This is a genomic window from Pseudoalteromonas sp. PAR1, from assembly GCF_947311895.1.
Lineage (GTDB): Bacteria > Pseudomonadota > Gammaproteobacteria > Enterobacterales > Alteromonadaceae > Pseudoalteromonas > Pseudoalteromonas lipolytica_C.
On the sequence record NZ_CAMZMY010000018.1, the window covers coordinates 1 to 95,443 of the forward strand.

Genomic DNA, 95,443 nt, shown 5'->3' on the forward strand with positions numbered 1-95,443 from the left:
AGAGTCCGTATATAAGCCAGCATCTAATCTTTATTTAATAAATACTCCGTTGACAAAAAACGGGGAGTCCATATAAGTACATAGAGGCGCTGCGCGCTACACAGAGAAAACAATATTTACAAAGAGATTATGGTTTCTCCTTCTCTTACTCAGTGCTCTCTGTGTCCTCTGTGGTTAGAAAAAGATCCAGCAGACTAATATACATTTAATAATTATCTGAAGTCCGCTCATTCACTTCTCTTTGTGAAAAGGTTATTGGAACCATAGAAAGCACCGAGGCGCTGAGACGCGATGTAAAATCGCTGCTATCTCGTATCTCGTATCTCGTATCTCGTATCTCGTATCTCGTATCTCGTATCTCGTATCTCGTATCTCGTATCTCGTATCTCGTATCTCGTATCTCGTATCTCGTAACTTTACTCTTTCCCCTCGTAACTTTCCCCTTTCCCCTTGTAACTCGCTAACTTCCCTACATTAAAAAAGGCTACACACTGTGTAGCCTTTGTACTTAAAGGAATTTTAAATTAAATATCAAAGCGATCGGCATTCATTACTTTTACCCATGCGTCGACAAAGTCTTTCACAAAACGCTCTTTGTTGTCGTCTTGTGCGTAAAACTCTGCGTAAGAGCGTAGGATTGAGTTTGAACCAAACACTAAATCAACGCGTGTTGCTGTCCATTTAGTTGCACCTGTGCTGCGCTCGACAATATCGTAAAGACCATTGCCTGTTGGCTTCCATGTGTAAGCCATGTCAGTTAGGTTTACGAAAAAGTCTGTGCTAAGTGTGCCTACATTATCTGTAAACACGCCATGCTTAGAGCCGCCGTGGTTAGTGCCAAGTACACGCATACCACCAACAAGAGCGGTCATTTCTGGTGCAGTTAAGCCCATTAATTGCGTACGCTCCAACATTAGCTCTTCTGCTGAAACAGCGTAATCTTCCTTGAGCCAGTTGCGGAAACCATCATGAATTGGCTCAAGTACGTCGAACGAGTCTGCATCTGTCATCTCGTCCGTGGCATCACCACGACCCGGCGCAAATGGTACGGTTACATCAACACCCGCGGCTTTTGCTGCTTGTTCAACCGCAGCTGTACCACCTAAAACAATTAAGTCAGCTAGGCTTACTGGTTTACTTAAACTCGCTTGTACTGACTCAAGTGCGCTTAATACTTTAGCTAAACGCTTTGGTTCATTACCCGGCCAATCTTTTTGCGGCGCTAGGCGAATACGTGCACCATTTGCACCACCACGATGGTCTGAACCACGGTAAGTACGGGCGCTATCCCATGCTGTAGTGATTAAATCAGCTTGGCTTACACCACAGTTAAGTAGCTTGGTTTTAAGCTCGCTAATTTCGCTGTCTGATAAGGTGTAATCCACCGCTGGGATCGGATCTTGCCAGATCAGATCTTCGCTTGGTACATCGGCACCCAAATAACGTGATTTAGGACCTAAGTCGCGGTGCGTCAGCTTGAACCATGCACGTGCAAACACATCACTAAAGTATTCAAAATCATCGTTAAAACGCTCGATAATCTTACGATAGGTTGGGTCCATCTTCATTGCCATATCGGCGTCGGTCATGATTGGGTTTAAACGAATTGATGGATCTTCAACATCAACTGGTTTGTCTTCTTCTTTAATATCAATTGGCTCCCACTGCCATGCACCTGCTGGGCTCTTCTTAAGTTCCCACTCGTAGTTAAGCAGCAAGTAGCAATAACCGTTATCCCATTTGGTTGGGTGAGTTGTCCACGCGCCTTCGATGCCCGACGTCATGGTATCGCGACCAATACCGCGTGAATTATGATTGTTCCAACCTAGGCCTTGCTCAAACACATCAGCCGCTTCTGGCTCAGGGCCAACGTTTTCTTCGCTACCATTACCATGAGTTTTACCCACGGTATGACCACCCACTGTAAGTGCGGCAGTTTCTTCGTCATTCATTGCCATACGGGCAAATGTTTCGCGAACTTGTTCAGCCGTTTTAAGCGGATCAGGATTACCATTCACCCCTTCTGGATTTACATAAATTAAGCCCATTTGTACTGCTGCCAATGGGTTTTCCATAGTGTCTGGTTTTTCTACATTTGAATAGCGCTCATCACTAGGTGCTAACCATTCTTTTTCAGCGCCCCAGTAAACGTCTTTTTCTGGATGCCAAATATCTTCGCGACCACCCGCAAAGCCAAAAGTTTTTAAACCCATTGATTCGTAAGCCATATTACCGGCTAAGATCATTAAATCAGCCCAAGAAAGTTTGTTACCGTATTTCTTTTTAATTGGCCAAAGTAAACGACGTGCTTTATCTAAGTTGGCGTTATCTGGCCATGAATTTAATGGTGCAAAGCGTTGGTTACCCGTACCACCGCCGCCGCGACCATCTTCTAAACGGTATGAACCCGCAGAGTGCCACGCCATACGGATCATTAAACCACCGTAATGGCCCCAGTCAGCAGGCCACCATTCTTGGCTTTCGGTCATTAGGTTTTTTAAATCGGTTTTAACGGCTTCAAGGTCAAGAGATTTGAATGCTTCTGCGTAATTAAAGTCTTTGCCGTAAGGATTCGTTTTGCTGTCGTGTTGATGAAGAATGTCGAAATTGAGTGCGTTTGGCCACCAGTCGGTATTTGATTGAGCGGTGACAGTGTTACTACCATGCATTACCGGGCACTGGCCCGTTTTTCCATTACTCATTATGTGCTCCTCATAAGCTAAAAATATGACGAAACGCTAAAAAGTCGCTTTTATTCCTTTCGTCATAAAGAGAGATTTTCTAATAGTTATGAATAACTAATAGCAAATAAGTTCCTGTTGTTTAAAACTATAGGAGTTGTACTTTGATAAAGCTAGATTAAGAACATGGTTTTAAATCGATTGCACCGATAGAAAAATCTGATTTGATTCATTTTGCAAAACCGTCCATTTTATAAGGGTATTATTAAACAGCGAGTAGCCCTTATGAAAACCATTAATCCTGACGTTGCTAGACAACTAAGCATTAACTTTTTTATCGCCAATCTGCCTATTTTGATGTTAACGGGGCTGGTAGTTGCTTCGCTTGTCGGGCTAACCTTTAGAAGCTCAGTATTGTTTTGGCTGGCGTTGTTAATCACACCTTTAAGCATTAATTATTTATATTCTAAAAAACGCATAAAACAGTTTTGCAAAGACAACAAATGCTCAGATATTTCTTGTCTTGCCAAGCAAACTGATTAATTTTTAATTTTATTACCCAGTCACCAGATTATTTAGCCTGCAACTTGTTTAAAAATTAATTAGTTATGCGAGTTTCATAGGTAGTTTGAAGGTGACAGTAACGCCGTTATTTGGCTTGCTATCGATGCTCACTTCACCTTGCAGTGCTTGCGTTGCAAGGTTATAAACTATCGACATACCCAAACCACTACCGCCATTGCCACGTTTGGTGGTGAAGAATGGCTCAAACACTTTATGCATTACATCTTCACTCATGCCATGTCCATTGTCTAAATAGCAAATAGAGTAGGTATCGCTTTGTTTATCAACGGTTACTGATATTGTTATTTTATTTTGATCTCTGCCCACAAACCCATGTACACAACTGTTGTTAACAAGATTCAGAAAAATTTGGCTTAATGCCCCAGGTACAGTTATTAGCTTAAGGTCGTCATTACATTGAATATCGACTTCGATATTATGACTTCGGGTCAATGGCATTAAACTATGTAAAATATTTTCAAGGTAGTCTTTGATGTTTGTTTCAAGTAAGTTCAAAGATGATTGGTCAACAGCAGTTTGCTTAAAATCACTAATTAGCTTTGCCGCGCGCTCAAGATTTGCAAAAGAAATCTTAAAACATTCATTTAAGTGATTCATTCCTTCAAGTAATGCCGTTTTAGTTAAGGTATTAGACTCTATTAATTTATTTAAGGTATTAAGTTTATCTTTTGCGGAGCTATTCGCGGTGACTGCAATGCCAATTGGGGTATTTACTTCATGTGCTATACCCGCTACAAGGTTACCAAGCGAAGCCATTTTTTCTGATTCGATCAACTTTTCTTGCATGGTCGTCAATTCAGATAAGGTCACTTCGAGCGTGCGAGTACGCTCTGCCACCCGCTGCTCTAATAATTGATTGGCACGTTCAAGCTTTGCATTGGTTCGTTCATTTTCTTGAGCCGACAGTGCTCTGCCATATAAATCTGCTAATGCACCGATAAATGAACACTCATCTTCACTCCAGTGCCTTGCTCCACCAATATGCTCACAACAAAATATTCCGATCATTTTACCTTTATAGCGAATCGGCGCATCGAGCATAGCGCCAATATTAAGCGGTTTCAGGTAGCTTTCACTAAACTCAAAGGTGGCTGGATCGGTATGGGCATCTTCTGCGGTGATCGTTCGCTGGGTATCGAGCGCTTTAAAATATGCTGGATATGCATCGCGTGGAAGAACCAGTGTCTGAATTTCCTGATTATTTTCTCTATCAAGTAATAATCGGCATTCAATGGCGGTGTTTTCGGCATTTAAAAGCCAGATCCCAGCTCTGCCTATTTCTAGGCCATCAAGAACAGCATTAAGGATTAAGCGTTCAGCTAATTCAACATTGCCACTGTCAAGATCAGAGGAAATTGATACTCCATAGAGCAGTTGGACTAGTTGTTGGCGCATACCATCACCTTTTAGTTTTACATCAACTTAAGTCTAGACGAACATAGCCATTCTTAAAGACTTACTTTGAATTTTTAAAAAACCTTTTAGTATTAAGTGGTTGTTCAGATAGACACAGGTATATTTATACCTAACTCCTGTTGATACCCCTTACGACTTTATGTTGTTTAAGCAGTTTGGCCAGCTCTCCCCCGAGTTGGCTTTTTTTTGCCTAGTCCCCAGTGCTCACGCATGTTAAAGTGAACTTAGAATTCACTAAACATAAATAAGTTATGCGTTATATCTTAATTTTAATCACTTTTTTAATGAGCTTTCATACGCTAGCGGCAGCCCAAAATGAACCTGAAAACCGCCCAGCCCTTAGTGAAGCCGAACAACAACAAGCACTGAATAACCTTCAAGAACCAATGTATAAGCCTCTTTTAGAGCGTTATATTCTTGATGAGTTAAAAGCAGTTCGCCAAGATCAGCAAAAACTGAGAGAAGATGTCACTAAGCAAGTCACTCATACACAGTTAGATACAGCCGATCGCGCGTTAACCTACACGACAGACACCATCAATAATGTGTTTTTCATTATTACAATTACAGCCTCAATTTTGGTTTTAGTTGGTTGGAATTCACTGCGTGATGTGAAAAACAAAGTAGAAGATATTGTAAATACGCGTGTTAGTGCCATCACTAAAGAATACGAAGAGCGCTTAAAAGTTCTTGAAGAAAAACTACGTGAGCGATCTGAAGAGATCTTATTAAATCAGCAAAAAATCTCGATCACTAACGAAGTTCATTCACTGTGGATGCGTGCTAACTTAGAAAGTGATGTTGCAAATAAAGTAGAGATTTTTGACGAGATATTAAAACGTAAACCTGAAGACGTAGAAGCGATTGCTTATAAAGCAGATGCACTGTTAGAAATTAATGAAACGGGTGAGGCTATTGAGCTATGTAATCAAGCCCTCGAAATAGACAGTGACTATGGCTATGCATACTGGCAACGTGCGTGTGCTTATGCATTACTTCATAAACATGCTGATGCGATGGCCGATATTCGTATGGCACTTGAATACTCACCAAACCTTCGTAATGAGCTATTACACGAAAGCGCTTTTGCCAGCCTTCACGACAACGACAGCTTTAATTCGTTGTTAAATGAAACGGTTTAGCCTAACCCCATGTAGCAGCGGGTTTATCCCGCTGTAGGCTCTAGGATTTAGGTGCTAGGTGCTAGGACGCGATGTAAAATCGCTGGCTTTTAGCCGTTAGAGGTCAGATATTAGATGTCAGTCGAACGGAGGGGTTGGTTAGTTCGAGTGTTTTTCTCTGCAATGAAGACCTTGTTCGAGGCATTGTAGGAGGTACTTTAGTGCCGAATTGAACGTAGAAATGAGCGGTCAGTCAGACGCGCGAAACAAGTTTCATGACTACGTGTAGCAGCGGGTTTATCCCGCGTCATAGGAGCTAGGATTTAGGCCCTAGGACGCGATGTAAAATCGCTGCTACAGACTCGCACCTCGTTACTCGCATCTTTCCCCTTGTAACTTGCTAACTTTACTCTTGCTAACTTGAACCCACTAACTTTCACCCATAAAAAAAGAGCAGCTAGGCTGCTCTTTTTTCTATCGAAAGAATAACACTTTGGTTATTTTGCCGTTTTCGACTTGATAACTAGTTACAAACTCGGCTCGCTTATCAACGACTTTGGGATCCTCAGAACAAGTCTCTGATAGTTCATGATCAATCACTATATTACCGTGCACAATACGTTTTATCGGTGAAGACTTAATGCACTTTAATTTTTTAAACATAATACCGTATCGTGCAATTAGCTTTTCTTTACCGGTAAACATAAGCTCATTAGGAAACGTATAAAACTCTACATTTTCATCATACATTTTGATAAATGCATCGATATTACGAGCGTTGTACGCTGCAATAACTTGCTCGATTACAGCCATAGATTCTCGTGACTGACGAGCTTTTTCTTGCTGTTTGGCTGTTAAGGCTTCTTTAGCTTGGTTTACTGCTTTTGTTGCTTCAGCAACTGCTTCTTGCTTTTCAGCTGCGGTTTTAGGTTGCACAGCAGGTGCCGGGTTAACAGAGCCTATTACCTTACTATCATCAGCTTCGGCAACCGTCGCGGTTGCTGCTTCTTTCTTTTCAGTGTCCTTATTAACGGCTTCTGGTTTAGTTACTTCAGTTTGGCTTGTAATTACCGCAGAGCTTTCGCTCTCTGTAGCTTTGTCTTCAATAAATTCTAAACGTGCAACATCTTTCTTTTCTGTTTTTTGTTCGGTTTGTTGCTGGCTTTGTTCACTAGTTTGGTCACTAGCAAAAACCTGCCATGTGAATAGTAAACTGATGGCAAAAAATAACGGTTTCATAATTTTCCTAAATGCATCATGCCTCAATAAAGGCGCTAAGGTAGCAAATTATAGCTGTTTGGCATAGTTTTTTACCAATATTGCTCTACTGTGATCTGCCCAGGTTCACGACGTCTATTGCGGCTAAAACCAAGCTCTAACAAAATAGCTGTAGTATCTTTTACCATTTCTGGATTACCGCAAATCATAAACTGTGTGGTGTCGGGAGCTACAGGACGGTCTATAACTTGAAATAAACGACGGTCTTTGATCACATCCGTGATCCGGCCATTAAATCCCACTGTGGCTGACTCTCGGCTGACTACAGGCGAATAGTAAAGATTTGGGTACTGATGCTGTAGCGCTTTGATTCGCTCTTGATAGCTTAAGTCCTCGTTAAAACGTACACCATGCACCAAATGAACATGCTCAAACTTTTGCCACACTTCACCCTGCTCTAATATTGAAATAAAAGGTCCAAGTGCCGTTCCTGTGCTCAGCATATATAGCTGTTCACTGCTTGGCACTTCATCAAGGGTAAAAAAGCCTGTAGCACGACGCTCAATTGTTACTGAGTCGCCCGGCTTTAATTGTGCAAGCTGTTGAGAAAGTTGTCCGTCTTTAACATTAATCAGATAAAACTCAAGATCAGGATTATTTGGTGCATTCACGTAAGAATATGCGCGTGCTACGCGTTTATCACCCACTTGCATTGCAAGCTTTGTAAACTGCCCAGCCGTGAATGGCTCTACATCGGCATTAACAATTAAGCTAAATAATGAGTCGGTCCACCATTTAACGTCTTTAACTTTTGCTTCAATCCAATTAGACATATAAACCCTCGAGTATTGTTCCTCTATTAAAGGTGGCAACAATTGCTTTAATTTTCAAGTTTTAAGGGGGAGTTGCGAGATGCAAACTGGATTTTATGCGAGATAAATACGCAGCTATAAAAAAAGCCGCATAAATGCGGCTTTGAGGTTAGTCTCACTTCACTTTGGGCGTGTTTCCAAATTTCAGTGAATACGTTACCAAGGAACTTATTTAAATTGATTCTAAAGCAATTTTAACCATTTCGTTAAAAGTGCTTTGACGCTCTTCACTTGGTGTTGCTTCACCAGTGATTACGTGGTCACTAACAGTAAATAGTGCCATCGCTTTTGCGCCATACTCAGCGGCTACGCCGTACATGCCAGCTGTTTCCATATCAACAGCAAGTACGCCTAGCTTGTCTAATTCTTGATAGAATGTGTTATCTGCTTGATAGAATGTATCTGTAGTAAATACATTACCTACCTTTGCTTCAATGCCTAATTCTTTTGCTGCGTTTACGCCGTTAAGTAATAAACCAAAATCAGCAATAGCCGCAAAGTCGTAACCACGCACGCGTGCACGGTTTACATTTGAATCTGTGCTTGCACCTTGTGCAAAGATAACGTCACGGATTTTGATGTCGCTACCAATACCGCCACAGGTACCAATACGAATTAGATTTTTAACGCCGTAACTAACGATCAATTCACGGGCATAAATTGACATTGATGGAATACCCATCCCAGAGCCCATAATACTCACTGGTTTACCTTTGTAGGTACCGGTAAAACCATACATATTACGAACGCCTGTTACTTGTTTTGCGTCATCTAAAAAGTTTTCAGCAATGTATTGAGCGCGAAGCGGATCACCCGGCATTAATACCGTTTCTGCAAATTCGCCTACATTGGCACTGATATGAGGAGTACTCATTATTGGTTTCCTTTTTTGTTCGCTAATAGCTCATTTTTAAAGCTATCACCGTATTCAAGTGCAGGAAGATTAAACCACTGGGCAAGGGTTTGACCTATGTCTGCAAAACTAGCTCGTTCTCCAAGCGGGGTGTTTGTCATTCCCGGTTGGTAAGCAAGGACTGGCACGTATTCACGTGTATGGTCAGTACCTGCTGCTGTTGGATCACATCCGTGATCGGCAGTGATGATTAACACATCATCGCTATTTAGCTGATTTAAGATGGTTGGTAGGTAATCATCAAACTCTTTTAATGCTTTAGCATAGCCGACTGCATTACGGCGATGACCGTACTTTTCATCAAAATCAACTAAGTTTGTAAAAATCAAACTATGATCAGGTGCACTTGCGATGACTTCTGAGGTTTTCTCAAGTAAGTTCATCAGCCCTGGTGCTTTATGTTTTTGGGTGATGCCTTGATGCGCATAAATATCGGCAATTTTACCAATACTTATCACTTCACCGCCGTCTTGCGATAATTTATCAAGCAAGGTTGGCGACGGTGGTAGCACCGAATAGTCACGACGATTACCTGTGCGGGCAAAATCGTCACGGCTCGAACCCAAAAATGGCCGCGCAATCACTCTTCCTATGTTCATTTCATCAAGCAGCGCCCGTGCGATTTCGCAAACCTGATAAAGTTTCTCCAGTCCAAATGATTCTTCGTGCGCGGCTATTTGAAACACGCTATCAACTGAGGTGTAGCAAATCGGCATGCCGGTTTGCATGTGCTCTTCACCTAGTTGTTCTAAAATGGTTGTTCCTGAGGCATAGCAGTTACCTAAAATGCCCGGAATACCAGCACGAGCAATTAGCTCGTCAACAAATTCTTGTGGAAAACACGGCTGTGTGTTTGGGAAGTAACCCCAATCAAATAACACAGGTACGCCGGCCATTTCCCAATGACCTGAAGGCGTGTCTTTACCACTTGACAACTCTTTAGCGTAACCCCATGCGGCAATAGGTGCTTGGCGGTCACTGACTAAACAAGGTTCTTTACCTGCGGCTTCGCATGCATCAGCTAAACCTAAACGGGTAAGATTAGGTAGCGATAACTGCTCACCGGTTTCTTCTGCATAGGCTTTAAGTAAATGAGCAAAGGTATTTGCGCCTACATCACCAAACTTCTCTGCGTCGGGTGCTGCGCCAATTCCTAGGCTATCTGCCATTAAGATAAGTGCTCTTGCCATGGGTACCTCGTTATCAATATGTGGCTACTTTATATGCTCTTCGAATTTTTGGTACAGGACATAAGTCCTGTTTCATAAAACAGAAACATTATAAATTTGCATCTCTAAGCGAAGCAAAAGAGATTAATCGTGTCTTTTTTGCTATTGTGATCTACCTAACAATGTTTCCTTCTGTGTGGGCGAGAACTTTAGTGACACGAACAATTATAGCTATTGCTGGCGCATCTGCGTCGGGCAAGTCTCTTTTTAGCAAGACGATTTATAACGAATTAGTCAATGAGCTTGAACCGGGCGCGATCGCAGTGATCGAAGAAGATGCTTATTACAAAGATCAGTCGCATTTGCCGTTTGACCATCGAACGCAAACAAATTACGACCATCCTGATGCTTTCGAGCATGAGCTTTTGCATGAGCACTTACTTCAGTTGCGCGCTGGAAAATCAGTAGACGTACCAACTTATGACTATGCAATGCACACCCGCAGCGATGAATCGCGTCGAGTGGCACCTGCAAAAGTACTTATCGTTGAAGGTATTTTGCTACTGAGTGATCCGGCACTTCGAAAAGAATTTGATATTAAGGTGTTCATTGATACACCGTTAGATATCTGCCTTATGCGCCGTATGCAACGAGATATGGAGCAGCGTGGCAGAACATTACAGTCCGTTGTTGATCAATATCAAGCGACAGTGCGACCTATGTTTTATCAGTTTATTGAGCCATCAAAGCACAAAGCTGATCTCGTAGTCACACGCGGCGGTATGAATCGCGTTGCCATTGATATAATTAAAAGTAAAATAAAATATTTACTGCAACAATAACAACGGGAAATAGTCAGTATGACGACATTTATGAGCTTAGTAGGCATTGTTGTGCTACTAGCCATTGCTTTCGCGGCTTCAACGAACCGTAAAGCAATTAATTTAAGAACAGTAGGCATCGCCTTCTTGCTACAAGTGCTAATTGGTGGCTTTGTCTTGTTCTTCGAAGTGGGTAAAAACGTACTGGCAAGTATGTCTCGAGGAGTGTCATCAGTTATTGGTTATGCCAATGACGGGATTAGCTTCTTGTTTGGCTCACTGGCATCGCAAGATACCTTAGGGTTTATTTTTGCGATACAAGTATTGCCCGTTATTGTGTTCTTCTCAGCACTGGTTGCTGTGTTGTATCACATCGGGGTGATGGATTGGATAATCAAGATTCTAGGCGGCGGCTTACAAAAGCTATTGAAAACCTCGCGCCCTGAATCGCTTTCTGCAACCGCCAATATTTTCGTTGGCCAAACAGAAGCACCATTGATTGTTAAACCATTTATCGCCAGCATGACTAAGTCAGAGCTATTTGCGGTAATGGTAGGTGGCCTTGCTACCGTAGCTGGTTCAGTTATGGCAGGTTACGTAACAATTGGTGTAGAGCTTAAATACTTAATTGCAGCCAGCTTTATGGCAGCACCGGGTGGCTTCTTGATGGCAAAAATGATTGTGCCAGAGACAGAAACACCAAAAGAAGATTTAGCAGATTTAGAGATACAAGAAGAAAAACCGGTTAACGTAATTGATGCAGCAGCATCAGGTGCCGCAAACGGTATGCAACTAGCACTAAATGTAGGTGCGATGTTACTTGCTTTCGTAGCACTTATTGCACTTCTAAATGGGCTATTAGGCGGTATTGGTGGTTGGTTTGATCACCCAACATTAACGCTACAAGAAATTTTAGGTTACGTATTCGCTCCAGTGGCATGGTTATTAGGTGTACCGTGGAACGAAGCAGTAATCGCAGGCAGTTTTATAGGTCAGAAGGTTGTAGTTAACGAATTTGTTGCTTACCTCGACTTTATTAATTATCGCGATACGTTAAGCGCGCACACACAAGCGATTGTCACATTCGCGTTATGTGGGTTTGCTAACTTATCATCGATAGCAATTTTACTAGGTGGATTGGGCGGTATGGCGCCTGGTCGGCGAAAGGATATCGCACGCTTAGGGCTCAGAGCAGTGTTAGCAGGATCTATGGCTAACCTCATGAGTGCAGCAATTGCAGGTTTTTTCCTCTCGCTAGCTTAGAAACTTAATGAGATGAGCCGTAGTTGCAAAACAATAGGATAGAACTTTAAGGGGTTAAAGGTCTATCTGACTTGAACGATACTTCACCAAGGGCCGCAAGGCCCTTTTATCGTTTTTATGTGCTAAGATTTATTTACTAAGTCTTTTTAAGTATCCGCATGAACCGTTTTCAACTTTTTATACTGATATTTTTTCTCAGTTGGCCTGCCTTCAGTACACCTACACTTACGGTTGTCACTGAGCTTTCTCCGCCAAATCAAACGTTAATTAATAATCAAGTAACAGGTGACAGCACCGAGTTAGTCAAAGCTATTTTTGCTAAAGCAAATTTACAGGCAAATATTGAGCTCTATCCGTGGGCACGTGCTTACAACATGGCACTAAAGAAACCGAACACACTTATTTTTAGCATGGCTAAAACTCCCGAACGAGAAGCTCTATTTCATTGGATTGGAGAAATAGCAACTTATCAAATGGGCTTTGTTAAATTAAGCTCTCGCAGCGATATAAACATCACCTCAAACGAGCAGGCTAAACAATACAAGATTGCCGTGCAACGACATGACCTAGCTGCTCAGCGCTTAACTGAGCGAGGTTATGTCGTGGTATATACCTCAGACATCACTAAATCATATCAGTTATTAATGGCGGGCAAGGTCGATTTAATTATTGATGATAAAAATTATATAAGTGCAATGGCTGAGCAGCTAGCACTAGATGAGGCTCGCTTTAGCTTTGCTTACGCTATCGACTTTTTAACTATGAAAGGTTATTTAGCTGCAAGCCTAAATACGCAGCCAAGCTATATTAAGGCGCTTAAACAAGCGTTTGTTGAGGTTTCAAAAACAACCCAATACCAAAACGTGATGATGACAACAAACTAGCTTTACTCTATTGGGACAAAATAATCTGCAATATATTTTTCGAGTAAACCGCGCTGAATCAATCGATCATAACTTGCCTGTAGTTTTGATAATACCTCATCAGGGATATCTTTATTAAGAGCTAAAAAGTTACCTTGTGTTCTCTCAAGCGGTAACTCAACCAGTTTGACAACCTCTTGCCCATAATGGCCGTATTGCATTAATAAATACCGGAATGACAACTCAGAGCCAACAATTAGTTCAACTTTGTTTTTTAAAAACAGATTTATACATTCGTAGTAATGACTTACTTTTAATAAGTTCTTATCTGCTTTAAACCCTAAGCTCTCTAAAAAGTTTTCGTAAATACTCTCTCTAACAGTACATACGCTATATTCTTTTACTTGTGCTAGGTCACGCGGGTTGATGTGCTCATTAGATTTGAGGCGATAAAAGAAGTTTTTTGATGACGCAAGCGGGCCTATCCAATTAAATAGTGCTTCTCTGTCGGTAATACGCGCAGTTGACACTAAACCAGACAATGGCTTTTTTTGCGCTAAATGATAGGCTCTAGGCCAAGGCAATAGCTCAAATTGACACTCAATCTCTGCATCCACACACATTGCCCTAACAAACTCTAGGTTAATACCCTCTAGGTGACCTTTGTTGGAAAAGTTATAGGGTGGAAATTGCTCTGTATAAATGGTGATAGTTTGTTTTGCCATCAAACTCGGAGCAAAGCTAAGACAAGCTAAAAACAAATACTTTATGATAATTCGTACATCCTCATTAGATAGCCGAATTAAATATAGAAATATTCATATCTTCAGTCAATTTTTAGGCACAAAAAAAGCAAGCCGTAGCTTGCTTCTTCTTAATATTTACTTTTCAGCAAATATTATAACGGAGTGATGTTATCCGCTTGTGGGCCTTTTTGACCTTGTGAAAGAGTGAACTCTACACGTTGGCCTTCAGCTAAAGTTTTGAAACCGTCGCTTTTGATAGCGCTGAAGTGTGCAAACACGTCTGGGCCATTTTCTTGCTCGATGAAACCAAAACCTTTAGATTCGTTAAACCACTTAACTGTACCTGATACGATGTTAGACATAGTATTATTCCTGATATAAAAAAATTAAACATGCCCTAATGGGCGGGTGTAGCAAAAAATGAGATGGTACTTAAAAACTTCAGGACGGTACTACAAGTATTACTTATACAACAACGAAATAAAGATTTATTAATTACACGCTTTCTTTCTAGCTGGTGCCTACTATATAGAGTTACTTGAATAAGTCAAACACTATCGAAATTAAAACTCAAACTCTAAAGCCAAGCGAAAGCTATGGTCGCGGCCTGATTGCGATAATTCGCTTATAAATCCTGCTTCCCATTTTAATTGACGCTTCGCACTAAAACGATGCAAACCAATAAAACCAGGGCCCACACCAAAAAAGTCCTCGCCAGCATAAACTTCTATTGATGGCTGAAATGCAGAGCGATAGCGATAACGGTACTGCAAACGGAACTCACTTTCCCATTCATTTTCTATATCAGCCCCCCACTCATACACTAAAAATGCATTCATAGTCAGGCTAGTACGACCAAACTCTTTTTCCCATAAAAAGCCAGTCGTCGCTTCGTATGCATCTATAGTGTGCTGCTTTTCAAGTTCAAATAATGCCCCCCAATCTGCCCATAAACGCCCTTGTTCTACAAGTTGCCAACGTAACTCCACCTCATATGAAGATAAGCCAAAGTCACCGTTATCATCGCGCTCGCCAACTAAATACCCTTCAAGGCTCATGGTGTCGTTAATTGCACCACCAAAACCTGCGCGCTGTGCAAGCACATTACCGTTATCGGTTTGCCTAGACACTAAACGCCACTCAACTTCACGTTCAAAAGGTAACACGTAAGGGTGATATACTTTATCAACGACCATGCCATCTGCATGGACAACGTGTGCAAAGCAAATTGCAAACAGATAGCTAAAACTGATTATTAAGAACCGCATACAGGCTCCTTTTTATGTTTAACTTTTAGAGCGCGAGCCAAGGCAATAAATACGGCGCTCGCAATTACATATACCCAAAGCGCGGTTTTACTTGGCGTGGCTTCGTAACCGACTAAGGCTTTTAGCACCCGGCCAAGTTCTGAGTTTTCGGCTAAAAAGTTGCGCCAATCTAGATAGCTTGAAGTCACATCAATTAAATCGACCTGACTCGCTAAATCAAGAAATATTAATAACTTTGCTGTTGCATTTAAGGCAAGCAATACAATCAATGGCTGCATTTTTGCTCGTCTGGCAACACTTTCCAGCAAAAAGAACAATAAAATACCAAAGCTGACACAAATTCCTATTCCTAGAAAAGTGCCAAGCAGTAAAGGCTCAGCAGCATCTTTATTGTGCCAAAAACTGACTAGGTAAATCATGTAATGGCTCAAATATAGGGTCATTGTTGCAATGAGAGCAGCAGCGGCGGCTACAGTGTTTTGTTGACAACTGATTAATGCAGCAACAAAAATCATGATACATAGCAACATTTGAATGAACTCTAAACCACGGTGTTCAAACAACTGGCTCATCGTCGCCGCACCTTGTACAAATAGCAAACTAATAATGGTGCCAATAACAGCATATAGACCTAATTGTCGCTGATTAAGAGGTACTATCAACCTGAGTAACACGGCTAAAATCACAACCGGTAAAAGCTGATTAATGCTCATTAATAAACTAGTTATCAGCATTATCTACCTCCGTAGCCACAACCGTTCCTCGGGCCGTATTAGGAGAAAATTCGCCAAAAAAGTCATAACGGCCAGGGCTTAGTGGGCCGATATAAATCACACTGGTTCGGCCAGGATAAAGCACTTTTTCGCGGTTTAAATCAAAGCTATCGAACTCTTCAGGAGTGCTATCTTGATTTTCGATGAGTAAACGTAGCTTTTTATTGGCAGGTACTTTTATTTCAGCGGGATAAAACAAATGATCTTTTAAGATCAGTTTGTATTCTTTGGCACAAGCAAGCCAAGATGACATACACAATAACATAGACAGTGCAGCAATCCATTTATTCACTGACGTCTCCTTGCATAAAGGACACGCTCACTCGCAAGCCGCCAAGGTGGCTGTCTGCTAAAGTAATATCAGCGTTATAAATCGATACTATATGTTCAACAATGGCCATACCAAGCCCAGCTCCTTGCTCACCCGATGGATGTTTATCACCACCCACGCGATAAAAGCGATTAAAAATGCGCTGTTTTTGAGCTTCATCAATACCGGGTCCCGAGTCATCTATTTGCCAGACAAAACGATTATTTTCGGTTTTCAGGGTAATACAAATCTCTCCCACAGCTGGGGTGTATTTTATGGCGTTACTCAGTAAATTGCCAAACAAAGTAACCAAGGTAAATTCGTCACCAGCAATAATAAAATCATCGCCATCAATGCTGATGGTATGCTCTTTTTCGTCTATACGATCATAAAGTTGTGCAACAACTTGCTGGCTAATTTCTAACACCGACACTGAACTAAATTGCGCCTGCCATTGCTCTGGATAAGTCCGCCCTAAAATTAGCATCTGCTCAACGATATTGCTCAACTTATCAACGCCTTTTTCCATCGCATCAAGCTCAACACTATCGACACCTTGGGCAACTAAATTATGTACATTTATTTTTAAACTACTCAGCGGCGTGCGCAGTTCATGGGCTGCATCAGAGGCAAAAAAGCGCTCTCGTAAATAGGCACTTTCAACCCGTTTAAATAGGTCGTTTAAGCGGCTAATTACGGGTTTTATTTCTTGCTCTGGGGTTTGCCAAGGGATAGCCGTAAAGTCATTTGCCTGACGATGTTTAAGTTGATTCGACAACCGAGTTAGTGGCGCAAGCCCTTGTTTTACAAACACACTAATAAGGAGAGCAAGGATAGGCACACTCCATAACAGCGGCGTCATGGCCGATAAAATTACAGTTTCGGTGAGCGCCACTCGCTTACTCAAAGGCTCAGCGATAAGCACTCGCTTATTACCTTCGCTTAAGCGATACACTTTGACTCGTTGCCCGGCCAAGTTCTCAACGCTAAACCCGGTTTGCCACTGACTTTGATTTATAGCGTTATTCTGCAATGACTTTGAGCTTGAGGCCAAGCTGTCATCAACCCAAACTTGAAATAATAACTGCGGTAAATCACTCGTATAAGCTGGGGTTTCATTACTAAGTGGTTGCTCGATTAACACATGCGCCAACGTTACCAGCTCGTTATCGAGCAGCGCTTCAGCCTGATTCATGCTTTCACGATAACCTTTAGTAAAAGCCAAAAAACAGGTTAGGATCACCATGGATAAGATAAGTAATGTCAGTCTTTTACGAATTGACACTAGCGTTTACCCACCACATAACCAATACCACGCAAGGTTTTAATAAACTCTTTTGGGAATTTTTTACGCAAGTGATGAATGTGCACTTCGATGGTATTTGACCCCACCTCTTCGCCCCATTCGTATAGTTTACTTTCTAACTGTTGTTTTGATTGCACGCGACCTTGGTTTTCTAGCAAGGCTTTAAGGAGCATAAACTCTTTGCGCGGCAAGTTTACCGGCTCATCTTGAAATCTTACGGTAAATGCGGCGGTGTCCATTTCAACATCGCCAACTTTTAAGGTGCTGGTTTGAGCTTGGGTCAATCGCCGACTAGCAACCCGAAGACGTGCAAATAACTCTGCGGGATCGAAAGGTTTTGCAAGATAATCATCAGCACCTAAATCTAGCCCCATGACTTTATCATCAATACTACCGCGAGCGGTTAAAATCACCACCGGCAGGTTTTTACGATGCTTTTTGATGTGCTTTAGAATGTCGATGCCATCACCGTCTGGTAGTCCTAAATCAAGGACTACCAGCTCAATTTCATCATTTTGCAGCCATTGCATCGCTGACTTAACGGTTGCACTGTGTTCAACACTATAACCTTGTTGACGTAAAGAACGACACAGGCCTTCTGCCACTAAGTGGTCGTCTTCAACGAGCAATAAATGCATAGCTTATCTCTTTAATTTTTTCTCTACCTTAGCCAATAGTTTAGTAATTTCTTGTTGGCGGTAAAGGTCTGCCTTTGGTCTATCAGGGCGCGCTGGCGCTTGCTGAGCTACTAATAAAAATTCTTTAGCTGACTGATACTTATGCTCATCATATAAAAATGACGCATATAAATAATTACTATCGATTCCATAAGGATTTAGCTCAAGGGCTTTTTTAAACAGTTTTTTGGCTTCATCATCATCACCAAAGCCAATTGGCCAACCTGGCACTTTGCCGTATAAAGTTGCCAAACTTGTATAAGCCGAACCATTCAGTGCTTGTGGATCAAGCTTAAGCGCTTTTTCAAATTGTGCTTTGGCATCTTTTGCAAGACCCAGCGCACCTAATCCCCCTTTCGCACCTGCATAGCTCGATAACACGATACCGTACCAAATATGGCTTGCCGCTTGCTGATCGTTCGCTTTTGTAAACTCTGCGGTTTCATTCGCTAACTTTTCAAAGGCATCTAGCTGCGCATCGTCAACTAATTCGTAATTAACCACAGCCCATTGCTTTTGCACCGAACTTAAATCGCTATTAAAGTCGGCTTTTGCAGGCGCAGCCATGATAACAGCTATCATCATTAGAGCTTTAAAATTTAGTTTAGTCATAATCATTCACCTTAATCAATTTAGTTGGCAAAAAAACTTTTAATTTTAGGAAGTTGTTTTGCTATTGCGTTATCAACTAATGATGGAAATGCCCCGTTAATACGAGCAAATAATGTTTCTGGGAAGCCGATAAAACGGCGACGTTTTTTGGATTTAATTAAATCTATTAATGCATCAGCCACTTTTTCAGGCGGGTCCATGGTGTTACCCAACTCTTTGTTCATCGCACGTACTTGCGGCGAATTAATCGCGGTATCGGTGGCACGAGGCGCTAAGTACAATACTTTCACATCACTGTGACTAAGCTCTCTGGCAAGGGCTTCGGTCATTCCTCTAAGGCCAAACTTGCTGGCACAGTACAAGGTTTGATATGGATAGCCGATGCTGCCAAACGATGAACCTATATTCACAATCGTGCCTTTATTACGGGTAATTTGTGGTAAAAACAGCTGACACAATTTAATAGGTACATTTAGATTAATATTTAACAGATGATCAATTTGCTGCTCGCTTATTTCACTAAAGCCTTGCATCACATTAACGCCCGCGTTATTGATAAGCAGCGTTGCGCCGCCAATTTGCTGGGCAAACTTAGCAAGATCATTGCGAGATTCACTGTTACTTAGGTCGGCTTGAAAATACTCAGCGTCATTGCCGCACTCCAATTGCAATGCAGCAAGTTGCTTTATATTTCGGCCTACCAATAATACACGCCAACCTTCTTTTGCAAGACGAAGGGCAATGGCACGGCCAATGCCCCCTGTCGCACCGGTTAGCAGACACACTGGGCTACTCATGCGCTTTGCTCCAAGTCAGCCTCGCTAAAGAAAGGTTCTGAATCGAGGTCACGGAAAATATTGCCGTACAGTTTATAAAAACATTTTGCGGCGTGAATAATCGCTTGCTGATCGTCCTCGTTATCTATTTTGTTCATCAGATTTTCGAAAAACTTCACGTGCTCAATATCAAGAGCACCATGCGAGGTAAGGTAGGTAAACGCCTTTTTAGGTAAACCTACAACCTCACGGATTTGCCCCGCTGCATTATCGGCTAAGGCAATCGAGGTGCCTTCAAGCACATGCACCATGCCAAAGAAGGCCAATGGGTTACCGCGATTTATTGTATCGTAGGCATACGACACCATTAATTCAGTCGAAAACTGTGGACGAGAATGACGCACTAACTCTTTATCAAAACCACAGGCTGCAATATCGTTTAGCACCCATTCTTGATGGCCTAACTCTTCTTCGATGTATTCTGCAACAGCTTCGCGCAGCCACTCTTGTTTATCGCTCAGCTTTGCCCCTACAGCCATTAGCAGTGGCACGGTGTGTTTAACATGGTGATAAGCTTGCGTTAAGAACGATGCGTATTCACTCAGGCTGACTTCACCTTTAAAAACGCGGCTAATAATTGGCGCAGCTAAAAGGTAGTCGCGCTCTTTCTGTGTTTCGGCTTGTAATGTATTGAAAAATTGACTCATGCTCGTCGCCTCTTGATAAAGTGCTGAAATCTCTGTAGCAAAAAATTGATTAATAACATCGCGTTTGGGGCGATTATTGCTGGTTAATAAACCTTGCGTGTGGCTCATAGGCTCTGCCATTCGATGCCACTTTTTGATCTGTGCGTATTCGGGTAGTTGCGCGTTTTGTGCCGCAATATGAGCAGCAAGTTCATCGTCACTCATCGCTTGGTTTGCATAGATAAGCGCAGCTAAAAATGCTTGGCCTTCGCCAATCACCACTGCTTGTTGTACCTGGCTGTGGCTAAGCAATAACGACTCTGGCCACTCGGCACTGATATTGCGCCCAAAGCTGGTGATCAGCTGATTTTTCAAGCGACCTTGAATAACCAAGCGGCCTGCTTGCTCAGTGACGAGATCGCCAGTTGCATACCAATCGTCGGCACTTTGCGCTGCTTGACCTAAGTACCCTAAAAACAATGAGCCTTTGATATAAAGCTGACCATTTTCAATTTTGTATTGGATATGTTTGAGAACTCGCCCTGCGGTGTCGATGTCGTCATCATCGCGCGTGTTTAGGCTCACCACCGATGAAGACTCAGACAAACCATAGCCTTGATAAACCGGTAAACCGAACTCTCGGGCTTGCTTAATAAGTGCTTGGCTTACAACCGCGCCACCCACTGCAATAAACTTTAAGCTTTTAGGTGCTTGCCAGCCTTGCTTTGCAAAAGCCACTAAACAAGTCAGCAACTCAGGCACTAAAATAAGGGTATTTGGCTCAGTGCGTTCAATGGCTGCTATTAATTTATGTGGCTCAAGTAACTGTGCGCCAGAAAACCCAAGTTCAGCTAAAGGCACTAAGTTAACCGTGCCACCCGCTAATAGCGGCGCATACACACCGGCTAAATTCTCAAGCAAAACCGGTAACGGCAGTAAACACAAATGGTTTGGTTTTTCTAAACCAATGCTTTGATAAAGTGATGTTGCCACCTGCAATTGACTCTCAAGCGATAAACACACACCTTTTGGTGTACCCGTTGAGCCCGACGTAAAGGTAATCTTTTGCGTGTTCGCAAAATAAGGAACTGGCTGTGTATTAGTCAATTGATAAACATATAAAGGGTAATGCTTACATACATCGACTAGCGCCACTAACCTTGCATGCTCACCTTCGTAAGCGCGGTCACATACAAATAGCCCAGCCCCACTGTTTTGCAAACCATACCCTATTTGCTGAGCCGTAAAAAACGTTGGTAGCGGAATTGCCACTCTTTTAAGTTCGCTAAGCGCAGCTTCTAATACACACCAAGCAGGTGTGTTATCTAATTGAAAGGCAACACCCTCGGCATTAAACTCAACCAAAGTAGCTAACAGACGAGTTACTTGTTCAGTAAAATCTTGTTTAGTTAGTGAGCGCACACCATTACTTTCATGGCAAACCATTAAGGTATCGCTATCTTTGTGTGGTAACTGTGTTAACCAGCTCATAACGCCTCCAAATAAACAGCCAATTCAAGGGATGACTGTAAGCACTGCTGTTTAATATTGAATAAAACTGGGGTGTTTAATACACGTTGATGTGCTTCGTTTAGGTCAACCACACAAATGGTTGGTTGGTTGTCGTAATAGCTACCCCAGCTTGCTGGATCTTGGAGTGCTTGTGCATTGGCAACACCGATTTCTTTGCAATTAACACCTAGCATTTTTAATAGCGCTCTGACTTTACGGGTTGCACAAAACACTAAATATTTTGCCCCTGCTTGATAGAGTGCTTCGTTCATTAAAACAAAATGTGCCAAGGTGGCTTTTCGATGCGTTGAGCATAAATTACCTAACTCAAAAATGTGCTCACGCTTGGCACCAACAAAGTGCTCAATAGACACAGGGAGGTATTGTTCAATAAACAAAGGTTGTGATGCAGAGCGAAGACCTAACGTACATACTTCATCATCAACATTTAGCTCACAAAGTAGCGGCATGAACTGCGAAATTTTCGCATCATAAGCTGCAGCAAAACCTTGCTTAATATTACTCTCAAGACGGTCACGGAACTGACCTCCTTCACGCGTGCAAACAAAGGCAGGCTCTTGAAGTTGAGTTTGATGTGATTGTTGAACTGAAAGCATAATTGTTCGCTCCACTTAGGTTATGTGTAAAATTTATCGAGCGAAACTTAAATAAAACTTAAGAAAAATTAATTTTTATAAATATTTTTCAACCTCATGAAATTTAATGTTTTTATTTTTTATAAAAACAAAAATGCCAGTCTAAATGACTGGCATTTTAATGCTTAAATTAACGTTAAACTTTGATTACTTAACGATGGTCATCTCTTTAAGTAGATTTTGAGCATTATCAACTTTATCCATCACCCACAACATGTATCGTGAATCAACGTGAATCGAGCGGTTTAAGTTTTCATCGTAATCCCAATCACCAATAATACTTTCGTAAACACCATCAAATAACAAACCAACGAGCTCAGCATTACCGTTTAATGTTGGAGAGCCTGAGTTACCACCTGTGGTATCTACATTTGATAAAAAGTTAACCGGAACCGTATTCATACCGCCAGTGTAATCGCCATAAAGCTTTTGCTTAATTAACTCATTTTGCTTTTCTGGTGAGTTGAATGGTTCAACACCGGTATTTTTTGCAAGCAGGCCTTCTAAAGATGTAAAGGGGGTTGCCACTAAGCCATCTTGCGGTGAATAGCCGCCTACCGTGCCGTAAGTTACACGCAAGGTGCTGTTAGCATCAGCATAAACAGGCTTATTAAGTGCCTTGTTATAAGCGATAATTGCTTCCATTAATGCAGGGCGAGCAGCTTGCTGTTTACCAGCCAGCTCTTTTTTCGCATCTTCAATGTCTTTAGTAACGGCAAAAACAGCCTGAGCGTATTGAATGAATGGATCGCTACTTTGCTTTAACTGAGCAAGGTCAAGTTCTGTCATCCATAAACGTTTGCTTTCATCTGCAAGAACCGATTTAGCATACATATCATCAAGTAACGCTTGTTGTTTTTGTTTATCAAAACCATTGGTTAAACCAAGCGCTTTATCTACCTCTGCAACTCGCTCATCGTTTGGTAAAGCTGCATATTGCTCAATAAAGTACAATAAAATGGCTTTATCAACGGTTTCATCATAACGACGACTCATGCTTTCTAGGCGTGATTTAATGCGCGGCATATCACGCTCTTGATAACCGCTTTCGCGCTCAGCATCTGGCTTTTGTTTTTCATAAGCTAAACGATACAGCATACGAGCCGATGACATCATTTGTGAGCGGTGTACGTAACCTAACATACGGTCACGTTGGTTGTGCTCTTGAGACTCAGCAACTAACGCCGTTAAATCAGCAAGTACATGTCCGTATTTAGCTTTGCGCTTACTATCTTCATTGATCCACGCAGTGAGATCTTTTTCGAATTGCTGCTTACGGCTATACATTGAACCTTTGTTAAAGCTCTCAATCATTGAGCCATAGTTTTTAATGTAGTTGTTGTAACCCGCAATCGTACTTTCATAAGCAATACGTGCCTCTGAACCATCAGGGGCATTTTCTTCAATCAACGAGACATATTTAGAATTATATTTACGCGCTAATGGGTAGGCTGTGTTAAACACGTAATCAACTTCAGGCGAAATACGGTAACGGTTTGTGCTGCCCGGATAACCGGTAACCATCACAAAATCGCCTTCTTGAACGCCTTTAGCGCTTACTTTTAAAAACGCATCACTCTGGTACGGTACGTTATCTTCTGAATATTCAGCAGGCTTGCCATCTTTGCCAACATACGCGCGATAGAATGAGAAATCACCGGTGTGGCGCGGCCACATCCAGTTGTCGATATCACCGCCGTATTTACCTACGCCCATCGCAGGTGCATACGCTAAACGTACATCTTTAATTTCTAGCGCTTTAATTAAGTAATATTCAAGACCACCGTGGAAGGTATACACATTACAGCGGTAGCTTTGGTCTTGCTCACACTCACTAACAAGTGCTTTTTCATTTGCTTCAATGGCATCAAAGCGTGCTTTACCTGTTAGCTGTTCAGTACCTTGGTTTACTTTATCGGTAACTTCTGTCACTTGCTCTGTCACATAAACACGAGAACCCGGCGCTGCAGGTACTTCTTCGCCCGTTGTTTTAGCTAAAAAGCCATTTTCTAAAATGTTATTTTCAGTGGTTGAGTTATATTGAATCGAACCATAGGCACAGTGATGGTTTGTTACAACTAAGCCTTTTGGTGAAACAAACGAAGCAGTGCAACCACCAAGGCTAATTACTGCGTTCATCGGAAACTCGGTCAATTTTGAAATTGACTCAACATCAATGCTTAAGCCTTTCGCTTTTAGGATAGATTCAAGTTCTGGTAGCTGGTGAGGTTGCCACATGCCTTCGTCGGCAACAGCAACATTTGCTACAGCCAGACCCACTGCAGCAGCAATAAATTTAAAACGCATAGTCGTCCTTTATATTTGTTATGTTTATCTTGTTAGCGCTCTTATCATTATCATTGTGCTAGCCAATAGCAATAATTTGCGACCGCTAATGTCAAAGTTTGTAAACCAAATAAGGCTGTAGGGCCTAATACTTAGACTCATAAACCACAGCATTGTGGCCGTGTAAGCTTTCTTGATGCTCCACTTTAAATTGGTAATCAGCAATACCCGGCATGGTTTCGAAACACTGCTTTAATCGCCTTGCTGCATCTTCGCAAAATAATAAGTTTTTTGCGTTAAGGGCGGCAAATGCTTGTTCATCTTCACGCTTAACGGCGGTTTGCACTGGGGTGCCTATGGCTTGCTCACAGACTGTGATAAAGCCACTAATATCCGGAAGCTTTTCGTTACTAAAAGTGACATCGATATACGCATATGAGCGCTGGCTATGAGGGGTTGCAATAGAGCCCTGTTCACTTGTGAGCCAATTGATTAAAGATGCTTTATCAATAGCGGCATCGCTAAACTGTTTATCGACCGCTTCGCTCAAAAGCTGCCTCGATAATGCCGCTGAACATGGGCACGTGCTGCTATAGGCAATATCGACTTTTAAGTTAATGGTAAGTGATTGCTGCTTCGTGATGGTTAAAACTACAGGGTAAGCATTGTAACCGCAATGGTCGCTCAGGAGCGCAGGTTTTAGCTCTGGTAAATCAAAATGCAGCACCAGTTTTACGCTTTTACTTAAGTCTTTTTGTGATGCTAAAACGGCATTCATAAACTCACTAACACGCTGACTGGTTAAGCTTTGTTTAGCCAATAGCTGATTAAGTAGTAAATAGAGACGCGACATATGAATACCTTTTGCATCGCTATCAAGGCTGACAAAAATATCTGCTTTGGCATTAAGGTGCGCATCAACATGAGGTTGTGCAAGTTTACAAGGTAATGCGATACCTTCCATGCCAACCCATTTTAAAGGTGATTGAAAATCTGTATTAGAGTGCGAGGTTATATCGGGTAATTGCATATCAACTTCTTGTATTATTTATATTTATTACTAAAGCATCAATTCTGATGAACTGAATAAGTGCTATCGCACCAAAGAGAATGATACAATATAACATTATAAAACTTTATCAAGAGCTAATTTTGGACCTTTCACACCATCATTGTCATGCAGCTATAAACGTAAGGACGAACTTGCATTATGAGTATTAATTTTAAACAGTATCTGATAACAATTTAGTTTGAGAAGTCGAAAAAGATACGCTGACATTTACGAAAATTAACCACTTATCGCAGCCAATAATCACCTTATCGCAACGAATGAGATTATTGCTATCGATACACAGTATGCTCTATATATTAACCGCAAAGTTATATCAGCCTCACTCATGCACACATTCGTGCCATCTTTGTGTAATCTCATACTAACAACCAACACTTGGATGACATAAAGTGCTGACATAACGTTATATCGGTACAATTACTTTAAAAAATGACAAGAGAAACACTATGAAACACCTAGTCGCAACCGCGATCAGCTCAGCGTTATTACTAACGGCCTGTTCTGAGCCTCAAACTACAGCTGATACGCGTAAAACTGAACAAACAGCAGAAGTAACTGCAGCTGAACAAGCAAACCCACTATTTGTTAAAAGTGCACTGCAATACGAGGCGCCTGATTTTAGCCTTATTAAAGATGAACACTTTATGCCAGCTTTCAATAAAGGCATGGCAGAGCAAATGGCTGAAGTACAAGCTATCATCGACAACCCTGCAAAGCCTGATTTTGCCAATACTGTTGTTGCTCTTGAAAAAAGTGGTGAGCTGTTAACCCGTACTCGTAGCATTTTTTATAACTTAGCAGGCAGTGACTCAAACCCTGCTCGCCGTGAAATCCAAAAAGAATTAGCACCTAAGTTAGCATCACATAACGATAATATTTTTCTTAATAAAGCACTTTTTGAAAAAGTAGCAGCGGTTTATAACGATGCAGACAAACTAGCATTAACAGCCGAAGAAAAACGTTTACTTGATGTTTACTACAAGCGTTTTGTTCGCGCTGGTGCACAATTAAATGCCGAACAAAAACAGCAAATTCGTGATATCAATACTAAGCATTCAAGTTTAACGACGCAGTTTTCGCAAAACTTATTAGCACTGACAAAAACAAATGTTGTTATTGTTGATGACAAAGCTGAGCTTGAAGGCTTACCTGCGGGTCAAATTGAACAGCTTGCTAATGCAGCAACGGAAGCTGGTCATGACGGCAAGTACTTAATTAAGATCACCAATACAACTCGCCAGCCTATATTAGCAACCCTTAAAAACCGTGAGTTGCGTGAAAAAGTATGGCGTGCATCGGCTGAGCGTGCGCTATCAGGTGAAAATAATAACCGCGATATCGTGGCAGAGCTTGCTCACTTACGCGCTCAAAAAGCTAAATTATTAGGCTACGACAGCTGGGCTGATTTTGGTTTAGAGTCACAAATGGCGAAAAAACCTCAAGCAGTATTTGATATGTTTGCGAGCATGATCCCTGCATTAATGCAAAACGTTAATGCTGAAGCAGCGGCTATTCAAGCTAAGATCGATGAGTCTGGTGAACAATTTAAGCTACAGCCATGGGATTGGTTATTCTACGCAGAGCAAGTTCGCAAAGATAAATACAATCTAGACGAAAATGCAGTAAAAGAGTATTTCGAATTTAATCGTGTTCTTGAAGACGGTGTGTTTTATACAATGAACCGTTTATATGGGATTACTTTTAAACCACGTAGCGACTTACCAGTTTACCACCCTGATGTGAAAGCATATGAACTATTTGACGAAAATGGTAAAAGCCTAGCTATTTTCTATGCCGATTACTTTGCTCGTGAAGGTAAACGTGGTGGCGCTTGGATGAGCTCATTTGTGAAGCAGTCTGGCCTAAAAAATCAAAAGCCTGTGGTTGTGAATGTAATGAACATTCAAAAAGGCGCGAATGGTGAACCTACACTTATCAGCTACGATGAAGCAACAACGATTTTCCACGAGCTAGGTCATGGCTTACACGGTATGTTCTCAAAAGTTAAATACCCAACACTTTCAGGTACTTCGGTATCACGTGACTTCGTTGAGTTTCCTTCTACCTTTGAAGAAGACTGGGCAATGTACCCTGAAGTTATCGCAAACTATGCGAAACATCATAAAACAGGTGAGCCAATTCCAGATGAGCTACTTGAAAAAGTCATTCAATCTCGTAGCTTTAACCAAGGTTTTGATACCTTAGAGTATGTTGCTGCTGCACTACTTGATATGGAATGGCATTCACTTTCTGCTGATGCGCCACTACAAGACATTGAAAAGTTTGAAGAGCAAGCTCTTACTAAGCACGGTGTTAACGTACCATTTGTACCACCACGTTATAAATCTGCGTTCTTCTCACACTCAATGGGCGGCGGTTACTCAGCTGGTTACTATGCTTATATGTGGAGTGAAATCCTAGCGGCAGACGCGTTTGCTTATGTTCAAGAGCAAGGTGGTTTAACTCGCGAAATGGGTGAAAAATACCGCAAAGAAATTTTAGAAGTAGGTAACTCTCGTGATCTGATGGAATCGTTTAAAGCATTCCGTGGTCAAGAGCCTGATACGTCTGCGTTGTTAAAACGCCGCGGCTTAAAAGCAACGGTTCAATAGCTTTAAGCTCTAAGCCGAATTGTGGGGTTATCGAGTATTGATAACCCCACAACATTCAACCTCTTTACTCTTCACGTAGGTTGGGTCGAGCGAAGCGATACCCAATGTAAAGAACCTTCCAGCTATCAGTCGTCAGACGCGCGAAACAAGTTTCACGCCTACAAAAAGGGGCTAGGTTCTAGGACGCGATGTAAAATCTGCTACCTTGTATCTCGTATCTCTAAACTCGAAACTCGCTAACTTTACTCTCGCTAACTTAAAAACAAAAAAGCCCTTACAGCGAGCTGTAAGGGCTTTGTTATCACTATTTAAAAGTATTATTTACGTTTACGGCGACGGCCGATAAGCGCTAATGGTGCAAGTAGAAGCGTTAAGAAACCAAAGCTACCATTGCTAGATTTAGTTACTTTTTTCTCTTCTACTGGCTCAGCTTCGTTAGTTACAGCAACAGTGAACTGCTCTGAAACAGAATCTGTCCCATCGCTCACTGTTACTTCAAATACTAACTCGTCATCGCTTGAGATAGCACCTGGCTTGAAGCCTAAAGTAGCCGTATCAGCACCTGTAAGCGTTGCTGTAGTACCGCTCACTTGAGTCCATGTGTAGCTTAGTGTGTCGTTGTTACGGTCTGTTGCTGTAACAGACACAGTACCTGAAGCCGATTCAGAAACCGTTTCATCACCAGAAACACTAATAATAGGAAGTGCGTTATCACATGCTAACGTATCACCAGCAATTACGTTCGAGAAGATTGGTGACGTAACATTGCTTACAGTCACGTTATCAATCCACCAGCCGAACTCACGTACTGCGCTGTCTGATGAGATACGGAAGCGTAATTTTGCACGGTTACCGTTTAGTTCAGTACCAAAACGAATAGTTTCGTAGTTACCATAAACACCATTATCAATATTGTTACCTGTGAAGGTATCGCGATCTTGTAGTGCTTGTGCGTCATTTTCGATTAGTGGGCCGTCGTAACCAACATCAAATGAACCGCCCATTTCAGTAACATCAACCCAGTTACCACCATTCACGCTGATTTCTACAACACCACCATCCCACTCGTTTTCGATTAGGTAGAAGTGCCAGAATGAAACTTCAAATTCACCTGCAAAGCCAATATCGAACTCTCTTGACTCAATAGCAACATCTGACTGGAAGTCATTGTTGTTCAAGTACATTGTTTGCTCGCCAAGACCAAAACCAAAGCTGTTGAAGAAGTTAACATTACCGCCAGTTGCCATGCTTTGCGTGCCAACAGCTAAGTCATCACCTGTCATTACGTGCTCTTTCCAGTCGCGTAATGATGTACCTGCTACTTCCATATCATCAGCAGTTTGTGAACTAACAGGTGCCTTGTCTTCAAAGTCCATGTTTACAAGGTAAGATACTGTATCGCTTAGAGCTTCAACGATTTCATCATCAGCAGAAAGCTCAGGGAATGACACTTCGATTTCAAGCGTATCAGCAGTGCCAGCATCGTTTAATGTGAACTTAATTGGCGCACTTGTTTGCGAAGCATACGGTGTTGTATCGTCAAATGTGATTAAGCCATCATTTTCAAATGTAACATCGTGGCCACTCACAACAGTTAATTGTGCTTGTGTACCTGTTAGTACTTCACTACCTGTATTCATGATGCTAACAGTTAAAGTACCTGTTTCACCCTTATCAAGAATGTTGTCGTTTGAACAATAACCAAGCTCAACACCATTGTAGCTTGCATTCATTTCAACATCTTTTAGGGTAAAGCTTGCAAGTTGCATTTTGTCAGATTCAACAACACCTGTTAAATCTTCACTGAAACGATCTGGCGCTTGAGCACCTAAGCCCATACCACGCTTAGCAAATGCACCTAAGATTAGTTTGTAATCTTCAGGGTCAACTGCATATGCAGCCGCTAAGATTGCATCACGTGCTTCTGTGTATAATGGTGCAACTGGTGTTAACTTGTAACCGGCAACTAGGTAGTTAGCCATACGGTTTTGAGCATCTTCAAAGCCGTGCTTGTTGATAAGCGCTACGTAGCTTTCCCAAAGCATGGTTGCCCAAATTTCACCTGCAGCGTGTGGTGAAGCAACACTCGTTGGTGCAATACCTACATCATCACCAGCATCTTCAGTAATGTGACGGAAAGACAGTGGGTTAACGTCCATATTTGTTGAATATGGAACACGACGGATACCATAATAGAAGTCTTCTACGAAAGTACCGCTACCGTATGCTTTTTGGAACTTGTCGTTACCTGGGATGTTGATGTCATCTGCTTTCGCAATGAACATTAGTGAGTGGAAATCACCCCAACCTTCGCCCATCGCGCGGCCTTGGAAGTTGATAAGACCCGATGAGTTACCCACTAAACGGTTACTGATATAGTGACCCCATTCGTGAGCAATAATACCGTTATCTAACGTACCGTCTTTTAACGTAGCTTTATTGAACATGTTAACAGTAACAGTTTCGCCTGCATCGATACCATCGTAAAGTGCATGACCGTCAGCAAAGTTAAGACCCATGTTAGGGATAAGCACTGCATCATCTTCACCGCCCATTGGCGCTGGCTCATCAGTATCTGGGTTGTTATTCACAACAATTGCACCAATTGCACCCGCTTCTTGAGCGTGTAGTACTTTTGCAGTGAAGTTACAAGAACCACGGTCTACTAGCGCAATTTTACCAGCTAGTTCTGCTGCGTTTGTTGCAGGTTCACAACCATCAGTTACGCTACCAGAATCAACGTTATTATCGTCCACTAGACGAACAACTTCGCCAGCGATATCAGCAAATTGCATTTGACCAAAGCTAGATACTTTTGACGAATCTAGAAGACCAATGGTCGCGTCAGATGTTACAACCACACCATAGTCAATGCCTACTTTTGCATCTTTACTATTGTATAAATACATTTGCATGCGAGGGCTTGCACCATCTGCAGGCGTAGACATGTTTGCGTTGTTTAAACCGCTATTATCTTGTGCTTGCGCTTCGATTGGGTCGCCTTCAACACCGCCACGGCCGTAGTTCGATACTTGCGCAACATTTGATGTTTCGTCAAAACCATGGTCGTAGAAGAAATCGTGTAAGAAGTTGTTCATGTAGAACAAGTTAACGATTGCCGCTTTACGGTTATCGTAGCTGTTTGCTACTTGGTCAACTTGATAAGGGTAATCGAATGTAAAGTCTGATGTAGTTTCAGCAGTGAAGTCACCTTCAGTGTAGCCTTGAGGTGCGATTACATCGGCATAAGCAAATACGTTGTTACCTGAAGTGGTTGTAGCATCATCAGCAAGCCACGGATCCATCGTGCTTAGTTTTTTATAGTAAGACAAACTTACAAGTGGTGCATCCAGGATTTCAGTTTCATCGATTTGATCTGGACCATCAGCTGGGATCACGTCGCCATGAGGACCTTCCCACGGATAACCATCTTCGTCAGCCCATACACGGTAGTTAAAGTCTGCCGCGTGTGCTTTTAAGTCTTTCTTGAAATAAACTTTGCTGTTTTGTGCGCCAATAACGTAGCTGAAGTAATCGCTTTCTAGGCTGTTTTTATCAGCAACTTCTACTTCAACGTAGTATGCAGATTGCAACTCGCCTGCTACTTCAAAGAATACTTTCTTAGCACGTGGCTGGCCTAGTACAATTTTGTCACCAGTTTGGTTAGACACATTGTACTTAACATAGTCGCCTTGTTCAGTTGATTTAGTTAGCGATACGTCGATATCAGCAAGTTCTTTAATCGCACGTTTAATGCTTTGCTCCGCACCAACAAATTCAGCAAGTGGTGCGAACGATTTGGTTGCACTAGCGCTTGTGTTTGCAAAGTAGCCAGAACCTGCAACTAGGTTATATTCTTTGTCCATGATCAGGTTGTATTCACGGTTGAATACTTCAATGTCATGTACTTTTTGCTTGTATTTAGCTGTGATTGAACCAAGCTTCTGCTCAGATAAATCAGTTAGTACGGCGCTCGATACACCTTTTTTCAGAGCGCTAACGCCCGTTAAAGCATTTAGATAAAAATCAGCAGCGTATGCATTGCGCTGCTCAGGAAGGATCATCGCCATGTCTGGCTTAGCTTGACCTACCGCATTCCAAAGGAACGTAGCTTTACCTAATTGCTCATCGAAAATTGATTTGTGCCCTGATACAGTTCGACGCTCAGCTAATGCACGTTGCTGAGATACTTGAGGATTAAACTGTACTTGAGAACTAACACTTGATGCGTTGTAAAAGCGAGTTTGTTCACTTGCTTGTATTTGAGTTGATGCCAAGATAGCCGTTACCATAGTTGCAACAGCAGTTACTTTAAATTGAGACATTCCTTACGTTCCCTATTGTTATATTTTTATTTTCGGTTAACAATCATAACCAAAGCCAATGTACCTAATCTGGCAATCAAAAGACAGAATCAATTGTAAACAAAAGTAACGAACAAACAGGTCAACAATGAACAAAGCAATTAATATACAGTTAGTTACACTAGCGCTAATACTCTTATCAGGCTGTCAAAAAAGTGAAATATCCGAACAAGATAGCTCGCAACACTCAGCAAGCAGTTCACAAAAAGAACAAGTTTTAGATAAAGATGTTAAAAAAGTGGTCGAGATTAACAAACAAAAACCAATTAACGCTTTTAGCAATAATGGCGAAAAAATTACCTTTGCCGCGCCTACTTTAACCAAAGGCACTGAAGTATTTAATCACGCGATGAAAGAGCCTGGTATTGCTACCGGCGCTATCTATTTAACTCTCAAAGATAATAGCTTACCGGTAGAGCTTAGCAGCCAATACACGTTAAAAAAAATGACCAACAAAACATATCGATACCTTGCTGAAAAAGATACTGATTTATTAAAAGTGCAAGACGTTTTTAAACAAAATGCCAATGTCGATATTGTTGAAATTAAAGTTGATTATTCACCGATAAAAGAGGTGATGTAGGTTGGCTAGAGCCAGCGAAACCCAACGTGAAGGAGCTCTCAGCCTTCAGATGCGCTGCTACAAGTTTCACGCCTACTTGTAGCAGGTTGTAGCAGCGGGTTTATCCCGCGTCATCATGCGCTAAGTTCTAGGTTCTAGGCTCTAGGACGCGATGTAAAATCGCTGCTACCTCGCATCTCGCTAACTTTACTCTTTCCCCTTGTAACTCGCTAACTTAACTACTCCACCACAAAATCAAAATAGGTAGCGGGGTATGCTTGAGGTTGATAGGTAAAGTGCCACCACTCCATTGAATAAGGGGCGAAACCGGCATCAGTCATGAGGGTTTTTAGTTTATATCGATTGGCTTTTTGTTCTGCGCTTATGCGCGGGTCGTCGGTGTTTGACAGGGTGTCGAACATATCAAAGGGTGAGCCCATATCGAGCTCTTTGCCTTTTGCATCGACTAAGGTTAGATCAATTGTTGAGCCACGGCTGTGGCCCGATTTAGCGGCGATATAATCACCTAGTAGCTCGTCTTTGCCTAGATTTGGATAAAACTCAGCTTTAGTGCGGGTATCCTCTAAATCGTTAACCCAACGCACAAAGTGATCGACTGCTCGTTGTGGTCGATAGCAATCAAATATCTTTAAGCTTAGCCCTTCATTTTGAGCGGCATTTTGTACTTTTTTAAGGGCTGTAGCAGCACTATTATGTAATAAACATTTAGGTGCATTGTAGCCATCTATAGGTTTGCCAACAAAATTATGATGACCAAAATAACGAATATCCAACACTGCATTCGGTATCAATACGCCTACATCAATAAACTCGCTGCGCTTGTCGTCATCCGAGTTTGCGTAAACATTATTACCCCATGTCAGAGCAACGCTTGCAAACATAATTGGTTTTATTAATCGAGCGAGTAAAGTAAATGCCATATCGATTTGTCCGTAAATAACTTAATAACATTCACTATTGCATATAAAATAACTTATTCCAACACTGGAGTGTCAGAAATAGGGGTAAGCTCTTTATAGTAGCTGCCATCAACAACACAGCGATTGCGCCCGGTCTTTTTAGCTTTATACAAAGCTTGATCAGCCAATTTAAACACCTCTTCGAGGCTCAATTGTTCCAGAGGCCAGCCTGAAATACCAATTGATACATTAATGCAGCCCACTGGATCTATGAAGCTTTCTGAGACGCGCATACGCAAGCGCTCAGCGAGTTGATAAGCCCGTTTTGCCTCAACTTTTGGCATGATCACAATGAACTCTTCACCTCCTGTACGTGCAACAACATCGCCATCGCGCGTGACATCCAGTAAGATTTTAGCAAGTGATTGCAATACTACATCGCCAATATCATGCCCATATTCGTCATTTACCCGTTTAAAATGATCAATATCGATTGCCAGTATCGCAAATGGACAACGCAGCTCTATAAAGTGACTTAACTGCATATCGAGACTACGGCGGTTATGTAAACAGGTTAATGGATCCGTTTGTGCTTCTTGACGTAACAAGCCAATTTTACTGTGTAATAAGCCAACACCTCTAAGCATGGCTTTTCTTAGCTCATTGCTTTCAAAGTACCATGAACGAATTTGTGTCAGCTCAAGCGAAGTAGATGGTCGATCGAGAGTATTGGCGGTTTCAGCTAATTGTCTCAAAGGTTGCGCAATTAAACGCGCAAGCACCCAAATAAATACAAAAGTGAGTAAACCAATAGGTGCCGTTTTTACAAATACTTGCCACATTAAGCTGTCGAGCGGTGCAAGGGTACTGTCTAGTGGACGCTGGGTTACTACTCCCCAAGGAGCTACTGTCATCGGTGCGTAGCCAGCAAGCATTGCAACGCCTTTGCTATTGGTAACAAGCTGAGTCCCTGAGTTCCCTTTTAGTACTTCTTCAATTACTTGGTTATCAAATACTTGCTCACCAATACGGTATTTATCGGGGTGGTAAAGTAAACGATGGTTTTCATCAACCACATATAAATAAGAGCCGTCTTGATAGAAATGAACTTGCAATAACTGATTTAAGATACTGGCGCGCTTTAAGTATAAAGTTCCGCCAACATAACCAATAAAATTGCTGTTTTTATCGAATAGAGGTTGCGAGATAAAAATGAGTAAATTACCCGCCATAGAAATGTAAGGCTCGCTTATCATAGGAATACGGTATGACAAAGCAGCCTTGGTGCCAAAACTATCTACTTTACGATTTTGAAGTTCAAGAGATTGCGGCGATACGCCAAGAATTTCGCCTTGTTTATTAACGATTATAATCGAGTTAAAACTATTAGTTTGTAATCTTAAGCGCTCTGCTTCAGCACTGATCAGCTTCTGATTATTAAAGTCTTCTTCAAGGATTTTGCCTACATAAGCAAGCTGTTGCTGAGCAGCTAACAAAAAGTTATCAGTAGCCGAAACCAACTTTGCAGCATAGGCTTTGTGATTACTCATTGTTTTATCTATTAGTTGTTGTTTTTGAACTTGGTAGCTCGAGTAATAACTATTTAAAAAGGTAATAAGCGTTGCAGAAAACGCTAATAATAAAATTAAACGACGTAGGTTTAAGCGTTTGCTAAGACTATTAAGCACGATACTTCTCACATATGGGCCCCAAATTCCATATCGGGTACATCTAATACCTTTATACTAGCAATTTGTTCTGTGTACCTCTATAAAACTTTTATCAGAATTTGATTTAGCGCAAACAAATAAGTGTAATTACTCTAATTGCAAGTTACTACTTTTTACAAAGGAAACATCCTTAATTTAAGTGAAAACATCTGCAAATAGATGGTTCAACCAAGTAATGGCAATTCATTTCTTGTAATGTTTTTTCAATCAAATACTAAGCTAAGCGTTTAAAGCTTTGCGGGTCAGTAATTGAACAAAAAGTAACTTGCTTTGAAATAATAATTTATTACAATGTTAAGACAAAATAAAAATAAAGTTTTCTTATGCGTCAACACTGTGCTGAAATCATCAATAAACTCCCTTCACATCGTCTCATGGCGTTAGATGTAATGCGGGGGCTAACTATCACCGCCATGATATTAGTGAATAACCCAGGTAGTTGGGGAGCGATGTATTGGCCTTTGAAACATGCACAGTGGCATGGTTGGACACCTACGGATTTAATTTTTCCGTTTTTTATTTTTATCGTCGGCATGTCTATCACGCTTTCAGTAAATAGCTTGCGCGCTAGAGGGATCAGTGATCAACACATACTAAAAGCAGGGGTTATTCGTACCATTAAACTCATTGCCCTCGGTTGGTTTTTAGCCCTGTTTTATTACAACTTTCGAGATCCCTCTTTCAGCTGGGTTGATGACAAACTATTGCAACTGCGAGTTTTAGGCGTTCTGCAACGTATTGGTTTAGTGTATTTAGTCGCTCTGTGTTGTTATCTCTATTTATCGCCTAAGAAAATAGCCATTACTTGCATCACTCTTTTATTATTTTATGGCGCCGCCATGCTTTATATCCCTTATACCTTGCCAAACGGCGAGGTAGTGAGTGGCTTATGGTTACATGGCAATAACTTAAGTGCCTTTATTGATAGTACGATTTTAGGTAGTCACCATGTGTATTATGCGAATGCTAAGCCACTGCCATTTGATCCTGAGGGGCTTTTTTCTACACTTCCAGCCATTGCCAGTGCGCTAAGTGGCATCTTGGCTGCGGTTTACTTAACAAAACAACCTGATCTTAAAAAGCAAGCCCACGCATTTATCTTAGCAGGCATATTAGCTGTTTTTGCCGGCTATGCTATTTCGCCATTAACGCCTATCAACAAAGCATTATGGACACCAAGCTATGTGTTGCTCAGCTCTGGGCTTGCTATTATTACCTATGCCCTGTGCAGTGCCATTTTAGATATTTATAAAGTACGAAGCTGGGGCGCACCCTTTATTGTATTTGGCGCCAATGCGATACTCTTTTTTATGTTTGCAGGCGTATTTGCACGGCTATTAATAATGATTCCAATAGGCGATAGCAGCTTAAAAGGCAGTATTTATGGCTTAATACAAGTGTTTATAAGCAACGATTATTTAGCATCATTTGTATTTTCGCTGTTGTTTTTAGCCGTATCTTACCTGGTGATGCTCACGTGTTATAGAAAAGGTATTTTTTGGAAAGTGTAGGTTTTTAAAAAATGGGCTAGCCAGACTAGCCCATTAAATTAGCAGTTAAGTCTGTGGTATTGCATGACTTTGCTGATCGAGTAGATACAAAATTGACTGATAACTAATGCCACTGTGCTCAGTTAAACCAATTTCACAGCTACGACTGTTAGACACACCGCGACTACAATTTTTTGGCACGTGTTGTTTAAGGGTTTTTAACGCGTTGCTATTTAGCTCTGGCAAGTTAAATCCTTTATCTCCGGCAAAACCACAACACTCAATATCAGCTGGAATAATCACTTCATTGCTACATGCCTTGGCAAGCGACACTAAGCTTTGCTCTTTACCTAATCGCTTTGAGCTACAAGTAACATGCAGCATCACAGGCTCATTCACTGGCGTTACTTGCAAATTAGGCAGTAAATGCTGGGCTGCAAAATCAGCACTTTCGTAAATTGAGAGTGATGAATTTTGCGCGGCATTGAGAGTGGTGAGCGCACAAGGGCTGGCATCAAAAACGATGGGATATTGGCCATTATTTGAAAGCGTCTCAAGCTCAGTAAGTAACTGCTCACTTTTATTTAAAAACTCTTTATTCAAGCCTTTACTCGCAAATGGCATTCCACAACACAGTGAATCTACTTGTTTAGGTATTACAACCTCAAATCCCGCTTTTTGGGCTAATGAATGCATAACATCAATCAGTGGTCGTTTATCATCGGCAAGTTTATCTGCTGCAAAAACGCGAGTTGCACAGCTAGGCATATACACCAACTTTTTAGCCTGTTGGGGTTGTTTAGAATTATTATTTATTGGTTGCTCCCCTCTTGGCCAAGCCGAGTAATACAACGGCGTACCAAGCAACTTATGAGCAGGTTTACTAAGACTTCTTAGGTTATTACTACCTATTGCTTTTTCGAGCACGTGCATCACGTTTAAGCCAAATCGAGCGCCAGATGCGACAACTGCAAAATGCTGACTAGCAAAGCGAGCTAATGACCGTTTCACTTTGCTTGAAGAGGCTTGCTCTGCTCTGAGCGATTTTATAAATTCGCCCGTGTTTATTCCGACCGGGCATTTTAGCCCGCAAAGTCCCGTCGCCGCACACGAATCAATACCAAGATATTTAAAGTCAGCCTCGATAACACTGAGCTTTTGGTTTAATTTCTGCTTACTCGCTAAATCATCGGTTGTTAGCAATTGATTGTGTAGCTCAGTGCGGTGTCGCCACAAGGTAATACGCTGCCTTGGTGTTAAGGTAAGACCTTTTGATGGGCAAACAACTTCGCAAAAGCCACATTCGATACAGGTATCGATAATATCATCACTTTTTGGCATGACTTTTAAATGCTGAGTGTGGGCATTTTTATCATGATTAATAATGACACCAGGATTAAGAATGTTGTGTTGATCAAATAGCTGTTTTAGCTTAACCATTACAGCGAAACCATCATCGCCCCACTCTGTTGCTACAAAAGGTGCCATGTTACGCCCTGTGCCATGCTCTGCTTTTAAAGAGCCTTTTAGCTCAACCGCTACTAGGTTAGCCACATCGGCCATAAATTGCTCATAACGATTAACTTGATCTTGTGTATCGAACGCTTGGGTGAATACAAAATGCAAGTTACCCGCTAAAGCATGACCAAAAATAATGGCTTCATCATAACCATATTTAATGAAGAGCTGATGAAGTGCGTTCACGCCTTGTGCTAATTTATCAAGCGTGAAGGCAACATCTTCAATAATTACGGTGGTGCCTGTTTCGCGCACAGCACCGACAGCAGGAAAGGTGCCTTTACGGATATTCCAAAGTGCCGCATTACGGGCACTATCAGCAGAAAAATCAATCGCTGCTAATTGGTTTTGGCTAAACTGTGCAATAAGTTGCTGCGTGGTTTGTGTTAGTAACGCAAGGGCATCTGTATTCTCTGCTCTTAACTCAATTAAAAGTGCCGCTGACTGCTCGGGATAGCTGGCCACTTCTTTTGGCATTATGGCATGCTCAGACACCGACATCAGGGCACGTTTATCTAGTAGCTCAACCGCAGCAACATCAAACTCACTCAGCCTTTGCACCAGCTCACACACCTTGCTGATATCGTCAAAAATAAAGAAACCGGTATGTTTGTGTGCGTGCTCAATCACTGTGTGATAGGTAATATCAGCAATAAACGCAAGCGTTCCTTCAGAACCAATAATTAAATGCTTAATGATTTCAATTGGATCTGAAAAATCCAGCAACGCATTTAAACCATAACCTGTGGTGTTTTTTAAGCGGTATTTATGGGCGATACGCTCACTTAAGTCGCTATTTTCTTTAACACTGTCAACAAGGCTCATTAACTCATCAACCCATGCCCCATGACTTTGTAAAAACTTTTCACAACTTTGACTATCTGCGGTATCAAGCACAGTACCATCAGCAAAAATAAGGGTCATATCTTTGACTGTGTGGTAGCTGTTTTGTGCCACCCCACAACACATTCCTGATGAATTATTTGCCGCCATGCCGGCTACTTTACAGCTGTTAATCGATGCCGGATCAGGGCCTATTTTCTTACCATAAGGTGCCAGTATTTGGTTTACTCGCGCTCCTATAATCGCAGGCTCTAGACGAATAGCTTCACCATCATCTAAAACTTCAAATTGACTCCAGCTATCACACAGTAACACTAATACTGAGTCAGTAATTGCTTGCCCTGACAAACTGGTTCCAGCTGCTCGAAAGGTAATAGCCACCTTATGTTGTTGTGCTGCACTTATCACATGCTTTGCTTGATTTTGGTTACTCACCAATACGATGAGCTCAGGCACCAAACGATAAAAACTGGCATCAGTGCCGTAGGCATATCGACGTGAGTAATCTTCTATTAATGCTGACTCTGGTAAAAAAGGTGTAATTTGCTGTTTAAATGCGTGCAATTGAGTAAAAGCCATCTCGCCCCCTGGCCTGCCATATCTGCGCTGATAATTATGGAATATATTATTACTTTAATTTGCCTTAAAAAGCGACCAATTAAATTGATAAATTATCAATTCACTAGCACCTTTGCAGTAATAAAGGCTTGGTTATTTAAGCTTAATAGCCCTATTTGGTGATCTAACTTAGCTTTTTGCAGTTAGACAAAAAAACCGCTAGGGTAGCAAAAAAATACTGTATTTATATTTAAAAACCCATTAACATCAAGAATAATTTATTCTAAAAATCAAATAAGCGTTTAGCTTTGGAGCTTGCTGTGTTAAATAAGTTTGCACTATCGTCACTGGTTATCGGATTAGGGTGTTTCATGCCATTACAATCATCATTTGCTGAATCTGCGTTAACTTTAAAACAACAGTTAGGGCAAAAGCTGATGCTCGACTTGCGCTATTACTGTGAGCAAGACACCGGCGAGCAAAAATGTCGAACGCCAGTCACCCGCTTACCTGCTGATTTAGCTAATATCATTAGCAAACACAACATTGGTGGTGTTATTTTATTTGCTGAAAATATCGATACCGTGCCCCAAGTAATCAAACTTAATAACGACTTACAACAAGCTGCTGCAAAGTCTGAACTTGGCTTACCGCTATTTATTTCAATAGACCAAGAAGGTGGCCGCGTAGCTCGTATACCACGTGATGTTGGCACTTCATTTACCGGTAATATGTCGATTGGCGCAACTTATAAAGAACACGGTACACACTTCGCAACAGAGTCTGCCCGTATAATCGCAGAAGAGCTGTTGGCACTTGGTGTAAATGTTAACTATGCGCCAACAGTTGATGTGAACATGAACCCAGATAACCCAGTTATTAACGTGCGCTCTTACGGCGAAGATCCGCGGTTGGTTGCAAAACTAGGTGGCGCACAAGTGGCAGGGTTTGAAAATAATGGCGTTATTTCATCGTTAAAGCACTTTCCGGGTCATGGTGATACAAACGTCGATAGTCATACTGGCCTGCCAAAAGTAATGCATGACAAAGAGACCATTTGGCAGCAAGACTTACCGCCGTTTAAAGACATAATTAAAAATCAGCAACCGGGTATGATTATGACTGCGCATATCCAATACCCAGCCCTTGATGACAGCACCTTTGTTAGTAAAGAAGGGAAAACCATGATCAAGCCAGCGACCATGTCGCGTAAAATCATCACTGATTTACTACGTGATGAGCTTGGTTATCAAGGTGTTGTGATCACAGATGCACTAGACATGGCTGGTATCAGCCACTTCTTTGAGCCAATCGAAGCGGTTGTAAATACCTTCGCTGCGGGTGTTGATATTGCCCTTATGCCAATCGAAACCAGAAGTCCAAAAGATTTAGAGGTACTTGAAGCTCTTATAGACCGATTAGAGCAAGAAGTTCAGCGCGGTACTTTAAACGCCGATGAGATCACAGCTTCTGCAACACGTATTTTAAAGCTTAAAGAAAAGTTTAAGCTCACAACAAAGCTTGATGATGAAGCAGCCATCAAAAAAGCACAGCTTTTACTGGGTGACCAAAGTCACAGAAAAGTAGAGGCTGAGTTAGCCCTTGCAGCTATCACCGAAGTAAAAAACGAGAACAACACACTGCCACTGAACATTAAATCAGGTACAAAAGTACATATCATCATGCCTGATACGCGCAAATGTTTTGCCCTACAACAAGCACTGCTTGATAACACTAATACACTACTTAGCTTTAGCTGCACTAGCTTGCAAGGCTATGAGCCAATTTCGACCTTAAAAGAAATGAATGAGGCCGATGTGATCATTGCTGCAAATGCATCACCAAAACAAAGTGCTGTTGAGGTAGGCGGAATGGATGATTTAGCTGATAACCCTGAATTTGCTATCGCTAAGGCAGATCAATCAGCAGCACTCGAGTCATTACTAAAGCAAGCTAAGCTAGCGAACAAGAAAACTGTTTTTGTTAGCTTACGAGCTCCATACGATATTTCACAATTTGGCAAATTTGCCGATGCAGTTCTTGCCACTTATGCTTACAATATTGATATAGACACCGAAGAAAAGATTGCTGGCCCTGCGTTTACTGCACTTGCAAAAGTGCTGATGGGTAAGGCCTCTGCAAATGGACAACTACCAGTAACTGTTAATGGCTTAAACTGAGTGCTATTGTAGCAGCATCAGTTGAGTGTTAATTTCAAGGAGAGACACATGCAAAAAGATGCATCATTAACCACCCCTGCCGCTATTCGTAAAATAGTGAGAGGGGGCGACTACAGCGGAAATACATCTGGCTTTGCGCCAGGGTTCGTACAGGCAAATTTGGTCATTTTACCCAAGCAATACGCGTTTGATTTTTTGCAATTTAGTCAGGCAAATCCGAAAGCTTGCCCAATCATTGCAACAAGTCGATTACCAGGCGTAACCGATATGCCTACGGTTGGGGAAGATATTGATATTCGTAGTGACTTACCACGTTATCGCGTTTTCAAAAATGGTCAAATGATTAAAGAAGTAACTAACATTACCGAGTATTGGCGTGATGACTTAGTCACTTTTTTAATTGGTTGTTCTTTCTCGTTTGAAGAAGCACTTATTGCAGCAGGACTTGAAATTCGTAACATTACTGAACAAAGAAATGTACCTATGTACCTTACAAATATCGCATGCCAAAAGGCGGGGATTTTTCATGCTAACATGGTAGTAAGCATGCGTCCGATGAAACCTGCCGATGCTATTCGGGCGATTCAAATTTGTAGTCGCTTTCCGGGGGTACATGGCGCTCCAGTACATTTTGGCGACCCTGCAGCAATTGGGATTAAGGATATTAATAAACCTGAATTTGGCGATCAGGTTAGCATTCGTGAAGGTGAGGTGCCGGTATTTTGGGCCTGTGGTGTAACCCCACAAATAGCCATTGCCAATGCAGCACCTGACTTTTGTATAACCCACAGCCCAGGGCATATGCTGATCACCGATATTCCAAACAGCAAAATGGCAGCCTTTTAATATGACAATAAAACTCAATTGCGACCTTGGCGAAAGCTTTGGAGTGTGGAAAATGGGCCTCGACGAGCAAGTAATGCCGCATATCGATATGGCTAATATTGCCTGCGGTTTTCATGCCGGAGATGCCGATGTAATGGCCGCAACCTTAGCTCTTGCCAAGCAGCATAATGTTACCATTGGTGCGCACCCAAGTTACCCTGATAAACAGGGATTTGGACGTCGCTCTATGGCAATGAGTGACAAAGAGCTGAGCAATTGTCTTTATTATCAAATTGCAGCCATTGATGGGATGGCTGCAGTACATGGTTTAACGCTTGAATATGTTAAACCTCATGGCGCGCTATATAACGATATGATGAGCGATGAGCGTATTTTAAATATCGTTATGCGTGCTGTTGCTAGTTATCCTAAGCCATTAAAGTTAATGATTTTAGCAACTAATCTTTCTGCCAAACATCAAGCCATGGCAAACGAGCTTGAACTCGAGCTGATATTAGAGGCGTTTGCCGATCGGCAATACACTGATGAAGGAAAGCTCGTATCACGCTCTCTTGCAGGCAGTGTTCACGATAAATCAGCATTAATCGCACAAGTAAAGCAGCTATTGGAGCATGGCACAGTGACAACGCGAAGCGGTCAGCAACTGGCTCTGCATGCCGACAGCCTCTGTGTGCACGGCGATAATGAAGCGGGTATTGCGCTAATTCAAGAGATCAAAGCATTATGTCAGCAAGCCTAAGCGACGACTCGCTCAGCACACACATTGAAACCATGATGGTTGAGCAAAATCCACGTGGTATGCAGCACTTGTACGCCAAGCAAGAGACTGGCACCTATTTACGTGCGGCAAAATCTCTTCATCACGCGCAAGGAACTGTGTTGATAGGAACTGGCTTTGCGGTCAACAATACCTTCGAAACCGACGGCCCGGTAGGTGCTATAGCACTTTACAAAGTACTCGAAAAGCTTGGTAAACAGCCGATTTTGGTTACTGGCAACCCCCTTTACAGTGCTCTAAAAAACGATTTTAACTGTTTTGAGTTGCCGATTAACAGTATTGAAAATGCCCGCACCTTTAGCATTAAAGCCCTTGAGCAGTTAAAGCCTGATTGTGTTTTATCAATAGAACGACCGGGGCTTAACAAACATCAGCGTTATTACAATATGCGCGGTATTGATATTTCTGAGCATTGCGGCTGCTTTGATTTTTTTATAACAGAAGCACCTTGCCCCACCATAGCGATTGGTGATGGCGGTAACGAAATAGGCATGGGTAACCTTGCACAGCATATGCAAGCACTTAACATTACTCCTTGTATAACCCCTTGCGATGAGCTTTTACTTGCTGATGTATCTAACTGGGCGGCATACGGGCTAATTGCTTTTTTAAGTCGCTGGCATAACACAGATTTGTTGGCTGATATTGAGCCACTCAACATTTTAAATTACCTAAGTGAGCGCGGTAGTGTCGATGGCGTCACCCATAAAAATGAGCTCACCGAAGACGGCTTGCACGCGATGCATGGCCAACAATTAATAACTCGGCTTCGCCAACTTGGCGGCTTTACGACAGAGAATGAGGTTTAACAATGGGCACGGTATACCTAAACGGTGAGTACCTTGGCGCTGATGAAGCAAAGATTTCACCAATGGATCGCGGTTTCTTATTTGGCGATGGTATTTATGAAGTGATCCCATCATACCACGGCAAAATGCTTGGTTTTGGTGCACATATTGAACGTATGAATAACGGTTTAAATGAGCTTGAAATTAAGCTCGATTACACTGCCGATACGTGGCGTAAAATCTGTAATGATTTATGCGAGAAAAACCAAGGTGATAACCTAGGGATTTATTTACACGTTAGTCGCGGCGCTGACACTAAACGTGCCCACGGCTACCCAACGAATATTACCCCAACCGTATTTGCGTTTGCTTTTGAAATTCCGGCAGAGCCAAAAAGCGACATAGATAGCGCAACAACTTACACCGTATCGCTTGAGCAAGACCGTCGCTGGCAACGTTGCCATATTAAATCAACGGCACTGCTTGGCAACGTGATCCATTACCAACACGGTGCAGCAGCGGGTAACAAAGAAACCATTCTATTTAATCGCTTAGAAGAAATTACCGAAGCAAGTTCAAGTAATGTGTTTATCGTAAAAGATGGCGTGATCAGTACTCCACCTCTTGATAACCAAATTTTACCGGGAATAACCCGCTGGTTAATAATCAACATTCTACACAGCCACAGTGACTTTAAAGTGCAAGAGCGCATTGTTAGTAAAGATGAGTTACTTGATGCCGACGAAGTATGGATCACCAGCGCCACTAAAGAAGTTGGCCCAGTCGTAAAAGTTAATGGTAAGTTAGTTGGCGATGGCAAACCTGGCGCAGTTTGGCAACAAGTACAAAGCTTGTTTACCAAGCATAAGTTTGATTACTAATTTAATCGTAATTTAAAACAAACGCCTACATAAAGTAGGCGTTTTTGTTTTAGCTTTTATTTGGTTTATAAGGCCAAGCTTGCAATAGGCCGTCACTGGTTTCGGAATACAACTGCTTACTATCGTAAGCCACACTCAGTACTGACGTACGTTGGCGCTGTTGTTTAGCTTCGTATTCAGCAATGAGTTCACCATCTGCAACGCGATATAAACGCATCTTCATTTTTGGTGAGCCCGTTAATAGCCATTTATCTTGATTAATAAATTGCGATGCAGTGAATTCAATAAAGTTAGAGTATGAGGACACTTCAGATAGCTCTTTTTTATTGGCTAAATCAAAAAATACACGATCATCCACCGAGTCAATTGCAAAGCCCAAGCTCGCTGTTTTATTTAACGTAACGTGATTCACTCTAGTCGCTAAACGCTCTTCAAAGCGAGTGCTGCCATCGCTCGTTGACCAAAGCTTAACGTACTTGTCGCTTGAGCCGGTAAACGCCCACTGACCATCGGCCGATAACGCCACGCTATTAATATCTAAACGATGAATATCAAAACGCTTAGTATCACCTGTACAGGTATTTATTACCTCAGCCTTGCCGCTACGATAAGCAATAACCAACGTATCGCCTACGGCTGAAATAGCGATGTCTCTAGCGATTTCTTGTCCGGTGAGCCAAGTGCCAATACTACGCCCTGTGCGAGTATCGTATAAAGTCACCGATAACCGATTTGAAATGAAAAAAAGAGATTTGTTAGCGCTAAAGCCTGCCAGCTCAACATGTTCAGCGCCCTGCCCTGTTATACAATCATATAGACGCGCTTTTAACTGATTATCCCAAACGCACACCTCAGATTGGCTTGCCACTAACGCGTGACTCGCATCCTCGGTTAGCGCCGTGGCACTTAGTAGCTCATTGCCATGGGCAAATTCACTACTAGCAGGGGCAGTAAACACCTCACCTCCACCACAGCCCACAAGGCTCAGTGCAAATACACAAGCAAGAGGTTTAAAAAGTTTCGACGTCATGATCATTCTCAATTTTTATAATTATTTTATATTGGAGCAGTGTAATGAAAATAAGCGGAAGTTGGTAGGGGATCTAGCCATCAGCTTTCAGCCGTCAGCCGTCAGCCGTCAGCCGTCAGAGTCGATAGATTTAAGTCGTTAGTTGTTAGATAGAACGAGTAACGAAATGCGATGTAAGAGATGTGAGGTAGGAGGTGCTTTAGCGCCGAACAACAGTTTCCTAATAACAGCTTAAGATAACCCCACGATTTTTGTAGGCATGAAATTTATTTCGCGCGAAGAGCCGGTAGTTATGCGATGTTACTGGCGTGCCATGTAAGCATAGCGCAAAGTAAAGTTAAGAGTTACGCAGCATAAAGCTACATAAGCTAGGCCCTGTTTCCTAGAGCCTAGCCCCTATTAACTTTCAATCTGATAGCTGACGGCTGAAAGCTGACAGCTCACTCCCCTTACCCATGCGTAAAACAAAACACATTAAGTTTGTTACCGTCTAGGTCTCTGAAGTACCCCGCATAAAAGCCGGGCATTTCGCGTGGGCCGGGGGCTCCTTCGTCTGTGCCACCTAATTCTATGGCTTTTTTATAAAAGGCGTCTACTTGAGCTGGGGTTTCGACTGCCAGAGCAATCATGGTGCCGTTACCTACAGTGGCTTTTTCATCGTTATAAGGTTTGGTAACCGCAAAACCGGGCTTATCTTGACCTGTACTCCATGCGACAAAGCGGTCAGTTTCTAAAAAGCGCTCGGCGTTTAGAGTGGCGAACAATTCATCGTAATACTTTACTGCTTTAGCTAGGTTGTTAGTACCTAACATGGTGTAACCTATCATTGTGTTCTCCTTACGTTTAAAAGTGTCTGTACTCAACATAAAAGGGAAATGACCATCTGTCTATTGATTTCTCCATTCATCGCAATGGACTATATTTCTGATGGTTGTTACTTTATAACAGGTTAACACGCCCTAATTTCTGCTCACTAACAAGGAAATAAAATGAAGTTTAAAACGTCTTTAGCACTGCTTGCAGCAGCTAGCTTTTACAGCCATGCAGGAGCTAGCAATACCTTTCAACTTGAAAATGTTTTTGATCTTGAATACGCCAACCAAATAGAAATGACAAAAAATGGCGATACAATTTACTTTGTGCGTAATCGCATGGATATCAAAAGCGACCGTAAAGTCAGTAATATTTGGTCAGTAAACCCAGATGGTAAAACCATGCTGCCGCTAACGTCTGGCGTGCATATGGATTACTCACCGGTGCTGTCACCAGACGAAACGCGTTTAGCGTTTATTTCTACCCGTGATGGCAGTAGCCAAATCTATGTGAAATGGTTAAAAACCGGTAACGTAGCAAAAATTAGTAACCTAACGCAAAGCCCCGGCGGATTAACTTGGACGCCAGATGGCAAACAATTGGTGTTTAGCCAGTTTGTGCCTGCAAAATCAGCAAGCCCAGTTTCTTTACCGGGTAAGCCTGAAGGCGCTAGGTGGGCAGAGCCAGCTAAATATATTGACGATACCTATTACCGTGCCGATGGCGGTGGCTACTCTGAAAAAGGTTATCGTCACTTTTTTATCATCAGTGCAACGGGCGGCAATGCACGTCAATTAAGCTCTGGTGATTTTGATCATGGTGGTGCTATTAGCTTTAACGAAAAAGGCGATGCGTTTTATTTTTCGGCTAATCGTTATGAAGATAATGAATTACACCCAACTGAATCTGAAATCTATAAACTTAGCTTAGCGGATCGTTCAATTACCCAAATAACAGACCGTAAAGGCCCAGATTCACGCCCAAAAGTGTCACCTAATGGTCGTTATCTTGCTTATACAGGCTATGATGACAAAAAAACTAACTATGAAAACAACGACATTTATTTACTAGATTTGAAATCAGGAAAAACCTCGGTACTCACAGCAGATTTAGATCGTAGTGTCGAAGATATAAAATGGGATGATAGCGGCAGTGGTCTTTATTTTAGCTACGATAGCGAAGGTAAAACACATCTAGCTTACCAACCGCGTAGTGGTAAACATAAAGTAATTACCGACAAAATTGGTAGTGTCGCCTTTGGTCGCCCGTATTCAGGTGGTGATTTTGATGTGAGCGAAGATGGTGAAGTTGCATTCACACTCGCAGATACACAGCGCCCAGCTGATGTAGCATTAATTAAGCGCGGTAAAACCGCGCGTTTAACACAATTAAACGAAGATGCGCTGGGTGACAAAGAGCTGGCTAAGGTTGAAGAAATTTGGGTTAAATCAAGCCATGACGGCTTAGCAATCCAGGGGTGGATTGCATACCCACCGGGCTTTGACAAAAACAAAAAGTACCCGCTTGTTTTAGAGATCCACGGTGGTCCAGTTGCAAACTATGGCCCTCATTTCAGCCCTGAAGTGCAATTATACGCAGCCAAAGGTAATGTTGTACTTTATATGAACCCACGCGGCAGTGACTCATACGGTAAAGAGTTTGCGCAAACAATTCATCATAACTACCCAAGTAATGACTTTGATGACTTGATGACAGGTGTAGATGCTGTCATCGCTAAGGGCTTTATTGATGAAAGCAAACTGTTTGTTACCGGCGGTTCAGGTGGCGGGGTATTAACAGCTTGGATTGTGGGTCATACAGACCGCTTTGCAGCAGCTGTTGTTGCTAAACCTGTTATCAATTGGATCAGCTTTGTACTAACTGCTGATTTCTACCCTTTCTTTGCTGATTATTGGTTCCCTGGTAAGCCATGGGACAATATTGAGCATTACATGAAGCGCTCACCTATTAGCTATGTGGGCAATGTAAAAACACCCACTATGCTGTTAACCGGTGAATCAGACTATCGCACGCCGATTTCTGAAACCGAGCAATTTTACCAAGCCTTAAAGCTACAAGGCGTTGATACAGCGATGGTGCGTATTCCTAATGCCTCACATGGTATTACCGCTCGCCCATCAAACCTGATGAGTAAAGTCGCGTATATTCAATGGTGGTTTGATAAACATAGTAAGTAGTGGCGAGTTGCGAGTTGCGAGTTGCGAGTTGCGAGTTGCGAGTTGCGAGTTGCGAGCAATAGTTTAGGCGCGGCTTTATGCCGCACCATACCCAAAACATAAAATAGTTTCACACTTACCTGTAGCAGCGGCTTTATGCCGCGTCATTTAATAAAACCATAACGCGGGGTAAACCCGCTGCTACTTGCTAACTTTCCTCTTGCTAACTTTCCTCTTGCTAACTTTCCTCTTGCTAACTTTCCTCTTGCTAACTTTCCCCTTGCTAACTTTCCCCTTGCTAACTTTACTCTTGCTAACTTTCTCCTTTCCAGCTTCCCCTTGTAAACCCCCTTTACAGTCAAAATGTGAGTAACTCCTTACATACCTTTTTTAAATATCGGACATTAATCCAAAAGCAGTTGGTAAAAAATCGGTTTATAGACAAAATCAGTAACTTGAGTTAGTAAAAAATCGGTTTGTGCCGCTAAAAACCTAGCTTCAGTTAGTAAAATTTTGGTTTATGAGAATATTGAGTTGGTAAAAAATCGGTTTATCAATGACGTGAGTTGATAAAAATTCGGTTTATAAATCGATAGAGCTTACAAAACAGCAGTATATTGCCGTTTATATGAGCCAATTTTAGCGATTCTAGAGGCAGTAATAAGGCAACAACCCCTAAATTAAGGCTTATAAGGCGGAGCTAGTTAAATCCTGATCTAAAATTTTTAGGCTGGTAAATGCGTGATCTGTATTTTTATAAAGCTAGTAAATAGCTGATCCAAGACTTAGTTAAAGAGTGATCCGAGATGCGAGATGCGAAGTGAGAGATGCGAGATGCGAGATGCGAGGTGAGAGATACGAGTCTGATGGCTGACGGCTGAAAGCTGATAGCTACAAATGAAAAAGGGCCCGAAGGCCCCTAACAACATTATTGAATAGCTATAAAGCAATATTACATTTTACAACTTGGTTAGAACTGGTTCATAGTATTTGCTTCACCACCGGCTTTAAGCGCATTTTCACCAGAGAAGTACTCTTTATGAGTATCACCAATGTTAGAACCTGCTAGGTCTTGGTGTTTCACTGATGCTTGCTCACGGCGAATTTCTTGACGTTGTACGTCGCGAACATACGCTAGCATGCCTAGGTCGCCGAAATAGCCTTCTGATAGAATATCAGTGCTTAGCGCCGCTGTATGGTAAGTTGGTAGCGTGATTAAGTGGTGGAAGATACCCGCTTCACGTGCACCATCTTTTTGGAAGTTTTGCACAAGTACGTCTGCTGCCGCCGCAAGCTCTGTGTCATCCATTTCTGGTGCCATTAATGCCTTATTGTCATCGATGCTTGGGTAAGCTGATAAGTCTTTACCTTGCTCTTGCCACTCAGCATATACTTGCTCACGGAATTTAAGTGTCCAGTTGAACGACGGAGAGTTGTTGTATACCAGCTTAGCATTAGGTACTTGCTCTTTAACGCGGTTAACAAGCTCAGCGATTTGTTTAACGTTTGGTTTTTCTGTTTCAATCCACAGTAAGTCGGCGCCTGATTGTAAGCTAGTTACACAGTCTAGAACTACGCGGTCTTTCTCTGTGCCTTCACGGAACTGGTATAAACCATTATCTAAACGTGTTGGTTTGCAAAGCTGGCCATTAAGCTTCATTGCTGTGTCGCCCTCGTTTAAGTCATCAACACTGTTTACTGGTGTTGTTTCAAGGAACGACGTGTATTGGCTAGCAAGGTCGCCAGGTGTTTTAGATACAGGCACTTTTTGAGTAAGGCTTGCACCTAATGAGTCAGTACGAGCAACGATAATACCGTTATCAATACCAAGTTCTAAGAATGCGTAACGAACAGCGTTAATTTTTGCTAAGAAATCTTCATGCGGTACAGTTACTTTACCTGCTTGGTGACCACATTGTTTTGCGTCAGATACTTGGTTCTCGATTTGGATAGCACATGCACCCGCTTCAATCATCTTTTTAGCCAGTAGGTAAGTTGCTTCTTCGTTACCGAAACCCGCATCGATATCAGCAATAATTGGCACAACATGGCTTTCGAAGTTATCGATTTTATTTAGTACTGCTTGAACATCACCGCCGTTTGCTTTCGCTTCGTCTAGGTCTTTGTAAAGGTGGTCAAGTTCACGTGCATCAGCTTGCTTTAAGAAAGTGTAGATTTCTTCGATTAGCGCTGGAACAGATGTTTTTTCATGCATACTTTGGTCAGGTAATGGACCAAACTCAGAGCGAAGTGCCGCAACCATCCAGCCACTTAGGTATACATAGCTGCGTTTGGTTGTTTTGTTATGACGTTTAATTGCCATCATCATTTGCTGTGCAGTGAAACCATGCCAACAACCTAATGATTGTGTGTATTGGCTGTGGTCAGCATCGTAGGCTGCCATGTCTGCACGCATAATGTCTGCAGTGTATTGAGCAATGTCTAGACCCGTACGAAAACGGTTTTGTAAGCGCATACGGCTTGCGTATTCAGGGTTGATTGACTGCCACGTTTTGCCTTGTGTTTGACATAAAGTAGCTAGGTTATCGGTTTCGCGTTGATATGTTGTCATAATAAAAGTCCTTCGAACGGGTTATCTATTTTTTGTTAGTGAGAGTGGCTACTGGCGTTTGCTTCGTAGCGCTTAATTCAACATTAGGCGGATTTTTTGGATTTAGTAAATTTATAGTTGTTATTGCCACTATATTTTTAGTGAATGGCAAATAGCCTGCTTATTAGCCTTTTTTACGATATGGTTGAACCATGAATGATCAAATTACGCTCGTTTAAAGGACATTATTATGACCACTCTCTCACTTAACGGTTTAAGCGTTGATCAACAACTTGCACAGTTTGTTGAACAGCAACTTCTACCAGGAACAGGCATTAGCACAGATACTTTTTGGCAAGGTTTTGCTGATATCGTCAATGAATTAACGCCAATCAATCGCGCGCTTTTAGAAAAACGCGAACAACTACAAGCTAAGATTGATGACTACCATAAGCAGCAGCCGGTATGGGATGCAACTAACTATCAAGCATTCCTTGAAGACATTGGCTACCTCGTTCCTGAGCCAGCTAGTTTCAGCATAGAAACAGAGCAAGTAGAGCCTGAAATCGCAAGTACAGCTGGGCCGCAGCTCGTTGTGCCAGTAAGCAATGCACGCTTTGCTCTAAACGCAGCGAATGCTCGCTGGGGCTCTTTGTATGATGCGCTATACGGCACTGATGTATTGAGTGAAGATGACGGCGCAGAGAAAGGCTCTACATACAACCCTGTACGTGGCTTTAAAGTAATGGCTTATGCCCGCCAGTTCCTCGATAAAGCATTGCCTTTAGCAAATGGCTCACACATCGAAAGCACCAGCTATGCAGTGGTAAATAATGAGCTTTTAATCACATTACGTGACAGCAGTCAGGTTCGCCTAGCTAACCCTGAACAACTTATTGGTTACCAAGGTGAAGCGCAAAATCCAAGCGCTATCTTATTGAAAAATAATGGCTTACATATAGAACTGCAAATCGACCATCATCATCCAATAGGCCAAGCAGATAAAGCAGGCCTAAAAGATGTACTACTTGAAGCAGCTCTCACAACGATTATGGACTGTGAAGATTCCGTTGCTGCCGTTGATGCCGAAGACAAAGTAAACGTTTATCAAAACTGGCTTGGTTTAATGCAAGGAAACCTAGTAGAAGCATTTAACAAAGATGGCAAAACCATTGAGCGCCGTTTAGCACAAGACCGCCAATATCAAGGTGTAAATGGCGAAACAATCACGCTTAAAGGCCGTAGCATGATGTTTGTGCGTAACGTTGGCCATTTAATGACAAATCCAGCTATCCAAGATAGTGAAGGCAATGACGTGTTTGAAGGCATTATGGATGCCATTATCACCAGCACCGCAGCGCTTCATGATTTAAAAGGCACCAGCACCCTTAAAAATTCAACGGCTAATAGCATTAACATTGTTAAACCAAAAATGCATGGCCCAGAAGAAGTAGCATTCACTTATACCCTATTTACCCGCGTTGAGCAGCTGCTAGGCTTGCCTGCAAACACCATTAAAATGGGTATTATGGACGAAGAACGCCGCACTTCAGCTAACTTAAAAGCCTGTATTTTCGAGGCTAAAAACCGTGTTGTATTCATCAATACCGGTTTCTTAGACCGTACTGGTGACGAAATTCATACTTCAATGCAAGCAGGTGTAGTATTGCCAAAAGGCGCTATTAAACTTGAGCCTTGGATCAGCGCATACGAAGACCGCAACGTTGATATTGGCTTAGCTACAGGTCTCAGTGGTAAAGCACAAATTGGTAAAGGTATGTGGCCAATGCCAGATAAAATGGCGTTAATGATGGAACAAAAAAGTGGTCACCCGAAAAGTGGTGCAAATACCGCATGGGTGCCCTCTCCTACTGCTGCAACGCTGCATGCAATGCATTATCACGATATTGATGTATTTGCTTGCCAAAAAGCGCTTATGGACCGTAAAGAAGCAAGCCTTACCAGCTTACTCACTCCACCGCTTATGAAAGATGCCAGCAGCTTAAGCAAAGAAGATATTCAAGCCGAACTTGATAACAATGCACAGGGTATTTTAGGTTATGTTGTGCGTTGGATTGACCAAGGTATTGGCTGCTCAAAAGTACCAGACATCAACCATGTTGGCTTAATGGAAGACCGTGCCACACTGCGTATTTCAAGCCAACACATGGCCAACTGGCTGTATCATGGTGTTTGTTCTGAAGAGCAAATTAGAAAAACCATGGCACGCATGGCGAAAGTCGTTGATGGCCAAAATGAAGGTGATCCTGCTTACAAAAATATGGCTGATTCAGCCGAAACCTTAGCGCAAAGCGTTGCTTATCAAGCAGCGTTAGCCCTTGTTTTAGAGGGAGTTAAACAACCTAGTGGATATACTGAACCATTATTGCATGCGTTCCGTATAAAATATAAGTCGTTAAATTAGCCACTACACAACTCTCCTTCGAGTTTCATGTGTCGTTCATAGCAGCCTAAGGGCTGCTTTTTTTTGACTAATATCAATTGAACTCATAACGACAGTGAATACTCATCATTCATGGCATAATAAAAATCTATTAAAAAAGGGGCATTTGTTACCAAATGCCCCTTTTTACGTACTAATACGTACTAATTTTTTTAAAATTAGTTTTTGACAATCGCATTGTGATAAACGTTTTGCACGTCATCACAGTCATCTAGCATAGAAATAAACTTTTCAAAGTTTGCGATATCATCTGGATCTGTGATGTCTGTATGAACTTGTGGAACAAACGTGATCTCGTCTACTTCAAAGTTAATACCTTCAAATGCTTCTTCAAGTGCTGTTTTTGCTTTGTAGTACTCTGTGTGAGGAGCGAATACTGACACTTTGCCATCTTCTACTTCTACATCTGTTACGTCTACATCAGCCATCATTAGCGCTTCTAGTACCACTTCGTCGTCATCACCGGCAAAGCCTAAAACAGCTAAGTGGTCGAACATATGCGCTACACAACCCGGTGTACCAATTTTTGAATCTGTTTTTGTAAACGGTAAACGTACATCTTTGATAGTACGGTTAGGGTTATCAGTTAAACAGTCAACAATAACCATACAGTTACCAGGGCCGTAGCCTTCATAACGTGCTGGAGAATAGTCTTCCCCTGCCCCACCGGCCGCTTTTTTAATTGCGTTATCGATTACGTGTGCTGGTACTTGGTCTCGTTTCGCACGCTCAATAATACGCTTTAGCGCTTGGTTAACTTCTGGATCAGGTTCGCCATTTTTAGCAACAACGTAGATTTCTTTACCGTACTTAGAATTTACTTTAGTTTTTGCATTGGCTGTTTTAGCCATGGCGTTTTTGCGGACTTCAAATGCTCTGCCCATCTTATGCCTCTATGAATACATTTGATAATTGCCGATATTTTAGCAACTCATGAACGCTTGGGCTAGTACTAGGGCATTTTGAAAAATAAAAAACTAACAATAAATCTCAGGAAAAATAAAAAACAAGGCTATTTAACATAACATCTTATTTTCTTGAAATGAGCCAACCAATTTAGGTAAGTCTGAAAAGTGATGCAGTACGTAGTCAGCCTGATTTGCGTATTCAGGAATTTCATCCGGAGCGTACAAACAAGCACGCATATTTGCATTATGGGCAGCTTGAATATCAAATAAGTAATCACCAACATAAAGTAGCTCAGACTGATCAAGCTCCCATAATGTCGCAATAGCATTCAAGGCGCTTGGATCGGGCTTAGCAGGCGCATCAGAGCGAGTTAACACTGTTTCTATAGGTAAAGGGTTATTCTTTAATTTAATGGCAGCAGCACGGTCATAGTTTCGAGTAACAATTGCCATTGGGATATTATTTTCTTTTAACCGTGTGATGGCATCTGCAACACCAGGAAGTAAATGTGAGTGCTGGGCATCTAACAATTCATGCTGATGTACTATGTTCATCGCTTCTTCACGCATATAAGGTGAAGGTAAAGAAGCGATATAAGCGAGTAAGTCTTTTTCTACAGGACAACCAACCTGCGCTTTGATTAATGAAAAATCAAGTTCAGAAGAAACCAAGGTACCATCTAAGTCGAAGATTACACCGCGTATATTGTTGTCATGGATAGTCATATAAATCCCTGTATATGAGAATTGGGAAAGTTTTGGTGCCCACTAATAAGATAGTTTACGAAATCAGTTAATTAAAGGATCAAAGGATTAAAAAAGTAACTTTTTTAATCCTTTAGTATAAGAAAATTATGGTTCAACAGGCTCAAACCTTGCCTCAAGCCAAGTGTCATCTTGACTAAACGTAAGAGTTTTAACTTTACCTTTGCCTTCAATGTTTACCATATTAACTTGTGCTGGCCACAGGTCACGTAATGCTCCGTTGCTCATTCGAATACCATGAATTCCCTCAGGGATCGTGACTTCTTGATAAACCCAAAAGAATTTACCATCAACTTGCGCACCCACATCTTTAAGCTCAAGCGGCTTACCATCTAAAGTTTGTAGGGCAATATGTGACTCAACATAATCAGCAAAACGCTTTTGGTCGTCTTTATTACTTAAAATATCAGCATGACCGTCAAATAAGTGCTCTACCGCATGCTCAGTATCGTGTAAATAAAAGCGATGCATTAGCTCAATATTATTAGTGCGTTTATTAAAAAGTACCGTTGTTACAGATGCTTTTAACTGGTGCGCCATAGTTGGCGCACTCAGTAATAAAGCAAAAATAATGGCGATTAAGCGCATTATTGTTGCTCCTCAGCATCTTTTTCGTCGTCCTTTTTCAGCTCAGTTTTAATATCTTGCATGATATCGCGGCTAACTTTCGCTTTACTCTTCTCACGTTTGTACACTTCAATACGTGATGGAATAATACGACGCGGATAGTTATTGTTTTCTACATCAACATCCGCAGTTTCCCAACGCGGGTCAACTGTAACAGACACTAGATTTTTACCCTTATCAGTGACAATGAGCTTTTGAACATGCTTGTGATTACGACGCCAGATTTCAGCAGGAATGTACTGCTCTTCTTTCGTACCATCTTCATAAGTAAGCTCTAATAAGATAGGCATTACTAAACCACCTAAGTTTGAGAACTCAAGTACGTAGTAGTTTTTATCTTCTTTGATTGCACGCTCAAACGTTTTACGTTCCCAAGGTTCTAAGCCTTTTAGGAATTTGTTATACGCGTTGCGCTCTTTATTAGTTACCGTGAAGCGGTCATTTTCGTCATAGAAGTCAGTTACATCTGGATTTTCTTCAACCCACAGTTTTTTACCTTCTTCTTTATTACGTTTTACGAATAACGGCATTGGCTTATCAGCTTCGATATCGCGTAAACGATTAAAGTCGATATCAGGGTTTTTCGTATCTAGACGTAGTTGGTAAACTTTATCTAGCGAGATATCAACGTGATCTGTGGTGTAGAACCAGCCACGCCAGAACCAATCTAAATCAACACCAGACGCTTCTTCCATAGTACGAAAAAAATCAGCCGGAGTAGGGCGTTTGTACTTCCAACGCTGTGCATATTCTTTAAATGCAAAGTCGAATAACTCACGGCCAAGGATCACTTCACGTAAAATGTTAAGTGCCGCCGCAGGCTTAGTGTAAGCATTTGGGCCTAAACGCAATACGCTGTCTGACTGAGTCATCACCGGTACTTGGTTTTCTGACTTCATATACTCAACGATATCGCGAGGCTCAACTCCCCACGGAATTGTGTGGTCCCATTCACGACCAGCAACTCCATCTAAGAAACTATTTAAACCTTCATCCATCCACGTCCACTGACGTTCATCAGAGTTAACGACCATAGGGAAGTAAATATGACCAACTTCGTGGATTACAACGCCAATTAAGAAGCGCTTTTCAGCTTGTGAGTATGTACGAGTACCATCGTCTTGTAGGTCAGTGCGCGGACCATTAAAGGTGATCATTGGGTACTCCATACCACCTACAGGGCCATTTACAGACTGAGCAACAGGGTAAGGGTAATCAAATGAGAAGCGCGAATACACTTCCATTGTATGAACGACAGCTTCAGTTGAATACTTCTTCCAAAGGTCGCCACCTTCTTTCGGGTAGAAAGACATCGCCATCACTAACGGCTGATCGTTACCACCTTGATGATAGCCTTTAGCATCCCACATAAATTTACGTGAAGAAGCCCATGCAAAGTCACGAACATTTTCAGCTTTGAAATGCCATGTTTTCGTTTTATCAGTGCCTTCTTTTTCGTTTTCTAGCGCTTCTTCTTCAGTCACGATGAAAACAGGTCGTTTAGCGTTTTCAGCTTCTTCTAAACGTTTACGCTGCGTGCTAGTCAGTACATTACGAGCATTATCAAGTTTACCGGTTGCAGATACAATGTGATCAGCTGGCACGGTGATCTCTACATCGTAGTTACCAAATTCAAGCGTAAATTCACCACTTCCTAAGAATGCTTTGTTTGTCCATGCTTCGTAGTCTGTGTATGCAGCAAGACGCGGGAACCACTGTGCTAGCAAAAAGATATCATTACCATCTTCTTCAAAGTGCTCATAACCTGAACGAGCACCCACGGCATCTTCTTCAACAATGTTAAAGGCGAAGTCCATGCTGAACTCAACGTCTTTACCCGGTTTAAGTGGCTCATTTAGATCAATACGCATTAAGGTATCAACCACAGTTACTTTAAGCTCTTTTCCGTCTTCGTCTTTAACATTGGCGATTTGATAGCCCAGCTCATTGTCAGCCATAAACTGCTGACGACGTAACTGACCTAAGCTCAGTTTTGTCGCTTTTGGCTGAGGGTCACCTTGCAGTGTTTTACCATTGAAGGTTGATGTCATTTCTGCAATTGAGTCAGATTTAAAGATATTTTGGTCTAACTGTAACCAAAGATACTTTAATGTATGAGGTGAATTATTTTTGTACTCAATTTTCTGACTTGCCGTTAAACGACGTTTTTTCTCATCAAGCTTTACGTCGATGTCGTAGTTAACTTGTTGCTGCCAGTAATTTTCTGCAGGTGCTCCAGCGGCACTACGATAAACATTGGGAGTTGGGAGTGCTTCATCCAGTTGACGAAACTTGTCAACAAATGAACCTTTTGTTTGCTCAACTGATGATGCCATAACCGTAGACGATACAGCTAAAGGCAATACCAAAGCACTCAGCGTTAGAACTGCTTTTTTCATTGTTAATCCTGTAAATTTTGCGTGAGCGTACCTTCTCAAACTGCTAACAAAGTTGCAATAAAATAACGATAAAGTGCGGTATTTTTCAGGTAGTATTCATACTTTTAAAACTATTTATTTTTGTCCTGCCAAATAGCCTTTTAAGTACAAGTGTAAAGGGGGTTTACATTACACTTGCTCAATTTTAGTTCAGCACAAATTCATGCCAAAGTATTAATGTTAAATATAAAGGTTTTTGTTTAACTAGTTTAACTATCTAAAGAAAGATTAAATGGTCTGTTAAATGCATAAAATAGTGTGACTGAAGTGTAATAAAGATACCGTCAAATTTTGCACATAAGCTTAAAAATGAAGGGTGATTAGATGAAGTTTTATATTGTAAAGAAAGACTCTCGTTTAGCAGCCATTCCAGCTCAAGAAGCAATTCTTAACGAGTACGAAAATCGTGGTTTTGAATTTGTAGAAGTGATTGCCGCCTGTGATGAGTCAGATGCATTATCGCGCACAAACCCGGTGATAAAAAGGCCAAAAAAATGGCTGATTTACCCAACTGCCTTCATAATTTTATCCTTTGTTATATTTATTTTCGCAATAAATTAAATTTTATGGCATTTTCTATTGAAATTTACTGCCATTTATATTTAAAATCGCCCACTTTTTTGATTTTGGGGTCTGCGTAGTTCGTAATTGCGCCTCAAAATGTTTTGGTAATCAGCATAGAATTCGGTGAGCGTATGGATTTTTATATCCTAAAAAAACAACAAGAACTAATTGCAATTCCAGCGGACGAACAAAATTGTAAACAGTACCTAGATTCAGGGTATTTTTATATTGATAAAGTAGCAGCTTGTAATGAAAGTAATGCACTTAAAATATTACAAGCAAAGCAAACTAAAGCGCTTAAAGTACCATTAATTATGGCTCTACTGGCGTTACCTATGGTTGTATTTGCCTGGTATAGCTTAAGTTAGCAAGCCAGGCTGGGCATCTTGGCTCAGCTTAGGTATATTGACGCTCTTAATAAATAATAAGAGCGTTAAATGAAAGTCCTTCATACATCTGATTGGCATTTAGGCCAACAATTCTACGAGCACTCCCGATTCGATGAACATCAAGCGTTTTTAGCTTGGTTAACCGATACGCTTGTTTCAGAACAGATCGACTTACTGCTAGTTGCGGGTGACATTTATCATACGGCAACACCACCTGCCAGCGCAGAAAACCAACTCTACCAATTTATTAAAACCACCAAGCAGCATTGCCCTGACTTACACATAGTCATTATTGCTGGTAACCACGACTCTGCAAATCGAATAATGGCTGCAAAACCTTTATTAGCTCAGTTTGATACCCATGTTGTTGGCCGCTTTGATAGTAACGCCCCTCATGAAGTAGTACTACCAATCAGCACAAAAAACGGCGATGCGAATGTTGTTGCCATGCCATTTTTACGTAGCAGTGATTTAAGCAGCTATAACCGCCAACAAGAGCAACCGTTAAGTTACAACCAAGCCGTTGCTCTTGCCTACAAAGATGCATTACAAGCCGCAAGCGAATTACCAAACGCGCCATTAATTGCGATGGGCCACTTACATGCAAAAGGTGGAGACATCTCATCAGATTCTGAACGCAATTTAGTTATAGGTGGCGAAGATGCAATATCGGCTAGCATATTTACAGATCAACCTGATTATGTCGCGCTAGGACATCTTCATAAAGCACAAACCGTCGCCAAGAAAGACACCATTCGCTACAGTGGCACGCCAATGCCGATGTCATTTTCTGAAAGACGCTATCAGCATCAAGTTGTGATAGTTGAGCTTAGTGACTCAGGTACTACTGTAAACCCCCTTTACATTCCTAGCTTTTGTAAAGTCATGTTGCTGCCAGAAAAAAACTGTGTGCCACTAAACGAATTATGTGAGCTTATAAAACAACTCGATTTAACAGATCAAGATTTAGCGCCATACCTGCGGGTTAAATTGAGCGCCCATGACACTGACACCACTTTCAGAGAACAAATAGAACAAGCCCTTGAAGGTAAACAAGTTAAGTTCTGTGGCATTGAAAGGGTTCGTCAACAGAGTAGCCAGCAAGACGATGAACAAACCCTATTTGAAGATGTCTCACAAATTGAAGCGCTGAACCCACACTCACTTTTAGAGCAAGCATTTGCTAACAATAAAGATATGGCAGGGCAGGCTGTGCCAAAAGAGCTAGAAAGCTTATTAAGCCAAGTAATCGATGAATTGAATGCGGAGGACCTACTATGAAAATTTTAGCGATTCGTGTTCATCAACTAGCCTCTATCTTAGACGCCGAAGTCGACTTTAGCGCTTCGCCTTTAAAAGAAGCGGGGTTGTTTGCCATCACGGGTGATACCGGGGCGGGTAAAAGTACTTTACTCGATGCCATTTGCTTAGCGCTTTATAACAAAACAGCAAGATTACGTGGTGATACAGGCAATAAAATTGACTTTAACGGCGACAATATCAAACTCAATGACTCGCGAAACTTATTACGCCGCGGGGCAGGGCAGGGCTTTGCAGAAGTCGACTTTATTGGCCAAGACAAACAATCATATCGCGCAAGATTAAGCTTTAGCCGAGCGCGTAATAAAGCCGATGGCAAATTACAACCCGCACAACATAGCCTGTACTCATTACCTGATGAAACCCTAATTGCTGATAGGAGTGCTGCTGGTAAAGAAATCGAGCGTATTATCGGCTTGAGCTTTGAGCAGTTCTCACGAGCAGTACTGCTTGCACAGCATGAATTTGCCGCTTTTTTAAAAGCAACTGGGGATGAACGTGCGCAACTACTTGAATGCTTAACAGGCACCGATAAATTCAGCCGTATTGGTCAGCGAATTTTTGAGCGCCATCGTGAACAGCTGCAAGCTTTAGAGCAGTTAAAGCTAAGTTTAAGCAACTATCAGGTTTTAAGCCCTGAAGAAGTCAAAACTAAACAAGCAGAGCAAAAAGCGCTTGAGGCTAAACTTGCTGAGTTGCAAAAACAAATAAAACAATTTGAACAGTACCAAGCGTGGTACAAACAAGCATCTCAGCAGCAGCAACAACTAAACCAAGCTGAGCAAGCCAAGCAAGAGTTACAGCAACAAATGCACGCGCTTGCTGAAAAAGCCACTGAAGCGAAACAAGCTCAACAATGCCTAGAAATAAAAGATAACCGTGAACGTGTGGCGACTCTTAGCGTTCAACATGAGCAACTAATTAAAAACCGTAAGCAGCTTTTAAACGTTGATCATAAAACACTGATCAAAGACGCTGAGCAAACCCTTGAAAAGCAAACCGCACAACTAAACCAAGCTAAGCAAGCACAAAAAGACGCGCAGCCTATTATTAGCCAGGCCCGTGAGTTAGATAAGCAACTTGCTGTATTAAACCAGCAAGCAGCGGCGCAAAAAGTACACGCAGAGAAAGCGAAACACCATCATCAAGAGCTGACTAATACACTAAATAGCCATAAAGCAGAGCAGCAAAAACAGCTTGAGCAACAAGCACAAATAAATAGCTATTTAGAAACACATGCACAATGGCAACCATTAGCAAAAGACTGGTCATTCTATAAAAGTGAGTTAAGCCGCTTTAGCCAGCAACTGCACACAATTAGCCAATCACAGCAAAACGTAAAAGCTCTTCAACCTAAGATTGATGAGCAGCAAGCAGCCGCGCAGCAGTGTAAAACTCAATACCAAGCCCTTGAGCAAGAAATTAAGCGCCTAAATGAGCAAGATATCGCCTTTAAATCGAGTTTAAATACTCAATCAATGGCCGATATCGACGCTAGGCTTGATGCGATTAAGCACCTGATTGAAAAGCGCCAAGTATGGCAAACTAATCAGCAGCAGTTAAAAAATTGGCAAACACAATTAAACACATTAAGCCAGACTGAGCAGCAACTGCAAACGGCATTAAAAGATGCGCAGCAAGGTGCAGAGCAAGCACAGCAGCAGGTTTCGTTTTGTGAGCAAAACTTACAGCAAGTGCAGTTAAGAGCCAGTGAAGGGGTCAGCCAGTTACGCGCCACTTTAAAAGCAGGGGAGCCGTGTGCAGTATGTGGCTCAAAAGAACACCCCTTTATGCATGAAGAAATGGTAAACGAGCAATTTAGTCAACTTATTAACGACTTTACCAGCCAGTTAACTAACGCCAAACAGCACTTAAAAGCTCAGCAAGCATTACAGCAAGCTAAAAGTAATGAGCTGGCGGCATGCAGCCAACAGATAAGCTCGTTAACAGGGCAAATCTCAGAACTGAGCGCTCAACAACAGAGCCTCAAAGAAACCATGGCGGCTAATCGAACTGAGCTAAATGATTTGACCGAAGTTCAGTTAAACGAGCGTCAACAACAGCTCAGCCTGCAAAAACAGCAATATTACAAAACCCTTGAGCAGCAACAGCAGTTGCAAAACACGCTTGCGGCTAAGCAAACTGAGTATAATCAGCAAGGACAAGCGCTTCATAGCAAAGAGCAGCAGTTAAACGAGTTGCAGCAACAACTAAATAATCTGCAAACACGTTTAAATGAGCTCAATGATGAGCATCAGCAGCTTTATACGACACTGAATCAACAGTTCACCAGTGCACCTTGGTGGCAGGCACTCAATACACAAAACACTTCTTTAGAGAACATTGCTGAGCACGTTGAGGCTTATCAAACTTCGCTGCAAACTGCGGATGAACTTAAAACGAACTTAAAAGCCATTGAGCAGCATCTTGCGCATTTAACGCCGCAGCTTAACGAAGCACATACCTCTTTAACTCATTGCAACGAGCAACTAAGCCAAACTCAAAACGAATTAACGCAGATACAATCAAAGCGCGAGGGCTTATTGAGTAACGCAGCGATTTCGGTAGATGAGTTTATTACAGAGCTTGAAAAAGCGATAGATTCAGCGCAGCAAGCACTACAACTTGCCCAGACAACCCATAATAATGCGGTGAAGGCGCGTGACGAACAAGCTATTCAAATAGCTAACCTTGATGAGCGTGAGAAAGAGCTAAACGCTGAACAATCGGCACTTAATGAGCGCTTTAGTCTGTGGTTTAACGATTTTAAAGCGCAGCACCCAAGCTTAGATGAGCAAGCCGTTAGTCAGCTATTAACGATAAGCCCTGCTGAAATCAAACAAACTTTGGCTGATTATCACACCGCCGAGAGTAACTTAAAAGATGCTGAGGCTCTTTTAAAACAACGACAGCAGGCTTTGGCTCAGCATCAAAAAGATAAGCCAGCTCTCGATGAAGATGAGCTGCAAATACAGCTTAATCAAGCCACAGAGCAACAAGTGCAAACAAATAACGCATTATTGCAAGTTGCGACGGAGCTTAAAACCCATCAACAAAATAGCCAAGCGCTTGAAGATAAACAAAAGCAATTGGTTGATCAGCAAAAAAGCTATGAGCACTGGCATCTACTCAATAAGGTCTTGGGGGATGCCAGCGGTAAAACCATGCGTAACTTAGCGCAAACACAAACCTTAAAAATACTGCTACATTACGCGAATATTCACTTACAAACCCTAAATAAACGCTACAAATTAACAGCTATAGGGCAAACACTCGATATCGCAATTATCGATAAAGACATGGCCGATGAGCAGCGCTCTGTTAATACATTATCGGGCGGCGAGTCATTTTTAGTGTCGTTAGCACTGGCATTAGGGCTTGCCTCGTTGTCGTCGAATAAAGTACAAATAAACTCTTTGTTTATCGATGAAGGGTTTGGTACGTTGGACAGTGAAACGTTAAGCATCGCGATGGATGCTCTTGATTCTCTGCAAGCACAAGGCCGCAAAGTCGGGGTTATTTCTCACGTATCTGAAATGACCGAACGCGTTGCCACCCAAGTGCATGTAGCGAAAAAACCAGGTGGTTATTCGACCATCTCAGTTATTTAAAGGATTAGCATGCCAACTTTTAATCACGAAGAAGCAAGTCACTACGACGAACGCATTTTGCGCCTAGTTCCAGGTTATGAGTTATTACATCAAGCAACCGCCGCCCAATTAGCAACCACGCTGAGCGATGATGCGCGCATTTTAGTTGTTGGTTCCGGAACAGGTAAAGAAATCATCGAATTAGCGGCGCTAAAACCAAGCTGGCAATTTATTGCTCAAGATATTTCACAAGACATGCTCGATATTGCCGAGCAACAGTTTGGCCAGCATAACATCAGCGACCGCGTGACAGTGCACTGCGGTGATATCAACGACATCGACACTCAATGTGACGCCGCACTGTGTTTACTGGTCATGCATTTTGTTGAAGATAACGGCGATAAAAAAGCGCTATTAAAAGCGATTCACAGCAAGCTTAAGAAATCGAGCAACTTATACATTGCCGATTTAATGCGCCCAGAAACCACTTTTGAGCGCGAATCTCAACTACAGCTGTGTACACAGTTAGGTTTAACAGAAGTCGGCGTAGAACGCATGCGCCACAACCTAGAGCACGAGTTTTACCCATTAGACCGCATTCGTTTTTCAGAGTTAATGAATGAAACCCGCTTCAGCACCCCAAAACAGTATTTTAAAGTGCTTGGTTTTGCTGGGTATGTGGTTGGGAGTTAGCTCATAGATTGGGTAGAGCACAGCGAAACCCAACAAGTTAACGAGCTAAAATGGGAAAGAGTAAAACGACATCACGTAGGCGCGAAATTTATTTCGCGCGATGTTTTGTAGGTTGGGTAGAGCACAGCGAAACCTAATCAATTGTTAGTAGCCCCGCTTAACTTTCTTGTTATTTTACTTTATACCAAACAGTTACGATTACTGTTGCAGGCATCCATGAACCACCGCTTTGTGATTGAGTAATATTTTTAATTTCTATATCAGGTTGAGAGGCTAACCAAAGATTGATTTCAGTTTCTAAACCACAATCAGATGATGTAGGTGAACTAGGCCAAAAACTTTGTTTAGGCTTTATGATTTTTGTGAATATTTTAACTTCCATTTTTAGAATTACACTCTGTGATGATATTAGTAATATAACGCCGCAATAAACGGCAAGGAACGAGCCTGAGCCAAGCTTTTCGGATTCTATTTTGATTGCCTGTTATAAGTCTTTATCTTTAAAATGTTTGCAACTGAGCAAACTGTTGGCAGTCTCTAGCTTAATGCGCTTGTTAGCTTTTACATACACTGTAATCAAAATCATCCTTTATATTTGGCATTTCATCAACTTGAAAATAGCCCCAAATAGAAAAAAATAAAAAAAACAGAGGAATAAGTATATGTGCAGTTAACTTAAGATTTGCGCGCCATCCAGTAAGAATCTTTGTAGGTTGAAGCACTTTTACTCCCTTCGGTGGGAACTGTCCATGCATAAACCCCTTAATACCTACAGGTAGTGTAAATAGACCGATAAAAATAGCACTTAACAAAGGAAATCCGACAAAGGTTGAATACCATAAGACTGAAATCCCAGAATAACCGAAAGGAGTGTGACAGTGAACGGTATCTACATACCATTCTAAAAATGGAATAAACCATTTTATGCTAATTATCACGGCTAAAGCGCAAGCTAAAATAATTAATGCTTTTATTCTAATTTGTTCAGGTTTTGAATATTCTTCTGCGTATTTGATAAACTCTCTCCTTGAGTAAAAGCTAACGCCTCAAATAACAGGTTAAAATAAGCGAGGCACGAGCAAAAACCAACTGTTTTGTTCTGGTTTAATGACTTGTTAGTTCACAATTACACCAATACTAATGAAAAAACACTTAGCCAAATTAGCTGAAAGCCATATGAAATACGCTGATAGGTGCCAGGATTACTTTGGGATTTTACAGCTTTGGCCATTGCAAAAAGAAAATAAACCGCTGCGACAACAGAAAGCAATGAAAAAATACGGAAATATAACGGGATAATTTCAGTTGTTGGACTTATAGCAACTAATATCGGTGCAATAACTAATGAAAGCAACATGATAAAACCAGCCCAAGAATGTACCTTGCAATTAAAAGTTGGATTCTTAGTAAATGGATCGGCGTCCATTGGAAAGTAACCTGCGACCCATGTACCTACACCATGAGCTATAACTAACCAACCCGCAACATTCACTAAAGTTGAAACATTTGAGAGTTGAGCCAGATACCAACCGAAAAAGCAAAATAGAAAACCAAGAGGATAATTATTAATTAAAGGAGACAATTTTTCAGTTGGGCTACCAGTCGCACCTAACTCACTACAAAATTGCTTAGAATGGCTATAACCAGTATAAAACCTACCTGCTACATATACACCAATGAAAATCCAGATTGTTGCAATTAATCCTGAATAGATCGCAATACTCTCAAACACCACCAAAGTCCCTTTGTTAACTAACATTTTATCGTGCACACTTCGCGCATATTTATGCCGATGCCACGCTCATTATGTTTAATAAATCTACTATTAACAAATAACGGAATGCATTGCTAACTGTAAATTTTTTTGATGCTAAAGATATTCAGAAAGAAAAATGGCTCAATGCTCATTTTCATCATATTTGCAGGGTATATGGTTGGGAGTTAGCGAGTAATGAACCATCGCGCGAAATAAATTTCACGCCTACGCGATGTAAAACGCTGCTGCATCAAAGCTCGCTAACTTTAGTTTGTAACTCGCTAAGTTTGTTGGGTTTCGCTCCGCTCTACCCAACCTACAATAGCCTAATACCCCGCAGCCTGGCCGTCTTTGCGGGTTTCAGATGCGCCGTAATAAACGCCGGTTTTTGGGTCTTTCAATATTGCTTGATAACCACCGTATGGGCCAACGGCGTCTTGTAAGGTGTGGCCTTTCTTTATTAACTCACGACGGGTTTCCATCGAAAAACCTGACTCTAAGCTAACAAAACCACCGTCTTCCATGATCTCACCTGTCGGCTGCGATGAACCTGTGTGCAGAATACGCGGTGCATCACCGGCTTCTTGCAGGTTCATGCCAAAATCAATCATGTTGATAAGTATTTGAGCATGCATTTGTGGCTGTGTCGCACCGCCCATAACGCCATAACTCATATATGGCTTACCATCTTTGGTGACAAACGCAGGAATGATTGTATGAAATGGTCGTTTGCCTGGCTCATATTGGTTCATGTGGCCTTTTTTAAGCGCGAACATTTCGCCACGGTTTTGCAATACAAAGCCTAATTTTGCCGGTGTCATACCTGAGCCCATGCCACGGTAATTACTTTGAATAAGTGAAACCATGTTGCCGTCTTTATCGGCGGTCGTCATATAAATGGTATCGCCTTCTACTGGGCCTGCATGGTCGCGTTTTGCGGCTTTATTAGGGTCTATCAGTTTGCGTCTTTGGTCAGCATATTGCTGCGAAATAAGTGTTTGTACGGGAATGGTGTTAAATGCTGGATCGGCGTAGTACTTTGCACGATCTGCAAACGCGAGTTTTTTCGCCTCAACAAAGGTGTGAACGTATTCAGGACTATCAAAGCCCATGCCTTTGATATCGTAGCCCTCAAGAATATTGAGAATTTGCTGTGCGGCAATACCTTGGCCATTTGGTGGCAATTCCCAAAGCGTATACCCTCTATAATCGGCGCTCACAGGCTTAACCCATTCACTATAGTGCGCAGCTAAATCTTCATACGATAAGTAGCCGCCGTTTTCTTTCATGTAGCGACCAATTTCTTTAGCAATCTCGCCTTTGTAAAAAGCATCGCGGCCGCCTTTGGCAATTTTACGATAGGTGTTTGCAAGGGCTGGGTTCTTAAAAATTTCACCCTTTTCTGGCATTGCCCCATCAGGCATATAAACATCTTTAAAACCTGGGTATTTACCTCGTGCAGCCACACTTTTTTGCATGTAATAGGCAATCAACTCAGACACAGGGAAGCCATTTTCAGCATAATCGATAGCAGGTTGGAGTAGCTTTTTCATTGGCGTTTTGCCAAACTTTTTATGTAACTCAAACCAGCCATCTACAGCACCGGGGACCGACACAGGTAAAGGTCCATAAGCTGGAATGTAGTCACCCTGTGCTTTTAAAGTGTCAAAAGACAAGCTTAGTGGTGAACGGCCAGAAGCATTTAAACCATATAATTGCTTAGTTTTGTTATCCCAAACAATGGCAAATAAATCGCCACCAATTCCACAGCCAGTCGGTTCAACAAGGCCAAGCACTGCATTTGCCGCAATGGCTGCATCAATAGCGTTACCACCGTCTTTTAATACCTGTAAGCCCACTTGCGTAGCTAACGGCTGTGAGGTTGCAACCATACCTGATTGCGCGATGACCTCAGAACGACTGGCAAAGTTATGGCCGGTGATGCGATCGTAAGCTTGAGAAGCGCCTGTTGTACCTAAGCATACTGCTAGTACTAAACTTTTAATAAGTGGAGTTGGTTTCATAGTTTTTGCCCTTTTTTTTACCACTATAAAAAGCAATTAAAGATCAGGCAATGGCTTTGCGATCGAGCGCGAGAAAACACGATTGACTTCAAAAAATACCAAAACCGCAGCTAATTTACCTTAAACAAAGCCAAATTAGTAAATAGCAGAACCATTCAGACATTGCTCTGCAACTGGTGAAGTTTCACCAGTTGAGTTTATGTTCCCAGCGACAAACTGATCAATAATCGCCGCAATTTGGTTTTCTTGCTTCATGCTATCAAGCGCCTTTTGCAGCGCGGTAACTACCTCGGGCGATGTGTTTTTGTTAAGCGCTAAATAATTACCCACTAAAGCAGGGTGCTTTAGCTCAAATACCGGGGTCACTTGCTGAGGACTCATACCTACATTCATCAGTTGCGATGTTAGGGTGAGTGACGAGCCAATCAGCAAGTCATGCTTACCTTGCTTAAACATCTTTAGCTCTTCAAACTTTTTTGAATAGGTTAAAAACTGTTGGCCCTCATTAAGATTAAAATCAGCAAGAACTGTTTGATAAACATCACCACGCGATACGCCAATAGTATAGTTTTGCAACGACTTTGTACTACTTACTTTAATGTCGTTACGCTCATTTAAACGATATAAACATGAGTGCCCTGACACCAGTGGCCCAACCCAATAAAATTGTTTTTCTCGTTTTGCGGTACGCGATGTTGAATATATCCCTGTATGCGGTTGGCTCATTGTCAGTGACATGCCTCGCTTCCAAGGCAATACATTGAACGTACAATTTAGCTTGGCTTTTTCGCACAAAGATTCCATGATTTTGGTGTTAATACCGGTCAGTTGGTTGTGCTGCATAAAGTTGTAAGGAGGAAACACTTCGGTATATAAAGTCAGTTGTTCCGTGCTAGCCACTGCAGTGCTGACTGTGAATAAACTAAATAGTGTTAAATGCTTATACATCGCTCTTAACTCATTAATCAGGTTTAACAATTCGGCTCAGCTGCTTTTGCAATGTATTTAAACAAAAAGGTTTAATAATAAAGCCGTTAACTCTTGCGGTAATCATCTCATTGACGGTTTGCTTACTGTCTTCGCATGTCACCATTAGTACTGGCAAGTTAGCAAGCGTGGGCGTTTCTCTGATATGGTTCAGCAAACATCTGCCATCCATTTTAGGCATATGCAAATCAGTGATTACTAGATCAAAGGTTTGCTTCTCTAGTAAGTCAAATGCTTGTGCACCATCCGTTGCCTCAGTTATGTCATTATAATCAAGCCTACGTAACATGTTTATCAACACGTGACGCATAAGGGGCATATCATCTACAACCAATATTTTCATTAAGTGCACTATTAAAGTTTTGATTTTTTAAGCTTAGTTTGCTAACCCAATAACGCAATAAAGTAGCAGCTAAGAGACAACATCAGCGACCAATTGACTTAAGCGCGCAATTTTAATGTTGCTCAATTGGCGATAGTCAAAATAAGGGCAAACAATCACTTTACTAGACTTGTTAATTGCAAACTCATCATCAAGCCAAGTTAATTGGCAATCCAAAAGTCCGTTATTAATAAGCTGCTTAGCATAAGTTCGACCAGCAATGATGTGTAATTGCTTTGGTTTGTTTAATATCGGCGGGCTGAACAGTAACGTGGTTTGGCTATGTGCTTGCAGCAGTTGTTCATCACGAAAAGTTTGCCAATCAGGCGCCCTTTTAGCGAAATCATAAAACTCGCTTGGTAGGGCAAACAGCACTTTGCTGTATACGTTAAAAACTTTACGCCAACCATTTCCACACGCTTGGTTTATTTCGTTAATCTGGCCTGTTTGCATTGCATGCAAATGATCAAGCTGTTGCCAAGCAGGCATCGGCGGGCGCTTTTCAATATAAACAGCGACTTTAAACGCCTCATCACCAAACCCCTGTAGTGATGCACTATTAACTTCACTCATGGCTTTTTAGCTAGGATCCGATCTAGGTTATTTGCAAAGTTTTGACGGTCAGCTTGGCTTAATGGCGGCGGGCCACCGGCCATTTCAACACCACTCGAACGCATTGTTTCCATAAAGTCGCGAACATTCAAACGGGAGCGAATATTTTCGGTTGTATATAATTCACCGCGAGGATTGAGCGCTTGTGCGCCTTTTTCGATAACTTCAGCAGCTAGAGGAATATCACCAGTAATTACCAAATCATTCGGCTCGATACGTTTAACGATTTCGTTGTCAGCAATATCAAAACCCGAAGAAACTTGTAAACGGCTAATAAACTTAGAAGGAGGTACTCGCATCGCGTGATTCGCAACCAATGTGGTAAACGTTTGCGTACGCTCAGCAGCGCGAAAAAGTATCTCTTTGATAACAACGGGACAGGCATCTGCATCAACCCAAATCTTCATGGTATTCTCAATATAACTATTCTAGACTGGCATAGTTTACCTCACTTGAACTTAATTACCGCTATTAACGTATTAATTTGTTTATTTAAAAGGAGTATAAGCGTGCAAAAATCATTAAAACTTTTAGGGGTTATATTTATTACTGCGATTATTTCGGCCTGTACTGGCGTGCCGGATGACATCAAACCCGTCGATAATTTTGAACTAGAAAAATACACAGGAACTTGGTACGAAATTGCACGTCTGGATCACTCATTTGAAAGAGGCTTAGAAGGTATTACTGCTCAATACTCGATTAATCCTGATGGCACTGTAAAAGTCATCAATAAAGGCTACAGCGTTGAAGATAAAGCATGGCAGCAAGCAGAAGGAAAGGCGAAGTTTGCAGAGCAGCAAGACATAGGCCACCTAGAAGTATCATTCTTTGGGCCATTTTACAGCTCTTACGTGGTGTTTGAATTAGACAAACAGGATTATCAATACGCTTATATCACAGGCTACAACAAAGACTATTTATGGTTTTTGTCGCGTACACCTACTGTAACAGAACAGCAAATGCAGGATTTTATAAATACAGCTAAACAGTATGGCTTCAAAACAGATGAACTTATCTATGTTGACCATAAAAACCTGTAAAGGGGCTTTACAACTGTCTTGGAAATATCACGAATTTGCAACACAACTGTAATGGACATTATGCAAACTATGCATCGTTAAATTGAAGCAACATGTGATCCCCCAATTTAATCCCCTGCTTGGGTAGGCAATGCCTACCCATTTTTTTTATATCATTTCGATTAATTAAATATTATTGCCGGTTGATATCAGATCAGCATTTTACTAACTAGACTATAAAATCATCACTGAAAAGCCACTTAACAGCAAAACAGACATAGTTAATACACTGACATACTTCACCCAAGAAACGGTAAAACTGTATAAAATCATTAGCATAACTACACTTAATGCCATATAACCACAAAACAGCAGAGCACCATAACCACCATCATTAAGCACACTAAGCAGCAAACTTAGTAAAATAGTGATCCAGCCACTCATCAAAAAGCTATGCCGCTGTTTTTCGGTTAATTTCTTTTTAAACACATCACGAAAATGATTGAACTTTGCAAGTGCAAAACAATTAAACCCCAAAAAGCAGAGACTAAATTGCAGTAACTCCATCATCCTTGTTGCTCCTTTAACAGCCTGTTTTTATTTGATTTAGCCTTATTTATCACGGTTTTATGGCTAGGTATTTTTTTGCTTTGTAGTAAAAACAGCAGCCCAGCACAAATAAACGCACTATCGATACCGAATAAAGCCCACTGTTTAGTTAGTAAATACGTGATCCAATTACCATCAGTCGTCAGTGCATTTACCACCGGCACTAAAAAGCAAGCTATGGCATTAAGCCATGCACTATAGCGCCAATGATGTTTTTCTCGGCCGCTCACAGCGATAATTAGCATCGCCAGCCAAGCTAAGAAAAACACGAGTATTTCTTTATCGGCACGCTCAGCTAACTCTAAAGGCAATAAACGGTTAGCAATAAAGAAAGCTGCTGTAGCAAAAGGTAAGCCCATCAGTGTGGCCAAATTTAGTGTCTCAACCAGCTTCAAGCCAAAGCTTGGTTGTTGGTCAGATTTTTGTCTCTCACGAAGGCGTTTTGCCCACATAATGCAGCCTGTAGCAATCATGGCACAACCAGCTACGCCACAGAAAAAATACAACCAACGCAGTAAAGGCTCCGCTAAGCGACCACTATGCAATGCGGTCATTGAGTCATAAAACTGCGCTGAAGCGCTCCAATCCTCACCAGAACTTGCTTCTAGTTCGCCGGTAACGCCATTAAATAAATAACGTGGTCCGTTATCTACAACATCTTTACCGGTTGCTAAATAAACCACTATTTGCGAGGTCGCTGTATTGGCATTTCTTACAAACACATAGCTAATGTCGGCATTTGGTGACTTAGTATAAATCTGATCTAACACCTCGTTAATTGCAATCAAGGGGCGCTGCTCTTCACTAGGCTTTGCACGTTTGTTGATGGGTAAAGCTTCTTCAAACATTTGCTTCAAGCCATCTTCATATACAGTTTCAGCAGGGTAGGGGAACAACATAAATATGAGAGTGATAATCCCCGTATAAGTGATCATAATATGAAATGGCAGTGCCAGTACTGACGAAACATTATGTGCATCAAGCCAACTACGGCTACCTTTGTTTGCTCTAAAACTAAACATATCTTTAAAGATACGCTTATGGATCACGATGCCAGTAACCAGTGCTACCAGCATAAATAATGAGGCTAAACAAACAATTATACGTGCAGTAAATACATCGATGTAATGTAAATCAAAGTGCAAGCGATAAAAAAAGTTGCCTCCTTTTGTATCGCGAGGCGCTGGCAATTGCTCTAAGGTATTTGGGTCTAAATGCGTATAGTTAAAAGGCGCTCGGCGCTGGCCTGGCTGTTTAGGCTCAGCATACCCATATCTTAAAATAGGATTACGCGGCTCAGGTAAGTTTATTCGCCAAGATAATGAATTAGGTGCCTGATGTTGTAATTGTGCAAACACATAATTAATTTGCTCGGCTTGAGACTGAACACGTTGCACTTGGTGCTTTACATGATGCGTTTCTGGCTCAGCCCAAATAGTGATTTCATCTTTGAAAAAGCTGATAGTGCCTGCAAAAAATATCAAGAATAATAACCAGCATACCAATAAGCCCACCCAGGTATGAAGCCATGTCATGGAGCGGAAAAAACTCTCTTTCATAGCCATCCCTTAATAAATGAAAGGGCCAGCAATTGCCCACTAGTAGTTAGTAAAATAGTGATCCAAACAGTCTTTAAAGACTTAACGGCAAACACCCAAATAAACACGCAACAGTAAAAAAATACCGAGAGAGTCGTGGTCAACAGCACGCTGTCGAGTTTATTAAGAGGTAGTAACACAGCTAATAATGAAATAAGTACACTGGTAAAAGCGTAACCCCCCATGATGGCTGCAACAAAACGCAAAAACACAGCGACACGATAAGAGAGGCTCACAGAGCGCTTTTTAGCTGTATTTTTAGGGCGATTGCCTGCCATTGCATCTAATGATTGAGAATGCATGATAATCCCTTAGAAAATAACACAAGAAGAAAAACCCGTATTATATCGCCGGCAAACAGAAAAGATAGTAGTTATCATTTGCATGCACGTATTAAATACTGAAACAAAACCAACTAAGTCGTTATGTTAGTAAAATAATGATCTGCTAGCTTTGTTCTGTGCAATATCATATGGTGTTAAGTAAATAAAAAGGGAGTTGCAATGAAAACGATAGGCTTAATCGGAGGCATGAGTTGGGAGTCTACACAAAGTTACTACCAGCTTTTAAATCAAGGCATTAAAAATAAACTGGGGGGGCTGCACAGTGCAAAGATAGTGCTTGTCAGTCTCGATTTTGCCAGCATAGCAGCGCTACAACAGCAACAAGATTGGCCACAAATGGCCGAGATACTCATTAAAGCAGCCAAACAAGTTGAAGCTGCTGGCGCAGATTATTTATTAATTTGTACCAATACAATGCATAAACTAGCAGAGCAAGTACAAGCAGCCGTTGCAATTCCTTTGTTACACATCGCCGATGCAGTTGGTGAAAACCTGATCCAACACAACTTTAAAAAAGTGGCTTTGCTGGGTACCCAGTTCACTATGGAACAAGACTTTTATAAACAACGCCTAGCAGATAAATTCGCAATAGACGTGTTAATCCCTGAGGTTCAGGGGCGTGAAACAGTGCACCGCATCATTTATGATGAACTGTGTAAAGGCATAATCAAGCCAGAATCCAAAGCTGAGTATTTAACTATTATTGATAAGCTAACTCAGCAAGGTGCAGAAGCGGTTATTCTTGGCTGCACAGAAATAGGATTACTAGTACAACAATCCGATACCTCAATACCATTACTTGATAGTACAGCAGTTCATTGCGCTATGGCGCTTGAGAATAGTTTAAAATAGGAGCAGATTATGTCGAACCACCATAGCTTAAATTATGTTGAATTTGCCGCCAAAGATTTAGCTGCAACAAAAGCATTTTTTCATCAGGTTTTTAAATGGCAATTTACCGATTATGGCCCTGAGTACACGGCTTTTAGCGCTGAATCTGCGGGTCTTGATGGCGGTTTTTATCAAGCGCCATTAACTAGCTTAACCAGTAATGGTGGCGCGCTACTAGTGCTTTATTCAAATAATATTAAAGACACTCAAGCGCAGGTAGAAAAACATGGTGGCACGATTATTAAACCCTTGTTTGATTTTCCTGGAGGCTGTCGTTTTCACTTCATAGAGCCAAGTGGTAATGAGTTAGCTGTTTGGTCAAAACAAGCATAGATCATATTTTTACTAACTGATGAGTACTCAATCGTTATTACAACAAGTTAGTAAATGCGTGATCTGTGAACCGCATTTACCACTTGGGGCACGCCCTGTTATTCAATTTAACCCACAAGCTCGCATTTTAATTGCCGGTCAAGCCCCGGGGATTAAAGTACATGAAAGTGGCAAACCATTCGATGATGCAAGTGGCCAAAGGCTTCGCTCTTGGCTTGGTGTAACGAGCGATGAGTTTTACGATGACTGCAATTTTGCTATTTTACCGATGGGCTTTTGCTACCCAGGCAAAGGCAAGTCTGGCGATTTACCGCCAAGAAAAGAGTGCGCTGTAGCATGGCGTGAAAAGCTCTTAGCGCAGCTCAATAATATTGAGCTCACCATTATCTTAGGTAAATACGCGCAGGCATATCATTTGCCTCACACTAAGCAGCTCCCCTTAACTGAGTTAGTAAAATCGTGGCGTGAATATTGGCCAAGTTACTTGCCACTGCCCCACCCAAGCCCTCGCAATAATATCTGGCTGAAGAAAAATCCGTGGTTTGAGCAACAAGTATTGCCTGAGCTTGGTAATAAAATACGTACAATTTTAGCAAGGTAAAAAATGAAAAATACCTTTTTTGCTGAACACGGCTATTACCATGTAAAGGGCCTTTACACAGAGAGTGAGCTTAGCAAGGTAAGACCTATTCTCGATAAATTTCATCATCATTGGTTGCAAGAAAACCAAGGCTTTTATCAATCGAAAGGGATTAATAGCTCAGGATTGACTGGCGCCGCATGTTTAAGTACTGAGGAAAAGTGTACTCTTTTTGAATTTATCTGTGCCGATACATTATTAGAACAGGTTAAAGGCATTGTTGCTGTTCCTCAGTTTATGAATACTCAATTATTCTTTAATCCTTACAACCCCAAACAAGCAAACTATTGGCATCGCGATATGCAATATCACTTAGAGCTTGAAGCGCAAAAGGCAGCACTTTGCGGCCCTGAAGTATTGCATTGCCGCGTTGCTTTTGAAGATGAACTGGGCATAGAGCTAATACCGGGTAGTCATAAAAATTGGGATTCAGATGAAGAGTTAGCAGTTAGATTAGAGCAGCAGGGTGCTCGCAATAGTGACTCATTGACTCGCGGTAAACGTGTAGCACTCAAAAAAGGTGACTTACTTATATTTTCGGCAAATATGATCCATCGTGGCTTATATGGCATGAATCGTTTTGCCCTTGATATTCTTTACTTTGAGCGGCACCCTAGCCTTAATGAGTTTGTACAAACTGGATTTTTACCAACTGCAGAACAAAAGCAGCAATTAAAAAACGCGATGGTATTTGAGTAAGCAAAAAAAAGCGGCTACTTAGCCGCTTTCTTTATTTTATTGTGCTGTTACTGCAACATTGCAAACAATTCTTTTAACTGCGGCATGTATTGCTTAACTAAGTTAACGTTACTTTCGCTTACATCCACTGTTGCAGTACTTGCTTTAACACCTTCTAAAGCACCCACCATTGAGCGAGTCCCCGCATCTGATGATGATGCCGTTAAGCTCTGTAAACCACTCATTGCTTGATTTACACGTTGCTTGTTCTCTTCTGACATTCCCGCTTTAAGGTTTTCTAAATACGCCATTGATACCTCTGAGCCAACAGTAACTAACTGTTCTGGCGTAAACCCGTATTGCTTGGTTAACGCTTCAAACTCAGTATAAAGCTCATGCTCTTTAATGTGACCTAACGCATTCATAACTGACGAACTATCTGCACTTCCTAGCATACCACTTAGGTCAACAGTATTCAGTTCTGGCTGGTTTTGTGACCAGTTAACTACAGCAGGTAATGCTTTAATGTAACGCTGTAATTGGTTCTCAGTTATATCTTCAGCGAGACTTGAAAAACTCATTGCAAGTAAACTGATTGAAAAAAGTAGGGCTTTCATGTGGATCTCCTTTCGTTCATATTTGTCGCAACTAGCATGAATCAAAGGGCAATTATACTCAGCTAATTACAAATGTTACACTTGCATTTTTATCACAGCTAACTGAACCTGATGTTAATTATTTCTAATACTGTCACTATCGATGAATGGGAGCTCGACTTTAGCGCAATTCGCTCACAGGGTGCGGGCGGACAAAATGTCAATAAAGTTGCCAGTGCTATTCATTTACGGTTTGATATAAAACGCTCTAAGCTACCTGACTTTTATAAACAACGTTTACTTAATTTAAATGACTCTCGAATCACCAAAGAAGGCGTTATAGTCATTAAGTCGCAAACACATCGAACTCAAGAATTAAATAAAGAAGACGCACTTAATCGATTAAAAGAATTGATCATCAGTGCTACTCAAGTACAAAAAAAGCGAAGGGCTACAAAACCCACCAAAAGTTCTCAGCGGAAACGCATGGATAGCAAAACAAAAAGGGGACAAACAAAAGCATTAAGGAAAAACATCGATATATAACTTTATTGTTAACAGACCGCTCAAAAAGCAAACAAAACTGTAAAGAAGTGTAACGTGTTAACAAAGTTAATTGATGGTTAACTCCACTAATACTATAATATTCATACTATCTCACTTATTTGCAAGGAGCCGCTGATGGGTCTCAAAACACACATTGTTGCGTCGTTAATGATAACGCTGTCAGCGCTGCCAATCACCAGCCACGCTGTTGATTCTTGGCAAGCCGGAAGCGCTTACCCGCAAGGAAGTGAAACTTGCTACAATGAAATTCTTTACAAAGCTAGATGGTGGGCAACGCCTGGTGAAGAACCAGGTAGTTCACAATGGGGGGCATGGGTCGCTGATGTCGCTTCAAAAACATGTGTAGAGAGCGTCGTTAACAAACAAGAAAACCTACTAAAATCGTTACCGACTATTATTGAAAATAATCAGAAAAAAGAGAGCTCAAATTAGCTCTCTTTTTTAATGATTTACTAGTCAAATGTATGGTGACGAGTTACTTCAAAACGATTAAGTAAGTGATGCATTACATAGACCGCACAAAGACTTACTAAAATTGCCACTGACACCGACGAAAATCGATATAACGCGCTGTATACCAGATCTTGGCCCGGCCCTAATGATTGACCAAACAAAATGCCAAATGTGGTGATAATACCAAAACCAACACCCGGAATACCGCCAGCAATAATGTGATAACGACTAAAAATAAAAGTCAAAATCCATAAAATTAACGCCGGAAATATCAAAATATCGGTATGGTTATACAAAAATAACTGTGCCACTAACGCTAAGTTACATCCAATCAATGTACCTATCGCACGTTGCCATGCAGCCATACCTGCCGCTTTCCAGCATAACGAAAACAAAATCAGTACCGACGCTGCTTGAGCTGAGATTGAATCTTGTAAGTCAAATACCTGAAATACAACAAATGACAAGGTTGCTACGGTTGAACAAAGTAATACTTCATGACGCACACTTTCTTTTGCTTTTTCTGGCATAACCCGACCTTGGCGTGGTGCAACATCAGGAAATAAACCATGCATTAGCATCGAGAACACCACAGTAACCACAACAGCAACGGCATTGCTAATGATCAACGGATAAATACTTACCCCACCACCGGTATAGGTCGAAAAGTGCAATTGAATCGACAAACTCACCACCGTTGTGGCACCAAATAAAAAGTTAGCGCCACGGCTCATTTGATAAAACAAAAAAGCAAATGCGATAAAGCTCATCATCGTCATAACAACAGGCAGGTGTGCAAATAGACCTTGCACAACTAGTACAAACAGTGCACTAAACACCGCGCCTGCGTAAAACTGACGAATAATATGCATGTTAAGCACGGGTACTAAACCGAGCAATAACATAGGGTAAACTGTAAAAAAGATGCCATTAGGCCAGTTCATCAATTTTGCCAGTGCAAACCCTAATGCTGAGCCCGTGGCAATGCGAAGCGCTTGGCGCAAACCATTACCATCGAGTTGCAATACTGACATAACTTACCCTGCCTTAGTAAATAAAGTGCAGAACACTGATGAAGCGAATTTGCATGCTCGCAAACCAGCTGCCTATGCTTGAGTCAGGCAAAAGCTGAACAGTTGCACGCGCACCACTTGGAAATTTAGCTAACATCTGGTGTTCATCTAGTTGGATATGAATACGTTGGCGCTGTGCATCACGTACCCAACGATTACTACTTTCAGTAGCACTGAGCAAACCGTTTGCATTAAGCTGACCATCACTTACACCTGCTTCAAAGCTAATAATTTTGCCCGTAAACACTTTGCCCGGTAGCGCATCAAAGCTTACTTTTGCAGTGCTACCAATTTCTACATGAACCAAAGACTTTTCACGAAAATCTGCCACTAAATCAGCTTTATTAGCAACAATCGCCATTAGCGGCTGGCCCTTATTTGCATAGGTACCCGGTGTTACTTGTAGGTTGGCTGTTTTACCGTCGGTATCGGCTGTCACTGTGGTATACGACAGGTTTAGTTTCGCTTGCTCAAGCTGGTTTTGGGCATGGCGAAGCGCTAAATTATCATCACCTATTTTACCGCGTGCTAATTTGGCCTCGCTAAGCTGGGCTTCAATCGCAGCCACATTTGCCTTGCTTGATTGGTAGTTCGCATTGATTGTTTCGTACTCTTGCTCCGAAATAGAGCGCTTTTTCAATAACGACTCACCGCGCTCAAATAAAAGCGTTTGTTCATGCAGTTTTGCCTGTGCAGCCGCAAGCTGAGCTTCTATTGCCTTAACACTGCTATCTAAACGTTGGTTTTGTAGTTTCGCATCATCATAAGCGAGTTCTGCCTGCTGAACGGCAAGCTTAAAAGGCTCGTCGTTAATCTTAAACAAGGCTTGCTGCTTTTCGACAGCTTGATTGTTGGTGACTAATACGTCAGTCACGCGCCCACTTACTTGCGGGGTCACTTGCACAACAGGGTGATAAACACGGGCCTGCGGTGTGACAGGCATGTACAGATCGGCAATCACAAAATATAAAAATAAAACAATAAAACCCGCTAAAGAGATTTTTACGTAACGGGCAAATTTTTGATCCGGTGTCATAAGGTTACTTATCTCCTGAATAATGACGGATACACTGACGGGCATTTTGCTCCATCTGAATTAAACCATGCGCCATCGTATCGAGTTGCTCTGTGGTTAAGTCAGCATAAAGGTGCTCTTTCACATCAGCGATAATCACCTGTAATGTGTCTAACAATTGTAGACCTTGCTGTGTGAAGTACAGACGTTTACTGCGTTTATCGTCTGCATCAGCTTTGCGAGCAATAATCTCTTGTTGCTCAAGCTGCTTAATAGTGCGAGTTAACGATGGCATTTCAATGCCCAAGCTATTTGCCAACTCTTGTTGGGTGCAACCTTGGTTTAGATGAAACAGGTGCATCATCGCGGTCCAACGAGATTGAGTAAGCCCCAAAGGCTCGACCGCCAAGGTGACAGCATCGCGACATAAACGATGCACACGGCCCATACTGCCGCACAGTGTTAAATCAAGAGTTTCGTGAAAAGGGGGAGTGGAAGACATAATGCGCTCCATTTACTTAGCATGCTAACTATTTTAATATAGTTAGCATGCTAAGTAAATGTTGATGCAATTAATAAAACAGATAGCTATGTTCGATAAAAGCGAACAACCGCAAAAGTTATGCGACGAATAATACTATTTTGCAATTAACTCTTTGATATGGCTTTCATAGAGGTCTAATTTATCAGCAACAAATCCTGTATGTTGGAACCGTACTAAGCCCTCTTTATCGATTAAAAAACTACTAGGCATTCCTTTAAGTTGGTATTGCCTGCCAATAACAGCATCAGGGTCGTAAATAATAGTAAAGTTCACTGCAAACTCAGCTAAAAACGCATCGGCATCACTGCGCTCAACATCAATATTTACAGCTATCACTTCAAGCCCTTGCTGTTGATACTTGTTCTGCATCGCTATAAACCAAGGAAACGACCGTCGACATGGACTACACCAAGATGCCCAAAAATCGAGTAACACAACTTTCCCTTTATATTGGCTCAGTAGTTTAGACAATTGCTGCTGACTTGCAGTTAAAGGAGCAGTAGAAGATTGCTCTGCCATAGCAGCAGAGCTCGTTAATAAAAGAAGTGCAATTAAGATGTGTTTGATCATTGATAATTTAACAAGTTCGCAGGTGAATATTGGTCAGTGAGTACCTTGGTATCCGCGGGCCAATCTTGATTACCCTTAGTATAAAACAAATGTTCACGCAGTAACTGCAAATCAACATCGTAAGGGGTTAACTTATTTGCGAGTTTATTGGCGCGCTCGGCTAATTGTTGCTGGCTAGGCATAGTCTCGAAGCCTGCCAAAATAATGCGATTAGAGTTTTCATCGGTCACAACATTAACAAAGTCACCAAACACATCAAAGTAAGTTGCCGACTCATGCTGGTACAATTTACTCGATGAAAAAGTATTTGCTGCAACAATGCCGCCATCAGCCAGTATACTTTTTACTTCTGCAAAAAATTCCTTAGTGAGAAGGTGCTCAGGGATATAATCGCCATTAAAGGCATCAAGAATTATCCAATCGTACTTTTGCTTTTTAAGTGCAGCGCGTTTGATAAAAATACGGCCATCTTGCACTTTAGATGTCACATTATCGGTTTCTACAAAACTAAAATAATCACGGGCGACTTTTATTACTGCAGGGTCAATTTCGACATTTTCGATACTCGCTTCAGGATAAAGCTCATGTATAGTATTAGAGAGTGAGCCACCTCCCAAACCAATGATCAATACATTCTGCGGGTTATCAATAAATAGTAGGCTTGCAAAGGTCATTTTGGTGTAATTAAACACCAGCTTTTTAGGCTTACTTTCATACATACAACTTTGCGTACTTTTACGAGTTTTTTCGTTGAATTTTAAACACAGTAAGTCGCCAGACTTCTCAACTAAGATATTGCGATAAAGCGAGCGCTCTTTATGGATTACTTCAGCCAACCCGCTAAAGGGCAGCACTATGAGCAAACAAAGTATTAAGACTCTAAACATACAGTACGCTCCTTTATTTTTATTTGACTAACAGCTATTGCAAGCAAACCAAGCGCGCCTAATACCGCTGCAAAGGTTTTAATAATGTCGTTAACATCAAAAGCTAGCACCATATAAAAAGACGTAATAATCGTGCCAAGAGCGCTTCCTAGGGTGCTCACAAAATACAAACCACCGGCAACCTGACCACTTTTTTCATGATCGGTAACCAATAATCGCACTGAGTAAGGTGAGATCATGCCGAGTATTGTTGTAGGGATAAAAAACAACGCCGTTGATGCCAGTAACGAGCCATAACGGCTGTCTTCAACATGAGTGAAAATAAAGGTCATAATTGGCTCAGCAAACAGTACAATTGGCACCACCATAATGCTCGCAACAAAGAAAATAAGACCGTATTTAGTTAACGAAGGATTGCGAGTAGAGAGCTTGCCGCCAAGCAAATAACCGATTGATAAGCTCAGCATAAATACAGTGATAATACTGCCCCATATATGCACACTACTACCAAAGTAAGGCGCTAAAATTCGCCCGCCTAAAAGCTCAATTCCCATAATACAAAAGCCGCTACTAAAGGCTAGAAAGTAGATAAGCGCATTGATTTTATTCATTAAACACCCGCTGATTTTGTTGTTATTTTACCCATCTTAACCTGATGCTGATAAGGATGCCATGACTGTTTTTTAAGCTGTAAAGGCCGTTTACAAAATGATAGCTAACGAAATAAATAGTAAAAAAGGCTAGGTTAAAGTACGCATGCTCTGGTATTTTAACGGGAACAAATAAGCAAAGATAAATGCAATGGATCAGCAAGTAACACACATCAATATCGACAACCCTACGACCTTATTTGGCCTCAAAGTTCGCACTAGCAATATAAACGAATTGAGTGGCGAAGGTGCCAAAATTGCAGGCTTATGGCAGCAGTTTTACACAGACATAGCGCCCAAATTAGCGCCATCTAGCCAAGTTTATGGCGTGTACACTCATTATGAATCAGATGTCACAGGGGAGTTTGATGTATTTGCGTGTACTGACCTGCAAGTCACTTTGCCAGAGATAGAACAAACGACACTCGCCACAGGTAACTACCTTCGCTTTAGCGGCAAAGGTGCAATGCCACAAACCGTTATCGATGTTTGGGGTCAAGTTTGGCAGTACTTTAGTAATGAACAGTGCTCGCATATTCGAGCATATAAAACTGACTATGAGTTTTATAAAAGCAGTGAAGAAGTTGAAGTATTCATTTCAGTTGAATAACACTAAACCCATTTTTTAGTGTAAAGCCCCATTACAGATAAAGCCGCTTATTGCGGCTTTATTGTTTGCTTAATTGGCGTATCTCAGCGCTAATTGTTCTGCTTTAGCATAAGCATTAGTCAAAGAGCGTTGATGTCTTTGGTCGTTAAATTCTTGATACTCACAGGCAATTTCATCAATATGCTGCACACCTAAATACTTACTCAAGGTTTTAATGTGCGGCACTAAATGGCTCATACTCTCGCGTATACCACCGACCTCAAAGCCAAACTCACCCGTTGAGGTTATAACCAGCAAACGCTTACCTGTTAACAATGGTTGCAAAGGAAAATCCCCCCGCTGCAAATCAAAATCAAACGTTTTATTTATCCTAACGATTTGATCAAACCATGCTTTTAATTGCGCAGGCATGCCATAGTTATACATAGGCGTTGATATCACTATGGTATCAGCCTTAACCAACTCATTTATCAATTCATCTGATTCGGCCAGTACTTCTCTTTGCTCAAGTGTTAACTTGCTGGCTGGCGTAAACACAGCACCAATCCAAGATTGATTAATAAATGAAGGTGGATTCATTCCAACATCACGATAAATATACTCAGCTATAGCATTGTTTTGCTGTAAATGATTTACAAATTGCTTAGCAATATTTTTAGAGATTGAATCGTGATTAGGGTTTGCATTTTTAGCTGAACGCACACTAGCATCAATGTGTAGCAGAGTAGTCATAGTAAATACCTCATTAGTTAATGAGTTGGTATCATCAATAAATAAGGGATATTTAACAAACGAGTTATTATTCACTATAAGTAAGTTATACTCATCTATAAATTTAGGTGGGTTTAACTATGCATATATCATTACAAGCTTTAAAAGCCTTTGAGTCAGCTGCGAGACTAGGTAGCTTTAAAGCAGCCGCCGCTGAGCTTGCGATTACACCTACAGCGGTATCGCACCACATTGCGAACCTAGAAAGCCGCTTAAATACTGACTTATTTCATCGCGAAGTGAGAAAGATTACCTTAACTGCATCAGGCGAGTACCTGAGCCAAAACACAACTAGCGGCTTTAAGCTTATTTTTGCGGCAATAGAACAATTGAGCCAAGCACATAACCAAGTACGAATCACCACAACATCATCTCTAGCAGCCCTAAGATTAATACCCGCTTTAGATGAGCTAAATAGCGAAAAACCACATTTAAAGCTCGATATATCAACCAGTGAAACTTTAGATAAGCAACTGCATACCTTGCCTGTTAGGCTAGGAAATAGTGAGGAAGTAAACAAAGCAGATATCATCAAATATGAGCGCTTTGATATGTTTGCGGCAAACGCACAACAAAGCGCCCCTTGGCTTGATAAACAGGTTACTTTATACACCAGCCAATGGAAAAATAATGCCCTACCAGCCCCACCATTAACGCAGTGGCTCAAAGTAAATAACCTAAGTGATTCATGTTTCAAGGTAAAAACATTCGATCAAGAGCTGTTTGGTATAAATCAGGTGCTCGCCAATAAAGGTGTGGTGTTTTGCTCAAAAACCTTAGTACAACCTTACCTAGATGCAGGGTTACTAACATCGTTTAATAGCCAAGATGTTGAATCAAAACTGTGTTACTACATTCCCGAAAAATCTCGCTTCGAAACAGCAACGCATAACGTTGTGATTGAATGGCTTGAGCGCTTACTGAATTAATGATGTACAAATAACCATCATTTAAGTTACTGTGGTTTTGTAACTTTTAGTCACCAATAAGGATGTTGTTGTGTATAAATTACTCTTATCTACCTGCTTATCTCTCGCTGTTTTTTCTACTAGCGCAGCAAAAATTATCGATGATGAACGCGTCACAAAAGAAACAGACTGCTTCACAGGCATCTTTGCTGACTATGATTCGTGGCACCAATTTATAGCGCAAAAGAATAAACGCAAAGCTAAAAACGAAGAAGCATACTTAAAGCGCATAAAAGCCTTTGAACAAACCTTTCCACAAAGTATGTTCGATAACTTTAAAGCGAATTTAACCTGCCATATTTTTAAATATCAGGTCGATAATGTTGAGGTGCTTGGATATATCATCAAACCTAAAGTCACCAAGAACAAGCTCCCAGTATTAATTTATAACCGCGGCGGTAACGGTAATTTTGGCAATGTTTATTTTGCTGCAATGATGCGCAATTTATTTCCTTTAGCAGAGCAAGGCTTTGTGGTTATCGGCAGCCAGTACCGCGGAACACTAACAAAAAATGATGATTTAGATGAGTTTGGTGGCAAAGATGTGAACGACGTACTTGCGCTTATTGATTTTATTCCGCACGTAGCAAGTGCAGATGAAAACCGCATTGGCATGTTAGGAGTAAGTAGAGGCGGCATGCAAACCCACCTTGCGATGCAACACACAAACAAGATTAAAGCCATTGCAACCATTGCGGGGCCGACCGATTTAGTCAAAGAGCTTACGTTTAGACCTAACATGGAAAAAAACGTGTATGTGCGCCGTATCCCCAATTATAAAGAAAACAAACAAGCAGAGCTTGAAGCACGCTCTGTTATGAACTGGGTTGATAAGCTATCGCCTAAAGTGCCCATATTACTTATTCATGGCAGTGACGATAAACGAGTATCGGTCGAGAACTCAATTCAATTTGCCAAAGCGCTAGAAGCGCATCATATACCCCATAAACTCGTGGTGTATGACGGTGACAACCACTTTTTAATGAACCATAAAGAACAACTGGAAACAGAGCTAGTTGATTGGTTTAACAGCTATTTGTAACTTTGTTTTGAAACTAAAAAGGGCCAAACAAGGCCCTGTTTAATCATTACTTAGCCATATCAAAATGATTAAACGCCCCATCTAGCGCACTGCGAACGGATTGCTCTGCGTTTTGTTCATGGTCAGCTCCTTTGTTGATGTGGTGCTGCCAGGTAAGGTCGTTTGGTGCATGCTTTTGAAGAGCATTCACTAAGCCATTAAATGCACCGGTTATGATTGGATTCTCATCACCACCTAATGTGACATAAAAATAGTGAGTGCTGCCTGCTGTATTAGGTAAGCTTTTACTGAACTGTTTTACGACAACATTATCGTCATACCAAGCCGCAGGGCTAAAAGCAAAGTATGCATTAAATAACTCTGGTTTAGTAACCATGGTATATAACACAAAGCTACCTCCCGCCGAAAAACCTGTTAATGTGCGCTCCCCGCTAATACGGTACTCTCCCTCTAAATAGGGTATTAGCTCTGTTTCAATAAACTTTAAAAACACATCAGCTTTACCAAATATTTCTCGTTGATTTTGATTAATTGGGCGACCTTCTATCGCCACATCCTTACGGGCGTAAGGTGGCACTAAATCACGATTTCGTGTGTCATGCCAAAACAGGTTCGGGATGGCCACGAGAATAACCTCATGCTTGTCATCAGTGCTTTCAAGAAAACTTAAAGCGTCATCCCAAGTATCAAGGTTAAAATTGCCGTCAGTTTTAATTATGAGCGGATAAGCTTTGTTAGGGTTGTAGTTTTTGGGCAAGCGAATGAAAACTCGGCGCATTTCTGAAAGCGCATTCGACTTGATATCTATATCAATAAAGCGTGAACTATAGTGCTGTTGGTATTTCATCGCGATATACAAGCCTGTAGCTAACAAAACAAATGTAATAAGCCAAGCTAGATACTGAAATCTAAATTTTAGTAATGCCATTTTATATCCTTAATCAATAACTTAATGACACTACTTCAATTATAAATATTAGTTAATAAGACAATTGTAACAGGGTATTAGTTAGCCTCTTTCACCGACTTAACTGTGATACAAGATATTCATTACACACTTCGCTCGATAATCCAATAGCTCGCAGCCGCCATTGCCAGCACTGATAATTTGCTTCAAACATTTGATAGCTTTCATCTAATCGCTTTCTTTGTGTAACGGGGGTTTACAGTTTGCATAAAAAAACCGCAGCTTAACGTCTAAGCTGCGGTTTTTAACTAAAGCATATTTACTTATTGAGTAGATGCTTTTCGAAGAAGTTAGCCATCATAGTGTGATAGTGCAGGGTAGTGCCATCACCTTCACGTAGACTGTGAGAACGGTTCGGGTAAGAGAAAAACTCGAACTGTTTATTGTGCTTAACTAATTCGTTAATTAAACGCTCTGAACCTTGGTAGTGTACGTTATCATCTCCGGTACCGTGGATCAGTAGCAACTTACCTTGCAGGTCTTTTGCAAAGGTGAGCGGAGAGGTGTTGTCGTAACTTTCAGGATCGGTATTTGGGTTCCCCGCATAGCGCTCTTGATAGATGGTATCGTACAAGCGAATATCTGGCACTGGGGCAGAGGCAATACCCACTTTATATTTATCACCATGGCGGAATAACAAATTAAGCGTTGAACTACCGCCACCTGAGTGACCCCATACACCAACACGGTCGGTATCAATGACATCCCAACGTTTTGCCATTGCATCAAGGGCGTCAACTTGGTCACGCACGGTAATAGAGCCTATTTTTTTGTAGATAGACTTACGCCAATCTCTGCCTTTTGGTGCGCGCGTGCCGCGGTTATCAACTGAGGCAACAATAAAGCCTTGCTGAGTTAAATACGACTTGTATAAGTAACTGTCGCCTTCCCAGCGGTCTTGAACTGTTGAGCCCCATGGCTCACCGTAAACATAAAAGACGATTGGGTATTTTTTGCTTTTATCCATATTCGCTGGGAACATGATGTAGCCATCAAGCTCAACACCATCACGGGCATTAACTTTAAAGAACTCGTGAGTCGGTAATTGTTCAGTCGCTAATTTCTCTTTTAATGCTTTGTTCTCAACTAAGGTTTTCACATTACTGTGATCGCTTACTTTGATGATCTCTTTCATTGGTGGCGTGCCAAATTTAGAGAAGGTATGCATCGCCCAAGAGGTGTCTTTAGACATGTAATAGCTGTTTGAACCATCAAATGACTCAGGCGTTACGCGCACCGGTTTAGAGCTACCATCAAGCGAGGTACGGAATAAATAACGCTGGCCAGGATCATCCGGTGATGCAGTAAAGTACATAACGTTTTTATCTTCGTTGAGCGCTAGCATATCAATGATGTCGTACTCGCCCGGTGTTAAATCAACAACCGTTTTACCATCGCGAGATACACGGTATAGATGACGCCAACCATCACGCTCACTGTGCCAAATAAAGAACTTACCGTCTTTTGACCAGTTTGCTTTATAAAACCACTCAATAAAAGCATCGTCTTTATCTTCAAGAATTTTAGTCAGCTGCTGTTTTTGCCAGTCGAATAACCAAACCTTGTTGTGGCTTTGCGGACGGTTAAGATCTTGGATCATCAAAGATTCACCAGTGCCTGCCCAGCTAATACGTGGAATATAACGATCGCGATTATCGCCACCTAGTTCAGCCCAGCGAGTTTTCTTGTCGCTAAGACTGACCACACCCACTTTAACCGCAGAGTTCATCTCGCCGGCTTTTGGATACGGAAATTCTTTAAGGGTAGGGTAGAGATCATCGGTGTTATTGATCATGGTGAAGTATTTAACGCCACTGGTATCAAGCTGCCAATAGGCAATTGATTTGTTGTCTGGACTCCAGCGGAAACCATCACGAATGGTAAATTCTTCTTCGTATACCCAGTCAAAATTACCATTAACAATGGTGTCGTTACCATCAGTGGTTAAAGCAGTCACAGCCTTGCTACCCACTTTTTCCATGTAGATATTGTTATCACGCACGTAAGCTACTTTTGAGCTATCTGGTGAGAACTTAGCAAACATCAGCTTTTTCGCTTCGATGTTTTCGCCACCTAACTGATATAGCGAATCAGTTTCGAGGTTTAAAAGCCAAAAATCACCACGGCTACGTGAGCGCCACACTTGCTCGCCATTGGTAAAAACCATCAGCCATTTACCATCTTTAGACCATTGGTAGCTTTCAACGGTGAGTGGCTCTTTATCACCTTTGGGAATTAATTTTTCGTAGCTAACAAGTACCTTACGACCCGTGCCATCGGCGTTATAAAACACAATATCATTGCCTTTTACGCCGTGCTCATCGTCTTTAGCTTTGTCGTCTTGGTTGTTTTTATCGCTTTCGCGCTCTTCAAGTACCGTATAACCAGTACCATCATCGAGCCACGTAAAATAGGTGCTACGCTCAGCTTTAAAGTCTTTTTCTTTATAAATTTGTTCAAGCGAGAGCGGATTAGCCGTTGCGTTCACTGTTGCTGATGGCGTGCTCGCTTGCTCAGTACTTGAGCATGCTTGCAAACCTAAACCCGCAACCACAGCAAACGCAAGGGTTGATGTTTTTATTAAGTTCATTTTGTTGTTCCTAGGTTTTAACTTACCTAGCGTACCAAAATAAACTTATAAAATCTGAGCTTTTATCGTGTTATCAGGGGGGTTGAACTTAAACTCAATCGTCCCACAAGAACATACTGGCTTGCTTGTTGGCAATACGTAGTTCGTAGATATCACTACAAGGGCGCATCGCCGCACCATAGCAAACATGTAACGGCAATAAGTGCTCTTCACGAGGGTGACTAAAACGCGCCGCAGGGGCCATTTGCCACTCTAATAACTTAGCTTGTCGCTGCTGCTCACTCAGCTCAGTATTGCCACATACATCGACTAACCATTGCTCAAAAGCGATATTTTGCGCTTTAATTTCAGCTGTTTCAGGCGTGAAAAATGCGCGCATATTATGAAAAGTAAAGCCAGAACCAATGATCAATAAATTATCGTAATCAAGCTGTTGTAAAGCCTCACCTATCGCTAGGTGTAAGCTTGGCTCAAGGCTTGGATGTAACGACAATTGCACACAAGGTATATCTGCCTCTGGATACATAATTTTCAAAGGCACATACATACCGTGATCAAAGCCACGAGATGGGTTTAATGTGCTATCGATATTAGCCTTTGCCAATGCTTGATGTACTTTTTCGGCAAGGGCTGGTTCGCCAGGACTTGGGTACTCAATACTGTAAGCAGGCTCTGGAAAACCATAGTAATCATAAATTAGCTCAGGAGCAGCGCTCGAAGTGATGCTAATTGGGTTCGCTTCCCAGTGTGCACTCACCATCAAAATAGCAGACGGCTTTTTAATTTTTGCTGCAATAGACTGCAAACAAGTGACCATATCAGCATGACTTGGATCGCCAAGTAAAGGCATAGGACCGCCGCCATGTGAAACAAAGAAAACGCGTGGCTTTTGCATAAATGTGCTCCTTAAATATGCTTTTCATACCAATTCGCTTAATTAAGTAGTCTATTTTGAGGCAAAGAAACCTCGTTGATAGCAAGGCAAAAATTTCGTTATTTAGTTGTTCTAACTCAGAAATTTTTAACGCAGGTAGCGACAGGTTTAATCCCTCAAAATGATTAAGTATTATTGCGGATTGGTATATCTATAGTGCACGCACAGAGATACAATAACTAGCCACAAAAACGCACAGCTAGGGTGTGAATTTACACACCACTAGTTTGTAAGTACTAACTTAGAAGCCAAGCAACGTTCATGGCGGGGACTTGCCCTCTTAAGCCACCTTCTAGAGGCTCTTTGCACAGTAATGTTAGTTGATAAAAAGCATCGTAGTGCTGATGTAGCTCATCGGCGACCACACTAAACGGCGGGCCCGAAAACTCACTTTGCTGATACTCAAATACCACCACTAACTGTTTTGCCCTATTGGTCAACTCTAGTAAATGTTGGGTATATCGAATGCGCATCGGCTTTGGCAGCGCAACTAAAGCGGCACGGTCATAAACCGCGTTGATAGTGCCAAGTTCATTCGCGGTAAGCGCAAAAATATCACCTACCCAAACGGTTAGATTTGCACCTTGGTAACGTAATAGTTCGCCATGTTGGCTAATTTCGGGTTCAAGCTTTAACTCATCAAATAACTGCTTAATGGCAATTTCACTAAGCTCAGCCCCTACAACACGCATACCTTGCGCTAGCAAATAATGAATGTCGTGAGTTTTTCCGCACAGTGGCACAAAAACAGTATCGCCTTGCTGTAAATTTAAGTTAGTAAAATACTGATCTAGATAACGATTAACGTCTCCCTCGTGAAAACCTATTTCGTTATTTTCCCAACGTTGATGCCAATGCGTTGCGTCCATTAGTTGCTCCTAAAATGTTTCAATAAAAACATGATAACTAATTACAAAAGTGATAAAAATAGCAAGATAAACAAACTATGATTGCATAAATGAGAACATGATTGACGATATCGCTCTATTCATACAGATTGTTAAACAAGGTGGCCTGAGTAGCGCAGCTGAAAGTTTGTCGCTACCTACCGCGACAGTATCAAGACGCTTACAACGACTTGAGCAACGCCTAGGGGAGCAGCTATTAAACCGCTCAGCAAGGCAATGCACGTTAACGCAAGCAGGGGAGGTGTATTTTCAAAGTTAGGTTGAATTAATTGAGCAATTTGAACAAACCCATCGCCAGCTTAATGAGCAAAAAGCACAATTGTCAGGAAAGCTTAAAGTTTTAGCACCTCTGAATATTAGTCATGGTTTCTTAAAACCAATGTGGCTCGCATTTACTAAACAGTACCCCGATATTCAACTTGAGCTGCTGCTTAATAATCAACTTGAGGATCTGAGTAAAAGCCAAGCTGATATAGCGATAAGAGTAGGGCCACAGGCAGATTCTATGCTTCATCAAAAAAAGTTAGGCAGTGTTGATACTTTATTTGTAAGCACTAAAGCATACCTTGATTCGGCACCTGCCTTAGAAGAGCCAGCTGATTTAAAACAGCATAGGTTAATTGGCACCACACTAAGAAATAAATGGCAGTTGACCAATATACAAACGAATGCAACTTATAACCATATGTGCCGATTTGCGAGCACTTTTAACGACACTGGATTTGTAAAATACTTAGTTTGTGATGAGCAAGGTATCGCTTTGTTACCTCGGTTTGAGGTAATAGATGAATTAAAATCTCAGCAACTAGTTCAAGTATTGCCACACTGGCGAGGCGAAAACCGCGACATTTATGCGATTTGGCCAAGCGCACGTTTGCTGAGTAAAAAGGCTGCCTGTTTAAAACAGTTTATTACCGACTACATTGCTGAAAAATTATAAAGTCTGCCATTGATACTCCATCTGTTTAGCAGTCAACAAGGCGTGTTCGTAGCTAATAAACTCAGCGACTAAAGCCAAGCTCATATCAATGCCAGCAGAAATACCACCTGAACTGGTAAACTTACCATCAGTGACCCAACGAGTATCTGCAATCACATTGAGATCAGAAAACATAGCAGCCAGCTCAGGTTGATCTTGCCAATGTGTCGTGACATTTTTACCACTTAAAAGCCCCGTTTTAGCAAGCAAAAACGCCCCTGTACAAACACTCGCAACACGCTTGGTGTTAGTGGCTGTGTTTTTTAACCAAGCAATAACCTCTGCTTTTTCTAGCTCTCGTGTATGATCACCTCCAACCACAACAAGTAGATCAAGCAAAGGGCAGTCAGCAAAGCTGTAATGGGGGTTTACACTATAACCACCGCGGGCAAGTACAGGCCTATCATTTTCAGCAATTAAACTCACTTGCCAGTCATTATTCGCTAGACGCCTGGCAGTACTAAACACCTCAAATGGGCCTGAGAAATCGAGTACTTCAGCATCATCATAAATGTAAATTCCAATATTCATACAATTGTTCCTAATAACTGGATTTATTTCTCAAGCAAAAAATCGTACTATGCGATTTTCGCAGTCCGTTAATAACATATTATTAAACTGAGCGCGGTATAGAAACAAAACTTTAAGGCATTGTTAATGCGTTTATTATTATTACTGACAGTATTGCTTGTTGGCTGTAAAACAACAGAGCATGCAGTGAATGAAATCAGTGAGATATCGCCGGGCACAATTTACTACAAAGGCGAAACTTCCAAAAAAAGTGTCGAAGATTTTGAAAAACTATTAGTTAGTAGCCGTAACCAAATAGATACCTTAGTGATCAATAGTGAAGGCGGCGACGTTATGGCCGGCCTACATTTAGGAGGCTTAGTGCATGAGTATCAACTCAATGTTGTGGTACGCGAGCTTTGTGCATCGTCTTGCGCTAATTATGTACTTACCGCTAGTCCACATGTACTTGTTGAAGAGCAAGCCGTTATAGGCTGGCATGGCGGCTCATTACAGCCACTATACGTGCCTATGGAACAGCCTCCTGAAGTTGCTAGCTATATTGCAAAATGGCAAACCGCAGAGCGACAATTTTTCGATATCATCAATGTTGAACAAGCCGTTACTATCATAGGGATGATGCCAGGCATTACCGAGAAACGTGATTCAGCTATGTATAGTTACGATGCCCAAACTCTAAAACGTTTGGGGTTACATATAGAGTTTGCAGGTGCGCAAACGGGGATGTCAGCAAGTGGCGAAAAAGTAGCGCAAGTATTCGAACTTGAGGAGTCTGTTCTTAACCACTTTTTAATGCTCAACGATATTGTTTCAGCAGAACTAATTAACTAATACCATATATGGACTATCTCCGATTGCAAGACAGTAATTGATAGAATTTCAAAGTTCATTGCTGCCATATATTCGGCTTT

The 95,443-nt window shown here is 41.6% G+C and carries 88 protein-coding genes and 1 pseudogene; 33 read left to right on the top strand and 56 right to left on the bottom strand.

What is annotated here, in order from left to right:
• Positions 1–524: 524 nt before the first annotated feature.
• Positions 525–2,702 (bottom strand): catalase/peroxidase HPI, encoded by a 2,178-nt coding sequence (gene katG / locus QL229_RS14675; protein WP_281547116.1) that lies wholly within the window; start codon positions 2,700–2,702, stop codon positions 525–527.
• Positions 2,703–2,966: 264 nt separating this feature from the next.
• Here katG and QL229_RS14680 point away from each other — a divergent pair, with 264 nt between their 5' ends.
• Complete coding sequence (locus QL229_RS14680) at positions 2,967–3,224, top strand: hypothetical protein (protein WP_063703943.1); 258 nt, start codon at positions 2,967–2,969, stop codon at positions 3,222–3,224.
• A 63-nt stretch (positions 3,225–3,287) separates the two neighbouring features.
• Here the strand turns inward: QL229_RS14680 and QL229_RS14685 are convergent, their stop codons facing one another.
• Positions 3,288–4,661 (bottom strand): GAF domain-containing sensor histidine kinase, encoded by a 1,374-nt coding sequence (locus QL229_RS14685; RefSeq protein WP_281547117.1) that lies wholly within the window; start codon positions 4,659–4,661, stop codon positions 3,288–3,290.
• Between the two features lie 272 nt (positions 4,662–4,933).
• On the opposite strand from QL229_RS14685, the gene QL229_RS14690 reads away from it, so the two are divergent.
• Positions 4,934–5,824: a tetratricopeptide repeat protein gene (locus QL229_RS14690; protein ID WP_135926705.1), complete on the top strand. Its 891-nt coding sequence runs from the start codon at positions 4,934–4,936 to the stop codon at positions 5,822–5,824.
• A 453-nt stretch (positions 5,825–6,277) separates the two neighbouring features.
• Here QL229_RS14690 and QL229_RS14695 read toward each other — a convergent pair whose 3' ends face one another.
• The 4 genes from QL229_RS14695 to QL229_RS14710 all read right to left on the bottom strand — a co-directional run bounded on the left by QL229_RS14695 (position 6,278) and on the right by QL229_RS14710 (position 9,996).
• Positions 6,278–7,042, bottom strand: coding sequence for a nuclear transport factor 2 family protein (locus tag QL229_RS14695; protein ID WP_281547118.1), 765 nt, complete (start codon positions 7,040–7,042; stop codon positions 6,278–6,280).
• A 71-nt stretch (positions 7,043–7,113) separates the two neighbouring features.
• The gene (locus QL229_RS14700) at positions 7,114–7,854 is read right to left on the bottom strand and encodes a ferredoxin--NADP reductase (RefSeq protein WP_135926703.1); all 741 of its coding nucleotides are present in this window, start codon (positions 7,852–7,854) and stop codon (positions 7,114–7,116) included.
• A gap of 211 nt (positions 7,855–8,065) precedes the next feature.
• Complete coding sequence (gene deoD / locus QL229_RS14705) at positions 8,066–8,767, bottom strand: purine-nucleoside phosphorylase (RefSeq protein WP_036972525.1); 702 nt, start codon at positions 8,765–8,767, stop codon at positions 8,066–8,068.
• Positions 8,767–9,996: a phosphopentomutase gene (locus QL229_RS14710; protein WP_281547119.1), complete on the bottom strand. Its 1,230-nt coding sequence runs from the start codon at positions 9,994–9,996 to the stop codon at positions 8,767–8,769. The genes deoD and QL229_RS14710 overlap by 1 nt, the downstream gene beginning before the upstream one ends.
• Positions 9,997–10,187: 191 nt before the next feature.
• Here QL229_RS14710 and udk point away from each other — a divergent pair, with 191 nt between their 5' ends.
• The 3 genes from udk to QL229_RS14725 all read left to right on the top strand — a co-directional run bounded on the left by udk (position 10,188) and on the right by QL229_RS14725 (position 12,943).
• Entirely contained in the window at positions 10,188–10,817 is a 630-nt protein-coding gene (udk, locus tag QL229_RS14715; RefSeq protein ID WP_135926701.1) for a uridine kinase, read from the top strand.
• 18 nt (positions 10,818–10,835) lie between these two features.
• On the top strand, positions 10,836–12,059 hold the full coding sequence (locus tag QL229_RS14720) for a NupC/NupG family nucleoside CNT transporter (RefSeq protein WP_135926700.1): 1,224 nt from the start codon (positions 10,836–10,838) through the stop codon (positions 12,057–12,059).
• A gap of 158 nt (positions 12,060–12,217) precedes the next feature.
• Entirely contained in the window at positions 12,218–12,943 is a 726-nt protein-coding gene (locus QL229_RS14725) for a transporter substrate-binding domain-containing protein (protein WP_135926699.1), read from the top strand.
• A 2-nt stretch (positions 12,944–12,945) separates the two neighbouring features.
• Here QL229_RS14725 and QL229_RS14730 read toward each other — a convergent pair whose 3' ends face one another.
• From QL229_RS14730 to folE2, 14 genes and pseudogenes are all read right to left on the bottom strand, one after another.
• Positions 12,946–13,647, bottom strand: a complete 702-nt coding sequence (locus QL229_RS14730) for a transporter substrate-binding domain-containing protein (protein WP_281547120.1) — start codon at positions 13,645–13,647, stop codon at positions 12,946–12,948.
• A 173-nt stretch (positions 13,648–13,820) separates the two neighbouring features.
• On the bottom strand, positions 13,821–14,030 hold the full coding sequence (locus tag QL229_RS14735) for a cold-shock protein (protein WP_036972536.1): 210 nt from the start codon (positions 14,028–14,030) through the stop codon (positions 13,821–13,823).
• Positions 14,031–14,231: 201 nt separating this feature from the next.
• The gene (locus QL229_RS14740; protein WP_135926697.1) at positions 14,232–14,936 is read right to left on the bottom strand and encodes a hypothetical protein; all 705 of its coding nucleotides are present in this window, start codon (positions 14,934–14,936) and stop codon (positions 14,232–14,234) included.
• A complete protein-coding gene (locus QL229_RS14745; RefSeq protein WP_135926696.1) occupies positions 14,924–15,670 on the bottom strand; it encodes an iron transporter in 747 nt (248 codons plus the stop codon). Before QL229_RS14745 ends, QL229_RS14740 begins: the two co-directional genes overlap by 13 nt.
• Positions 15,657–15,974: a cupredoxin domain-containing protein gene (locus QL229_RS14750; protein ID WP_138558418.1), complete on the bottom strand. Its 318-nt coding sequence runs from the start codon at positions 15,972–15,974 to the stop codon at positions 15,657–15,659. Before QL229_RS14750 ends, QL229_RS14745 begins: the two co-directional genes overlap by 14 nt.
• A 19-nt stretch (positions 15,975–15,993) precedes the next feature.
• Positions 15,994–17,304 carry an ATP-binding protein gene (locus QL229_RS14755; RefSeq protein ID WP_235384064.1) on the bottom strand — a complete coding sequence of 437 codons (1,311 nt, stop codon included), beginning with the start codon at positions 17,302–17,304 and terminating at the stop codon, positions 15,994–15,996.
• Positions 17,304–17,963, bottom strand: a complete 660-nt coding sequence (locus QL229_RS14760) for a response regulator transcription factor (protein ID WP_135926694.1) — start codon at positions 17,961–17,963, stop codon at positions 17,304–17,306. The genes QL229_RS14755 and QL229_RS14760 overlap by 1 nt, the downstream gene beginning before the upstream one ends.
• 3 nt (positions 17,964–17,966) lie before the next feature.
• Positions 17,967–18,584, bottom strand: a complete 618-nt coding sequence (locus tag QL229_RS14765; protein ID WP_235404164.1) for a hypothetical protein — start codon at positions 18,582–18,584, stop codon at positions 17,967–17,969.
• Positions 18,585–18,634: 50 nt separating this feature from the next.
• Positions 18,635–19,411, bottom strand: a complete 777-nt coding sequence (locus QL229_RS14770; protein WP_281547121.1) for an SDR family oxidoreductase — start codon at positions 19,409–19,411, stop codon at positions 18,635–18,637.
• Positions 19,408–20,097, bottom strand: a complete 690-nt coding sequence (locus QL229_RS14775; protein ID WP_212748200.1) for an iron-containing redox enzyme family protein — start codon at positions 20,095–20,097, stop codon at positions 19,408–19,410. The genes QL229_RS14770 and QL229_RS14775 overlap by 4 nt, the downstream gene beginning before the upstream one ends.
• Before the next feature lie 474 nt (positions 20,098–20,571).
• Positions 20,572–21,567: pseudogene (locus tag QL229_RS14780) on the bottom strand (AMP-binding protein); the annotation flags it as partial.
• On the bottom strand, positions 21,564–22,205 hold the full coding sequence (locus QL229_RS14785; protein ID WP_235384260.1) for a thermostable hemolysin: 642 nt from the start codon (positions 22,203–22,205) through the stop codon (positions 21,564–21,566). The gene QL229_RS14785 and the pseudogene QL229_RS14780, both read right to left, overlap by 4 nt.
• Positions 22,206–22,391: 186 nt before the next feature.
• Positions 22,392–24,551: a S46 family peptidase gene (locus tag QL229_RS14790; RefSeq protein ID WP_135926690.1), complete on the bottom strand. Its 2,160-nt coding sequence runs from the start codon at positions 24,549–24,551 to the stop codon at positions 22,392–22,394.
• A 124-nt stretch (positions 24,552–24,675) separates the two neighbouring features.
• On the bottom strand, positions 24,676–25,560 hold the full coding sequence (gene folE2, locus QL229_RS14795; protein ID WP_281547122.1) for a GTP cyclohydrolase FolE2: 885 nt from the start codon (positions 25,558–25,560) through the stop codon (positions 24,676–24,678).
• A gap of 488 nt (positions 25,561–26,048) precedes the next feature.
• On the opposite strand from folE2, the gene QL229_RS14800 reads away from it, so the two are divergent.
• Positions 26,049–28,214 carry a M3 family metallopeptidase gene (locus QL229_RS14800; RefSeq protein WP_281547123.1) on the top strand — a complete coding sequence of 722 codons (2,166 nt, stop codon included), beginning with the start codon at positions 26,049–26,051 and terminating at the stop codon, positions 28,212–28,214.
• A 317-nt stretch (positions 28,215–28,531) separates the two neighbouring features.
• Here the strand turns inward: QL229_RS14800 and QL229_RS14805 are convergent, their stop codons facing one another.
• On the bottom strand, positions 28,532–32,539 hold the full coding sequence (locus QL229_RS14805; RefSeq protein ID WP_253039966.1) for a rhombosortase-dependent M36 family metallopeptidase: 4,008 nt from the start codon (positions 32,537–32,539) through the stop codon (positions 28,532–28,534).
• Between the two features lie 127 nt (positions 32,540–32,666).
• Between QL229_RS14805 and QL229_RS14810 the strand changes: the two genes are divergently transcribed.
• The gene (locus QL229_RS14810) at positions 32,667–33,161 is read left to right on the top strand and encodes a hypothetical protein (RefSeq protein ID WP_135926686.1); all 495 of its coding nucleotides are present in this window, start codon (positions 32,667–32,669) and stop codon (positions 33,159–33,161) included.
• Positions 33,162–33,379: 218 nt separating this feature from the next.
• Here the strand turns inward: QL229_RS14810 and QL229_RS14815 are convergent, their stop codons facing one another.
• Entirely contained in the window at positions 33,380–34,081 is a 702-nt protein-coding gene (locus QL229_RS14815; protein WP_235384252.1) for a M15 family metallopeptidase, read from the bottom strand.
• Between the two features lie 53 nt (positions 34,082–34,134).
• Positions 34,135–35,760 carry a sensor domain-containing diguanylate cyclase gene (locus QL229_RS14820; protein WP_348649201.1) on the bottom strand — a complete coding sequence of 542 codons (1,626 nt, stop codon included), beginning with the start codon at positions 35,758–35,760 and terminating at the stop codon, positions 34,135–34,137.
• Positions 35,761–36,113: 353 nt separating this feature from the next.
• Between QL229_RS14820 and QL229_RS14825 the strand changes: the two genes are divergently transcribed.
• Entirely contained in the window at positions 36,114–37,301 is a 1,188-nt protein-coding gene (locus QL229_RS14825) for a heparan-alpha-glucosaminide N-acetyltransferase domain-containing protein (protein ID WP_138558412.1), read from the top strand.
• Between the two features lie 45 nt (positions 37,302–37,346).
• Here QL229_RS14825 and QL229_RS14830 read toward each other — a convergent pair whose 3' ends face one another.
• Positions 37,347–40,220, bottom strand: a complete 2,874-nt coding sequence (locus QL229_RS14830) for an FAD-binding and (Fe-S)-binding domain-containing protein (protein WP_281547124.1) — start codon at positions 40,218–40,220, stop codon at positions 37,347–37,349.
• Between the two features lie 350 nt (positions 40,221–40,570).
• On the opposite strand from QL229_RS14830, the gene QL229_RS14835 reads away from it, so the two are divergent.
• From QL229_RS14835 to QL229_RS14855, 5 genes are read left to right on the top strand one after another with little or no spacing between them, the layout of a single operon-like run.
• Positions 40,571–42,379: a glycoside hydrolase family 3 protein gene (locus QL229_RS14835; RefSeq protein WP_281547131.1), complete on the top strand. Its 1,809-nt coding sequence runs from the start codon at positions 40,571–40,573 to the stop codon at positions 42,377–42,379.
• 48 nt (positions 42,380–42,427) lie between these two features.
• A complete protein-coding gene (locus tag QL229_RS14840) occupies positions 42,428–43,225 on the top strand; it encodes a putative hydro-lyase (protein ID WP_135926682.1) in 798 nt (265 codons plus the stop codon).
• A 7-nt stretch (positions 43,226–43,232) separates the two neighbouring features.
• The gene (locus QL229_RS14845; RefSeq protein WP_138558422.1) at positions 43,233–43,964 is read left to right on the top strand and encodes a 5-oxoprolinase subunit PxpA; all 732 of its coding nucleotides are present in this window, start codon (positions 43,233–43,235) and stop codon (positions 43,962–43,964) included.
• Complete coding sequence (locus tag QL229_RS14850; protein WP_138558414.1) at positions 43,949–44,812, top strand: glutamate cyclase domain-containing protein; 864 nt, start codon at positions 43,949–43,951, stop codon at positions 44,810–44,812. The genes QL229_RS14845 and QL229_RS14850 overlap by 16 nt, the downstream gene beginning before the upstream one ends.
• Positions 44,813–44,814: 2 nt before the next feature.
• Positions 44,815–45,672: an aminotransferase class IV gene (locus QL229_RS14855; protein WP_138558415.1), complete on the top strand. Its 858-nt coding sequence runs from the start codon at positions 44,815–44,817 to the stop codon at positions 45,670–45,672.
• Between the two features lie 49 nt (positions 45,673–45,721).
• Here the strand turns inward: QL229_RS14855 and QL229_RS14860 are convergent, their stop codons facing one another.
• Entirely contained in the window at positions 45,722–46,702 is a 981-nt protein-coding gene (locus QL229_RS14860) for a WD40 repeat domain-containing protein (RefSeq protein WP_171040452.1), read from the bottom strand.
• Between the two features lie 449 nt (positions 46,703–47,151).
• Positions 47,152–47,529 carry a VOC family protein gene (locus QL229_RS14865; protein WP_055021764.1) on the bottom strand — a complete coding sequence of 126 codons (378 nt, stop codon included), beginning with the start codon at positions 47,527–47,529 and terminating at the stop codon, positions 47,152–47,154.
• Between the two features lie 162 nt (positions 47,530–47,691).
• On the opposite strand from QL229_RS14865, the gene QL229_RS14870 reads away from it, so the two are divergent.
• Complete coding sequence (locus tag QL229_RS14870) at positions 47,692–49,713, top strand: S9 family peptidase (protein WP_138558417.1); 2,022 nt, start codon at positions 47,692–47,694, stop codon at positions 49,711–49,713.
• A 949-nt stretch (positions 49,714–50,662) separates the two neighbouring features.
• On the opposite strand, the gene QL229_RS14875 is transcribed toward QL229_RS14870, so the two are convergent.
• Positions 50,663–52,264: an isocitrate lyase gene (locus QL229_RS14875; RefSeq protein WP_054563156.1), complete on the bottom strand. Its 1,602-nt coding sequence runs from the start codon at positions 52,262–52,264 to the stop codon at positions 50,663–50,665.
• Between the two features lie 226 nt (positions 52,265–52,490).
• On the opposite strand from QL229_RS14875, the gene QL229_RS14880 reads away from it, so the two are divergent.
• Positions 52,491–54,668, top strand: a complete 2,178-nt coding sequence (locus tag QL229_RS14880) for a malate synthase G (RefSeq protein ID WP_138558806.1) — start codon at positions 52,491–52,493, stop codon at positions 54,666–54,668.
• Positions 54,669–54,865: 197 nt separating this feature from the next.
• On the opposite strand, the gene QL229_RS14885 is transcribed toward QL229_RS14880, so the two are convergent.
• From QL229_RS14885 to QL229_RS14900, 4 genes are all read right to left on the bottom strand, one after another.
• Positions 54,866–55,591, bottom strand: coding sequence for a YebC/PmpR family DNA-binding transcriptional regulator (locus tag QL229_RS14885; protein WP_105180590.1), 726 nt, complete (start codon positions 55,589–55,591; stop codon positions 54,866–54,868).
• Between the two features lie 132 nt (positions 55,592–55,723).
• Complete coding sequence (locus tag QL229_RS14890; RefSeq protein WP_135926674.1) at positions 55,724–56,341, bottom strand: HAD family hydrolase; 618 nt, start codon at positions 56,339–56,341, stop codon at positions 55,724–55,726.
• Between the two features lie 126 nt (positions 56,342–56,467).
• Complete coding sequence (locus QL229_RS14895) at positions 56,468–56,968, bottom strand: DUF6702 family protein (protein ID WP_135926673.1); 501 nt, start codon at positions 56,966–56,968, stop codon at positions 56,468–56,470.
• Positions 56,968–59,406: a M1 family metallopeptidase gene (locus QL229_RS14900; protein ID WP_138558807.1), complete on the bottom strand. Its 2,439-nt coding sequence runs from the start codon at positions 59,404–59,406 to the stop codon at positions 56,968–56,970. The genes QL229_RS14895 and QL229_RS14900 overlap by 1 nt, the downstream gene beginning before the upstream one ends.
• Before the next feature lie 363 nt (positions 59,407–59,769).
• On the opposite strand from QL229_RS14900, the gene QL229_RS14905 reads away from it, so the two are divergent.
• The 5 genes from QL229_RS14905 to QL229_RS14925 all read left to right on the top strand — a co-directional run bounded on the left by QL229_RS14905 (position 59,770) and on the right by QL229_RS14925 (position 66,001).
• Positions 59,770–60,006: a hypothetical protein gene (locus tag QL229_RS14905; protein ID WP_135926671.1), complete on the top strand. Its 237-nt coding sequence runs from the start codon at positions 59,770–59,772 to the stop codon at positions 60,004–60,006.
• A gap of 134 nt (positions 60,007–60,140) precedes the next feature.
• Complete coding sequence (locus tag QL229_RS14910) at positions 60,141–60,377, top strand: hypothetical protein (protein ID WP_135926670.1); 237 nt, start codon at positions 60,141–60,143, stop codon at positions 60,375–60,377.
• Between the two features lie 69 nt (positions 60,378–60,446).
• On the top strand, positions 60,447–61,679 hold the full coding sequence (locus QL229_RS14915) for an exonuclease SbcCD subunit D C-terminal domain-containing protein (protein ID WP_281547125.1): 1,233 nt from the start codon (positions 60,447–60,449) through the stop codon (positions 61,677–61,679).
• Positions 61,676–65,329 carry an SbcC/MukB-like Walker B domain-containing protein gene (locus tag QL229_RS14920; protein WP_281547126.1) on the top strand — a complete coding sequence of 1,218 codons (3,654 nt, stop codon included), beginning with the start codon at positions 61,676–61,678 and terminating at the stop codon, positions 65,327–65,329. The genes QL229_RS14915 and QL229_RS14920 overlap by 4 nt, the downstream gene beginning before the upstream one ends.
• Positions 65,330–65,338: 9 nt before the next feature.
• Positions 65,339–66,001 carry a class I SAM-dependent methyltransferase gene (locus QL229_RS14925; RefSeq protein ID WP_138558810.1) on the top strand — a complete coding sequence of 221 codons (663 nt, stop codon included), beginning with the start codon at positions 65,339–65,341 and terminating at the stop codon, positions 65,999–66,001.
• A gap of 169 nt (positions 66,002–66,170) precedes the next feature.
• Here the strand turns inward: QL229_RS14925 and QL229_RS14930 are convergent, their stop codons facing one another.
• From QL229_RS14930 to QL229_RS14965, 8 genes are all read right to left on the bottom strand, one after another.
• Complete coding sequence (locus QL229_RS14930) at positions 66,171–66,383, bottom strand: hypothetical protein (RefSeq protein ID WP_138556508.1); 213 nt, start codon at positions 66,381–66,383, stop codon at positions 66,171–66,173.
• Between the two features lie 172 nt (positions 66,384–66,555).
• Positions 66,556–66,939, bottom strand: coding sequence for a hypothetical protein (locus QL229_RS14935; protein WP_138556509.1), 384 nt, complete (start codon positions 66,937–66,939; stop codon positions 66,556–66,558).
• Positions 66,940–67,127: 188 nt separating this feature from the next.
• Positions 67,128–67,733 carry a DUF998 domain-containing protein gene (locus QL229_RS14940; protein ID WP_138556577.1) on the bottom strand — a complete coding sequence of 202 codons (606 nt, stop codon included), beginning with the start codon at positions 67,731–67,733 and terminating at the stop codon, positions 67,128–67,130.
• A gap of 350 nt (positions 67,734–68,083) precedes the next feature.
• Positions 68,084–69,781 (bottom strand): gamma-glutamyltransferase, encoded by a 1,698-nt coding sequence (gene ggt, locus QL229_RS14945; protein WP_138556510.1) that lies wholly within the window; start codon positions 69,779–69,781, stop codon positions 68,084–68,086.
• 135 nt (positions 69,782–69,916) lie between these two features.
• A complete protein-coding gene (locus tag QL229_RS14950; protein ID WP_138556511.1) occupies positions 69,917–70,729 on the bottom strand; it encodes a transporter substrate-binding domain-containing protein in 813 nt (270 codons plus the stop codon).
• Between the two features lie 13 nt (positions 70,730–70,742).
• Entirely contained in the window at positions 70,743–71,111 is a 369-nt protein-coding gene (locus QL229_RS14955; protein WP_135926663.1) for a response regulator, read from the bottom strand.
• Positions 71,112–71,180: 69 nt separating this feature from the next.
• Positions 71,181–71,723 carry a hypothetical protein gene (locus QL229_RS14960; protein WP_138556512.1) on the bottom strand — a complete coding sequence of 181 codons (543 nt, stop codon included), beginning with the start codon at positions 71,721–71,723 and terminating at the stop codon, positions 71,181–71,183.
• Complete coding sequence (locus QL229_RS14965; RefSeq protein WP_135926661.1) at positions 71,720–72,169, bottom strand: YaiI/YqxD family protein; 450 nt, start codon at positions 72,167–72,169, stop codon at positions 71,720–71,722. Before QL229_RS14965 ends, QL229_RS14960 begins: the two co-directional genes overlap by 4 nt.
• A gap of 102 nt (positions 72,170–72,271) precedes the next feature.
• Between QL229_RS14965 and QL229_RS14970 the strand changes: the two genes are divergently transcribed.
• Positions 72,272–72,805, top strand: a complete 534-nt coding sequence (locus QL229_RS14970; protein ID WP_135926660.1) for a lipocalin family protein — start codon at positions 72,272–72,274, stop codon at positions 72,803–72,805.
• Between the two features lie 213 nt (positions 72,806–73,018).
• On the opposite strand, the gene QL229_RS14975 is transcribed toward QL229_RS14970, so the two are convergent.
• From QL229_RS14975 to QL229_RS14985, 3 genes are read right to left on the bottom strand one after another with little or no spacing between them, the layout of a single operon-like run.
• Positions 73,019–73,354 (bottom strand): DUF3325 domain-containing protein, encoded by a 336-nt coding sequence (locus QL229_RS14975; RefSeq protein ID WP_135926659.1) that lies wholly within the window; start codon positions 73,352–73,354, stop codon positions 73,019–73,021.
• On the bottom strand, positions 73,351–74,952 hold the full coding sequence (locus QL229_RS14980) for a PepSY-associated TM helix domain-containing protein (protein ID WP_281547127.1): 1,602 nt from the start codon (positions 74,950–74,952) through the stop codon (positions 73,351–73,353). The genes QL229_RS14975 and QL229_RS14980 overlap by 4 nt, the downstream gene beginning before the upstream one ends.
• Positions 74,949–75,293 (bottom strand): hypothetical protein, encoded by a 345-nt coding sequence (locus QL229_RS14985; RefSeq protein ID WP_235382006.1) that lies wholly within the window; start codon positions 75,291–75,293, stop codon positions 74,949–74,951. Before QL229_RS14985 ends, QL229_RS14980 begins: the two co-directional genes overlap by 4 nt.
• 201 nt (positions 75,294–75,494) lie before the next feature.
• Between QL229_RS14985 and QL229_RS14990 the strand changes: the two genes are divergently transcribed.
• From QL229_RS14990 to QL229_RS15005, 4 genes are read left to right on the top strand one after another with little or no spacing between them, the layout of a single operon-like run.
• A complete protein-coding gene (locus QL229_RS14990) occupies positions 75,495–76,187 on the top strand; it encodes an aspartate/glutamate racemase family protein (protein ID WP_138556514.1) in 693 nt (230 codons plus the stop codon).
• A gap of 9 nt (positions 76,188–76,196) precedes the next feature.
• Positions 76,197–76,559 carry a VOC family protein gene (locus QL229_RS14995; RefSeq protein ID WP_138556515.1) on the top strand — a complete coding sequence of 121 codons (363 nt, stop codon included), beginning with the start codon at positions 76,197–76,199 and terminating at the stop codon, positions 76,557–76,559.
• A gap of 19 nt (positions 76,560–76,578) precedes the next feature.
• On the top strand, positions 76,579–77,160 hold the full coding sequence (locus QL229_RS15000) for a uracil-DNA glycosylase family protein (RefSeq protein WP_138556516.1): 582 nt from the start codon (positions 76,579–76,581) through the stop codon (positions 77,158–77,160).
• 3 nt (positions 77,161–77,163) lie between these two features.
• Complete coding sequence (locus tag QL229_RS15005) at positions 77,164–77,898, top strand: phytanoyl-CoA dioxygenase family protein (RefSeq protein WP_138556517.1); 735 nt, start codon at positions 77,164–77,166, stop codon at positions 77,896–77,898.
• 47 nt (positions 77,899–77,945) lie between these two features.
• Here QL229_RS15005 and QL229_RS15010 read toward each other — a convergent pair whose 3' ends face one another.
• On the bottom strand, positions 77,946–78,494 hold the full coding sequence (locus tag QL229_RS15010) for a short-chain dehydrogenase (RefSeq protein ID WP_135926653.1): 549 nt from the start codon (positions 78,492–78,494) through the stop codon (positions 77,946–77,948).
• Positions 78,495–78,605: 111 nt separating this feature from the next.
• Here QL229_RS15010 and arfB point away from each other — a divergent pair, with 111 nt between their 5' ends.
• Both arfB and QL229_RS15020 read left to right on the top strand, forming a co-directional pair.
• Positions 78,606–79,019, top strand: a complete 414-nt coding sequence (arfB, locus tag QL229_RS15015) for an alternative ribosome rescue aminoacyl-tRNA hydrolase ArfB (RefSeq protein WP_135926652.1) — start codon at positions 78,606–78,608, stop codon at positions 79,017–79,019.
• A 135-nt stretch (positions 79,020–79,154) separates the two neighbouring features.
• On the top strand, positions 79,155–79,472 hold the full coding sequence (locus QL229_RS15020) for a hypothetical protein (RefSeq protein ID WP_135926651.1): 318 nt from the start codon (positions 79,155–79,157) through the stop codon (positions 79,470–79,472).
• Between the two features lie 20 nt (positions 79,473–79,492).
• Here the strand turns inward: QL229_RS15020 and QL229_RS15025 are convergent, their stop codons facing one another.
• From QL229_RS15025 to QL229_RS15050, 6 genes are all read right to left on the bottom strand, one after another.
• On the bottom strand, positions 79,493–80,527 hold the full coding sequence (locus QL229_RS15025; protein ID WP_135926650.1) for a DUF2955 domain-containing protein: 1,035 nt from the start codon (positions 80,525–80,527) through the stop codon (positions 79,493–79,495).
• A gap of 13 nt (positions 80,528–80,540) precedes the next feature.
• Positions 80,541–81,602, bottom strand: a complete 1,062-nt coding sequence (locus QL229_RS15030; protein WP_135926649.1) for an HlyD family secretion protein — start codon at positions 81,600–81,602, stop codon at positions 80,541–80,543.
• A gap of 4 nt (positions 81,603–81,606) precedes the next feature.
• Positions 81,607–82,083 carry a MarR family transcriptional regulator gene (locus QL229_RS15035; protein WP_135926648.1) on the bottom strand — a complete coding sequence of 159 codons (477 nt, stop codon included), beginning with the start codon at positions 82,081–82,083 and terminating at the stop codon, positions 81,607–81,609.
• A 135-nt stretch (positions 82,084–82,218) separates the two neighbouring features.
• Positions 82,219–82,695: a TlpA disulfide reductase family protein gene (locus QL229_RS15040; protein ID WP_135926647.1), complete on the bottom strand. Its 477-nt coding sequence runs from the start codon at positions 82,693–82,695 to the stop codon at positions 82,219–82,221.
• A complete protein-coding gene (locus QL229_RS15045) occupies positions 82,692–83,582 on the bottom strand; it encodes a fused MFS/spermidine synthase (protein ID WP_138556518.1) in 891 nt (296 codons plus the stop codon). The genes QL229_RS15040 and QL229_RS15045 overlap by 4 nt, the downstream gene beginning before the upstream one ends.
• Positions 83,567–84,193, bottom strand: coding sequence for a fused MFS/spermidine synthase (locus tag QL229_RS15050; protein ID WP_281547128.1), 627 nt, complete (start codon positions 84,191–84,193; stop codon positions 83,567–83,569). Before QL229_RS15050 ends, QL229_RS15045 begins: the two co-directional genes overlap by 16 nt.
• Positions 84,194–84,383: 190 nt before the next feature.
• Between QL229_RS15050 and QL229_RS15055 the strand changes: the two genes are divergently transcribed.
• Complete coding sequence (locus tag QL229_RS15055) at positions 84,384–84,842, top strand: GyrI-like domain-containing protein (RefSeq protein WP_138556519.1); 459 nt, start codon at positions 84,384–84,386, stop codon at positions 84,840–84,842.
• A 69-nt stretch (positions 84,843–84,911) separates the two neighbouring features.
• On the opposite strand, the gene QL229_RS15060 is transcribed toward QL229_RS15055, so the two are convergent.
• Positions 84,912–85,574 (bottom strand): NAD(P)H-dependent oxidoreductase, encoded by a 663-nt coding sequence (locus tag QL229_RS15060; protein WP_138556520.1) that lies wholly within the window; start codon positions 85,572–85,574, stop codon positions 84,912–84,914.
• Positions 85,575–85,693: 119 nt separating this feature from the next.
• Between QL229_RS15060 and QL229_RS15065 the strand changes: the two genes are divergently transcribed.
• Entirely contained in the window at positions 85,694–86,542 is an 849-nt protein-coding gene (locus tag QL229_RS15065) for a LysR family transcriptional regulator (protein WP_138556521.1), read from the top strand.
• 70 nt (positions 86,543–86,612) lie between these two features.
• Positions 86,613–87,623, top strand: a complete 1,011-nt coding sequence (locus QL229_RS15070) for a prolyl oligopeptidase family serine peptidase (RefSeq protein WP_138556522.1) — start codon at positions 86,613–86,615, stop codon at positions 87,621–87,623.
• Between the two features lie 46 nt (positions 87,624–87,669).
• Here QL229_RS15070 and QL229_RS15075 read toward each other — a convergent pair whose 3' ends face one another.
• The 5 genes from QL229_RS15075 to tmpT form a co-directional block, all read right to left on the bottom strand.
• Positions 87,670–88,551 (bottom strand): alpha/beta hydrolase-fold protein, encoded by an 882-nt coding sequence (locus QL229_RS15075; protein WP_138556523.1) that lies wholly within the window; start codon positions 88,549–88,551, stop codon positions 87,670–87,672.
• 298 nt (positions 88,552–88,849) lie between these two features.
• Positions 88,850–91,180: a DPP IV N-terminal domain-containing protein gene (locus QL229_RS15080; protein ID WP_138556524.1), complete on the bottom strand. Its 2,331-nt coding sequence runs from the start codon at positions 91,178–91,180 to the stop codon at positions 88,850–88,852.
• A gap of 94 nt (positions 91,181–91,274) precedes the next feature.
• The gene (locus tag QL229_RS15085; protein ID WP_138556525.1) at positions 91,275–92,075 is read right to left on the bottom strand and encodes a class III extradiol ring-cleavage dioxygenase; all 801 of its coding nucleotides are present in this window, start codon (positions 92,073–92,075) and stop codon (positions 91,275–91,277) included.
• On the bottom strand, positions 91,999–92,265 hold the full coding sequence (locus QL229_RS15090) for a CcdC protein domain-containing protein (protein ID WP_138556579.1): 267 nt from the start codon (positions 92,263–92,265) through the stop codon (positions 91,999–92,001). The genes QL229_RS15085 and QL229_RS15090 overlap by 77 nt, the downstream gene beginning before the upstream one ends.
• A gap of 85 nt (positions 92,266–92,350) precedes the next feature.
• Complete coding sequence (tmpT, locus tag QL229_RS15095) at positions 92,351–92,983, bottom strand: thiopurine S-methyltransferase (protein ID WP_138556526.1); 633 nt, start codon at positions 92,981–92,983, stop codon at positions 92,351–92,353.
• 97 nt (positions 92,984–93,080) lie between these two features.
• Here tmpT and QL229_RS15100 point away from each other — a divergent pair, with 97 nt between their 5' ends.
• Positions 93,081–93,281 carry a LysR family transcriptional regulator gene (locus QL229_RS15100; protein ID WP_281547129.1) on the top strand — a complete coding sequence of 67 codons (201 nt, stop codon included), beginning with the start codon at positions 93,081–93,083 and terminating at the stop codon, positions 93,279–93,281.
• Between the two features lie 60 nt (positions 93,282–93,341).
• Complete coding sequence (locus QL229_RS15105; RefSeq protein ID WP_281547130.1) at positions 93,342–93,962, top strand: substrate binding domain-containing protein; 621 nt, start codon at positions 93,342–93,344, stop codon at positions 93,960–93,962.
• On the opposite strand, the gene QL229_RS15110 is transcribed toward QL229_RS15105, so the two are convergent.
• The gene (locus QL229_RS15110; RefSeq protein ID WP_138556528.1) at positions 93,957–94,532 is read right to left on the bottom strand and encodes a DJ-1/PfpI family protein; all 576 of its coding nucleotides are present in this window, start codon (positions 94,530–94,532) and stop codon (positions 93,957–93,959) included. The genes QL229_RS15105 and QL229_RS15110 overlap by 6 nt on opposite strands.
• Before the next feature lie 126 nt (positions 94,533–94,658).
• Between QL229_RS15110 and QL229_RS15115 the strand changes: the two genes are divergently transcribed.
• Positions 94,659–95,363 carry a hypothetical protein gene (locus QL229_RS15115; RefSeq protein WP_138556529.1) on the top strand — a complete coding sequence of 235 codons (705 nt, stop codon included), beginning with the start codon at positions 94,659–94,661 and terminating at the stop codon, positions 95,361–95,363.
• Positions 95,364–95,443 lie beyond the last annotated feature (80 nt).

Excerpts from the sequence above, each read along its gene's own strand:
- katG (WP_281547116.1), bottom strand. The coding sequence starts at position 2,702 with ATGAGTAATGGAAAAACGGGCCAGTGCCCGGTAATGCATGGTAGTAAC.
- QL229_RS14680 (WP_063703943.1), top strand. The coding sequence starts at position 2,967 with ATGAAAACCATTAATCCTGACGTTGCTAGACAACTAAGCATTAACTTT.
- QL229_RS14685 (WP_281547117.1), bottom strand. The coding sequence starts at position 4,661 with ATGCGCCAACAACTAGTCCAACTGCTCTATGGAGTATCAATTTCCTCT.
- QL229_RS14690 (WP_135926705.1), top strand. The coding sequence starts at position 4,934 with ATGCGTTATATCTTAATTTTAATCACTTTTTTAATGAGCTTTCATACG.
- QL229_RS14695 (WP_281547118.1), bottom strand. The coding sequence starts at position 7,042 with ATGAAACCGTTATTTTTTGCCATCAGTTTACTATTCACATGGCAGGTT.
- QL229_RS14700 (WP_135926703.1), bottom strand. The coding sequence starts at position 7,854 with ATGTCTAATTGGATTGAAGCAAAAGTTAAAGACGTTAAATGGTGGACC.
- deoD (WP_036972525.1), bottom strand. The coding sequence starts at position 8,767 with ATGAGTACTCCTCATATCAGTGCCAATGTAGGCGAATTTGCAGAAACG.
- QL229_RS14710 (WP_281547119.1), bottom strand. The coding sequence starts at position 9,996 with ATGGCAAGAGCACTTATCTTAATGGCAGATAGCCTAGGAATTGGCGCA.
- QL229_RS14720 (WP_135926700.1), top strand. The coding sequence starts at position 10,836 with ATGACGACATTTATGAGCTTAGTAGGCATTGTTGTGCTACTAGCCATT.
- QL229_RS14725 (WP_135926699.1), top strand. The coding sequence starts at position 12,218 with ATGAACCGTTTTCAACTTTTTATACTGATATTTTTTCTCAGTTGGCCT.
- QL229_RS14730 (WP_281547120.1), bottom strand. The coding sequence starts at position 13,647 with ATGGCAAAACAAACTATCACCATTTATACAGAGCAATTTCCACCCTAT.
- QL229_RS14735 (WP_036972536.1), bottom strand. The coding sequence starts at position 14,030 with ATGTCTAACATCGTATCAGGTACAGTTAAGTGGTTTAACGAATCTAAA.
- QL229_RS14740 (WP_135926697.1), bottom strand. The coding sequence starts at position 14,936 with ATGCGGTTCTTAATAATCAGTTTTAGCTATCTGTTTGCAATTTGCTTT.
- QL229_RS14745 (WP_135926696.1), bottom strand. The coding sequence starts at position 15,670 with ATGCTGATAACTAGTTTATTAATGAGCATTAATCAGCTTTTACCGGTT.
- QL229_RS14750 (WP_138558418.1), bottom strand. The coding sequence starts at position 15,974 with ATGTTATTGTGTATGTCATCTTGGCTTGCTTGTGCCAAAGAATACAAA.
- QL229_RS14760 (WP_135926694.1), bottom strand. The coding sequence starts at position 17,963 with ATGCATTTATTGCTCGTTGAAGACGACCACTTAGTGGCAGAAGGCCTG.
- QL229_RS14765 (WP_235404164.1), bottom strand. The coding sequence starts at position 18,584 with ATGATAGCTGTTATCATGGCTGCGCCTGCAAAAGCCGACTTTAATAGC.
- QL229_RS14770 (WP_281547121.1), bottom strand. The coding sequence starts at position 19,411 with ATGAGTAGCCCAGTGTGTCTGCTAACCGGTGCGACAGGGGGCATTGGC.
- QL229_RS14775 (WP_212748200.1), bottom strand. The coding sequence starts at position 20,097 with ATGAGTCAATTTTTCAATACATTACAAGCCGAAACACAGAAAGAGCGC.
- QL229_RS14785 (WP_235384260.1), bottom strand. The coding sequence starts at position 22,205 with ATGCTTTCAGTTCAACAATCACATCAAACTCAACTTCAAGAGCCTGCC.
- QL229_RS14790 (WP_135926690.1), bottom strand. The coding sequence starts at position 24,551 with ATGCGTTTTAAATTTATTGCTGCTGCAGTGGGTCTGGCTGTAGCAAAT.
- folE2 (WP_281547122.1), bottom strand. The coding sequence starts at position 25,560 with ATGCAATTACCCGATATAACCTCGCACTCTAATACAGATTTTCAATCA.
- QL229_RS14800 (WP_281547123.1), top strand. The coding sequence starts at position 26,049 with ATGAAACACCTAGTCGCAACCGCGATCAGCTCAGCGTTATTACTAACG.
- QL229_RS14805 (WP_253039966.1), bottom strand. The coding sequence starts at position 32,539 with ATGTCTCAATTTAAAGTAACTGCTGTTGCAACTATGGTAACGGCTATC.
- QL229_RS14810 (WP_135926686.1), top strand. The coding sequence starts at position 32,667 with ATGAACAAAGCAATTAATATACAGTTAGTTACACTAGCGCTAATACTC.
- QL229_RS14815 (WP_235384252.1), bottom strand. The coding sequence starts at position 34,081 with ATGGCATTTACTTTACTCGCTCGATTAATAAAACCAATTATGTTTGCA.
- QL229_RS14825 (WP_138558412.1), top strand. The coding sequence starts at position 36,114 with ATGCGTCAACACTGTGCTGAAATCATCAATAAACTCCCTTCACATCGT.
- QL229_RS14830 (WP_281547124.1), bottom strand. The coding sequence starts at position 40,220 with ATGGCTTTTACTCAATTGCACGCATTTAAACAGCAAATTACACCTTTT.
- QL229_RS14835 (WP_281547131.1), top strand. The coding sequence starts at position 40,571 with ATGCCATTACAATCATCATTTGCTGAATCTGCGTTAACTTTAAAACAA.
- QL229_RS14840 (WP_135926682.1), top strand. The coding sequence starts at position 42,428 with ATGCAAAAAGATGCATCATTAACCACCCCTGCCGCTATTCGTAAAATA.
- QL229_RS14850 (WP_138558414.1), top strand. The coding sequence starts at position 43,949 with ATGTCAGCAAGCCTAAGCGACGACTCGCTCAGCACACACATTGAAACC.
- QL229_RS14855 (WP_138558415.1), top strand. The coding sequence starts at position 44,815 with ATGGGCACGGTATACCTAAACGGTGAGTACCTTGGCGCTGATGAAGCA.
- QL229_RS14860 (WP_171040452.1), bottom strand. The coding sequence starts at position 46,702 with ATGACGTCGAAACTTTTTAAACCTCTTGCTTGTGTATTTGCACTGAGC.
- QL229_RS14865 (WP_055021764.1), bottom strand. The coding sequence starts at position 47,529 with ATGATAGGTTACACCATGTTAGGTACTAACAACCTAGCTAAAGCAGTA.
- QL229_RS14870 (WP_138558417.1), top strand. The coding sequence starts at position 47,692 with ATGAAGTTTAAAACGTCTTTAGCACTGCTTGCAGCAGCTAGCTTTTAC.
- QL229_RS14875 (WP_054563156.1), bottom strand. The coding sequence starts at position 52,264 with ATGACAACATATCAACGCGAAACCGATAACCTAGCTACTTTATGTCAA.
- QL229_RS14885 (WP_105180590.1), bottom strand. The coding sequence starts at position 55,591 with ATGGGCAGAGCATTTGAAGTCCGCAAAAACGCCATGGCTAAAACAGCC.
- QL229_RS14890 (WP_135926674.1), bottom strand. The coding sequence starts at position 56,341 with ATGACTATCCATGACAACAATATACGCGGTGTAATCTTCGACTTAGAT.
- QL229_RS14895 (WP_135926673.1), bottom strand. The coding sequence starts at position 56,968 with ATGCGCTTAATCGCCATTATTTTTGCTTTATTACTGAGTGCGCCAACT.
- QL229_RS14900 (WP_138558807.1), bottom strand. The coding sequence starts at position 59,406 with ATGAAAAAAGCAGTTCTAACGCTGAGTGCTTTGGTATTGCCTTTAGCT.
- QL229_RS14905 (WP_135926671.1), top strand. The coding sequence starts at position 59,770 with ATGAAGTTTTATATTGTAAAGAAAGACTCTCGTTTAGCAGCCATTCCA.
- QL229_RS14910 (WP_135926670.1), top strand. The coding sequence starts at position 60,141 with ATGGATTTTTATATCCTAAAAAAACAACAAGAACTAATTGCAATTCCA.
- QL229_RS14915 (WP_281547125.1), top strand. The coding sequence starts at position 60,447 with ATGAAAGTCCTTCATACATCTGATTGGCATTTAGGCCAACAATTCTAC.
- QL229_RS14920 (WP_281547126.1), top strand. The coding sequence starts at position 61,676 with ATGAAAATTTTAGCGATTCGTGTTCATCAACTAGCCTCTATCTTAGAC.
- QL229_RS14925 (WP_138558810.1), top strand. The coding sequence starts at position 65,339 with ATGCCAACTTTTAATCACGAAGAAGCAAGTCACTACGACGAACGCATT.
- QL229_RS14930 (WP_138556508.1), bottom strand. The coding sequence starts at position 66,383 with ATGGAAGTTAAAATATTCACAAAAATCATAAAGCCTAAACAAAGTTTT.
- ggt (WP_138556510.1), bottom strand. The coding sequence starts at position 69,781 with ATGAAACCAACTCCACTTATTAAAAGTTTAGTACTAGCAGTATGCTTA.
- QL229_RS14950 (WP_138556511.1), bottom strand. The coding sequence starts at position 70,729 with ATGTATAAGCATTTAACACTATTTAGTTTATTCACAGTCAGCACTGCA.
- QL229_RS14955 (WP_135926663.1), bottom strand. The coding sequence starts at position 71,111 with ATGAAAATATTGGTTGTAGATGATATGCCCCTTATGCGTCACGTGTTG.
- QL229_RS14960 (WP_138556512.1), bottom strand. The coding sequence starts at position 71,723 with ATGAGTGAAGTTAATAGTGCATCACTACAGGGGTTTGGTGATGAGGCG.
- QL229_RS14965 (WP_135926661.1), bottom strand. The coding sequence starts at position 72,169 with ATGAAGATTTGGGTTGATGCAGATGCCTGTCCCGTTGTTATCAAAGAG.
- QL229_RS14975 (WP_135926659.1), bottom strand. The coding sequence starts at position 73,354 with ATGATGGAGTTACTGCAATTTAGTCTCTGCTTTTTGGGGTTTAATTGT.
- QL229_RS14980 (WP_281547127.1), bottom strand. The coding sequence starts at position 74,952 with ATGAAAGAGAGTTTTTTCCGCTCCATGACATGGCTTCATACCTGGGTG.
- QL229_RS14985 (WP_235382006.1), bottom strand. The coding sequence starts at position 75,293 with ATGCATTCTCAATCATTAGATGCAATGGCAGGCAATCGCCCTAAAAAT.
- QL229_RS14990 (WP_138556514.1), top strand. The coding sequence starts at position 75,495 with ATGAAAACGATAGGCTTAATCGGAGGCATGAGTTGGGAGTCTACACAA.
- QL229_RS14995 (WP_138556515.1), top strand. The coding sequence starts at position 76,197 with ATGTCGAACCACCATAGCTTAAATTATGTTGAATTTGCCGCCAAAGAT.
- QL229_RS15000 (WP_138556516.1), top strand. The coding sequence starts at position 76,579 with ATGAGTACTCAATCGTTATTACAACAAGTTAGTAAATGCGTGATCTGT.
- QL229_RS15005 (WP_138556517.1), top strand. The coding sequence starts at position 77,164 with ATGAAAAATACCTTTTTTGCTGAACACGGCTATTACCATGTAAAGGGC.
- QL229_RS15010 (WP_135926653.1), bottom strand. The coding sequence starts at position 78,494 with ATGAAAGCCCTACTTTTTTCAATCAGTTTACTTGCAATGAGTTTTTCA.
- arfB (WP_135926652.1), top strand. The coding sequence starts at position 78,606 with ATGTTAATTATTTCTAATACTGTCACTATCGATGAATGGGAGCTCGAC.
- QL229_RS15020 (WP_135926651.1), top strand. The coding sequence starts at position 79,155 with ATGGGTCTCAAAACACACATTGTTGCGTCGTTAATGATAACGCTGTCA.
- QL229_RS15025 (WP_135926650.1), bottom strand. The coding sequence starts at position 80,527 with ATGTCAGTATTGCAACTCGATGGTAATGGTTTGCGCCAAGCGCTTCGC.
- QL229_RS15030 (WP_135926649.1), bottom strand. The coding sequence starts at position 81,602 with ATGACACCGGATCAAAAATTTGCCCGTTACGTAAAAATCTCTTTAGCG.
- QL229_RS15035 (WP_135926648.1), bottom strand. The coding sequence starts at position 82,083 with ATGTCTTCCACTCCCCCTTTTCACGAAACTCTTGATTTAACACTGTGC.
- QL229_RS15040 (WP_135926647.1), bottom strand. The coding sequence starts at position 82,695 with ATGATCAAACACATCTTAATTGCACTTCTTTTATTAACGAGCTCTGCT.
- QL229_RS15045 (WP_138556518.1), bottom strand. The coding sequence starts at position 83,582 with ATGTTTAGAGTCTTAATACTTTGTTTGCTCATAGTGCTGCCCTTTAGC.
- QL229_RS15050 (WP_281547128.1), bottom strand. The coding sequence starts at position 84,193 with ATGAATAAAATCAATGCGCTTATCTACTTTCTAGCCTTTAGTAGCGGC.
- QL229_RS15055 (WP_138556519.1), top strand. The coding sequence starts at position 84,384 with ATGGATCAGCAAGTAACACACATCAATATCGACAACCCTACGACCTTA.
- QL229_RS15060 (WP_138556520.1), bottom strand. The coding sequence starts at position 85,574 with ATGACTACTCTGCTACACATTGATGCTAGTGTGCGTTCAGCTAAAAAT.
- QL229_RS15065 (WP_138556521.1), top strand. The coding sequence starts at position 85,694 with ATGCATATATCATTACAAGCTTTAAAAGCCTTTGAGTCAGCTGCGAGA.
- QL229_RS15075 (WP_138556523.1), bottom strand. The coding sequence starts at position 88,551 with ATGGCATTACTAAAATTTAGATTTCAGTATCTAGCTTGGCTTATTACA.
- QL229_RS15080 (WP_138556524.1), bottom strand. The coding sequence starts at position 91,180 with ATGAACTTAATAAAAACATCAACCCTTGCGTTTGCTGTGGTTGCGGGT.
- QL229_RS15085 (WP_138556525.1), bottom strand. The coding sequence starts at position 92,075 with ATGCAAAAGCCACGCGTTTTCTTTGTTTCACATGGCGGCGGTCCTATG.
- tmpT (WP_138556526.1), bottom strand. The coding sequence starts at position 92,983 with ATGGACGCAACGCATTGGCATCAACGTTGGGAAAATAACGAAATAGGT.
- QL229_RS15100 (WP_281547129.1), top strand. The coding sequence starts at position 93,081 with ATGATTGACGATATCGCTCTATTCATACAGATTGTTAAACAAGGTGGC.
- QL229_RS15110 (WP_138556528.1), bottom strand. The coding sequence starts at position 94,532 with ATGAATATTGGAATTTACATTTATGATGATGCTGAAGTACTCGATTTC.
- QL229_RS15115 (WP_138556529.1), top strand. The coding sequence starts at position 94,659 with ATGCGTTTATTATTATTACTGACAGTATTGCTTGTTGGCTGTAAAACA.